This is a genomic window from Corynebacterium sp. LK2537 (genome assembly GCF_040946485.1).
Taxonomy (GTDB): domain Bacteria; phylum Actinomycetota; class Actinomycetes; order Mycobacteriales; family Mycobacteriaceae; genus Corynebacterium.
The window spans coordinates 394,768-508,624 of sequence record NZ_JAYWLQ010000001.1; the positions used below are offsets into that span (position 1 = coordinate 394,768).

The window sequence follows — 113,857 nt, forward strand, 5'->3', positions numbered from 1 at the left end:
GATCTATGGCTTCCCCCACAAAAAATCCGGAATTCGTGCGCGAGCACGGCGTCGACCTGTCCTGGCAGGAGGATTTTTATCAGGATCTCCACCGCCACCCGGAGCTCTCCCACGAGGAGGAACGCACCGCGGCCCAGATCCGCGCCCGGCTGGAGGGGATGGACTGCGAGGTCGTCGACGGCATCGGCGGCTTCGGCATGGTCGCCATCTTCCGCAACGCGGCCACCGACGCCACCCCCACCGCGCTGATGCGCGCCGACTTCGACGCCCTGCCGGTCCGGGAGGCCACCGGCGCGGACTACGCCTCCACCAGCGGCGCCATGCACGCCTGCGGGCACGACATGCACGCCACCGCCCTGCTCGGCGTGTGCGCGGTGCTCGATGCCCGGCGCGACGCCTGGTCCGGGACCTTCCTGGCGCTGTTCCAGCCGGCCGAGGAGTCCTCGATGGGGGCGAAATACATGCTGGCCGACGGGCTGACCGATCGCGTGCCGAAGCCGGACGTCTGCTTCGGCCAACACATCATGCCCGGGCCGGCGGGCACGGTGCAGAGCACGCCCGGGCCCATCATGGCCGGCTGCGACAGCCTGCGCATCCGCGTCTTCGGCCGCTCCGCCCACGCCTCCATGCCGCACAACTCCATCGACCCGACCTTCCTGGCGGCGATGATCGTGGTGCGGCTGCAGGGCATCGTCGGCCGCGAGGTGGCCCCGCACGAGTTCTTCGTCATCTCCGTCGGCGAGCTGCACTCCGGCGACAAGAACAACATCATCCCGGCCTCCGCCGAGCTGGTCCTCAACACCCGCTACTACGACCCGCAGGTGGCCGAGCGCGTCTACGCCAGCCTGGAGCGCGTCGTGCGCGCCGAGTGCTGGGCCTCCGGCAGCCCCCAGGATCCGACCTTCGAGTACTACGCCCACGGCGAGGTCACCGACAACGACGCGGGCGTCGATGCCGCCCTCCGTCCCGCCTTCGATGCCGTCTTCGGCGAGCAGTCCGTCACCTCCACGGGCAGCACCGCCTCCGAGGACTTTTGCTATCTCCCGCAGGCCTGGGGCGTGCCCTATTATTTCTGGCACGTCGGCTGCACCCCGGCCGAGCAGCTAGATACCCCGCCGGTCAACCACCAGGCCGACTTCCTGCCCGACTACGCCCCGACCGTTAAGGCCTCCACCCAGGCGGGTCTGACCGCGGTGCTGGCCTATCTGGGCCGCTAAGGCGCCCCGCGCGAAGTCGGGCGGGCCGGGCGACCTTCCGTTACAGTAGGCAGTGTTTTACACGCTCCCTCGACGCGAAGGTGTCTTTGCCCATGGCCTCTCCCACGGATTTTTCCTCTGTCATCCCCGGTCACGTCCGCGCCGCCGCCGGCGTGACCCCTCCTGCCGCCTCTAACCGCAAGTACTGGTCCGGACTCGCCAACGCGGTCATGGACCACATCGCCGCGGACTGGGAGACCACCCGCCGCACTTACGCGCCGGCCCGCCGCCAGCACTATTTCTCCGCCGAATTCCTCCAGGGCCGGGCACTCCTCAACAACCTCACGAACCTGGGCCTGGTCGACGACGCCCGCGCCTACGTCGAGTCCACCGGGCGCGAGCTGGCCGACGTCCTCGAGGCCGAGCACGACGCGGCCCTGGGCAACGGCGGCCTGGGCCGCCTAGCCGCCTGTTTCCTGGACTCCGCGGTCACCCAGAACCTGCCAGTGACCGGCTACGGGCTGCTCTACCGCTACGGCCTGTTCAAGCAGACCTTCGACAACGGCTACCAGGTCGAGAAGCCGGACGCGTGGATGGAAAACGGCTACGACTTCCTGGTCCGCCGCGCCAGCACGCAGCGCCGCATTCACTTCGACGACATGGACGTGCGCGCCATCCCCTACGACCTGCCGATCACCGGCTACGGCACCCGCAACGTGGGAACCCTGCGCCTTTGGAAGTCCGAGCCCATCGACGACTTCGACTACGACGCCTTCAACTCCCAGCGGTTTACCGACGCCATCGTCGAGCGCGAGCGCGTCATGGACATCTGCCGCGTGCTCTACCCCAATGACACGACCTACGAGGGCAAGGTCCTGCGCGTGCGCCAGCAGTACTTCTTCGTCTCCGCCTCCCTGCAGGAGATGGTGGACAACTACCTCGAGCACCACGGCGACGACCTGCGCGGTTTCGCCCGCTACAACTGCATCCAGCTCAACGACACCCACCCGGTGCTGGCCATCCCGGAGCTGCTGCGCATCCTGCTCGACGAGCACCAGATGAGCTGGGACGATGCCTGGAAGGTGGTCACCGAGACCTTCGCCTATACCAACCACACCGTCCTGGCCGAGGCCATGGAGAAGTGGGAGGTTTCAATCTTCCAGCGGCTGTTCTGGCGCATCTGGGAGCTGGTCGCAGAGATCGACCGCCGCTTCCGCGAGGACATGGCCCAGCGCGGCCTGGACCAGGGCACCATCGACTACCTGGCCCCGGTGGCTGACGGCCAGGTCCGCATGGCCTGGATCGCCTGCTACGCCTCCTACTCCATCAACGGCGTGGCGGCCCTGCACACCGAGATCATCAAGGCCGAGACCCTGCGCGACTGGCACGAGATGTACCCCGAGAAGTTCAACAACAAGACCAACGGGGTCACCCCGCGCCGCTGGCTCAAGATGTGCAACCCGCGCCTGGCAGACCTGCTCACCCGGGCCAACGGCTCGGACAGCTGGGTGACCAACCTGGACGAGCTGGCCGGCCTGGCCGGGCTCGCCGACGGCCCGGACGGCGCCGCGCTGCTCGATGAGCTCACGGAGGTCAAGGCCGCCAACAAGCGCGATTTCGCCGAGTGGATTCACCGCCACCAGGGCGCCGAGGTCGACCCGGACTCCCTGTTCGACGTGCAGATTAAGCGCCTGCACGAGTACAAGCGGCAGCTGCTCAACGCGCTCTACATCCTGGACCTGTACTTCCGCATCACCCAGGACGGCGAGGAGCCAACCCCGCGCACCTTCATCTTCGGCGCGAAGGCCGCGCCCGGCTACGTCCGCGCCAAGGAAATCATCAAGCTCATCAACTCCGTGGCCGACCTGGTCAACAACGACCCGGCCACCCGGGACATCATCCGTGTGGTCTTCGTGGAAAACTACAACGTCTCCCCCGCCGAGCACATCATCCCGGCCGCCGACGTCTCCGAGCAGATCTCCGTCGCCGGCAAGGAGGCCTCCGGCACCTCCAACATGAAGTTCATGATGAACGGCGCGCTGACACTTGGCACGCTCGACGGCGCCAACGTCGAGATCGTGGACGCGGTCGGCCGCGAGAACGCCTATATCTTCGGCGCCCGCAACGACGAGCTGCCCGGCCTGCGCGAAAACTACAACCCGGGCGCGCTCTACCACGAGGTGCCCGGCCTGGCCCGCGCCCTCGATGCCCTGACCAACGGCACGCTGGACCGCAACTTCGACGACCTGCGCTCCAGCCTTACCGACGGCTACGGCACCTCCGCCGCCGACACCTACTACGTCCTAGGCGATTTCGCCGACTACCGCGACAAGCGCGACCAGGCGGCCGCCGACTACGCCGACGACCCGCGCGGCTGGGCCCGCAAGTGCTGGCTCAATATCTGCTCCTCGGGGCGCTTTTCCGCCGACCGCACCATCCACGACTACGCCACCGAGGTCTGGCACCTCGACTCCCTGCCCATCGACTAGCGGGCCCGGACACACACGAGCGCCCGGCACCAGTTCAGGTGCCGGGCGCTCGCCGTGTCAGTGCCTTAGGAGCGGGTCTCTCCCAGCAGGTGGCACTGGATCATGTTGGTGTTGCCGGAGATTCCCGGAGGGGTACCGGCGACGACGACCATGAGGTCGTTCTCGTCGTAGGCGTCCATGGACAACAGGGCCTCGTCCAGGGCCTCCATCATCTCATCCGTCGAGCCGACCTGCGGGCTCAGGAAGGTCTGCGCGCCCCAGGTCAGCGCCAGCTGGGAACGCACCGCTTGGTTCGGGGTGAAGACCAGCAGGGGCAGCTGCGAGTGCAGGCGGGCCACGCGACGGGCGGTGTCACCCGAGGTGGTAAACGCCACGATTGCCTTCGCGTTGAGGCGCTCGGCGATATCGCGGGCGGAATAGGAAATCACGCCGCGCTTGGTGCGCGGGACGTGCGCCAGCGGCGGCACGCGCCCGTCGGTTTCCGCGCGGGAGACGATTCGCGCCATGGTGCGCACCACGTTGTGCGGGTCGACGCCGACAGAGGTCTCGCCGGAGAGCATCACCGCGTCCGCGCCGTCCAGCACGGCGTTGGCCACGTCGGAGGCCTCCGCGCGGGTCGGGCGGGAGTTTTCGATCATCGAGTCCAGCATCTGGGTGGCGACGATGACCGGCTTGGCGTTCTCGCGGGCGATCTGGATGGCGCGCTTTTGCACCAGCGGGACCTGCTCCAGCGGGACCTCGACGCCCAGGTCGCCGCGGGCGACCATGATGGCGTCGAAGGCCAGGACGATGGACTCGAGCGCGTCCACGGCCTCCGGCTTCTCCAGCTTGGCGATGACCGGCAGGCGGCGGCCCTCCTCGTCCATCACCTCGTGGACCAGATCCACGTCCGCAGGCGAGCGCACGAAGGACAGGGCGATGAAGTCCACGCCCAGGCGCAGGGCGAAGCGCAGGTCCTCGATGTCCTTTTCGGACAGCGCCGGCACGGAGATGTCCATGCCTGGCAGGGACACGCCCTTGTTGTTGGAGACCGGGCCGCCCTCGGTGACCTCGCAGACGACGTCGTTGCCGTCGACTTCCTTACAGACCAGGGCTACCTTGCCGTCGTCGACGAGCAGGCGGTCGCCGGGCTGGGCATCGTTAGCCAGGCCCTTGTAGGTGGTGGACACGCGGTCGTGGGTGCCCTCGACGTCGTCGATGGTAATCCGGACTACCTCGCCGGTCTCCCAGTAAGTCTCGGTCTCCTTAAAGCGGCCGAGGCGGATCTTCGGGCCCTGGAGATCGGCCAGGATGCCGACCGCGCGGCCGGTCTTATCGGTGGCTTCGCGCACCCAGCGGTAGTTCTGCTCGTGATCGGCGTGGTCGCCGTGGGACATGTTGAGACGGGCAACGTCCATGCCGTCTTCGACCAAGCGGTGAATAGCGTCTTCGCTCGCGACCGCGGGGCCGAGCGTACATACGATTTTGGTTCTTCTATCCAACATTTATCTGTGCCTACTCCTGTAATGGTGACTGCCTAACCATTCCCAACGTACCCCGCCCCCGCGGCGGGTGCCACTGCAAAAACGGAAACAATCCCACAGATTCCCACATTAGGGTTCGGAGCGCTCCTGAGCGGCCGCGGGAAACTTCGGATCCACCTCGTCCGCGGACTCCTGCCCGCGCGGCAGACGGAAGAAGACGATGCAGGCCGCCACGAAGACCACCACGGAAACCAGCACGTTGACGCGCACGTCGAAAATCAGCGTGGCCTCGTCCGTGCGCATCTGCTCGATGAAGAAGCGGCCAAAAGTATAGCCCATGACGTAGAGGGCGAAGACCCGCCCGTGCCCCAGCTTCCAGGCGCGGTGCGCCCAGAGCAGGAACAGGCACACGGCGACGTTCCACAGCAGCTCGTAGAGGAAGGTCGGGTGGACCGAGGCCATCACCTCGCCCGTGGAGGCGCCACTGACCGGCGCTACCCGGCCGGCCTCGTCGACGCGGTAGTAGATGTCCAGCGCCCACGGAACGTCGGTTTCCGCCCCGTAGAGCTCCTGGTTAAACCAGTTGCCCAGGCGGCCGATGCCCTGGGCCAGCACCAGCCCCGGCGCCACCGCGTCCGCGAACGGCCCCAGCGGGATGCCCTTGACCTTGAACATCACCCACAGCGCCACCGCCGCGAGCGCCACCGCGCCCCAAATGCCCAGGCCGCCGTTAGTAATCTTCAGCGCGTCGACCGGATTGCACTCGGCGCAGAAGTACTTATCGTAATCCGTGATGACGTGATAGAGGCGCCCGCCGACGATGCCGGCGGGGATGACCACGATGGCGGCGTCCCAGACGGTGTCCGGGTTCCCGCCCATCGCGCGGTAACGGCGCAGGGTCATCCACATAGCCACCAGGATGCCGGCGACGATGCACAGCGCGTAGGCGCGGATAGGAATCGGGCCCACGTGCCACACGCCCTGCGGCGGGGACGGGATATTGGCCAAGTTCATAATCTGCACGTACACAGTGTGCCCCAAAGCCCACCCGAATGCGAGATCAGGGGGTCTTGCGCGACGGGCAGGCCGGGTGCTTGCCGGCGGCCACCAAGCTGCGGGCCAGTGCGGTCGGATCCTGGGCGGACATCACCGACTCGCCGACCATCACGGCGTCGGCGCCCTGCGAGGCGTAGCCCAGGAGGTTGCGGGGGTTCTCGACCCCACCGACGGCGATCCGCAGCAGGGACTCGGGCAGGCCCGGCACAATCTCAGCGAAGGCCCCACGGTCGATGGCGTCCGAGGACAGCGACCACGCGTTAATGCCCACCACGGTCCCGCCGGCCTGCATGGCCCGGTCCGCGTCCTGGCTGCTGCGGATCTCCAGCAGGGCGACCATGCCGAGCGACTCAATCCGATCCAACAGCGCCTCCAGGCGCGCCTGCTCCAGGAGGGCGACCTGCAAGGGAACGACGTCCGCGCCGAAGCAGCGCGCCTCGTGGATCTGGTAGGGGTCGACGATGATGTCGCGGCAGATCATAGGCACCTCGGTGGCCGCCCGGATAAGGCGCATGTCGTCCAGCGAGCCGTGGAAGCGGCGCCGGTCGGTCTGGCAGGCCATCATCACCACGCCGGCTTCCTGGAAGTCTTGGGCGAGGCGCGCCATGCGCTCGGGGTTGTCCAGCCGGGCGATTTCGCCGAGGTACGGCACCGCGCGCTTGAATTCGGTGATCACCGAGCAACCGTTGGTCAAAAGCGCCGCCTTGGCGTCCCGGGGCGGTTCCATCGAGCGGGATTTCGCCTTGATGTCCTGGAAGGAGACCTTCGCCTCCCGCGCGGCTACGTCTTCGAGGACGCCGGTGACTAGACGGTCAACGGCAATAGGGGTGGGCACCGGGGCACCTCCTCGAAGTAAGCGACAAGGATCACATGCGCAGTCTCACCTAAAGGCTATCCCCTCAAACGTGCCCAGCGGAAATCCAGAGGTACCCCCGATTGGCAAACTTTAGGTTAAACGCCCACGTTGGTTGTCTAAATCGGTGGGGTCAATATCCGCGTCCAGCGCGTCCCACAGCACCCGGCCGCTGTCCGGGGATTCTTCCAGATCCTGGGCCAGCTTCTCCTGCCGCATGGCGGGAGTTTCGTATTTGTTGGAACGCGCGGTGTCCTCGCCCGGGCGGGTGGCCAGCAGCACCGCGCCGAAAAGCGCGACGGCCGCAGCGACCAAGGCGAGCACGGGGCCGGCGGTGTGTGCCGAGGCTTCGGTGATGACGGCCCAGTCCGAAATGGAGGTCACGTCCACCGCCAGGTCATTGTCCTGGCCGGCCTGCAGGATGTCCTGGGCGCGCTGCACGTCCGGGCCGGCGGTCAGCAGCTGCAGTGGCCGCCAGGCCACCGCGGCCGCCGCCACCGCGCAGACGATCGCCACCACCCGGCGGGCCAGCCGCCGCAGCACCAGCCCGGCCAGCGTGCCGGCCAGCAGCAACAGCATGACGGCCATGAGCTCGACCGACCAGTGCGAGCCGAGGATATCCACGACCTGCCCGCCGGACTTGTCGTCCTCTGCGGAGGCCTGGACCCAGCTCATGCGCGACGAGCCCCACAGCCCAATCGCGCCGAGGGCCATGAGCAGCGGGCCAATTCGCTTTCCCACGTCTACTCCCTTCCTGCGGTTACTCAGGGATCCTAGAGTAGTACATCGGCGTCGAAGCAACTGCGATCGCCGGTGTGGCAGGCCCCGCCCTTTTGTCGGACGGTCACCAGGAGGGTGTCGCCGTCGCAGTCGAGCTTGACGCCCAAGACCTCCTGCGTGTTGCCGGAGGTCTTGCCCTTGACCCAGTATTCCTGCCGGGAGCGGGAATAGTACGTGCCCTGGCGGGTGGCCAAGGTGTAGGCCAGCGCGTGATCGTCCATCCAGGCCAGCATCAGCACCTGCCCGTCCTCCGACTGGACGACGGCGGGCACCAGCCCGTCCGCGTTGCGCTTCAGTCGGCTAGCGATGGCCGGGGCCAGCGCGCACTCCGCCGGGCTGGCCGCGGCCGGCTGCGCCTCCGCTTCCGCCGCCGGCACCGGACGGATCGGGTAACCGGCGTTCGCCAGGGCGTCTTTGACCGCGCCGATGGTGGTCTTGCCAAAGTGGAAGATGGAGGCGGCCAGGACCGCGTCCGCGCCGGCGGCGACGGCCGGCGGGAAGTCCTCCGGCGCGCCCGCCCCGCCCGAGGCGATCACCGGCACGTTGACCGCGGCGCGCACGGCGGCGATGAGCTCGGTGTCGAAGCCGCCCTCGGTCCCGTCGCTGTCCATGGAGTTGAGCAGGATCTCGCCGACGCCCAGGTCGGCGGCGGTCCGGGCCCACTCCAGGGCATCGAGGCCGGCGGAGCGGGTGCCGCCGTGCGTGGTGACCTCGAAGCCCGACGGGGCCCAGTCCTGCTGCTGCGCGGTCCGGCGCGCGTCCAGGGAGAGCACGATGCACTGGGAGCCGAAAATCTCCGCCAACTCCCGCAACAGCTCAGGGCGGGCGATGGCCGCGGTGTTAACCGAGACCTTGTCCGCGCCGGCCCGCAGCAGCGCGCGCACGTCCTCGGCGCTGCGCACTCCCCCGCCCACGGTCAGCGGGATGAAGACCTGCTCGGCCGTGCGGCGCACGACATCGATGAGGGTCCCGCGGCCTTCCTTCGACGCGGACACGTCGAGGAAGGTCAGTTCGTCGGCGCCGAGCTGGCCGTAGCGGGCGGCCAGCTCCACCGGGTCGCCGGCGTCGCGGAGGTTTTCAAAATTGACGCCCTTGACCACGCGGCCGTTATCGACGTCGAGGCAGGGAATGACCCGCACAGACAAGGTCACGGGAGCACACTCCTTCGGAATTTTTCTAACAGTGTGTTTTAACAGTGTGTTTACTGGTCTAGTGGCTGCTGTTTTAGTTGTCAGCCTGGTTGGCGCGGATGGAATCCAAGATGGTCGCGTGCACCTGCGGGGTGCCGACCACCATACCGGCCGAATGCACGGACCATTCCTCGCCGTAGGGGTCGGTGACCAGGCCGCCGGCCGAGCGCACAAACAGCGCGCCCGCGGCGTTGTCCCAGGCGTGCGGGGAGAAATTCACCGCGCCGTCGAAGACCCCCTGGGCCACGAAGGCACTGTCCAGCCCCACGGATCCCGTGATGCGCGGGCGCAGACCCTTGCGCTTGAGATCGTTGAAGATGGGCGTTTGCAGGTGCGACGAGCAGCCAACGTGCCCGCGGGCCTCGTCGAAGCCCAGGGCGTCTTCCCCGCCGCCGAAGCCGCTCGGCGGGCCCCCGACGGAACGCAGCGGCGCACCGTCAGCCGCCGCTACCCGCCGGCCCAGCAACGGGAAGTCCGCGACGGCCACGACGGGCTGGTGGTCCTGGACGAGCGCCACCAGGGTGCCGCACAGCGGGTTGCCCGCCGAGTAGTTGGCGGTGCCGTCGATAGGATCGACCACCCAGACGGTCTCGGCCAGCTTGCCGCCGGATTCTTCCCCGTAGACCGGGATGCCGGTCAGCTGGGTCAGGCGCTGGCGCAGGTTGGTCTCGATGGCGATGTCGACCTCGGTGGCGAAATCGCCCTGGCCCTTGAACTGGGCCGGCTTCGCGCCTAGCCCGGTGCGGAAACGATCGGTGGTCTCATCCACGATGGCCTCGGCGAAGGCCAGCAATTCCAGCGGCGATGTCATGACGTACTCACTCATCCTCGGTCGGGGTTTATCCTGCGGTGTTTTGTTTCGGGCTTATCCTCTGTCTTCCGAGGAATCAAGGAGGTCGATGGGGGTCTCTGCCGGCAGCGGTTCGACCTGGGCCACGGCCTTAAGAGCCTCGTCCAGGCGGAAGCGCCCCTCGTAGAGGGCCTTGCCGATGATCGCGGAGTCGATGCCGCGGTTGAAGAAGGTGGCCAGCTCCGTGACATCCTCCAACGCGGAGATGCCCCCGGAGGCCGTCACCGCGGCATCGCTAGCCATGGTCACGTCCTGGAGCAGCTCCAGGTTGGGGCCGGTTAAGGTGCCGTCCTTGGTGACGTCGGTGACCACGAAGCGCTGGCAGCCGGCGGCGTCGAGGCGCTCGAGGACCTCCCAGAGGTCTCCGCCGTCGGACTCCCAGCCGTTGCCGCGGGTGCGCCACTCGCCGGCCTCTTCCCGGACCGCCAGATCGACGGCGATCTTGTCGCCGTATTTGTCGATGACTCGGGCGATCCACTCCGGGTCTTCGAGCGCGGCCGTGCCGATGTTCAGGCGGCGCGCGCCGGTGGCCAGGGCGCGCTCTACCCCGGCGTCGTCGCGGATACCGCCGGTCAGCTCCACGGGGATGTCGAGCTTACCGACGACCTCGGCCATCATCTCGTGGTTGGACCCGCGGTTGAAGGCGGCGTCCAAGTCGACGAAGTGGAGCCACTGCGCGCCTTGCTCCTGCCACTGCAGGGCGGCCGCGAGCGGATCCCCATAAGACTTTTCGGTGCCGGCCTTGCCCTGCTCGAGGCGCACGGCCTGGCCACCCACGACGTCGACGGCGGGCAGGAGGACGAAGGAATCTGTGTGCTGAGTCATTGTCTACATCCTACCTACAGGGTGCCCATCCAGTTGGACAAAAGCTTCAGCCCGGTCTCCCCCGATTTCTCCGGGTGGAATTGCGTGGCCCACAGGGCGCCGTTTTCTACCGCGGCGACGAAGCGGTCGCCGCCGTGGCTGGCCCACGCCACCGACGGCGGGGTGGTGATTTCGGTTTCCAGCTCCCAGGTCCGCGCGCCGTAGGAATGCACGAAATAAAAGCGCTCCTCCGGATCAATGCCGGCGAACATGGCGCCGTCGCTGTCCCGCTCCACCGTGTTCCACCCCATGTGCGGCAGCACGTCGGCCTGCAGGCGCGTGACCAGGCCGGGCCACTCCCCGCAGCCGGCGGTTTCGATGCCGTGCTCGTTGCCGCCGTCGAAGAGCACCTGCATGCCGACGCAGATGCCCAGCACCGGCCTGGACCCGGCCAACCGCTGGCCGATGATCCGCGGCCCCTGGATGGCACGCAGCCCCTCCATGCACGCGGCGAAGGCGCCCACGCCGGGCACGACGAGGCCGTCGGCTTCCGTGGCCACCTTCGGATCGGCGGTGACCTCGACCCGGGCCCCGGCTGCTTCCAATGCCCGCTGGGCCGACCGGAGGTTCCCGGCCCCGTAATCCAGCAGGGCTACCAATTTCTGCGCCACTAGTCCAGCTCCTTGTTGTTGGTGGTGCGGTTGTCGTTGTTAAGTTCTTCGGTCCTAGACACGGTCCGGCTTTGGTTCTGGGCCGGCGCCCTACGCAGGCGGCGCAGGCGCGTACGGATGTTGTCGAATTCGGCGACGCGGTGCCGGCCGAGGAAGGCATCCAGGCTCGTCATGAGGATGCCGGCCAGGATGATCGCGCCGCCGGCCCCGTACGCACCCGCGTAGCCGTAGCCGGTGACCAGGGCGGCGAGCACGACCGAGCCCAAGCCCGTGCCGGCGTCGTAGAAGATGTTCCACACCGCCGAGGCCTGCGAGATCTTCGAACGCGGCAGGCGGTTGAACATCGAGAGCAGGGCTTCGTTCTGCCCGATACCGAAGGCGATGCCGAAAAAGACCGAGGCCAGCACCATCCACCACACGGACCAGACATTGACCATGGCGGCCGCCATGAGCAGCATGCCCACGCCGCCGATGAACTGGGCAGGGATGTAGAGGTGGCCGGGCTCGCCCAGCCGGTCGGCGACCACGCCCGCGAACAGGCGGGAGACCATGACGGAACCGCCCACGATGGACAGCATCAGCCCGCCGAGGACCGCGCCGGTGGCCGGGTCGATCTCGCGGACCGAGGCCGGTAGGAAGGAAGAGACCACACCGTAGCTCATCGACAGCGTGGTCAGCGCCAGGGCCGGGACGATGACCAGCTTCCAGGTGGAGGCCCGAGGCGCCTCGGTGGTCTCGGACTCGCCGCCGGTGCGCGGGTGGACGCTGGGCAGGCGCAGGCACATGACCACCGCCAGGCAGGCGATGGCCGCGGCCGTGTAATAGGTCGAGGCGAAGCCGATGTTTTCGGCCATCGCCAGGCCCACCGGCAGGAAGATCATCTGCGATAGGCCAATGAACAGGCCCATGGTGCCGGTGGCCTTGCCCAAAAGGCGCAGCGGGACTAGCTCCGCGATGAGCGCGGATTCCGCCACCGTCAGCGCGCCGAAGCCGACGCCGCGCAGGGCGGAAAACAGCAGTACCTGCCAGATCTCCATGCCCAGCAGGTGGCCCAGGGCGGGGATGCCCAGCATGCCGGAGGCCACGGCCATGACCGGGCGGTAGCCGAAGCGGCTGAGCAGCCAAGGCGTAAACATCTGGGTGATGACGGTCGCGGCCATGAACGCACCCGTCGAGCCGCCGGCGAGCGTATTCGACCCGCCGGAATCAAGCACCGCCATGGGCAGCACTGGCAGCAGCAGCGACCACGCGCCGAAGGCAGCCGCCACCGCGACCATGGTCTCCGGGAACCCCGGGACCTTCCACAGACTAACCTTGCCCTGCGTTGCGCCTGCTTCTGCCATCTATTGCATCTCCCCAATCATCCAAATTAACGCGGTAATGGTCGTAATGCCGCCGAGTGCGGCGGCGACGATGGTCCAGAAACGTGAGCCGGATTGGTAGGCCGTCCAGGCCCCGCCCAAAAGGAGGCCACCCAGCAGGAAAAGGATCCAGACCATCATGTACATGCGGCTACAGCGCTCCCTTCGTCGATGGTATGCCGTCCACGCGCGGATCGGATTCTACCGCTTGGCGCAGTGCCCGGGCGACTGCCTTGTACTCGGCCTCCGTGATGTGGTGAGGGTCGCGGCCGTAGCGGACGTTGACGTGCAGGGTGGTCTTGCTGTGGGCGGCAAAGGTTTCAAAAAAGTGCCTATTGATAACCGTAGCGTAGTGGCCCCCAATGATTTGCCATTGGAGGTGCTCCGGCTCCCCGTGCATGACGAAGTAGGCGCGGCCCGACAGATCGACGACGGCCTCGACCAGGGTCTCGTCCATCGGCAAAAGCTGGGAGCCGAAGCGGCGGATGCCGCGCTTGTCCCCTACTGCCTCGGCGAAGGCCTGGCCGAAGACGATGGCGGTGTCCTCGACGGTGTGGTGCGCGTCGACATCGATGTCGCCTTTCGCGCTCACCTCCAGGTCGAAGCCGCCGTGGGTGGCCACGGCGGTGAGCATGTGGTCGAAAAACGGCAGGCCGGTGTCAATCGTCGACTGGCCCGTGCCGTCGAGGTTCACGCTCACCGTGATGTCGGATTCCTTAGTGCGGCGGGTGACCTTCCCGCAGCGGGGTTCCGGCTGGTTCATCAGTCGCGTCCTTTCTCTGCGTCGGTCTGGTAGTCGGTCAGCTGTGCGGCCGCGGCGAGGAAGGCGTCGTTTTCTTCCGGCAGGCCCACGGTCGCCCGCAGGAAACCGGTCTGGCCCACGTCGCGGATGAGCACCTCGCGGTCGAGGAAGGCCTGCCAGGCGGCGGCCTGATCGCCAAACTCGCCAAAGAAGATGAAGTTCGACTGGCTGTCGACGACCCGGTAGCCCAGCTCGCGCAGGCCGGCGACGACGCGGTCGCGCTCGGCCGCGAGCTTCGCGACGGTCTCCAGGGTCGCCGCGCGGTGGCGCAGCGCCACCAGGGCCGCGGCCTGCGACAGGGCGGACAGGTGGTACGGCAGGCGCACCAGCATGACCGCCTCCACGAAGGCGGGGTCGGCCACGAAATAGCCCAGGCGGCCGCCGGCAAAATCGAAGGCCTTGGACATCGTGCGCGAGACGACCAGCTTCTCCGGGTAGTCGGCCAGCAGGCGCACGGCCGAAGGGCCCTCGGAAAATTCCGCGTAGGCCTCGTCCACGATGACGATGCCCGGCGCGGCCTGGACCAGCTTTTCAATGTCGCCGAGCTCCGTGACGTCGCCGGTCGGGTTGTTCGGCGTGGTCACGAATACCACGTCTGGCTGGTGCTCCGCGATGGCCTTCAGCGCCGCCTCCATATCGATGCGAAAGTCCGCGCCCCGCGGGCATTCCAGGAACTCGGTCTGGGTGCCGGCGGAGAGCACCGGGTGCATGGAATAGGACGGCGTGAAGCCAAGCGCGCTGCGGCCGGGGCCGGCAAAAGCCTGCAGCAGCTGCTGCAGGACCTCGTTGGAGCCGTTTGCCGCCCAGACCTGGGCGGCCGCCACCTGCACGCCGGTGCGCTCGGTGACGTAGTCGGCCAGGGCCTCGCGCAGCTCCACGGCGTCGCGGTCCGGGTAGCGGTTGAGCTGCGGCGCGATCCGGCGGACCTCGCTGACCAGCTCCTCGACCAGCTCGGCGGAGGGCGGGTACGGGTTTTCGTTGGTGTTGAGTTGGTTGGCCACCGTCAGCTGCGGGGCGCCATAGGCGCTGCGCCCGCGCAGCTCAGGGCGCAGGGGAAGGTTTTCCAGGGACAAGGACACGACAAGCCTTTCTGACAGGGTCGGTGTGGGTGGCAGTTGGCGGTTTAGCGTTCGGTGCGGGCGCGGATGGCCTCCCCGTGGGCGGGCAGGCGCTCGGCGTCGGCGAAGGCGATGACGTGGCTGGCTACCTCGCTCAGGCCCGTCTCGTCGTAGTCGATGAGGTTGACCGGGCGCAGGAAGGTGTGCGTGGACAGCCCGGCGCTGTACCGCGCGGTGCCGGAGGTCGGCAGGACGTGGTTGGAGCCGGCCGCGTAGTCGCCCAGCGGCACCGGCGAGAACTCGCCGACGAAGATCGCGCCGGCGTGCCGGATGCGCTCCGCGACGGTGCGGGCGTTGCGGGTGTGGACCTCCAGGTGCTCGGCGGCATAAGCGTCGGCCACGCGGATGCCGGCGTTGATGTCGTCGACCAGGATGATCCCGGACTGCTTCCCGCGCAGAGCCTCGGCGGCGCGCTCGGCGTTGGCCGTGGCGGTGTAGCGCGCCTCGATCTCCTCGTCGACGCGCTGGGCCAGAAACTCCGAGTCGGTAATCAGCACGCTGGCGGCCATCGGATCGTGCTCGGCCTGGGAAATCAGGTCATAGGCCACGAAGACGGGATCCGCGCTGTCGTCGGCCAGCACGGCGATCTCCGTCGGGCCGGCCTCCGCGTCCACCCCGACAAACGAGGAGACCTGGCGCTTGGCCGCGGCCACGAAGATATTGCCCGGGCCGGTAATCATGTCGACCGGCTCCAGGCCCGCCGCGTCGTCGCCGTAGGCCATCAGCGCGACGGCCTGGGCGCCGCCGACGGCCCAGACCTCCTTCACGCCCAGCAGGGCGCAGGTGGCCAGCACCGTCGGGTGCGGCAGTCCGTCGTGATCAGCCTGCGGCGGGGAGGCCACCACCAGAGATTCCACCCCGGCGGCCTGCGCCGGAACCACGTTCATCACCACGGACGAGGGGTAGACCGCCTGCCCGCCCGGCACGTAGAGGCCCACGCGCTCGATGGGGGCGAAAACCTCCGTGACGGTGGCGCCCTCGCCCAGCTGGGTGGTGTGCGGCTGCGGAACCTGCTCAACATGGACCTTGCGCACGCGCGCGATGGCCTCCTCGATCGCGGCGCGAACGTGCGGCTCCAGGACCTCAACGGCGGCATCGATAGCCGCGGCCGGGACCTTTACCGCCGCCGGGCGGACGTGGTCGAAGCGCTCGCCGTAGTCCAGCGCGGCGGACTCGCCGCCCTCCTTCACCGCCTCGACGACGGGGGCGACGGTGCCGGCCACCGATTCGACGTTGACGCCGCCGCGGGGCAAAACCTTCCGCAGCGCCGACGTCGTCAGCTCGGTATTCCGCAAATCAATGGTATTGAGCAATCTTATGCCTCCTCAAAGGGCCAAAACGGTAGTAGAGACCATCTTAGGAGCAATTTCGCAGTGCCGGGCCTGTATCACCAGATAGACTTGGAGCACGACCGATTTTTCGCCCCCACCCGGCCGGCGCCGCTGCCCCGGGCGCCAAACAGACCGAATAGAAAGCAGGTGTTAGGCGTTGACCACCTCCCCCCGCCCCGGTTACCCGGACTCGTTGGCGCCGGTCGATCTGCCGCGGGTCTACTCCTGCGCCCAGGAGATTGGACTGCCGCTGCGCTGGGCTGACGGGCCCCAGCCCCAGCTGGTCTACCACCACAGCCCGCACTGCCGGCTGACCTTTTCCCTCAACCCGGATAACCCCGCCGTCATCAACTGCCGGCTGGAATTCGACGGCCCCATTGCCTTTTCCGCCATCGATGCCCTAGCCCAGGCGCTCAACGAGTGGAACCACGACTGCTTCACCCCCACCATGGTCTTCGAGCACAGCGGCCTGGAAAACCTCACCCTCTCCGGGCACGGGGCGATTGTCAGCCACCAGGGCCTGACCACCGCGCAGCTGGAGTCCTGCCTCATCCGGGCCCTCTCCAACGCCGGCGCCGCCTTCGACTTCTTCATCGATCATTTCACCGAGGTCGACCAGGCCCCCGGCCGCAGCGCGCACGCCAGCTGGGCCGGCTGGGTTCCGGAGTCGGCCGAAGGCGACAGCGAGCGTCCGACGCCCGTGAGCTACCCGCGGCTGCGGGAGCGCCTGCGCCAGATAGGGGTGGTCAACCAGCACGGCCTCGAAGACGGCCCCGTCCTGGCCTGGATCAACGAGGTCCTGGTCAGCTTCGCCATCGACTCCGGCCCCTCCGTGGTCATCAACGGCCGCTGGGAGCCGCAGCTGCCGGCCGCGGAATTCTCCAAGCTGTTTTTGACCTGCAACGACTGGAACCGCACCACGGAGGCATCGTCGGCGTTTTGCCACCTGAATTCGGCCGACGCGGAGGACGCGGACCCAGATGCCGAGAGCACCGTCGACGTCCACATCGACTATTCCGTCGTCACGGCCGAGGGGCTCACGGACGCGCAGCTGACCCAGCACATCGGCATCGGGCTGCACAACATCCTCTACGGGCTCGACTCGATTGCCCGCGACGTCGTGGGCGTCTCCCCCGTCAAGTGGCCCAACTAGGCCGCGTGGTGGTCGCCGGCCGTAGCCGGGGCCGCGGCCGGGGCTTCCTGGGCCGGCTGGGCCTCCCAGGCGTCATCGCCGCTGACAAACGCGGCCGACCAGTAGCCGAACATCGCCATAAAGGGCGCGGCCAACAGGGCTACCCCGAGCGGGAAGGGCGGGACGAACTCCGCGCCGTCGACCATCGCGGGCGGCTCGGTGGGCGCCAGGAGGCCGGAAAAGACTACGAAGGCCGCGGCCCCGGCCAGCGCGCACACGCCCACCCACAGCAAGGTGCCTAAACCGCGGAAACGCGCGCCCCGCGTGAAGGCCAGCACCCCGGTGACCGTGCCGGCAACCCCGGTAATCACGGTGTAGCTGAGCATCGCCACCGCCGGCGCCGAGCCCAAGTCCACGCCGAAGCCGCCTTCGGGCAGCTCCGCGAGGGCAACGCGCGGGCGCCATAGCCCCCACAAGATGCCCGCGACGCCGAAGACCACGACTACGCAAGCGAATAACCCCGCAGCGAAACCGACGCTGCGGGGTGGAGTAAACGAGCGGCTCAACATAGCCTTCAAGGCTACCCTGCCGGGCGTTACTAGTTACAGAAGGTCCAGTTGCCGCCCTCGTTGGCAAAGCGCATGGTGGTGGTGTCCGGCCCCTGCGGGGTGGCTACCTCCACGGTGGCGGAGGCGGTGTTGTCCTTGACCTGGATGTCGCGGATGTCCTGGACGAAGGTGTTCTTCCACTGGCCGTTGCTGGCCTCGTCCATGGAGACCTGCGGGATCTGACTGTAATCGGCGTTGCGCAGCTCCGGCTGCGCGTCCAGCACGCGCTGGCAGGTGTGATCCGGCATGTAGCGCATGAACGAGCGCATGTCCTGCTGGTCGTACAGGCCGCGGACCAGGCCGTTGATCTCGCCGGAGACGGCGCCGTCGGCCGCCTGGCCGCTCTCGACCGGGGCGATGTCGGCCTGGCCCTGCAGCGGGTCGCCGCCCTCGAACGGGTCGACCAGGGACTCGGCCGCCGCGGCCTGGTCGCCGCCGCCGTTGCCGCCGTCCTGGTTGGCAGCGGAGCGCTCCTTGCCCTGCGCGGACTTCTCGGCGTCCTTATCCTTGTCCTTGTCCTTATCCTTGGCCTCGGAGGACTTCTCGGCGTCCTTGTCCTTATCCTCGTCCTTGGCCTTGGAGCTCGGGGCCTCCTTGGTGGCGGTCTCGGTCGACGGAGCAGCCTCGGTGGAGTCTTCCTCGTCAGAACCGCAAGCCGTGAGGGTCAGTGGAACGACCAGCGCAAGCGCGGCAACGGACATCTTAGACGGGGTGAAAAGGGACAACGTTTCTCCTGACGATTTGAGGGACTACAGGCTTTCGGGGGGCGCTACCCTAACGCAGCGGCAGTACACCCTTAACGTCGAATATCATAACAACCTTTGTGTGGCAGGACAGTTACAGTTTGGTCATAGGAACCTGTGAACGCGGGGCTTCTGGCCCGCGCAGAGCCGGCCCGCTAGACTGGGTCACCGTGCAGTTATCCCGCGAGACCATCATCAAAGCCGCCCTTGACCTGCTAGATACCTACGGACTGGCAGACACCACCATGCGGCGCGTCGCGGGATCCTTGGGGGTAGCCCCAGGGGCGCTTTACTGGCATATTTCCAACAAACAGGGCCTGATTTCCGCGCTTTCCGATGCCATCCTGGCACCCCTGTCCGGTACCTCCCCCGCCGAACTCAGCCTGAGCCTGCGCGCTAGCCTGCTGGCCCACCGCGATGGCGCGGAGGTCGTCTCCGCGGCCCTGTCCCAGCCGCACTCGCTGGCCTGGGAGCAGCTCGTGGCGCGCTTCAAGGCCGCGCTGGGTAGCGCCGGCCACGGCGCTGACGATGCCACCCGCCAGCTCGGCGCCGAGTCGGTAGTCCACCTGGTCTTAGGCTCTACCACCCTGGATCAGTCGCTGCTGCAATTCCAGGCGGCCACCGGTAGCGAGGACGCAGAGGACAGCGCAGATCTCCAGGCCGGGGCTGCCAAGCTCGCGCGGGCGGTGGACATCGTGCTGGCGGGCATCGATTCGCTCGACAGGTGAAAGCGCCCGGTTGGCATTAAGCTAAGCAGCCATGAGCGCAACTCACCGCCCCCAGATCACCCAAGTTTGGCCCGGCTCCCCCTCGCCGCTGGGCTCCACTTTCGACGGTTCCGGTACCAACTTCGCCCTCTTTTCCGAGGTAGCCGACAAGGTAGAGCTTTGCCTTATCGATGCCGCCGGCCAGGAAGAGCGCATCGAACTCACCGAGGTCAGCGCCCACGTCTGGCACTGCTACCTGCCGTATGTCTCGCCCGGCCAGCGCTACGGCTACCGCGTCCACGGCCCCTACGACCCCGAGGCCGGCCTGCGCTGCGATCCCTCCAAGCTGTTGGTGGACCCGTACGCCCGCGCCTTCACCGGGGAATTCGACCGGGACGCCGCGCTGTATTCCTACGACATCCACGCCGAGGATCCCGGCACCGGGCGCAACACCTCCGACTCGCTCGGCCACACCATGTACTCGGTGGTCATTAACCCCTTCTTCGACTGGCGCGGGGACCGCCGCCCGCACACGCCCGAAAACGAAACCGTCATCTACGAGACCCACGTCAAGGGCATGACCATGCAGCACCCCGGCGTCCCGGAGCACCTGCGCGGCACCTACGCTGGCATGGCGCACCCGGCGGTGACCGACTACCTGCGCGACCTCGGCGTGACCGCCGTGGAGCTCATGCCCGTCCACCAGTTCCTCCAGGACGACCGCCTGCGCGAGCTGGGCCTGCGCAACTACTGGGGATACAACACCTTCGGCTTCTTCGCGCCCCACCAGGACTACGCCTTCGCCCGCAAGCCCGGCGAGGCCGTGGCCGAGTTCAAGACGATGGTGCGGGCCTTCCACGCCGCCGGCATCGAGGTCATTTTGGACGTGGTCTACAACCACACCGCCGAGGGCAACCATATGGGCCCGACCATTGCGTTTAGGGGCATCGATAACCAGGCCTACTACCGCCTGGACGATGACAACCCCGAGTACTACATGGACTACACCGGCACCGGGAACTCGCTGAGTGTGCGCCACCCGTCCTCGCTGCAGATGATCATGGACTCGCTGCGCTACTGGGTCACCGAGATGCGCGTCGACGGCTTCCGCTTCGACCTGGCGGCCACGCTCGCGCGCGAGCTCAACGACGTCGACAAGCTGGCCACCTTCTTCGACCTGGTCCAGCAGGATCCGGTGGTCAGCCAGGTCAAGCTCATTGCCGAGCCCTGGGACGTCGGCCATGACGGCTACCAGGTGGGCAACTTCCCGCCGATCTGGAGCGAGTGGAACGGCAAGTACCGCGACACCGTCCGCGACTTCTGGCGCGGCGAGCCGGCCACCCTCGGCGAATTCGCCTCCCGGCTGACCGGTTCTTCCGATCTCTATGGCAACAACGACCGTCACCCGACCGCCTCCATCAACTTCATCACCGCCCACGACGGCTTCACCCTCGCCGACCTGGTCTCCTACAACGACAAGCACAACGAGGCCAACGGCGAGGACAACCAGGACGGCGAGTCCTTCAACCGCTCCTGGAACCACGGCGCCGAAGGCCCCACCGACGACCCGGACATCCAGCGCCTGCGCCGCCGCCAGCAGCGCAACTTCCTGACCACGCTGCTGCTGAGCCAGGGCACGCCGATGCTCAGCCACGGCGACGAATTCGGCCGCACCCAGTCCGGCAACAACAACGCCTACTGCCAGGACAATGAGATCGCCTGGATGGACTGGTCGCTGCTGGATCAAGAGAAAAACTCCGAGCTCTACGGCTTCACCAAGCGGCTCATCGGCATCCGCCACCGCCACCCGGTCTTCCGGCGCCGCCGCTTCCTGGCCGGCGGCCCGCTGGGCACCGACGCGCGCGACCGCGACATCGCCTGGCTCGTACCCTCGGGCAAGCTGATGACGCAGGACGACTGGGACCACGACTTCGGCAAATCCCTGATGGTCTATTTAAACGGCAACGCGATCAGCGAGCCCGATGCCCGCGGCCAGAAGATCGTCGACGACTCTTTCGTGATGATTTTCAACGCCCACCACGAGCAAATCGAGTTCACGCTGCCCACCCAGGATCTCGGCGCGAAGTGGAAACTGGTGGTCGACACCGCACACCCCGGCGGGTACCCCACCGAAGAAATCCTCATCCCGGCAGCGGGTACCATCGATGTGCAACCGCGCTCCACGCTGTTGCTCAAGCAGGTGGAGCCGCCCGTTCTCGATTAGTTCCTGCTTGGAAAGGCCCTGATTTTAGTGTCGGTTAAAGCCCACGGCGCCCTCGTCGATGTCACCGCTACCAGCGTGGAGATCCACCACTCCGTACTGTCGCTGAGCCTGGGGAAGCCGGCCACCACCTCGGTCCCGCTCGCCGACATCAACGGGGTGAGCGTGCGCGAGCCCACCGCCACCGCGCAGGGCTGGGTGGCGCTGGAGGGCACGGACGTGACCATCCCCGTCGACCCGCACCAGGACGCCGAGGCCATCCGCGCGCTGATCGCCGTCGCCCAAAGCGACGAGCACGACCCGGGCGTGCCGGGGCTGGATTTCACCGCCGTCGACGTCGAAACCGCCAACTGGCACTGGGGGTCTATCTGTCAGTTGGGTGCGGTCCGCTTCCGCGACGGCTGCGAGACCGAGTCCCGAACCTGGCTGTGCCAGCCGCCGGCTACCTGGCCCGACTTCGACGACGTCAACATCTCCATCCACGGCATCACGGCCGCCGATGTCGCCGATGCCGCCCCCTTTGCCACCGTCGCCGCCGAGCTGGTGGATTTTGTGGGCGGCGACGTCTTCGTCGCGCACAACGCGCAGTTCGATTCCAGCGCCCTGCACGCCGCCCTGCAGGCCACCTCCAGCGAGGTCCCCGACTGGCAGCTGGCCTGCTCCCTGGCGCTGGCGCGCTACTGCTCCGCCCGCGGGGTGCTCGACGTGGCCAACCACAAGCTGCCCACCGTCGCCGCGGCGTGCGGGATGGAGTCCTTTAGCCACCACGACGCCTGCGCCGACGCCCGCGCCGCCGGGGTCATCGTCGCCGGCCTGGCGCAGAAGCTGGGGCTGACCGGCGGCATCGCCGGCCTCTTCGACGAGTGCGGCTTCCGCCTGGGGGCGCTGTCTGCCGAGCAGGTCATGCCGGTCCTCCAGGACAACGTGGCGCCGACCTCGGCGGCCGACCTAGGCGCCGGCACGGATTTCCGCTCGCAGACCCGCGAGTCCGGCGCGCGCCGCCCCGCCCCCTGGAAGACCGTCGCCACGCCGGAGACCATCCCCGAGCCCAACGACGACGCCGACCCGCAAGGCCCGCTTTATGGTCAGCACGTCACGCTGACCGGCGACTTCGAGCCCTTCGACAAGGGCCAGCTGTGGTCCGCCATCGCCGAGCGCGGCGGCGTGATCGGCAAGAACGTCACGAAGAAGACCACCCTGCTGGTCGTCGGCACGTGGGCGAAGAAGACATCCAAGGAAAAGCGTGCCGAGGAGCTGCGCGACAAGGGCCAGGAGATCACCTTCTGGAGCGCCAACGAGCTCCTCGATGCCGTGGGGTTGAGCGAGGAACCTCCGTTCTAGGGAACCGTTGCGGCCGCGGCGCAGTCTAACTACTCGTCAGGGATTCCCGCCGACCCGTCAGGAGAGTAGTCGTGACCACCGCCATCCACCCCGCCACGCACCCGGAGCTGAGCCTAGACGGTCTCCTGCCCCGCTTGGTCCGCCAGCGCTGGACCAGTAACACCGGCCTGTCCGACGATGGCTTCTGCGACTCCGTGGCCACCCTGCCGCTGTCACAGAACTGGTCGATGACGCTGCGGTGCCAAACCTCCGACGGCGGCATCAACGTCAGCCAGCGCGGCTTGGACGAGCTGGGAGTGTCCATCCAACACGCATGGGATTTCGCCGCCATCAACCTGGCGGAGGCCTCCCGCTCCGAGTACGGCACCCAGTTCTGGATGCGGCCGGCCAGCGCGGTCCTCGGCCCCGGCTGCCCCAACGGTGTGCAGGTGGCCACCTCGCGCTACCCGATTAGCTCCTGGCTGGCCCACCCGCGCGCCTTCCTGCTGCTCGACGAGCACCTGTGCAACATCCTGGCCGTCGAGCGCCTGGTCTACCTCGTGCCCGACCCGGTCACGGTGCTTGCGCTGGCCGGGGTAAGCCACCAGGAGGCCACGGCCTGGGCGCGGCGGGCGCAGGAAACGCGGCCGCGGCATCGGGTGCAATTGTCGTCGGTGCCGTTACTATTGGTGCAGGGGTTTCCGCAGGACTACTGCCTCGACTTTTAAGCATTTAGGGAAAGGAGCCGCCCCGTGGCCCGCTTGGGCAACCGCTACCACGACTGGAACCGGCAGCACCCGCACGCCGCCGCGGACTTCCATGCCGCCATCGAAGAATTGCTCAACGATGCCGGCGTCATCTTCGATCACGTCTCCGCCCGCGTGAAGAGCTGGTCCTCGTTCAAGGCGAAGGCGAAAAAGCGCAACGCCGACGGCGAGCCGGTCTACCCGCACCCGTGGGAGGATATCCACGATCTGGTCGGCGTGCGCGCGACGGTCTTCCACTCCACCGCCATCCCGCAGGCCATCGACGTGTTGAGCGAGTCCTTCGAGGTCCTGCGCTCGGTCGACAAGGCGGCGCAGACGCGGATTTCCGGCGGCTTCGGCTACGGCTCGCACCACCTGGTGCTGCGGGTGACCGACGCCATTGAGGAGCTGGCCGCCTACCGCGGCTTCACCTTCGAGGTGCAGGTGCGCACCGTCCTGCAGCACGCCTGGGCCGAGTTCGAGCACGACATCCGCTACAAGCAGGGCCCGAACCCGCCCTCGCCGCAGGTGGACCGCCTGTTCACGCTGGCCGCCGGGCTGATCGAGCTCGCCGATCAGCAATTCGACGAGATCGCCGCGCTCAAGAGCCCGCGCACCGAGACCACCGAAGACGTCGTGGTCACCGCAGAGACGTTGCCGGGGATTCTCACCATGCTGCTGGGCTCGCGCTTCCCGCGGTCACGCTCGGATCACTACCGCTGGCTGGCGGAACTGCTCGAGCTCAACGGGGTCACCACCGTGCGCCAGCTCCAGGAGCTGCTCAACGACGAAGACATCGCCTCCCTGCAGGAGGCCTTCCAGTACCGTTTCCGCCCCGGCCATATCCGGCTGGTCGACGATCTCCTGCTCAACCGCTTCGGGCAGGCGCACATCGATGCCACCGCGCGCACCGGCAACCGCGCCGATCGCGCCAAGCGCCTGCGCGGGCGCTTAAAGCAGCTGCGCGGCTAGGCTAGCGGAAGCCGCCGCGGAATTTTTCCATCTGGCGGCGCTCCCGCTTGGTGGGCCGCCCCGCGCCTTTCGCGCGAACGGGCACCGACGGCTGGAACTGTCGCGGCGGGGGCGGCGGCGCGTGGTCGGTGTAGCAGGTGCGCGCGACCGGCGCCCCGACACGCTTGCGCACGGTGGCTAGCACCTCCAGGTCGTATTCGTGGTGGTCCTTCCACACGCGGACGCGGTCGCCGGGGACGACTTGTTGCGCGGGCTTGACGGCCTCGCCGTTGATTTTGACGTGGCCGGCTTTGACGGCATCGGCGGCCGCGGAACGGGTTTTAAACATGCGCACCGCCCAGACCCACGCGTCGATGCGAACCGGCCTACCAGCAGGCTGGTTATCCATGAATTAGTAGTTGTTGTAGTTCTGGTTGATGATCTTGCGCACCTTGAGGAAGTTGGCGGCGCCACCGACGACAGCCACCACCAGGCCGAGCACTAACCAAAAGCCCGGGTTGCCGAACAGGATAGTCATCAGAACGCCGCCGCCGACCCCGGCGCCCACGGAGATGAGGCCGTTGCGGGAGTGCTTGCGGACTGCTTGCTTGCGCGCTTCAATCGGATTGTTGGGACGTCGCTGCATGGTCATGGCTAGCTATTCTACCTCACGTACCAGGTAATTCCACCCAGGCTCGCCCGCCGGCCCGCGGGGCCACGCGCCCTTGCGTCAGCGCCGCTAGCTCGGCTTCCAGGCCGTCCCGGCTGCCGGGCGCGCAGGCCAAGGTGTAGGTCACCGCGGCGCCGTACTGGGTGTCGCGGACGTCGTAGCCGCGGGCTCGCAGCTCCGCCTCGAGGCGGCCGGCCTCGGCGTGCTCCACCTCGATCGTGTACAGCTCCCGCTGCGCGCGGGTCACGCGGTCTACCTGCGCGACGGCCTCGCTGAGCGTGCCTCCGTAGGCGTGCACCAGCCCGCCGGCGCCCAGCTTGATGCCGCCGAAGTAGCGGACCACCACCGCGCACACGTCCAGCATGCCGCTGCCCTTGAGCACGTCGAGCATGGGTTTGCCGGCGGTGCCGGACGGCTCGCCGTCGTCGGAGGAACGCTCCACCGGCTGCGCGCCGTCCTGGTAGTAGACGTAGGCGCTGCAATGGTGGCGGGCGTCCGGGAAGCACTCGCGCACACTCGCGATGAAACCGCGCGCCTCGTCCTCATTCTGCGCCCGCGTAACTAGCGCGATGAAGCGGGAGCGCTTGATTTCTACTTCGTGCTCGGTGACCTTCCCGGCCGCGGGCAGCGGGTAGCGCTCCATTAAGACACCAGGAATTCGTACTCGGGCGTGCCCGGCTCCAGGCGCTGGCACTTAATCCGCGACTCCTCCATCCGGGCCAGCAAGCCCGGCAGGCCGACGGCCTCCCCGAGCTGGAGGCCGACCAGCGCCGCACCGGTCTCGCGGTTGTTGCGCTTGAGGTACTCGAACAGGGTGATGTCGTCGTGCGGCCCCAGGATCTCTTCCAAGAACGCGCGCAGCTGCCCGGGCTCCTGCGGGAAGTTGACCAAGAAGTAGTGCTTGAGCCCGCGGTGGACCAGGGAGCGTTCCATGATTTCGGCGTAGCGCAGCACGTCGTTGTTGCCGCCCGAGATGATGCAGACGACGGTGGAGCCGGCGGGGGCATCGACAAGCTGGAGGCCGGCCACGGACAGGGCGCCGGCGGGCTCGGCGATGACGCCTTCGTTCTGGTACAGCTCCAGCAGCTCCGTGCACACCGCGCCCTCGGAGACCGTGTCACAGCTGACCCGCTCGCGGTTATGGCTGACGATGTCGAAGGGCAGCGAACCAATGCGCCCGACGGCCGCGCCATCGACGAAGGGATCAATCTCGTCGAGGGTGACCGGCTCGCCCGCCCGCAGCGCCGCGGTCAGCGATGCCGCCCCTTGCGGCTCAATGCCGTAGACCTGCGTGCGCGGGGACATGTCCGCCAAGTAGCTCACGATGCCGCCCAGCAGTCCGCCGCCGCCCACCGGGACGACGACCGCGTCGAGGCTACGGCCCTGGGCGGACAGCTGCGAGACGATCTCCGCGGCGACGGTGCCTTGGCCGGTGATCGTGTCGCGGGCATCGAAGGGCTCGATCATGGTCGCACCGCGGGCTTCGGCGTCGGCGCGGGCTGCGGCTGCCGCCTCGTCGAAGTTGGCGCCCACGACGACCAGCTCGACCGCGTCGCCACCGTGGACCTTGATGCGGTCGCGCTTCTGCTTCGGGGTGGGGCCGGGCACGAAGATCTTGCCCTTGATGCCCATCGTGCGGCAGGCATAGGCCACGCCCTGGGCGTGATTGCCCGCCGATGCCGCCACTACCCCGCCGGCGCGCTGCTCCTCCGACAGGTTGGAAATCGCAAAATAGGACCCGCGAATCTTATAGGAGCGCACGTCTTGCTGGTCTTCCCGCTTGAGGTAGACCTCGTAGCCCGTAATCTGGGACAGACGCGGGCAGTAGTACAAGGGGGTGGGAGCGATCTCGGACGAAATGCGGGACTGGGCCAGCTGGACGTCGGATGCTCGGATGGGGTCGAAGTTTTGCGTCATGTCGGTTTATTCTAGCGGGCCGGTTGGCGGCCGTGGCGCAATACCTATAGTTTGACAGACAATCCCCAGCGCCTGGGTGCCCTGGCCCACTATTGAGACCGCAGGGGTAGACATCTCCAAACAACCTGATAAATTCATCTGAGGATATTTGTCATCGTTGCTCTCGTCTTGTTTTTAAGGAGTTTCCACCATGCGCCGCACTCGCCTTAGCACCACCCTTGTCGCTGCCGCTGCTGTCACCTTCGGGCTCGTCTCCCCGGTCGCCATGGCCGAAGAGGCCACCGACACCTCGGCCCCCACCTCGACCGCTACCGAAACCCCCGCTGAGGGCGACGGCACCGGCGAGGGCGAGGACACCGGCAACGCCGGCGACTCCGGGAACCCTGAGGCCCCCGAGGCCAACGGCGACTCCGATAGCGGCGACCAGACGGGCGGCGATTCGGACGGCAAGGACGAGGAGCCCGATACCATGTTCGGCTCCAGCGTCGAGACGACCGCAAAGTTCAAGGAAGTCATGTCGTGGGTCTCTGTGGTGGGTGCGCTGCTGGCTGGCATCGTTCAGGCCACCGTGATGCTCGCCCAGATCAACCCGGCTATTCTCAACCCGCTCAAGGATCTCCTGAAGCAGGCAGGCGTTAAGTTCTAAGGACTTAAGGCACGCCGAGTAGGCGCTACGGACGTGGTCCGTGGCGCCTTTTCGCGTGTTTCGGCTGGGCGTGCTCCCGGTGATGTCTCCTCGCAGCCTGGTCTCGCGGCTCTGCTCCTTCGGCTGACCCCGTGCCAGCCGTCAACCGTCAGCCGTTAGGTGCCGCCGCCCCAGGGCGGGTCCCATGTCACCTTGCCGTGTCTTCGGTTGACCCTGCCGTGTCTGGGGTAGGTGGGGTCGTCATCGTTCCAGGAATTATGGAACTCGCACAACAAGGTGAGGTTCTCTTGGTTGGTTTCACCACCATCGACCCACGGGTGGATGTGGTGGACCTGGCACTCATCCGCCGGTTTCCTACAGTTCGGCCAGGCACAGGTGGTGGTCTCCGCCTTCGCCATGTCTTTTTGTTTGGAGGAGGCGTGGCGCTGGTAGCGGTACTGGTTGACCGGACCCCGCCTCGGATCCACCAGGGTGGCCAGGCCCGCGTCCAACAAGCATTGGCGGACGTACTCGGCACCCGTCATGGTGGTGCCGTTGGTGAGCTGCAGGGTGATTTCGTCCCCGTCCCCGGCAAGGATTTGGACCCAGTCGGGCAGGGAGATGACCACGTGGGTGGCCTTCGGCTGCTTCTCCAGTCCGCCGCTAAACAGGGCCTCGACATCCGGGATGGTCTTAATTGACGCCCAGAGGTTTTCCACCAACTCCGGGTCCCCGGTCACCGAAAACGTGCTGGGGCCGTCTTTGCGGCGGGTCACGCGCACGCCTTCGGCCGGCGGTGCCGGGCGGTTAAGCTCCAGGACCTTTTTGTTGGCTAGTCTACGCAGCTGTTTGGTGGTGCCAGGCGTGTTGCACAGTTCGATGAGCATGGCCCAGGCCTCGCCCTGGTTGCGCACCCGGCGGAAGGCGTTGTCCAACACCAGCAAAGTATCTAGATGGTGTCCCTGGGCGGCGGCCGCCTTTCTCGCGGCGGCTTGCTTGCGCGTATACGTCGTGTGCCCGAAGAACGTCTGGCACGCGCGATGGTGCGCTGCGGCGGCAACATCCGACATGACAGCCTTCAGGGCAGGCAGGCTCAGCTCGCGGCACAGGCCCAAATACTGGATCCCGTCCGCGAAGATTGCGTGCGCTGCTTTCAAAGTGTCCATGGCTGTCGTCGTCATGCCCCACACGCTAGAAGCACACGTCAACCCCTACAAGGCCCGGAAACCCGATCTGTGGATAACTCAGGCCAAAGTAACCATCCTGCGCGGGCATCGAAACAGAAGAAAACGCCCGTTTTTACGGCGCCACCTGCCTAAGGGCCGCAAAATGGAGCAACGTAACCAGGTAGCCGCAGGGAGGCATCGTTAGGCACAATTAGGCACAAAAATGGCCCCCGCACCAGGCGGGGGCTGTGGATAACTTAGCTGCTAGAACAGCTCGCGCGAGGCGATTTCCGCGCCCTCGACCAGCGACTGCAGCTTCGCCCACGCGATCTGGTGGTGCAGGCGCCCGCCCAGGCCACAGTCGGTGGAGGCCACGACCTTGTCCGGGCCGACCTGCTCGGCGAACTTGATGATGCGGTCGGCCACCAAGCGCGGGTGCTCCACGGCATTGGTGGAGTGCGAGACCACGCCCGGGTAGATGACCGTGCCCTCGGGCAGCTCGTGGTCCTGCCAGACGCGCCACTCGTGGGCGTGGCGCGGGGACGCCCCCTCGAAGGAGAAGCCGCCAACCTTGGCCTGCAGGATCTCGTCGATGATGTCGGCGAACGGCACGTCGGTCACGTGCGGGCCGTGCCAGGAGCCCCAGCAGATGTGCAGGCGGGTCTTGTCGACGGGCAGATCGCGGATGGCATCGTTAAGCACGTTGATGCGATCCCGCACGAAGCCGCGGAAGTCCTCCACGGACGGCTCCGGGTTGATCTGGTCCCAGGCCTCGGCCAGGTCGGGAGCGTCGAACTGGACGGTGAAGCCGGCGTCGGTGATGGCCTTGTACTCGTGGCTCAGCGCCTCGCCGCAGGCGCGCACGACGTCGAAGTCGTCGTCGTAGTACTTGTTCTTCAGGCGGGCCGCGGACCCCGGGGACAGAGCGGCGACGAAGCCCTCGGTGGCGCCAGCCTTGTCCATGACCTGACGCAGCAGCTTCACGTCCGCGTCGACCTGGTCCTGGCCGATGTAGGTAATCGGGCCGGTGAACTCCGGGTTACCCACCTTGGAGCGGCCGGTGAAGATGCCGGACTCCGGATCCTCGTAGGCCTCGGAGAACAGCGCGCGGTCGCGGCGGTCCGGGAAGGAAGTCAGGCGCGGGTTGCCCGGGGTGGAGCGCACGACCTCGCCGTTGGCCCAGCGGTCGGTGTCGGTCATGGTGAGCCCGCCCAGGCGGGTAAAGGAGTAGTTCCACCAGGCGCCGTAGTCGACGGCGCCGGAGGTGATGTGCCCGTACTCCCCCTCGTTGATGATGTCGAGGCCCAGGTCGACCTGGCGCTTGACCACCTCGTCGACGGAGCGCTCGAGGATGGCGTGGAATTCCTCGTCGTTGATGGCGCCCTGGGCCCGCTTATGGTTGGCCTCCAGCAGTTCCGGGGTGCGCGGCAGCGAGCCGACGTGGGTGGTGCGAATTTTGTTGGCCATGGGAGGCTCTCCTTCGTTCCTAGTAGACTGTGCTGTCTACATTAACTGAGGAGGGCCTCCGCCCCGACGTTTATATTCACCCGCGCTGGCTAGCCGAGGATGCCCGCGCCCATCGTCGCCTTCAAATCCCCCATCAGGTTGCCGGAGCGCTCCACGCGCAGATCCTCGCCCAAAATCATCATGGTGGACTCGTCGCCGCACGTCAGCGTCAGGTAGACGTCGGACTCGCCGCGGTTGTTGGACAGCACCTGCTTGAGCTTGGCGATGTTGTCCATGGTGCACTGGTCGGTACGCATCGTCAGCCGCAGCGGCAGGCCGGCGCCGTTGCCGGGGCCGAGATCGGGCACGCGGATGTCGTTGCAGAACAGGGACATGCGCTCGTCGCGGATCTTGACCTGGACCTTGGCCAGGATGATGTTGTCCTCGACGATCTGCGGCGCGACCAGGGAGTAGACCTTGTTAAAGACCAGGATTTCCACCTGCGCGCCGTGGTGGTCCTCCACCGTGACGATGGCCCAGGGCGAGCCGTCCTTCTTGGAAAATCGCCGGTCCACGCCCGAGATGATGCCGCCGATGAGCAGCTCCTGCTTGTCGCGGACCTCGCCGGCCAGGATCTTGGGCAGCGGGGTGTCGGTCTGCGCGTCGAGGGCCTCCTCGAAGCCGTCCAGCGGGTGGCCGGAGACGTACAGGCCCAGCATCTCGCGCTCCAGCGCCAGCTCGTGCTTGCGCTCCCAGTGCTCGTCCGGGACCTCGATGGCAAAAGCGTTGGCGGTCTCGGAGTCGTCGCCGCCGAAGCCCGCGAACAGGTCGAACTGGCCCTTGTCCGCGGCCTTCTTGGTGGTCTGCACCGAGTCCACCGCGTCCTCCTGGATGAGCATCAGCCCCTTGCGGGGATGGCCCAGGGAGTCGAAGGCGCCGGCCTTGATGAGCGACTCGGTCACGCGCTTGGAGCACGCAGCCAGCTCGATCTTGTCGAGGTAGTCGGAGAAGCTGGTAAACGCGCCCTTCTCGCGGCGGGTAGAAATCAAAGACTCCACCACGTCCGCGCCGACGTTGCGGATGGCGCCCATGCCGAAGCGGATGTCCTCGCCGACGGCCTGAAAGTCGACGTCGGACTCGTTGACGTCCGGCGGCAGCACCTTGATGCCCAGGTGGCGGCAGTCGGACAGGTAGATGGCGGACTTGTCCTTCTTGTCGCCCACCGAGGTCAGCAGCGCGGCCATGTACTCCGGCGCGTAGTAGGCCTTCAGGTAGGCGGTCCAGAAGGAGACCAGCCCGTAGCCGGCGGCGTGGGACTTGTTGAACGCGTACGACGCAAACGGCTCGATGGTGCCCCAGAGGGCATCGACGGCGTCCTTGGAGTAGCCGTTGTCGAACATGCCGCCTGAGAACTTCTCGTACTGCTGGGCGAGCACCTCGGGCTTCTTCTTACCCATGGCCTTACGGAAGCCGTCGGCCTCGCCGGCCGTGTAGTTGGCTACCTTCTGGGAGATACGCATGATCTGCTCCTGGTAGACGATGAGGCCGTAGGTCTCGTCCAGGATTTCCTTCAGCGGTTCGGCCAGCTCGGGGTGGATCGGGGTGATTTCCTTGCGCCCGTTCTTGCGGTCGGCGTAGTCCCAGTGGGCGTTCACGCCCATCGGGCCCGGGCGGTAGAGCGCCAGCGATGCCACGATGTCCTTGAAGCCCGTCGGCTTCATGCGCTTGAGCAGCTCCTGCATGCCGCCGGAGTCCAGCTGGAACACGCCCAGGGTCTCGCCGCGGGAGAGCAGGTCGTAGACGCGGCTGACGGCCGGGTCGTCGGCGTGCAGGTCCTCCAGGTGGATCTCCTCGCCGCGGTTTTTGCGGATGTTTTCCAGGGCGTCGCCGACGACGGTGAGGTTACGCAGGCCCAGGAAGTCCATCTTCAGCAGGCCGATGGCCTCGCAGGCCGGGTAGTCCCAACCGGTGATGATGGCGCCGTCGGCCGGCCGCTTCCACATCGGGATGTGGTCCATCAGCCGCACCGAGGCCATAATCACCGCGCAGGCGTGGACGCCGGCCTGGCGGACCACGCCTTCCAGGCCGCGGGCGGTGTCGTAGATCTGGCGGACGGTCGGGTCGGATTCGACCATGTTGCGCACCTCGGCGGCCTCGGAGTAGCGCTCGTGCTCCGGGTCGGTGATGCCGGCCAGCGGGATGTCCTTGGCCATGATGGCCGGCGGCAGGGCCGCGTTGATGCGGTCGGCCATCTGGAAGCCTTCCTGCCCGAAGTGCACCTTCGCGGAGTCCTTGATGGCCTGCTTGGTCTTGACCGTGCCGAAGGTGATCACCTGGGCGATCTTGTCCTCGCCCCAGCGCTCGGCGGCGTAGGTGATCATCTCGCCGCGGCGGCGGTCGTCGAAGTCGATATCGATATCGGGCGCGGACGGGCGCTCCGGGTTGAGGAAGCGCTCGAAGAGCAGGTCGTGCTCGATGGGGTCGATATTGGTAATGGTCAGCGCGTAGGCGACCAGGGCGCCGGCGGCGGAACCACGGCCCGGCCCGACGCGGATGCCCACCGACCGGGCGTGCTTGATGAGCTCGGCCACGATGAGGAAGTAGGACGGGTAGCCCTTCATGTCGATGACCGAGATCTCGTACTCGGCGCGCTTGATGTACTCGTCGGGCACCTCGGAGTCGGGGAAGCGCGCCTTGAGCCCCTCCATGACCTCGTGGGTCAGCCAGGAGGTCGGGCTGTAGCCCTCCGGCACGTCCGCGATCGGCATGCGGTCGTGGGTGTGTTCCTCCCAGACCTTGCTGTAGTCGCCGACGCGCTCGGCGATCCACAGGGTGTTGTCGCAGCCGTCCGGGACCATCTCGTCCCAGATCTCGCGCATCTGCTGCGCGGACTTGATGTAGTAGCCCGAGCCGCCGAACTTGAAGCGATCCGGGTCGTTGAGCGTCTTGCCGGTCTGCACGCACAGCATGGCCTCGTGGTTGGGGGCCTGGGACTCCAGCACGTAGTGGCAGTCGTTGGTCACCAGCGGCGGCAGGTCCAGGCGGCGGCCGATTTCTAGCAGGGCGTCGCGGGTGCGCTTTTCGATGTCGAGCCCGTGATCCATCAGCTCCAGGAAGTAATTGTCCTTGCCGTAGATGTCCTGCCACATCGCGGCGGCTTCCAGGGCCTCGTCGAACTGGCCCAGGCGCAGGCGCGTCTGCACGTCGCCCGAGGGGCAGCCGGTGGTGGCGATGATGCCGTCAGCGTGCTCGGCGATAAGCTCGGCGTCCATGCGCGGCCACTTGCCCAGCTGGCCCTCGTAGGAGGCCAGCGAGGACAGCTTGAACAGGTTCTGCAGGCCGGTGGCGTTTTCCGCCAGCATGGTCTGGTGGAGGTAGGCGCCGGAGGCGGAAACGTCGTCGCGCTTCTGGTCCGGGTTGCCCCACAGCTGGCGCTTCTTGTTGAAGCGGGAGCCCGGCGCCATGTAGGCCTCGATGCCGATGATCGGCTTGATGCCTGCGCCGGTCATGCGGCGGTAGAAGGCGTCGGAGCCGAACATGTTGCCGTGGTCGGTCATGCCCACCGCCGGCATTTGCTGCCGGCCGACCTCCTCTGCCAGCAGATCCACCTTGGCCATGCCGTCCAGCATGGAAAACTCGGTGTGGTTATGCAGGTGGACGAAGGAGGAGTTTTTGACCATGCCGGCTATTCTAGCCGGTGCGTCAAGACGGCCCGTCCGGCGCGGGAGGAGTACCTTTTAAGCCAATGCTGTATACACTCGCCGCCTACCTGATGTGGGGATTTTTCCCCGCCTTCTTCCCGCTCCTGCTGCCCGCCGACCCGCTGGAGATCCTCGCCCACCGCGTGGTGTGGACCGCCGTGCTCGTCGGCGCCTACCTGCTGGCCACCGGCGGCTGGCGGGAGCTCAAAGCCTTCAGCCTGCGCACCTGGGGCTGGATGGCCGCCTGCGGCGTGGCGATCACCATCAACTGGGGCGTGTACGTCGTGGCGATTAACACCAACCACGTCGCCGACGCCGCCCTGGGTTATTTCATCAACCCGCTGGTGGCGGTCTGCTTAGGCATCATCTTCTTGAAGGAACAGCTGCGCCGCGGCCAGCTGGCGGCGGTCATCATCGCCGCGGTGGCGGTGCTCTGGCTGACCTTCATGACGGGCCAGACCCCGTATATCTCGCTGGCGCTGGCGTTCAGCTTCGGCATCTACGGGCTGCTCAAGAAGAAGATTTCGGTCTCCTCGACCGGCTCCGTGGCGGCGGAGACCCTGGTCATGGTCCCGCTGGCGCTGGGCTACCTCATCTACCTCGAGGCCGGCGGCCAGGGCACTTTCTTCAACCAGGGCCCGCTGCACCCGCTGCTTCTTATCAGCGCCGGCTTGGTCACCGCGCTGCCGCTTTTGTGCTTCGCCCAGGGCGCCAAGCACCTGCCGCTGGCGACCATCGGCATGCTCCAGTACATCACCCCGACCATGCAGATGCTCTGGGCGCTGTTCGTCACCCAGGAGCACATGCCCCCGGAGCGCTGGGTCGGATTCATCATCATCTGGGTGGCCGTGGCGGTCTACCTCATCGACCTGCTGCGCCACCGGCCGCGCAGGGCGAGCCGGGTTACAGGGCGCCCGGCGGGCGAATAGCGAAGCTGCCCCAGGCGGCATCGTCGGGCGCGGGCTCCACGGCGGCCACCTCCGGCGCCGCGGCGACGGCCCGCAGGACCTCGCCCGTGTCCCAGACCACCACGGCGCTGAGCTCGCGGGGCACCTCGACGCGCCCGACCCCGTCCAGCCCGGCCTGCGTCTGGTCCAGCGCGGCGTCGAAGACGTCCGCCCGGTCCGCCCCGGCGACCGGTTCGGGCAGGGCGATGGGCTCGGACGCGCCCACCAGCATCGCGTTGACGCGCCCGGCCGGCTCCACGACATCGGCGGCGTCCTGGACAGATAGCGCGGACTGGAAGGTCACGAGCGCGTAGGTCGGGGTGGCATCGTCGGCTTCTGCCAGGAGGCCGTCGGCGCGGGTGATGTAGGCGCCGGGGTCCTCGCCCGCCTGGGGGCCGAGCTGGTCGCCCTGCAGCGGCGCGGTAGGCTGCGCGCCGAAGGCGCCGGCCGCCCAGACCACCCCGACCGCGGCGACGCCGACGACTGCCCAGCCGCGGCCATTCATCCGCGCACCACGTCGAGGGCGTGGGCCAGATCGTCCGGGTAGGGCGCGGTGATTTCCATCCAGCGGCCGCTGACCGGGTGATAAAAGCCCAGCTTGACCGCGTGCAGCCACTGGCGGATAAGCCCCAGGCGTTGCGCGAGGTTGGGATCGGAGCCGTACATCGGATCCCCGCAGCACGGATGCCCGGTGGCGGACATGTGCACGCGGATCTGGTGCGTGCGGCCGGTCTCCAGGTGGACCTCCAGCAGGCTGGCCTCCCGGAAGGCCTCCATGAGCTGGTAGTGGGTCACGGCCGGCTTGCCGTCCTCGGTGACGGCGAATTTCCAGCCGGCGGACGGGTGGCGGCCGATGGGGGCATCGATGGTGCCCTCGATGGGATCGGGCAGGCCCTGGACCAGCGCGTGGTAGGTCTTTTCCACCGTGCGCTCCTTGAAGGCGCGTTTTAACACCGAGTAGCCGCGCTCGCTGGCGGCGACCACCATCACGCCGGAGGTGCCCACGTCCAGGCGCTGGACGATGCCCTTGCGCTCCGGCGGGCCCGAGGTAGAAATGCGGAACCCGGCGGCAGCCAGGCCCCCGACGACGGTGGGGCCCTCCCAGCCGACGGTGGGGTGGGCGGCCACACCGACGGGCTTGTGCACGGCGATGACGTCGTCGTCGGAATACAGAATGTCCATGCCTTCGACCAGCTCCTCGGTCGGCATGAGCGGCTTGGGCGGCTCCGGCATGGTCACGTCCAGCCAGCCACCCTCCAGCAGGCGGTCGGACTTGCTCTGCGGCTTGCCGTCGACGGTGACGTCGCCGTCCGCGCACAGCTGGGCCGCGGTGGCCCGGGAGAAGCCGAGCAGCTTGGATAGGGCGGCATCGACCCGCATACCGGCGAGTCCTTCGGGGACGGGCAGTGCTCTACTCTCCCTGTGCACGGGCTTGGCTCCTTTCCTCTAAGAACATGGCGACGATGAAGACGACCACCCCGACGGTGATGGCCGCGTCGGCGATGTTGAACACGGCGAAGGATCCCACGGAGATAAAATCCACGACGTGACCGAACCAGAAGCCCGGCTCGCGGGCGATGCGGTCGATGAAATTGCCCAGGGCCCCGCCGGCGATCATCGCCAGCCCGACGGCCTGGCCGGGGTCTTTAATCCGCGGCGCGGCGATGGCCACGCCCACCACGAAGGCCAGCTGGATGGTGGTGAACAGCCAGGTCGACCCCTCCCCTCCCATGGAGAAGGCGGCCCCGGGGTTGAAGACGAGGAAGAACCGGAACCAGTCCCCGATGACGGCGACGGCTTCGCCTTCGTCGAGCCACGCCAGCATGATCGCCTTGGTCACCTGGTCGAGGACTGCCACCGCCACCACAATGGTGGCCATTAATCCGAGATTTCTCCTTTTAGTTGGGCTCACCCGGTCCATTGTAAACGTATCGATCCGGTAATTTGGAATACGTGTTTCGTGTTAAAGCTATCCCCGCTGTCCTAGTTACCTCCCTGCTGCTGGCCGGCTGCAATTACCAAGCCCCCGGCCCGGCTGTGGAGCAGCCCGTGGGCATGGCTGTCGATGCCCCACGGGTCACCGTCGAATCCACCGGCCAGGGCGACAAGCAGCTGCTGACCTTCGCCGATATCGACTCCGAGCAGGAGCTCAACCTGGATATCACGGAAGGCTTCCAGCAGGACGTGCTGCAGGCCGATGCCGCGGCCGACTTCCGCGCCGAGGACATCGACACCGCCACCACGCACCTGCCGCTGACCGGCTCCGTGGAGGAGGCCTCCGAGGCCACCGAGGGCCAGGCGCCGGCTACCCGCAACGCTTTCTTCACCGTGGGCGAGCCCGGCTTCGACGGCGACGCCGACATCTCCTCGGCCGAGGGGTTCCAGTTTGGCTGGCGGGCCGAGGACAACGGCCAGATGACCTCGCTGCGCCTGGCCGCCCCGCAGGAATCCACGGATAACGCGCGGGCGATTACGGAGCAGGCCATCACCAAGCTGACGGCCCTGCCCGTGGTGTTCCCGGACGAGGAGATCGGCCCCGGCGCGACCTGGACCGTGGAATCGCGCGTTCCGGGCGAGGCCGTCTTGCTGCAGGAGACGACCTTCACGCTGGAATCGCTGGCGGATGGCCGCGCGGAGCTGGGCGTGGAGATCCACCAGCGCCCGTCGCTGGGCGCGCTGTCGCTGGAGGGCCAGGCGGAGGGCACCGACCTGGAGGGGCAGGAGCTGAAGGTGCTGGACTCGAGCACCAACAGCGAGGGCTCGCTGACCGTGGACCTGGGCAAGCCCCTGCCGGTTGCCGGCAACGTCAGCATGCACACCAAGATCACCTACGGCACGCCGGAATCCGACGTGCGCGTCATCCAGACCTCGGCTACCGCGCTGGACTTTTCCTAAAACGCCCTGCCCGCAGGCAGCGAAAGACCCTCCCGGCCGCTATGGCGGGGGTCTTCGGCTGCGTCGTTGCGCGGTAGCGGGCGGGCTTACTGCTCGCTGACTGCGCCGTCGTTGTTTTCGACGGTGCCGTCGGTGCACATGGCCGGAACCTGCTCCGGGGCGACGGTGTTGGTGATCAGGGTGCAGGCCCAGGACTGGGACAGCTTCCACTTGCCGTCTTCGTAGACGAACTCGACGTTGTCGGCAGTCTGGCCGGGCTCTTCCGGAACGCTGAAGTTCACGGTGGCCAGCACGGACTGCGGGGCGTAGCCCGGCAGGACCGGGTCGACGACCTCGAAGGTGGCGCCGGTTTCCGCCTTGGAGGCGGCCATGGTCTCGAAGAGCTCGGGGGCGGTCTCGCCGCCCTGGACGGTGGCGACCTTATCCTCCTCGGAGGCGGCCGGATCCGTGGCGGTGGCCAACACGGCGTTCAGGTCCGCGGCGGTCGGCTGCTCCGGGGTCGCGCTGTCCCCGCCCTCGGACCCCTCAGTGGATTCCGCCTGGGTGGTCGCGGCGGAGTCGGGGGCGTTGTTCTCTTCCTCGTCGGAAGAGCAGGCGGCCAGCGCCAGCCCGGCGGCCGTGGCGAGTGCCGCGGCGGAAATCCGACGACCAAGTTGAGCGTTAATCACGAAATAGATCTCCTTGCATAGGGTCCAGCGCGCGGTCATCTCGAGCGCGCCTGTCAACTTTATTTATGCTACCGGCTATCTCGCCACCGGCGAAACACGCGCGCCGGAGCTATCAGCCAATTCACAAACTCCGCCCGCTCGCAGCGGCCGCTCAAGGTTATGCTGGAGCGCATGAATTCCACTTCCGCGTCCCCTTCCATCGTCGTCCTGGCCACCGGCGGGACCATCGCGTGTACGCAGGATGATTCCGGCGCGCTGGTGCCCACCCGCCAAGCCGCCGACCTGGTGCGGGGCCTGGACAGCCCGCACCCGGTCCGAGCCGTGGACTACCTGCAGCTGGATTCCTCGGCCATCACCCCGGCCGGCCTGGACGGGCTGCTGGACGAGGTCCGCGGACTGCTGGCCGATCCCGCCACCGCCGGCGTGGTGGTAACCCACGGCACCGATTCGCTGGAAGAAACGGCCATGGCCCTGGCCTGCCAGCTCTCCCCCGCCCGGCCCGTGGTGCTCACCGGCGCCCAGCGCGCCGCCGACCACCCGGATCCCGACGGGCCGGGCAACCTGCAGCTGGCCCTGGACACCGTAGACCGCCACGCCGCCGAGGGCACGGGCGGGGCGTGGGTGTGCTTCGGCGGGAAGGTCCTGCCGGCGGCAGGCGTGCGCAAGCGGCATACCAGCGAGCTGGAGGCCTTTGAGTCGCTGGCGGTCCCGGACGCGCTCCCGGCGCGCTTCCCCTTGCCGGCCGGCGCCCTGGCCGACGCCCCGGTGACCACCCTCGCGGCGTACCCGGGCGCCGGGCGCGAGCTGGTCGATGCCGCCTGTGCCGCCGGCGCCCGCGGCATCGTCGTCGCGGCCATGGGCTCGGGCAACATGTCCCCGGCGATAGGCCAGGCCTTGAGCGAGGCGGCGCGCGGCGGAGTCAGCGTGGTCATTTCGACGCGCTCGCCCTACGGCGCGGTGCGCCTGGCCTACGGCGGCGACGGCGGGGGCGCATCGTTAGGCGCGGCCGGCGCCTTGGGCGCGGGGCCGCTGCGCCCGGGGCAGGCGCGCATCCTGTTGGCGGCCTGCTTGGCCGGGGGCGTGGACCCGGCGGAGGTCTTTAACTTCTAGTCCTCGCCTAGCCCGCCGAGGCCGTCCTCGCGGGAGGCGAACCACTCGTCCCAGGCCAGCGAGTCCAGCGGGTCGGCCGGTACCAGGTCCGGGTCGTCGGCGGCCAGCGACTTGGTGCGCCCGGGCCCGGTCGCGCGCGTTTCGAAGCGTACGCTGACCACCCCGTGGCCGGCGCCCTGGATCCAGCCGTGCCCGTACTCGGGGTGGTAGACGTCCTGGGTGGCCACCCACTGGCTGTCGGGGGTATCGGCGACATCGACGGCCACGGGGCCGGTGTCGACCGTGTGGTCGGCCACGCCGGTCTCGAAGTCGCTATCCGGCGGGACGGGCCGCACGATCTCGCGGTCCAGCTCCGGAAAGAGCACGTCCTGGCGGGCGGTCTCCAGCCCGGAATACCCCACGCCGACCAGGCGGATGGGGCCGAGCTCCGCAGGGTAGCGCGCCAGCTTGAACGCCGCGGCGCGCAGGGTCTCGAAGTCGTCGGTGGCGTACGGCAAGGTCGCCGAGCGCGACTCGATGTGGAAGTCCGCCATCCGCAGCTTGACCGTCACCGTGCGCGCTCCCCGCCCGTCCTTGAGCAGGCGGACATGCGCGCCCTCGGCGGCGCGGTCGATGGCCGCGTCCACCTCCGCCTCCGTGACCAGATCCTTCGGGTAGGTGTGCTCGGCGGAAATCGACTTGGAAATGGCGCGCGGGGCGACCTCGCGCGGGTCGATGCCGCGGGCCATCTCCCACAGCTGGCCGCCGACAATGGAGCCGACCGAGATTTCCACCTCGCGCTTGCTCAGCCCCGCCAAGTCGCCGATGGTCTTAATCCCAATCGAGTGCAGCTTCTGCGCGGTTACGGGCCCCACTCCCCAGAGCTTGGCCACGTCCAGCGGGTGCAGGAAGTCCAGCTGCTTGTCCGCGGGGATGACGAAGGTGCCGTCCGGCTTGGCCTCGCCCGAGCCGATCTTGGCGAACTGCTTGCCCGTGCCCGCCCCGATGGAGCACGGCAGGCCGGTCTCCTCGCGGATGGCCGCGCGCAGTTCCTCGGACCAGTCGAAGACGGTCTCGGCGCTCGCGCCCTGCAGCTGGGCCGGTTCCATGAAGCCCTCGTCGATGGACAGCTGCTCGATGAGCCCGACGCGGGAGGAAATCAGTTCGAAGACGCGCCGGGAGGCGGCCTGATAGACCACGCGCCGGGGGCGGACCACGACGGCGCGGGCGCTGACCAGTTGCTGGGCCCGGTACATGGGCATCGCCGAGTGGGCCCCGAAGGCGCGGGCCTCGTAGCTGGCCCCGGCGACCACGCCGCGGCCTCCCAGGCCGCCGACGAGGACGGGGCGGCCGCGCAGGGTGGGCCGGGTCAGCTGCTCGACGGAGGCGAAAAACGCGTCCATGTCGATGTGGAGAACCCAGCGCTGCATACCCCCGATCTTAACCGAGCACTTGCCCCGCACCCCAACTTGGATCCATGATGTATCCATGTTGCATACAAAGACCGAGCACCCCTCCCCGCCCGCGGCGGAACGCGCCTACGCCTACCTCAAGGAACGAATTATCGACGGCACCGTGCCCGGGTCAACCATGCTGAGCGAGGGCGAAGTTGCCCAGGAGCTCGGCTGCAGCCGGACCCCCGTCCGCGAGGCCTTTCTTCGCCTCGAAGTCGAGGGCTTCTTGCAGCTCTACCCCAAGCGCGGCGCCCTAGTGGAGCCGCTGACCGCCCGGGATATCCGCGAGGTCTACGAGGCCCGCGAGCTGATCGATCGCTTCTCCGCCGAGCACATCTGCGGCCTGTCGGACAGCGAGCGACACGTCATCGGCGGCGTGCTAGAGGCCATCATCGCCGAGCAGGACGAGGCCCTAGCGGCTGAGGATCTGGCCGAATACACCCGCCTGGACGCCAAGTTCCACCAGACCATCATGGACAACGGCGGCAACCGCTTCCTCTCCCAGCTCGGCCACAGCCTGCGCGAGCAGCAGCAGCGCTTCACCGCCACCGCGGTGGGGCGCAGCCCGGCGCGCGCCCGCCGCTTCGTCGACGGCCACCGCCAGCTGACCCGCGCCCTCATCGCGGGCGACTTCGACGCCTACCGCCACGCCTTATCCGAACACCTCACGAATTCCCGAAATCAGTTATGACCACTACCGTTACCGAACGCATCCCCTTTGTTAAGTCCTATCCCGCCCACGCCTGGTGGCCGGTGGCCGGCACCATGGTCGCCGTCGCCTGGGGCGGCAACGAATTCACCCCGCTGCTGGTGATGTACCGCGAGGTCTCCAGCTTCAGCCAGGTCACCGTCAACGGCCTGCTCGCCGCCTACGTGGTGGGCATCATCCCCGCCCTGCTCATCGGCGGTCCGCTGTCCGATCTCATCGGCCGCAAGCCCACGCTGCTGCCGGCCGCCCCCTTGTCCCTGTTCGGTGCCTTCCTGCTGTCGGTGGCCCCGAACGAGCCGCTGATTATCGCCGGCGGCCGCGTGCTCTGCGGCATGGCGCTGGGCCTAGTCATGGCGGTCGGTTCTACCTGGATCACCGAGCTCGAGCCCCGCGGCGGCGCCCGCAAGGCCTCGCTGTGCCTGACCGTCGGATTCCTCGTCGGCGCCGGGCTCGCCTCGGTGCTCGCGCAGTGGGGACCGTGGCCCACCCACCTGGCCTATGTCATCCACATCGTGCTCACCCTGGCCACCGGCTGGTGGCTGGGCCACGCCCCGGAGACCCGCCAGCCCATGCGCGGGTCGATTAAGCGCACGGTGCTGGAGCTGACCATCGGCGACATGCTGGCCATGCTGCGCATCCCGGCCGCCGCCCACCGCCGCTTTTTGCGCGTGGTGGTTCCGGTCGCCCCGTGGGTCTTCGGCTGCGCGGGCGCGGCCTACGCCCTCCTGCCCCAGCTGCTGTCCCGTTCGGCTGGCGACGTCCCCATCGCCTTCTCCGGCCTGATGACGGTCATCACCCTGGGCTGCGGCGTGGGCGTGCAGATGCTCGGCCAGGTCATTGACACCAACCGCTCGGCGCGCGCCTCGGCGATTGCCATGGCGGTCATCACCTGCGGCACGCTGCTGGGCGCGGCCGCCGCGCACACCCTGTCACTGCCGCTGGGCATCCTCGCCGCGGCCACGATGGGCGCCGGCTACGGCCTGGCCCTGGTGGCCGGCCTGTCCGAGGTGCAGCGGATCGCCGGCGAGCGGGAGCTGGCCGGCCTGACCGCCGTCTACTACTGCATCGCCTACCTCGGGTTCTTTATCCCGATGGCGTTCTCGGCGCTAGCGCCGTATATCGGCTTTACTAGCCTGTTTTCCGTCGGCGCGGTGCTTGCGCTGTTCTGCCTGGGCAACGTGTCCCTGGCCTGGCGCAAGCACCTGCCGGGCGCGAATTAATTCTTCGCGACGGTGGCGGTAACTCCCGCCACCACTTGGTGCACGCCCTCGCTATCGGCGGGGGCGTTTGTGCTGACCGCAAAGTCCGTGGCCAGCACCTCGGCCGCGATGTGCTCGGCGTGGCGCCGGGCCCATTCTTCCTTCTCCGCCGGCACGTAGAGCACCGCGGAGATGCGGTCGCTGACCTCGAACCCGGAGGCCTTGCGGGCGTCCTGCAGGCCGCGGATAACATCCGCGGCCCAGCCCTCGGCCTCCAGCTCCTCGGTGACGTTGGTGTCCAGCACCACCAGGCCGTCGACGCCGTCGATGCGGGCCGTCGAGTCCGGATCCGCCGCCTGCAGGCGCTCGGTGTACTCGTCGGCGTGCAGGGTGATGTCGCCGTCGACGACGACTTCCTCGCCCTGACGCTCGTAGTTACCCGCCTTCAGGTTCTTGATCGCGCGCTGGACGTCCTTGCCTAGGCGCGGGCCGGCGACCTTCGCGTTGCAGACCACCTCGAAGCGGCCGGCGGAGTCCACGTCCTCGGTCAGCTCGACCTCCTTGACGTTGACCTCGTCGCGGATGATGTCCGCGAAGTCAGCCAGCTTGTCCGCGCCCGCCATGGCCACGGTCAGCTTCGGCAGCGGCAGGCGGTTGCGCAGCTTGTTGGACTTGCGCACCGAGGACGCCGCCGAGGCCACCGCGCGGGTGGCGTCCATGGCGGCGACCAGGGCATCGTCAGCCGGGTAGTCCGCCGGATCCGGGAAGCTGGTCAGGTGGACGGAGCGCTCGCCGGTCAGGCCGCGGTAGATGACCTCGCTGATGTGCGGCAGCAGCGGGGCGAAGACGCGGGCCACGGTCTCCAGCACCGTGTAGAGGGTGTTGAAGGCCTCCGGGTGCTCCGCGTCGCCGGACCAGAAACGGTCGCGGGAACGGCGCACGTACCAGTTGGTCAGCACGTCCGCGAACAGGCGTGCCTCCTCGGTGGCGGTGGCGATATCGGTATTCGCCAGGGCGGAGTCGACGTTCTTGACTAGGTCGTGGGTCTTGGCCAGGATGTAGCGGTCCAACACGTTGGTCGAGGAGGTGTCGAAATGCGCCTCCTGGCCCGCGTAGAGCTGCAGGAAGGAGTAGGCGTTCCAGATGGGCAGCAACGCCTGGCGCACGCCGTCGCGGATGCCCTGCTCGGTCACGATGAGGTTACCGCCGCGCAGGATGGGGCTGGACATGAGGAACCAGCGCATGGCATCCGAGCCATCGCGGTCGAAGACCTCGTTAACGTCCGGGTAGTTGCCCTTGGACTTGGACATCTTCAGCCCGTCGTTGCCCAGGACGATGCCGTGGGCGACGACCTTCTTGTACGCCGGGCGGTCGAACAGCGCGGTGGACAGCACGTGCATGACGTAGAACCAGCCGCGGGTCTGGCCAGAGTACTCGACGATGAAGTCCGACGGCGAGTGGGTCTCGAACCACTCCTTGTTCTCGAACGGGTAGTGCTTCTGCGCGAAGGGCATGGAGCCGGACTCGAACCAGCAGTCCAGCACGTCCGGCACGCGGCGCATGGTGGACTTGCCCGTCGGGTCGTCCGGGTTCGGGCGGGTCAGCTCATCGATGTACGGGCGGTGCAGCGAGGTCGGGCGCACGCCGAAGTCGCGCTCCAGCTCGTCCAGCGAGCCGTAGACGTCCATGCGCGGGTATTCCTCGGAGTCGGAGACCCACACCGGGATCGGCGCACCCCAGTAGCGCGAGCGGGAGATGTTCCAGTCGCGGGCGCCTTCCAGCCACTTGCCGAACTGGCCGTCGCGGATGTGGCCCGGCATCCACTCGATCTCGTTGTGGTTGAGCTCGACCATGCGATCGCGGAACTCGGTGACCTTGACGAACCAGGACGGCATCGCCTTGTAGATGAGCGGCTCGCCGGAACGCCAGGAGTGCGGGTAGGAGTGCTCGATGGTCTGGTGGCGCACCACCCGGCCGGCGGCCTTCAGGTCGCGGATGATTTCCTTGTTCGCGTCGAAGACCAGCTGGCCCTCGTAGTCCGGCGCCTGGGAGGTGAACTTGCCGTCGTCGTCGACCGGGATGACCAGCTCGATGTCGTGGGCGGCACAGGTGTTCATATCGTCCTCACCGAAGGCCGGGGCCTGGTGGACAACGCCGGTGCCGTCCTCGGTGGTCACGTAGTCGGCGGACAGCACCTGGAAGCCGTTGCGCATATCGGCAAAGTAGTCGAAGATCGGCTGGTAGTTGAAGCCGGTCAGCTCAGCGCCGGTAAAGGTCTTGACGACCTCGGCGTCCTCGCCCAGCTCCTTGGCATACGCCGCGCGCAGCCCGTCGGCGAGCACGAACAGCCGGCCGGCAAATTCGCCTTCGCCGCCGACGCGCACCAGGGCATAAGTGACCTCGGGGTGCACGGCCAGGGCCGAGTTCGACGGCAGGGTCCACGGGGTGGTGGTCCAGGCCAGGAAGGAGGCATCGGCCAGCTCCGGGTTGGCCTGCAGCGTCTCCTCCGCGGCCGAGCCGGCCAGCGCACCGGTGACCGGGAAGGTCACGGTCAGCGTCGGGTCCTGGCGCATCTTGTAAGAGTCGTCCAGGCGGGTCTCCTGGTTCGACAGCGGGGTGTGCTCGGCCCAGGAGTACGGCAGCACGCGGAAGCCCTGGTAGATAAGGCCCTTGTCGTAGAGTTCCTTGAACGCCCACATGACCGATTCCATGAAGTCCAAGTCCATGGTCTTGTAGCCGTGGTCGAAATCCACCCAGCGGGCCTGGCGGGTGACGTAGTCCTTCCACTCCCCTGCGTAGCGCAGCACGGAGGACGCGCAGTACTCGTTGAAGCGCTCGAGGCCCATTTCCTCGATCTGGCCCTTGTCGGTGATGCCCAGCTGCTTTTCGGCTTCCAGCTCCGCCGGCAGGCCGTGGCAGTCCCAGCCGAACACGCGCGGGACGTAGTTACCCGCCATGGTCCGGTAGCGCGGGACGATGTCCTTGACGTAGCCGGTCAGCAGGTGGCCATAGTGCGGCAGGCCGTTAGCAAAAGGCGGGCCGTCGTAGAAGATGTACTCCGGCTTATCCTCAGTCTGCTCCAACGAGGCCTTAAAGGTCTCGTCCTTCTTCCAGTAGTCCTGGACGACCTCTTCCATGTCCGGGAAGCGGCTGGAACCGCCGGTCATATCGACCTTGGGGTACACGCCGCCAACATTGGGGCTGTGGTGGTTCACGGTTTACTCCATCCTTCACGCGCGGTAATTCAATCAAACCGCGGGGACGCCTGTAATAGACGCGGTACCACCCCGCTTGGAGCCCTAAAATTAGCGCTCCCGCTTCGTTGGTCGTGAAGGAGTTGACGGTCCCACCCGCCCGGTTCTAATAAGCGCTGCTCAGATAACGCAAAAGCAGCGCCGTTCTTCCGGAATACTCCCCGGTGATGGCCGGATCATCGTATATAAGCCCTTAGTATAGCCGCCCGAGCGCCGGCTGAGCCAGTCCCCGCGGGTTTCCTTTCGACTCGCCCGGCGGAAACGGGAAAACAGCTAGGACCGGTGTTCCGCGTCCTCTGGCTGCGAGTGCGGCGACGTCCGGTCCCCGCGGTGCTTGGCGAAGGCGTCAATTAAAACCAGGATGATGCCGGCGGCCGCCGCGACGAAAACCACCACGAGCGACCAGGTGGCCGCGGACAACAGGTAGTTAACGAAGGCGATGAAAGCGATAAACGCTAAGACCAAGGCAGCAATCAGCATGGAAGATGACGCCCTTTCTCGCAGATGCGGTTCTCACGATGGCTTATGCATTAAACCTACACCAAAGCCCCCGCCGCGCACGGTTATGACCGTGGGCGTGCGGGGGCGTGAGGCGGTACGGGAAAGATGTTCTTCCCCGGCGCAGCCTTAGGAGTTGGACTCGCCGTTCGGGGCGGCAGAGCCGCGGGTCTCGAGTTCTTCCAGCTGGGACTCCAGCAGGGTCTTCAGGCGGGTGCGGTACTCGCGCTCGAAGGTGCGCAGCTCGGAGATGCGGGTCTCCAGGGCGGTCTGCTGCTGCTTGACCGTGTTCATGATTTCGGTGTGCTTCTTCTCAGCGTCAGCCTGCAGGGCCGCTGCCTTCTCCTCGGCCTGGCGGATCTGGGCCTCGGCGCGGGAGTTAGCCTCGGACTCGGTCTGCTTGGCGCGCTGCTGAGCCTCGGCAACCTGGGCGTCGGCCTTCTTCTGGGCCTCGTCCAGCTGGGTGCGGGACTTGGTGTCGGCGTCGGACAGCTGCTTCTCGGCGGCGGTGCGGGCGTCGGTCAGCATGGACTCGGACTCGGCCTTGGCCTCGTTGGTCAGGCGGTCGGCCATCTCCTGGGCCAGGCCCAGCACGCGGGCGGCCTGCATGTGGGTCTCCGGGGTGGCCAGGCCGTTGGCATCCGCGGTGGCGGCAACGGCCGGGGCCTCCTTGGCGGAGGAAGCGGAGACGTCCGCGACCTTCTTCTGCAGCTCCTGGTTTTCCTTCTTGGCAGCCTCGAGGTCGCGGCGAGCCTTGTCCAGGTCCTGCTTGGCCTTGGTGGCCTCGTCCTGGGCGGCCTTCAGCTCCTTGGAGTCGGCGCTGGACTTGCCAGCGGCAGCGGAAGCCTGCTCCTTCTTAGCGTTCTGCGCAGCCTCAGCCTTGGCGTCGGCCAGCTTCTTTTCGTATTCCTTGTCGAGCTGGGAGCGCAGGTCTGCCTCAATCTCCTTGCGGAGGGCGGCCTCATCGACCGAAGAGGTAGCGGACGCCGCGGAAGCGGTGGCGGCGCCGGAGCCGGACTGCAGGCTGTTGACCTGCGACTGCAGCTCGTCGTTCTCGTCCTGCAGCTGGGCAAGGGCGTCTTCAACCAGGTCGAGGAACTGGTCGACCTCGTCCTCGTTGTAGCCACGCTTGCCAATCGGCGGCTTGCTGAACGCGACGTTGTGTACATCAGCTGGTGACAGCGGCATTGACTTCTCTTCCCCTTCAAGTCGGTGCAACCCCGGAGGTTTCCGGAGTCAATAGAAGATATGAATCAAGCTACGAGCCTACACTCGTCGCCCGACCCAAGGTTTTCTAATCGGACAATAATACGATTCTTCGTTTCATTGTAACCAAAAAGACACAGTAACGGACGATTACTCAAGTCTCAATATTAAGCCGAGGTTGACGATTTTGCACTTTCGTTTACTTCTACCCCGCCGGACCCCGCCCGTTTACGGATTGGCCCAACCCGCCGGAGGCCGGCTAGACCGTGGCAGCTAGACCATCGTGGCGATGACGATATTCATCAGGACGGCCAGGATGATGAACAAGACGATGATGGACATGTCCAGCGCTACCCCGCCCAACCGCAGCGGCGGGATGACCTTGCGCAGGGCTTTTACGGGCGGATCCGTGACCGCGAACAGCGGCTCCGCGCACATCATGAACCAGCGCGGCGGGTTGAACTGCCGGGAAAAGGACTGGATCATCTCGATGATGATGCGCACGATTAGCGCCAGGGAAAAGATCCGGAGCACGGCGTACAGAATAATTCCTAATTGACTCACCCTTCCGACCCTATCCGAACTACCCCCACCTTCGGGGAATTACCCCGCAATGCGCAAAAATCCCCGGGTGCCCTCGCCGGGTTTAACCGGCGGGCAGGGCCCGGGGATTTAACGTCGTGGCGTTCTTAGCGCAGCTGGGCTGCGCGCTCCAGCTCCAGGGTGGAGATGTTGGCGCGCTCCGGCACGATGGCGAAGACGCGGCGGTCGGTGTCCAAGCCCTTGGTCAGGTCGACCATGCGGCCGCGCAGTGCGAAGCAAAGGCCGGCGGCGAAGTCGATGAAGCGCTTGGCAGCGGACTTCTCGGCGTCGGTCAGCTCGAAGACGACGGCGTCGCCATCGCGGAAGGGCTCACCGATCTTCGGGGCGTCGTTGTAGGTGGTCAGGGAAATCGGCACGATGGTCGGCGCGAACTCCGGCTCGGCCGGAGCGCGCTCGTAGCTCGGGCGCGGCTGGTAGGCCGCGGAACCCGCGGTGGCGTAGCGAGCGTCATCCTCGTAGTAGGCGTCGTCGTGCTCCATGTCCATCGGCTGGAGGCCGAAGAACTCCTTCGTGCGATCAATAAATGACATATGTGGTCTCCCTCTGACCCGAAATGTACAAGTGCGGTCTGATATGCGTCTTTGCGTTGGTTTTTAACCTACTGGCCGCGTGCCCATGATGCCGGTTCCGACACGCACGATATCCGTGCCCGCGAAAACTGCCTCGCGCAGATCCGCGCTCATCCCGGCCGACAGCTCTAGGGCGTGGCCGAGCTTCTCCCCCAGCTCATCGGCCAGCTGGCGCGCGGCGGAAAAGACCTCGGCCGCGTCCGCTTCCACGGGCGGGACGACCATGATGCCGCGCAGCTCCAGGTTGGCAAGCTCCTCGACGTAGCGCAGCAGGTCTTCGGCCGTGTCCCAGGCCGCCCCGCCGCGGGACGGGTCCGAGTCGTAGGACAGTTGCACGTAGACCGGTAGGTTCTCGGTGCGCTGGCCGCGCTCCCGGGCCAGTTCTACCCCGCGGTCGAGAGCGGCGGCGAGTTTCTCCGAGTCCAGCGAATGGACGCTGTGCGCCCAGCGGGCCACGTGGTTGGCCTTCTTGGTCTGGATCTGGCCGATCATGTGGAAGTGCATCTCGGGCAGCTGCTCGGCCTTGGCGCGGGCTTCCTGCTCGCGGTTTTCCGCGACGTCGGTGACCCCCAGCTGGCCGAGCAGCGCGATGTCCTCGGCCGGGTGAAACTTGGTTACCGGCAGCAGGCGCGGCTCCGGGCGGCCGGCCTCGGCGGCTAAGGCAGCTATCTGCTCGCGGGTGTTAGCCAGGCCGCGCTCCAGTTCGGCTAGCCGGGCCTGGTCGCTACTTTGGGCTGCCGGGTCCTGCGGGGTGGTTTTATCGGTCATTGTCGGTCTCCTCCTCCAACCAGATGAGTCCTGCCTGCCGGCCGGTGGTGCCCTCCCGGCGGTAGGAAAAGAAAGTGCTGTCTTCGATGGTGCACCGCGGATCCGCCTGGATGGCGGTCACGCCCAAGCTCATCAGCTGCCGGATCAGTCCGGCCCGCACATCGATACCTGGGGTCCCCTTCTCCGTGGTCGTGCGCGATCCGGGTAGGTGGGCCTCGACGTCGGCGGCCATGTCTGCGGGCACCTCGTAGTGGCGGCCGCTGGCGGCTGGGCCCAGCAGCACCTGCAGGCGTTCGGGGCGGGCGCCGAGATCGCACATCGCCTCGACGGTCGCCGGCACGATCCCGTTGCGCGCGCCTAAGCGCCCGGCGTGGGCCGCGGCGACCACGCGGGCCTCCGGGTCGGCTAGCAGCACCGGGGTGCAGTCAGCCACCAGCACGCCCAGGGCCAGACCCTCGGTGGCCGTAACCAGTGCATCGGTGGCCTCCACTGGTGTAGAACGCGGGCCGTCGACGACGGTGACGTTGTTGGTGTGGAGCTGCTCCATCCAGACGATGTCATCAAGGCGGAGTAGCTCCTGCAGGCGCTGCCGGTTTGCCGCTACCGCCGCCGGGTCGTCGCCGACGTGCTCGGCCAGGTTGAACGACTCGTACGGAGACGCCGAAGCCCCTCCCGAGCGGGCCGTAAAGACCATCCGGAAGGGGCGTTTCAGGCGGGCGGGGCGGGTGGTGCGTGCTTCCTCGTTTACTGGCATGCACTCCAGACTAGCGCGCGCTATGGATCAATTAGCGCAAGAAGTCCGGCACGTCCAAGTCGTCGTCGCCGCGGTTGTCGCGCTCGTCGCGGTAGCTCGGGCGGTAGTCCTCGCGCGGGGCCTCGCGCTCGAAGCGCTCGCGGGTGGTGAACAGGCCGCCGTCGCCGCGGGTATCGCCGGCGCGGCGCTGCGGCTCCGACTCGCGCGGGCTGTAGCCCTCGCGCTCGTCGTGGCGCAGCTGGTGGCGCGGCTCGTAGCCGCCGCGCGGCTCCTCGGCCGGCTCCGGCTCGGTGGCGCGGTCGCGGTTTTCGAACAGCGAACCGGAACGCTGCTGGGACTGCTGCGGGCGGGCCTCGCCAGCCGGCTTATCCGTGGCGTTCTTCTCGGCGTCGAAACCGGTAGCGATGATGGTCACGCGGACCTCGTCGCCCAGGTTGTCGTCGATGATGGTGCCGAAAATTAGGTTGACGTCCGGGTCGGCTTTCTCCTCGACCATGGAGGAGGCCTCGTAGACCTCCTGCAGGCCCAGATCGGAGCCGCCAGCCACGGACAGCAGCACGCCCTTGGCGCCTTCCATGGTGGACTCCAGCAGCGGGGAGTTGATGGCCTGCTCGGCCGCGGTCATGACTCGGTTGTCGCCGCGGGCGGAGCCCACGCCCATCAGGGCGGAGCCGGCGTCGGCCATCACGGAGCGAACGTCGGCAAAGTCAACGTTGATCATGCCCGGGATCAGGATCAGGTTGGAAATGCCCTGGACACCGTTGTGGAGGACCTCATCGGCGGCGCGGAAGGCTTCCATCATGGACAGGTTCTCGTCGCCCAGCTGCAGCAAGCGGTCGTTCGGGATGACGATCAGGGTGTCACAGACCTCGCGGAGCTGCTCGATACCTTCCAGGGCTTGGCGGGTACGGCGGGCGCCCTCGAACTTGAAGGGCTTGGTGACAACACCGACGGTCAGCGCGCCCTGCTTCTTGGCGATGGAGGCCACGACCGGGGCGGCGCCGGTGCCGGTGCCGCCGCCTTCGCCGGCGGTGACGAAGACCATGTCGGCGCCGTTGAGGGCGTCCTCGATCTCGGACTTGTTGTCCTCGGCGGAGGTGCGGCCGACCTCCGGGTTGGCGCCGGCGCCCAGGCCGCGGGTGGCCTCGCGGCCGATGTCGAGCTTGAAGTCAGCGTCGGAGAAGATCAACGCCTGGGAGTCCGTGTTGATAGCCACGAACTCGACGCCCTTGAGGCCTTCTTCGATCATGCGGTTGACGGCGTTGACGCCGCCGCCGCCGACGCCGACGACCTTGATTTCCGCCAAATTGTTGTTCGGTGTGCTCATGAGAGGTGGTCAAACCTTTCGGGATTTGTTGGTAAATAAACGAGGAATTGCGCGCCTGTGACGCGGTTGCTTTCCATCTTCACTGACACACGTGTAATTTACGTGTTCATTTGCCCGCGTGTCGGTACCCTCAACCTCTACTTTAGGGTTGCTGACATGGGCTTTTATGCAGTTCGCGCCCCCACCACACGGCAATCTGGCAGGGGCGCGATGTTGCGAATTTTTTCCGGCGCTAATCGCGCTTGGTCACCAACTCGGGGTTAGTGATATTCCAATGGGTGCCGTCCATCTGCAGCACGGTGGAAAACGCGCGGGCCTTGTCCGCGTTGTCGTCGTTCGCGCCCCAGACTACCGTGCGCCCGGACGCCAGGTGCAACGTCGCCGAGTACTTCTCGTCCATGCTGAGCTTTTCGACCTGCGCGCGCTGATCCTGCGACAGGGCCGCCAGGATTTCTACGGCGTCGACCAAGCCGGCCTCCTCGTTGCTATCGATCTCCACGGCGCCTTCCGGCGGCTCGGCGACGACGAACTCCTTGCCCGCCGAGTCGATGAGGTGGGTGCCATCGCCCTCGCGCAGGAAGGCCACGGCTTCCCGCTCGGTGATGTCGACCTGCACCGTGCTGGGCAGGGAGCGGCCCACCGTCGCGGATTTCACCCACGGCAGCGTGGCCACGCCCTCGGCGGCCGCATGCGCGTCCAGGCGCATCAGGTTGCTGCCCTCGGCGATCCCGGAGGCCTCGCGGACCTCTTCCTCCGTGACCTGGCTGGCGCCGTTGAGCTCGAAATCCTGGGCCTTGAACACGGGGAAGAACCAGACCACGGCGGCGGCGATGGCCACCACCGCCACCAGGGCGCCTGCCACCGAAAGTACTAGCTTGCCCCTCATCGGAAACGCTGCTCCAGCTCAGTCAGGATCTCCGCGGCCACCAGGGTGACCGAGCCAGCGCCCATGGTCAGGACCAGGTCGCCCGGTTGCACGGCCGCGACCACGCTGGCCGCCGCCGCGGAGAAGTCCGGCTCGTAGAAGACCTCGGTGCCCGCGGGGATCTTGTCGGTGATAATCCGGGAGGTGATCCCTTCTACCGGTTGCTCGCGGGCGCCGTAGATATCCAGCACCACCGCCACGTCCGCCAGGCTCAGCGCGTCGGCGAATTCCTGCTGGAATTTCATGGTGCGCGAGTACAGGTGCGGCTGGAAACAGACCACCACGCGGCCAGAGCGGGTGGTCGCCTCCACCCGCTCGCGGGCGGCGCGCAGGACCGCGGCGACCTCCGTCGGGTGGTGCGCGTAGTCGTCGAAGACCTCGACCGGCTCCTGGCCCTTAAGCCCCGCCGGGACGGACCCGCGGTACTCAAACCGCCGGCGCACGCCCGTGAAGTCGCTGAGCCCGTCGGCCAGCTTGTGCGGGTCCGCGCCCGCCAGCGTGCCGGCCACCAGGGCCGCCGCCGAGTTGAGCACCATGTGGTGCCCGGGGACCTGCAGCAGGTAGTCCAGGCCCACCGAGTGCCCCGCAACGTCCAGGTGCACGGTCACGCGGGTGCCCTCCGCGGTGGCTTCCTCGGTGGAGATGACCGCGCCCGCCGGGATCTCCGGGTAGCGCTCCACGGCGGCGGGGGTGCCGTAGCCGAGCACGTCGATGCCGCGCTGTGCGGCGCGCTGCCCCATCTGGGCGGCGTGCTCGTCCTCCAAGCAGACCACCAGGTGGCCGGTGGGGGTGATCCGATCGGCGAAGTCCTCGAAGACCTGGAAATAGGCCTCCGGGGTGCCGAAGTAGTCCAGGTGGTCGGGCTCGATGTTGGTCACCACGGCCACGTCCGGGCGGTAGCGCAGTAGGGACGCGTCCGACTCGTCGGCTTCGGCCACGAAGGCCATTCCGGTGCCGTGGTGCGCGTTGGTGCCGGCCCGGTTGAGCTGGCCGCCGATGGCAAAGGACGGGTCCTCGCCGGCCTGCTGTAGCGCGTTGACCGTCATCGAGGTCGTCGAGGTTTTGCCGTGGGTGCCGGCCAGCAGCACCTGGGTGTAGCCCTCCATGAGCTCGCCCAGCAGGTCGGAGCGGCGGATGACCGGGATCCCGGCCTCCCGCGCGGCGACCAGCTCCGGGTTGTCCTGCGGGATAGCGGCGAAGGAGGTGACCACGGCGGTCGGCTCGGCGCCGGAAAGCCGCAGGTTCTCCGCCGCGTGGCCGACCGAGATTTTCGCGCCGAGGGTGCGCAGGACCTCCACGGCGGTGGACTCCTTTTGGTCCGAGCCGGACACGGCGCTGCCACGGGCCAGGAGGATCCGGGCCAGGCCGGACATGCCCGCGCCGCCGATGCCCACGAGGTGGACCCGGTCGAGGTTAACTGCGTCGGGGGTGGATTCGGGGCCCACTAGGATTCCTCCTTGGCTTCTCGGATAGCGGTAGCGATGTGGTCAGCCAGGCGCTGGGCCGCGCCGCCGGCCGCGCTGTCGGCGACCGCCGCGCGCATGGCCTTTAGGCGATCCTCGTCGCCCAGGATGGCGCGGACCTCGCGGTCGAGGCGGGCACCGTCCAGCTCGGCATCGGGGACCTGGACGGCCGCGCCGGCGGCCACCACGTCCTTCGAGTTGAGCGCCTGCTCGCCGTTGCCGTGCGGCAGCGGCACGTAGATGGCCGGCACGCCGGCGGCGGAAACCTCCGCGACCGTCATCGCCCCGGAGCGGCAGACCGCCAGATCCGCCACGGCCAGGGCCGCGGACATATCGTCGATATAGGGCACCGGCACGTAGTTGTCGGTCTGAGCCGGCAGCTCGTTCTTCTTGCCGACCGCGTGCAGGACCTGGAACTCCCCGGCCCAGCCGGGGTGTGCTTCGGCGACGGCCCGGTTGATGCTGGCCGCGCCCTGGGAGCCGCCGGTGACCAAGATGGTGGGAATACGCTCGCGCAGGCCCCACAGCTCGCGCCCGCGGGCGGCGGCCTCCGGATCCTGGCCGAGCTCCGGGCGCACCGGGATGCCGACCTGCTCGCCCGGCATGCCCGAATTCGGGTGGGCGTTGAAGCCGATGCCGCCCAGCTTGACGCCCAGCTTATTGGCCAGGCCCGCCAACGCGTTGGTCTCGAGCACGTAGAAGGGCAGGTGGTGGCTGGCCGCGGCCAGGTAGGCCGGCGCGGCGACGTAGCCGCCGGTGCCGAAGACGGCATCCGCGTCCACCTTCTTGAGAACCTTGCGCGCTTCCAGCACAGAACGCACCAGGCGGTACGGCAGCTTCAGCAGGTCCAGGCTGAGCTTGCGCGGGATCGGGACCGGGGTGATCATTTCCAGGTCCACCCCGCGGGCGGGAATAAGGTCGCTCTCCAGCCCCTTCTGGGTGCCCAGAGCGGTAATACGGGCGCCGTAGTCACGCTGCAGGACAGCGGCCACAGCCAGCGCCGGCTCGATGTGGCCGGCAGTGCCGCCACCAGCGACGACGACGGATAAAGGCTTTGAATTCATGAACTACAGGCTACCAGCGCCGGCGCGGGTTCCTGTCCCCGCCGCGCCCGGCGGAATCCTGCCCGCGCGGCGTGGAGCGCACCGGGCGGGTCCGCCCGGTCACCGGCGAGCCAAAACGCTCCTCCCGCTGCGCCTGGCGGCGGGCGCTGCCCCGCTTTTGGGGGTTAGCGCTCGGGCGCTCGGGCCGGCGGTCCCGGGGCGCGCCCGAACCGTCGGCACGACGGCGACCGCCGCGCGGGGCGGCATCGGCCGGCTCCGGTTCCGCGATGAAGAACAGCCGGTCGAAGAGGGGACGCCCGTAGTTGCGCATCGCCGAGACCGCCTCCGGCTCGTGCCGGGCCACGTTGCACAGAAGGCCCATGGAGCCAATGGTGATAATCGCCGCGGTGCCGCCGGCCGAGATCATCGGCAGCTGGATGCCGGTCACCGGCAGGAGGCCGACGACGTAGCCGATGTTGAAGTAGGCCTGCGCAACGACGCCGGTGGTCAGGGTCGCGGCCATGAGGGCGTGGAACTGGTTCTGCGCGCGCAGCGCGGTGCGGATGCCGAAGAACCCGAGCAGGGCGAAGAGCACGATGACCAGCGCGCCGCCCCACAGGCCGAGCTCCTCGCCCACCACGGCGAAGATGAAGTCGTTTTTCGCCTCCGGCAGGTAGAACCACTTGGCGCGGGACTGGCCGATGCCCACGCCGGCGATGCCGCCGTCGGCCAGCGAGAGGAAGCCCTGGTAGGCCTGGAAGCCGGTGCCCTGGGTGTCCTGGATGTTGCCCACCAACGCGTCGAAGTAGGTGTGGAAACGGTGCGAGCGGAAGCCGCCCGACAGGAAGACGAAGATCACGCCCGCCACGGCCAGCCCGATAATGGAGGCGACCACGCGCCAGTCCACGCCGGCGAAGAACAGGGTAAACACGACGACCACGGCAAACGACATGGCCATACCCAGGTCGCCCTGCAGGATAATCAGCAGGAACATCAGGCCCGCGATGGCCGAGTAGACCATGAACGGATCCAGCAGGTCCTTCGGGCGGTGCTGCTTATTGGCCAGCGCCGAGGCGCCGAAGAGGCCGATGGCTACGCGGGCGAGCTCCGAGGGCTGCAGGGAAATCGGGCCCAAGATGATCCACGACTGGGAGCCAACCTCCGCGCGGCCGGTACCAACCCCCGGGATGAGCACCAGGATCAGCAGCACGATGGACAGCAAGAGGATCCACGGGATGGCCCAGCGCATGGCGCGCGGCGGGATCTTCAGCGCCAACCAAAAGGCCAGCAGGCCGACCAGGACCATCGCGGACTGGCGCAGCGCCTGGCCCCAGACCAGGCCGGATTCCACAAGGGACTCGGCCATGGAGGAGGAAAAGACCATCGTCACGCCGATACCGACGAGCAGGAAGATGATGATCCGCAACATCAGATAGTCCAGCCCCGACCACTTGTTCATCTGCTCGTGGCGGCGCTCGAGGAAATTGGCCACCCGCTGCCCGGGCTTGGCTGACTTCTGCGTTGTGGAGGTCATTGCGCTGGCTTCTCCTCGTTATCTTCTCCGGCATCCGGCGCGGGACGGTGATCCGATTTTTCCGTGACCGCACGCGCCGCCGCGGCGAAGAAATCGCCGCGCTGTGCCATCCCGGTGTACATGTCTAACGATGCCGCAGCCGGGGCCAAAAGTACGGTATCCCCCGCTTCGGCGTGTTGCCAGGCCGCGGCCACCGCGGTCTCCATGGCCGCCTGCGGATCCTGCTCGTCTAGGACGGTTACGGGAACCTGCGGGGCGTGGGCTTGGAGCGCCTGAGCCACCAGCTCCCGGTCCTTGCCCAGCACGACCGCGGCCTTGAGCTGGTCGGCGTGGGTGGCAACCAGCTCGCTGACATCTGCTCCCTTGAGCTGCCCGCCGGCCAGCCAGATGACCCGGTCGAGGCCTTCCAGGGCGGCGTCCGCGGCGTGCGGGTTGGTGGCCTTGGAGTTGTCGATGAAGCTGACCCCGCCGTGGCGGTGGACGACCGCGCCGCGGTGTCCGGCGACGTGGTAGGCCGCCAGGCCCGCCTGGACGGCCTCGCGGCTCGCCCCGGCGGCCAGCCCGGCCGCGGCGGCAGCACAAGCGTCCAGGACGCCGGCCAGACCGGCCGGCTCTACCCCATCGGCCGAGACCAGGTCGAGGTCCTCGCCGTCCAGGCGGGCAATGATCCGCCCGCCTTCCACGCCGACCTGCCCGGCCTGCGGGGTCTGGGAGCTAAAGGAATAGACCTGCGGCGCCAGGTCCCCGGCTTGGCGGGCCCGGGAGACCAGTTCCATCACGTGCGCGTCGTCCGTGCCGGCAATGGCGATGCCGCCGTGCATGACCTTGGCCTTATCGGCGGCGTAATTGTCGAAGCTGCCGTGCCAGTCGAGGTGGTCCTCGGCCAGGTTGAGCAAAACGCCCACCTCCGGGCGCAGCTGGCTGGCCCAGTGCAGCTGGAAGGAAGACAGCTCGGCGACCAGCACGTCGACGCGATCGTTGTCCTGGATGGCGTCGAAGACGGAGACGCCGATGTTGCCCACCGGCACCGCGCGGCGCCCGGTGCGGTTAGTATCTGCCTGCATGATGGCCGCCAGCATGCCGGTGGTCGTGGTCTTGCCGTTAGTGCCGGTGATGACCAGCCACTGGCGGGCCGGCCCGAAGGTGCCGGCCGCGTCCAGGCGGTAGGCCAGCTCGACGTCCCCGATGACCTCGACGCCGGCGGCCCGGTAGGCCTCCAGCAGCGGTGAGTCCGGTCGCCAGCCCGGGGAGGTTACCACCAGGTCGATCTGGCCGTCGCCGGCGACGGCCATGGCCTGCTCGGTGCTGAGCCCGGCCGCCCTCGCCCCGCAATCGTCCAGCGCGGTCTGTCGCGCCTGCGGATTGTCGTCGGCGATTGTGACCGCGAAGTTCAGGCGGTCCAGGACTCGGGCGCACCCGCGCCCGGATACGCCCGCGCCCGCTACCAGCACCCGGCGGGCCTGGGCCAGGTCCGCGGGCAGACTACGCGCCGTGTGCTCAGTCATGGTGTTGTCGAAGACTCCTACTCTTTGCTGTCTTAGTCGCTAGATTCCGATGCCCGCGGCGGTCAGCCAGTCCGCGTAGAACAGGGCCACGCCGAGCATGGCGGCCATGCCGGCCAGCAGCCAGAAGCGGATGACCACGGAGGTCTCCGGCCAGCCGCCGTTTTCGAAGTGGTGGTGGATGGGCGCCATGCGGAAAAAGCGCTTGCCGGTGGTCTTGAAGACGGCGACCTGGATGACCACGGAGGCCGCCTCCACGACGAACAGGGAGCCGATGATGATCATCAGCAGCTCGGTGTGGGTGGTTACGGAAATACCCGCGACCAGGCCGCCGAGCGCCAGGGAGCCGGTGTCACCCATGAAGATCTTGGCCGGCGCCGCGTTCCACCACAGGAAACCCAGGCAGCCGCCCAGCCCGGCCGCGGCCAAGATGGCCAGGTCCAGCGGGTCGCGGACCTCGTAGCAGCCGGCGGCGTGTTCGGCACCGCAGGCGTTGCGGAACTGCCAGAAGGTGATCAGGCTGTAGGCGCCCATCACGAAGGCGGTCGTGCCGGCCGCGAGCCCGTCCAGACCGTCGGTCAGGTTGACCGCGTTCGACCAGGCCGCGATGAGGATATACATGAAGACCAGGAAGACGATGGTGCCGATGACGGCGCCGCCGACGGCGATATCGAAGGTGTCGATCTCGCGGAACATCGACAGCTTCGTCGACGCCGGGGTCAGCCCGTTCTCGTTCGGGAACTGCAGCGCCAGGAAGCCGAAGGCCAGGGCCAGTGCGAGCTGCCCGATGAGCTTGGCCTTCTTGTTCAGGCCCAGGTTGCGGGCCTTGAACAGTTTGATGAAGTCATCCGCGAAGCCCAGGCCGCCCAGCCCCAGGGTCAAGCCCAGGACCAAGACTCCGGAGACAGTGAACCCGCCCTTGCCGGAGATGAGCCCGTAGAGGCCCGTGGTCAGGTAGGCCACGACGATGCCGGCCAGGATCGCCAGCCCGCCCATGGTCGGGGTCCCGCGTTTGCGCAGGTGCGACTTGGGGCCGTCTTCGCGGATCTCCTGCCCCTTGCCGGCGTGGGAGAAATACCGAATCAGCCAGGGGGTGAAGAAAATCGCGACGATAAAGCTAATTACGCCGGAGACAATAATCTGGGTCACTGTGAACGTGGTCCTTCTAATACAACAAAGAGCAGTCTGAAGAAATTCTGCGCGAGCTTATTTTAGCGAGGCGGTTCTAGCCCTCGCCCTTTAAGGTTGCGGCTACCCGCCACAGCTGCTGGGCGTTCGAGGCCTTGATGAGCACCACGTCCTTCGCCGCGCGCTGCGACCACTGCTCCACCCCGGCGGGCGGGGTCCGCAGGGTTTCCTCGACCAGCTGGGCGGCCTGCGCGTGGTCCGCCCCGACGGTCGTGGTGATCCCGCGGTCGGCAGCCGCGGCGGCCAGGGCCCGGCAGGCCGGGGTGTCGCCGACGACGATGAGCCGGTCGACGTTGTACTTCGCCAGCTCCGCGCCCAACTGCTGGTGGGCCTGCTCGGCTTCCGCGCCGAGCTCGCCCATCTCGCCGAGCACCGCGATGGCCCGCGCGTCCGGCCGGGCGGCCGTGGTGTAGCCCAGCGCCGCGATGGCCGCGCGCATGGAGTCCGGGTTGGCGTTGTAGGAGTCGTTGATGATGGTGACCCCGTCCGGGCGGCTATAGACGTCCATCCGGTTCGCCGAGGCATTCCGGTGCCCACTCAGGGCCGCGGCTACCTTTTCTGCCGGGATCCCCGACTCGATGGCCGAGGCGGCGGCCGCCAGAGCGTTGGAGACCTGGTGGACGCCGAAGACCTGCAGCTTGATTCGCTGCGGGGCGGCGTTCGGCGAGTGGAGGGTAAAAGCGGCGCGCGCGACATCGTCCAGCTCTACGTCGGTGGCGGTGTAGTCCGCCTCCGGCGCCGGCGGGTTGGCCGCGGAGTAGTAGACGACCTTGGCCTCGGTGCGCGAAGCCATCGCGGCGACGAAGGAGTCGTCGGCGTTGAGCACCGCTACCCCGCCCTCGGCGGCGGCCGGCAGGGCCTCGACCAGCTCGCCCTTGGCCTGCGCGATGTTCTCCCGGGAGCCGAATTCTCCCAGGTGGGCCGAGCCGACGTTAAGCACCGCGCCGATGGTCGGCCGGGCGATGTCGGCCAGGTGGCGGATGTGGCCGATGCCGCGCGCCGACATCTCCGCGACCAGGTACTTGGTCTGCCAGTCGCACCGCAGCGCGGTGTAGGGGTGGCCGACCTCGTTGTTGAAGGAGCCGGGCGGGGCGACGGTCTCGCCCGCGCAGTGGAAGATGGCCGCCATCAGGTCCTTGGTCGAGGTCTTGCCGGCGGAACCGGTGACCCCGACGATGGTCAGGTTGCCGTTGTCGGCCAGCCGGCGAGTGACCGCCTGCGCCAGCGCCGAGAGGGCGCGGACGACGGCGGCGGCGGAACCGTCGGAGTCGTGGGCGTAGATATCGGCGTTGGCGCCGTCGCCCTCGACGCGGTCGGTGGGTTCGACGACGATCGCCGGAACGCCCACCGGGCGGGCGGCCAGCACGGCCACCGCGCCCTGGTCGACGGCCGCGCGGGCGTAATCGTGCCCATCGACGCGGGCGCCGGGCAGGGCCAAAAACAGCCCGCCCGGGGTGATCTTGCGCGAATCGAATTCGACGAAGCTGGTGACCTGAGCCTGCGGGTCATCGACCTCGTCCAGGTAGCCGCCGGTTATCTCGGCTATCTCTTTTAGCGTTAGCTCAATCATGCTTCTTCCTTCCCCGCCGGCCTGCTGCCGGAGGTCTTAGTTTCCAGTGCGCGCTGTACCTCTTCCCGGTCGTCAAAGTGGTGGACCGTGTCCCCCACGATCTGGCCGACTTCGTGGCCTTTGCCTACCACGATAATCGCATCGCCCGGCTGTGCCCACTGGATGGCCGCGTCGATGGCCGCGGCGCGGGAGGGGTATTCGGCCAGGGTGACTTCGTCGTCGCGCTCGGCGGCGGCCTCCCGGGCGCCAGCCAGCACGGCCGCGCGGATGGGGGCCGGGTCCTCGGTGCGGGGGTTGTCGTCGGTGACCGCCACGTAGTCGGCGCGGCTGGCCGCCGCCTGCCCCATCAGCGGGCGCTTCGAGGAGTCGCGGTCGCCACCGGCGCCGATGACGATGCCGATGCGCCCCTCCGGGCGCTCGGAGGTCCGGATCTGCTCACGCAGGGTGTCCAAGACCGCGGCCACGGCCGCCGGCTTGTGGGCGTAGTCGACCACGGCGACGAAATCCTGCCCGCAGTCCACGCGCTGCATGCGGCCGGGTACCGCGACGCCGGCCACGCCTTCCAGGAAGGTTTCCACGTCCACCCCGGCCGCGGCGGCCATCCCGGCCGCCAGCGCGGCGTTGGCCACGTTGAACTTGCCGGGCAGCGGGACCGTGAATTCGTAGTCCTTGCCCTCCAGGCTCAGCACGCCGTGCTGCTCGCCCGTCGGCTCGACCGCGGTGTGGTGGGCGGTGACGATTTTCCCGGCGTTGGTCGTTACGGCCGACTCGGCCGTCGCGACCTCCGCGGTGGGCGTGCCCGCCGCCCGCGACAGTTCCACCAGGCGCTGGCCCCAGGAGTCGTCGACGCAGATGACGGCGGACGCGGCGGCCTCGGGCCCGTTAAACAGGCGCGCCTTGGTCAGGAAATAGTCTTCCATCGTCGGGTGGAAGTCCAGGTGGTCCTGCGACAGGTTGGTGAACCCGCCGACTGCGAACTGGGTGCCTTGGACGCGGCCCAAGGCCAGGGCGTGGGAGGAGACCTCCATGACGACGTGGGTAACACCCTGGTCGCGCATCTGCGCGAAAAGTTCTTGAAGCTTAGGAGCCTCCGGGGTGGTCAGGGACGTCGGCACCGGGGTGCGGTTGATGCGCGTGCCGGTCGTTCCGATAAGGCCTACCTGGTAGCCGGCCGCCAGCAGCCCGGCCTCCAGCAGGTAGCTGGTGGTGGTCTTGCCGGAGGTGCCGGTAACTCCCAGGATGGTCAGGTCGGCCGAGGGGTGGTCGTAGATCTCGGCGGAGATAGTTCCCAGCACCGCGCGGATGTCCTCGACCACCAGGCGGGGGCGCGTGTCGCCGGCCGCGTCGAGGATCTCCGCGCCGGCGGCATCGGTAAGCACGGCCGCGGCTGGGGTGTCGGCGGCGAAACGGGCGCCGTGGGCGTGCAGGCCGGGCAGGGCCGCGAACATCCCGCCCGGGGCGATGGAGCGCGAGTCCAGTCCGATGCTGCTAACTTCCGTCTCCGGCGAGCCGCTCAGGTTCCCGCCGGCCAACTGCGCCAGTCGCGCTAGCGTACGTGCCATGGTGTTGTTCTCCTATTCCGCCCGCAGTTTAAGGTTCTTGCCCTCCGGAGAGGTGGGTATGTTGTCTCGGTTCAGCAGCCAGCTGGCGATGTCGCTAAACACCGGCGCGGCAGACTGCCCGCCGGAGCCGTCGTCGTTGACGCCGGATTTCGGCTCGTCCAGCATGATGGCGACCACGAAGCGCGGATCGTCCGCCGGGGCCACGCCCGCGAAGGTAATCCAGTAGGCGGAATTAGAATACGCCCCCGTATTAGGGTCGACCTTCTGAGCCGTGCCGGTCTTGCCCGACAGCTGGTAGCCGTCGATGCCCGCGCCCTGCGCCGTGCCGGACTGCACGCCCGCCGGGTCCTCCTGGAAGACCGCCCGGAACATGTCCAGGGTGGTCTTCGCCGCGGCCGGGCTGATGACCTGGGTCTTCTCCGGCTCGGAGTGGATGCGGTCCTCGCCGGCTTCGCCCTCGATGTCCTGGATAATGCGCGGGGTAATGCGCTCGCCCTCGTTGGCGATGGTCTGGTAGACGCTGGCCATCTGCAGCGTCGTCCAGGACATGCCCTGGCCGATCGGCAGGTTGGCGAAGGTACCGCCGGACCACTGCTCGAAGGCCGGTACCAGGCCGCCGGACTCGTTCGGCAGCTCGATGCCGCTGGTGTTGCCCAGCCCGAAGGCCTCGAGGTACTTCGAGAAGGTCTTGTCCCCCAGCTTCTCCGCGAGCATCAGCGTGCCGACGTTCGAGGACTTACCGAAGATGCCGGCCGTGGTGTACGGCTCGACGCCGTGCTGCCAGGCGTCGTTGACCGTCACGCCGGCCATGTCGATGGAGCCGGGGACCTGGTGGACTTCCTCCGGGGTGGTTACGCCCTCCTCGATCGCCGCGGCGGCGGTGACAATCTTGGCCACCGAGCCCGGCTCGTAGGGGTGCGAGATCGACGGGTTTTCGAAGCCCTTGCCGGCCTTGACCTGCTTTTCGATGTCCTCGTTCGGGTCGATGGTGTCCGTGTTCGCCATGGCGAGCACCTCACCGGTGGCCGAATCCAGCACCACGGCCTCGGCGGACTTGGCCTGCGAATTGGCCTTGGCCTTCTCCAGCTTCTGCTGCACGAAGGTCTGCAAGTCCAGATCCAGCGTCAGGTGGACGTTGGCGCCGTCGACGGCGTTGACCTCGTCGCGCAGGGTGCCCGGGATGGGCTGGCCGTCGGTGGACACGTCCTCGGTCTTGCGCCCGTCGATGCCCGTCAGCGTCGAGTCCCCGGACGCCTCCAGGCCGAACTGGCCCTGGCCGTCCATGGAAACCTTGCCGATCACGTTCTCGGCGATGGCCCCGTTCGGGTACTGGCGGATGTCCTGGTGGTCGGCGGCCACGCCGTGGTATTCCTCGGCGATTTCGACGGCCACGTCCGGATCGACGTTGCGCACCAGCACCTCGTACTGGGTGTCCGCCTTCAGTTTGTCGAGGATCTCCTTGTCGTCGACGCTGCCGACCTCCGCGCCGGCGTCCTTGATCATCTTCGGGATGCCCTTGGACATCTCCTTCAGCCGGTTATCGACGGCCTCGCCGGCCTTCTTCTCCAGGTCCTCGCCGCTGGCGCCTTCGGCGCTCAGCTCGTTGGTGAACTGCTCTTCCAGCTCCTTGCGCAGGCGCGTCGGCGAGACCGTCAGGGAGCGGGCCTGCATGGTATAGGCCAGGCGCTGCCCGTCGCTATCGGTGATCTCGCCGCGGCGGGCCGGCTCCACGTAGACGCGGGAGCGCTGCTCCATGGCCTTGGCCGACAGATCCGGCCCCCAGACCACCTGCACCCATGCCAGGCGCCCCACCAGCAACAGCATGCCTACCAACAGGAAAGCCATGATGAGCCGCAGGCGCTTGGACATCATGTGCGAATTCTTGTAGAGCTTCTTTACCTGCGGTTGGGTGCTAGCCGGCCGCGTGTTCTCCGCGGCGGTAGCGTAGCTGCGACCGCCAGCGCGCGGCTGACGGCCCGATTGCCCCACCCGCGCGCCGGTATCGCGATACCGCCGGTGCGGGCGCGATCCCGGATTCCGTGACGTCACGGTGGTAAGTCACCTGCCTTATTCATTTCCTTTGGGGCAACCACCCGGCTGCCCAAAGCAACTGCTAATTCCCGGCTCCAGAATACGGGGCGCGGACCGGCAGATCCGGTAACTCGTCCGCGCGTGGTGCATTCGATTCCGCGTTCTGCTGGCGGTCCTCGCCCTGGCGCTGGGAATCAGCCTGCGGCGAACGATGCCCGTCCGGCGTCGCGTTGAGACTATCGGACATGCCTTCCGTGTCGTCCGGGTTGCTGGAGGCGCGGCCCGGGCGGATTGCCGTGCCGTTGACGTCAATGATGGCTTCCTGCTCATCCGTCGCCGCGCGCTTTTCTTCCACCTTGCCGTCCTCGGCGACCTCGACGACGCCCGGGTTGGTGGGCACGCCCATGTTCGCGTCCGCGGCACGGCGGGCCACGTCCGCGGTGGAGCGGACGTTTTCCAGGTCGCGGTTCAGCGTCTCAATCTGGTTGCTCAGCTGCGATTCCTGCGCGGAGAGCTGCTGGATCTTGAAGGTCTGGGAGGTCGACAGGCCGGACAGCCACATCGCCAGGCACACCCCGCCGATGAGCAGCACGATGGCCACCGCCGACAGGCGGGCGAACAGCGAGTTCTTCTTGATGGGCGTCAGGCGGCGGCCGCGCTGGGAGACCACCTGCTGCGAGCCTAAGCGCTGGTAGCGCGGCCCGTGCGGGCTGGTGGTGCCGTGGGTGCTGCGCCGCGGGCGCACCTCCCGGCGTTCCGGGGTGCGGGTGCGGGCGGTGCGCTGGGTGCCGCGGCGGTTATCCCGCTCGAGCAGCGCGGTGGCCGCTCCGGTGTCTTCTCCGGTGGTGAAATCTCGGCTAGCTCCCATGGAGCGGTGTCCCTTCGTCGAGTATGGGCGGGTGGTGCGTCGCGTGGTCTGGGTCATGGTGTGCCTCCCAGGGAAAGCAGCTGCGGGGTGCCGGCTATTCGCTCCAGCGCCCGCACCCGCACCGAGGCGGCCCGCGGGTTCTCCGCGATCTCTGCCTGCGAGGCCTTCTCTGCCCCGCGGGTGATCACCCGGTAGTCCGGTTCGGTCCCCGGCAGGTCCATCGGCAGCCCCTCCGGGGTCGACGACGTCGACTGCTCCTTGAAGTACTGCTTGACCAGGCGGTCCTCCAGGGACTGGTAGCTCATAAAGACCGCGCGGCCGCCGACCCGCAGCGCCGCGGTGATGACCGGCAGGACCTGCTCGATGGCCTCCAGCTCCCGGTTGACCTCCACGCGCAGTGCCTGGAAGGTGCGCTTGGCCGGGTGGCCGCCCGTGCGCCGAGTCGCCGCCGGGATGGTGGCGTAGAGCAGGTCGACGAGCCGTGCCGAGTCACGGAAGGGTTCTTTCTCCCGCTCGCGCACGACGGCGCTGGCAATCTTGCCGGCGAAGCGCTCGTCACCGTAGGTCTTGAGGATGCGCGCCAGGTTGCCGTGGTCGTAGGTATTGAGCACGTCCGCGGCGGTTATCCCCTGGCTAGGATCCATCCGCATATCCAGCGGCGCGTTCTGGCTGTAGGCGAAGCCGCGCTCGGCCTGGTCCAGCTGCATGGAAGAAACCCCCAGGTCGAACAACGCGCCCGCGATGCCGCCCTCCCGCGCCTTGTCCAAAACCGCGTGCTCGGCGGACGGTCGGGCGATCTCGCTGCCGACCTCGTCGAAGCGCGCCTGCACGCCCACGAAACGGTCGCCGAACCGGGCCAGGCGCTCGCGGGCCGCAGCCAACGATGCCCCATCCCGGTCCACGCCGATTACCGACACCTCCGGGAAAGTCTCCAGGAAGTATTCCGTGTGGCCGCCCGCCCCCAGCGTGCCGTCCACCAGGACGGCCCCGGCCGGGGCCTCCGCTTCGGCTTTTTCCACGGCAGGCGCCAAAAGCTCAGCCATGCGTTCACGCATCACGGGCACGTGGCCGTGATTGTTCTGTTCAGTCGAGCCCATGGTGCCCCCTTTCCGTAAACGAAGTTGCTTGGAGTTGGCCGAGGTGGTTGTCGGGAAAAATTAAGTGCGTATAGGGCCCTGCCCGAAATGGGTTCTGATGTCGGGGAAGTACACCAGCTACTCCACTTCGGACAGAGTCCGTACACGCACTCTGTTGAGTTGTGAACTGCCTTCTACAGCAGGCCGGACAGGACATCGTCCGCGTCCGCCGCCGAGTAGGCGTCTTCAGTTTGCTCTTGGTACTCAGCCCAAGCGGCTGCGTCCCAAATCTCGAGAAAATCCACCGACCCGACAACCACGCACTCTTTGGAAAGGTTGGCGTATTCGCGGTGTCCAGCGGACAACGTAATACGGCCATGCCCATCCGGGCGTTGCTCATCGGCGCTCGCTGCCAAGTTACGAATGAACGCGCGGGCGGTTGGGTTCGTCCGGGACACGGCCGCTGCTTTTCGAGCTCGTTCCGCAAACTCCTCGCGTGGGTAAACCGCTAGTGAGTGGTCCTGTCCCTTGGTCACCATCAGTCCGCCAGCTAGCTCATCCCGAAACTTAGCCGGAAGCGTTAGGCGTCCTTTGTCATCAAGCTTCGGAGTGTAGGTTCCGAGAAACATCCCGGCGTCCACCTTCCTTGGCTCGATAACTCCGACATTTCTCCACGGTCTCAAAGTTCCACTTCTCCACCGCTGCACCCCACTTTACCCCACTTTCCCCCACTTTCAACACCCACCGCGCCCCACCCATCGCCCACTAGCAACATTCGTGCAGGTCAACGGGCATAAAAATAGTGGGGAGAAATCCCCAGCCGCGGCGTTTTTTAGGGCTTCAAATGCCACTTGAGTACCTCTTTTAGCACAGGGTTCTTTAGCACCACTAGAAACGTGGCTCCACGTTGGGGTCCGCTAGCTGGCCCAATGCCCCGCCTTCGACCCCGCCCGCCGAACCACCGCCACGCTCCCCTCCCCTCGCCGGGCGCCGTGGGGACAAACGTGGGGGAAAGTGGGGAATTGTGTGGAGGCATAGAAAAAGCCCCCGGGATTTCTCCCAGGGGCCGGAAAGCTAGGCCGCTTCGACCAGTTCTTTAGTTGCCTTTAGTTACCCTCGAAGCGGCGGCGGAAGTTTTCTTCCAGCTTGTTGCCCATCGAGCTACCGCCGGACCGCGACGCCCCCGCGCCGCCCCGGCCAGAACCCGACTTCTTCTTGCCCGAGTTCGAGCCGGTGGACCCGCCGCCGCGGAGCATCCAGATGCCCGCGCCAAACATGACGAGGAAGCCCAGGATCGACAGGATCACGAACCACAGGCTGTTCTGCGCCAGGGCCACGCCACCCACCAGCATCACCAGCCCGACGACCACGAGCGCCACGCCGCGCAGGGTCACGGCCCCGCTCGGGGAACCGGCCGAGGCCTGGGCTACAGAGGCACCAAATTTGGGGTCCTCAGCCAACAGCTGCTGCTCGAGTTCCCGTAGCGCGCGCTGTTCCTGCTCCGAAAGAGACAATGTACCTCCAATAAACCTCAGGGACCGCTGCCTTAAACGGCCCTTCACGACGGCCTTTCACTGTGTTCAACGCGAGCGCCAAACAATTAGTTCCCGCCGGCTCAATTCCTCCCCCATTCTAACGTAAAGACAACCCCCAACTTAAGCCCCTAGAGCCCCTAAGGGGTAGCCCTAGGCGGCGAAATCGGATTCCACCGCAGCCGCGTGGGTGGCCGCCATGAAGCGCGCGGCCAACCCCATCAGCTCGAACACGGTCTCCGCGTCCACCGTGTCCTCCAGTCCCAGGGAAACCCGAGAGCGCAGCTTCGAATACCGGCCAAACTCTTGCGCCCACTCCTTACCTTCTGCACTCACGAGCGCCAGCTGCTCCCAGGCGCTCGACGGCTTGCGCTTACGGCGCGCCACCACTGAGACCGCAATCCGCGCGCCGGCCGTGCGCAGCCCCGCCTGGTAAGCGACCTCGAGGGCTTCCTCGAGGCGCCCGCCGGCCGCGTATTCCCGCGCCTGCTCGATCAGCATCCGCGCTTGGCGCAGGAAATGCCGCTGCTTCGCCACGCCGCTGGCGCGCGACGTGCGCTTAGTTGCCTGTGTAGTTGCCGAGATTACGTGTGCCATTTCCGTTCACCTTCCCTCCGCAGCCGCCGCTTACGGGAGCCCTGTCGTTGTTGTTGTCTTTTACTCTAGGAACGCCTCCGACTTACACATTTAAAAATAGATCGTTTGTTCGATTAACGCAATCCCCTAGCCAGCACTGAAACCTTCTTTTCGAACACTCGTCAACTATCTCGAACACCTTTAATTAGGCTAATTGACCCGCCGCGGGGCCAAACATGTTTCGATAGATTCGTGAACATCGCCATCCGTCGCCTTAGCCCGCAAGAGTTCTCCCTCCTCGCGCCCCAACTCGTCGAGATCTATATCGAGGCGATGGACTACAACGACTCCCTACGCGTAAGCCGCACCCAGGCCTGGCGCCGGGAGATTTCCCACCCGGGCTTCAGCGCGGTGATAGCAACTGCCGACAGCGGCATCGTCGGCCTGGCCTACGGCTTCCTCGGCTCGCCGGATACCTGGTGGGACCGGCAGCTGCGCCGCGGTTTCTACGAAAAGGGCGGGCCTACCGAGCAGCAGTGGGCGCTCCTGCGCAGCTATTTCGAGCTGGCCGAGGTGCACGTGCGCCCCGGCATGCAAAACCACGGCATCGGGCGCCGGCTGATTACGGAACTGCTCTGGAACGTGCCCGCCGACTACGTCGCGCTATCGACGCCGGAGGTGCCCCAGGAGGGAAATTCCGCCTTCGGCCTCTACCGGTCGCTGGGCTTTCGGGACGCGTTGCGCCATCACCGCTACCCCGGCGACTCCCGGCCGTTTGCGCTCCTCTACGCCCCACTACCGCTGCCGGCGGTTGCGCAACCCGGGACCAGCACCCGGGACCGGTAAGATACCTAGGCGTGACCGCAGACAATATTCCCCAGATAGAACAGATCCCCGACGCCGCCCGCGCTGCCCTCGCGGAATTCTTGGCCGAGCGCCGGCCGGCAGTCAGCTCCATCGGCGAGCCGGTGACCCGCTCCATCGCCTACCTCGAGGATTTCGTCCTTGGCGGCGGCAAGCGCATCCGCCCGCTCTACGCCTGGGCCGGTTTCATCGGCGCCGGCGGGCTGGACGGCGACGAGGATCCGCAGGCCGTCCTCCGCGCCGCCTCTTCCCTGGAGTTCATCCAGGCCTGCGCGCTCATCCACGATGACATCATCGACGCCTCCAGCACCCGTCGCGGCAAGCCGACGGTGCACCGCGCGGTGGCGGGGCGGCATCGCCAAGCGCAGTGGCACGGCGATGCCGGCTTCTTCGGCGAGTCCGTCGCCATCCTCGTCGGCGACATGGCCCTGGCCTGGGCCGAGGACATGCTGCAGGACTCCGGCTTAAGCGCCGTCGCCCTGGCCCGTACCCGCGAGCCGTGGCGCGCCATGCGCACTGAGGTCATCGGCGGCCAGCTGCTCGACATCACCCTGGAGGCCACCGGTTCCGAGTCGGTCGAACTCGCCGATGCCGTCAACCGCTACAAGACCGCCGCCTACACCATCGAGCGTCCCCTCCACCTGGGCGCTGCCATTGCCGGCGCTTCGCCCACGCTTATCGATGCCTTCCGCGGTTACGGCCGCGACATCGGCATCGCATTCCAGCTGCGCGACGACCAGCTGGGCGTTTTCGGCGACCCTTCAGTCACCGGCAAGCCGGCCGGCGACGACCTACGCGAGGGCAAGCGCACCGTCCTGCTGGCCACGGCCCTAGAGCGCGCCGATCAGGCCGATCCCGCCGCGGCCGCCACTCTGCGCCGCCTAGTCGGCACCACCGAAGACCCCGCCGATATCGCGACGATGTCGCAGATCATCCAGGACTCCGGCGCGGTCGAGGCCATCGAAGAGCGCATCGACGCCCTGACCGAATCCGGCCTGGGGCACCTGCACGCCGCCGGCGTGGACGAGAAGGTCACCTCCGCCCTGCACGACCTGGCCATCCGCGCCACCGCCCGGCAGAAGTAGCGCCCCGCCATGGCCACGACCCCACTGACTATCCGCCTACCCCGACCGCTGAGCCTCGGGCTCGCCGGGACCATCCTGCTCGCCCTCGCGTCCTTTTCCGGCGGCGCCACCCGCAACCGCGGCGGGCTGCTGGAGGCGCTCAACCTGAGCTTCCTCGCCTACGGCCACGGCCGAAACCTCGGCATGGCGGTGTTCTGGATCGGCATCTTCTGCCTCGTCGGCGCGTGGATTCTCCTCGGCCGCGAAACCGTAGCGCCCGCCCGCAAGGGGGCGCTGGGCACCGTACGCCGGACGCTGACCTGGTGGATCGTGCCGCTGATCGTCGCCGCGCCGCTGGCCTCGCGCGACGTCTATTCCTACCTCATGCAAGGCGCCATGGTCCGCGACGGCTTCGATCCCTATTCCGAAGGCCCGGTGGTCAACCCCGGCCCCTTCCTGCTCGAGGTCTCCCAGGACTGGCGCAACACCACCACCCCGTACGGCCCGCTGCACCTGTGGATTGGCGACGGGGTGACTTCCCTGGTCGGCGACAACGTCGCCGTGGGCATCTTCGTCTACAAGCTCATCTCGCTGGCGGGCTTCGCCGCGATTGCCTGGTCGGTCCCGCGGATCGCGCGCGAGCTCGGCGGCTCGCCCACGATGGCGCTCTGGCTCGGCGTGGCCAACCCCGTCATGCTGCTCCACCTCGTCGCCGGCATGCACAACGAATCCGTCATGGTCGGCCTGGTCTCCGTGGGCCTGCTGCCGGCCCTGCGCCGCAAATTCCTGGCCGGGCTGGCCCTTATCGCCGCCGCCGTGGCTCTGAAGGCGACCGCGTTCATCGCGATGCCCTTCGTCGTCTGGATCATGGTCCACCACTTCGCCCCGCGCGAGTCCTCCAGTCTGGCCAAGCGCTTCGGTGTCTTCGTCGCGGCCGGCGCCGTGATGGTCGTCGAGACCGTCGCCGTCGTGGCCGTCATTACCTGGGCCTCTGGTTCCTCGTGGGGCTGGCTGTCGGAGATTACCGGAAACGCCAAGGTCATCAACCCGCTGGCGGGCCCGACGCTGGTCACCGACGTCATCGCCCCGCTGGTGCAGATCTTCAACCCGGACATCTCCTACAACAGCGTGCTGAGCATCATGCGTACGCTGTCGATGGTCCTCATGCTGCTCGGCCTCGTCCTCGTGTGGTGGCTGTCCCGCCGCAACATTCGCGATGCCATCCTGGGCACCGCCGGCGCCTACCAAGTCGCCTTCATCCTCAATTCCGTGACGCTGCCGTGGTACTACGCCTCCGTCATCTCGCTGGTGGGCGTGGCGCGGCCGCCGATGTGGGTGATCAAGCTCGCCACCGGCGCCTCCGTCTTCGTGGCTGTGTCGTTTTCCAGCGACGGCAACCACCAGCTCTACAACTGGTGGTGGGTCATCGGCTCCATCGTCGTGTCCTGGCTGCTCGCCGAATGGGTCTTCCCGGCCCGCCCGCGGCGGGAGTTATCCACAGGCACCCGCGCTGAAGTGTGACGGGTTCAACTCCCGCGGCGCCAAAGTCGGGGTTATCCACAGGCACCCGCGTTGACGCGTCATCAAAAATGGCGTTTTTGGGCGAGTTATCCACAGGTTCAGGTTTTTCTGCTTGTCGGGGTTGACGGGCGGGCTTAGCGTGTGGGTCATGACAGCAACGACAGCCATGGACACTTTGAAAGCAGCGCACTCTATCTTCGCGGACGGGATCTCCTACTTGGGCCTGTGCCGCGAGTTGAGCCTGCCCGCTTTGAAGGCTGTCATGTCGGACGTTGCCGCGGCCGCCCACTACCGTGCCTGCCAGACGTTCTTCGGGCACACCACGTATACGCGCAAGCAAGCCGCCGCCCGCCGGGGCGCCGCAGAATCCGGACACCACCTCGACACACTGCTGGTATTGGACAACGCCTTCCGCCGGGTCCGGCACAAGGGTGAGGCCTGGGCCATGCTCATCGAACTCTGCAACACCCCCGGCACCACCAAACAACTACGCCGCCTGGCCAACCAGAAAGTCCTGGAGCTTAACCGCCCAGCCCCGCCGGCCGAAGGCGTGCGCGTGACCCGCCGCAAGGACGGACCGAGTACTTTTTCGGTCACCGGGGATCCGGAGCTTATTGAGAACCTCTGGGCCAGTATTAAAACCATCCCCGACGTCGAGGCCTTGTTCAGCGGCGGGCTAGACAAACAGCCCAAGGCCACGCACGTGGTTATCTCCCTGCCGGACTGGGTGCGTATCCTGTCCGGTGATGGGGACGAAATCACCCTGCAGCTGACCAACGGCACCACCATGACCGGTGCCGAATACGTCCGACAATGCTTGTTGGATGCGGGCCTGGCCACCCTGGTGGATCCTAGGCGCGGGCCGGTCAACCAATACCGCTACCAACGCCACGCTTCACCGAAGCAGAAGGACATGGCGAAGGCCGAGACCACGACCTGTGCGTGGCCAAACTGCCGCAAACCGGCCGACGAGTGCCAGGTCCACCACATCCACCCCTGGGTAGACGGCGGAGAAACCAACCAAGAGAATCTGACCTTGTTGTGCGAGTTCCACAATTCCTGGAACGACGACGACCCGGCCTACCCCAGACACGGCAGGATAAACCGCCGCGATGGCAGGGTGACGTGGGATCCGCCCTGGAGCGGCGGGACCTAACGGCTGACACGGGGTCAGCCGAGGTACAAGGAACGAGAGCAGAACCGCAAGACCAGGCTGCGAGGAGACACCCCAAGGGGCAAACCCAGCGAAATACGCGAAAAGGCGCCACGGACCACGTCCGTAGCGCCTACTCGGCGTGCCTTAGAAGGCCGAAGCCTGCGCGCGGCGGATTACCTCGCGCGCGAGGTGCCCGTGCAGGCCATCGATGGGGCGCCCCGGCAGAGACTCGTCCTCGGTGAAGAGGTGGCGAAGGATCTCGTCCTCGCTGTAACCGCCATCGGACAGCACGGTGATAGCGCCCGAAACGAACTTGCTAATGGCGTCCTTGTCGTTGAAGAAGGCCGCGGGGACCAGCTTCTTATCGCCGCTACGCCAGGCGATGATCTTCTTCGCATTCAGCAGGTCGTGCACGCGCGTCACCGCGATGCCGAGCTTGTCGGCAACCTGCGGCAGGGTCAGCATCGGTTCGTCGCGGAGCAGGGTTTCCAGAGATTCATCCATACTAGTCACGGCACTCTACTGTAGCCGGTGTGCACTTTCTCTGGGATTTCGGCCATACTGGAATCCATGAGTCGGTTAGAAATTGGTGACGTGCTGGAGAACCGGTACCGGGTGGACCGCCCCATCGCCCGCGGGGGAATGTCCACGGTCTACCGCTGCGTAGATCTGCGCCTGGGCCGTGCCGTAGCCGCCAAGGTCATGCACGCGGAGTTCGTGGACGACCCCGTCTTTACCCGCCGCTTCGAGCGCGAGGCCAAGGCGATGGCCCAGCTCGCCCACCCGAACCTGGTCGGCGTGTACGACTTCTCCGCCGACGGCGACCCCATGTTCCTCATCATGGAGCTCATCACCGGCGGCACGCTGCGCGAGTTGCTCGCCGAGCGCGGCCCCCTGCCGCCCTATGCGGCGGCCAGCGTCATGCGCGCCGTGCTGGCGGGCCTGAACGCCGTCCACAACAAGGGCCTGATTCACCGCGACATCAAGCCTGACAACGTCCTCATCAACTCGGATCACCGCGTGATGCTCGGCGATTTCGGCCTGGTCCGCTCCACCAGCGCGCAGCAGGCGACCTCCGACAAAATCGTCGGCACGGTCTCTTACCTGGCCCCCGAGCAGGTCGACGGATCCCGCATCACGCCCGCCACGGACGTCTACTCGGCGGGCATCGTTCTTTTTGAGCTGCTGACCGGCACCGTCCCCTTCCAGGGCGAGACCGCTCTGGCGCACGCCCTGGCCCGCCTCCAAGAGGACGTGGTGGCGCCGAGCGAGCGCATCGCTGGCATTCCCCCGCTTTTCGATGCCCTCGTCGCCTCCGCCACCGCCCGGGATCCGCAGGGCCGCTTCGCCGACGCCGGCGAATTCCTCGCCGCGCTTGACGATGTCTCCCACGAACTGGGCCTACAAACCTACACCGTGCCCGTCCCGCAGGATTCCGCCGCCGCCCGCACCGCGGCCCAGCCGACGGACATGTCCGGCACGGCGGTCTTCGCCGCCACCGGGGTCTTCGAAAAATCCGAGCCGCCCGAGGACCTCGATGTCTCGGACGCGGAGGCGGAAACGCGCATCGTGAGCGACCCCGCGGCAGAGGCAGAGACCGAGCAGTACCGCCGCGCGCCGCTCAGCTTCGAGACCCGCGTCGACCACGCCCCGCAGCCGATGCCCGCGCCCCAGCCGGCGCAGCCCATGCAGCCGGCGCAACCGGCGCCGGTGCCGCAGCAGCGCCCCCAGGCTGCCCCGATGGCCCGCACGGCAGAAGAAGAACCCACCGAGCGGCTGCTGACCAACCGTTCGTGGGTTCCGTTGACGCTATTTCTTATCGTCGCTGCTGTGCTCGCCGGCGGCGTCGGGCTGGCGGCCTGGTGGTTCGGGTCCGGCTACTACGCCGGCACCCCGATTTTCTGGCGCACCTACTAGCGATGCCGATCCTGGTTACGCAGCATCTCCGCGACCAAGAAGGATAGCTCCAGCGACTGCTGCGTGTTCAGGCGCGGGTCCACGGCGGACTCGTAGCGGCCCGGCAGGTCGACGTCGGTGATGTCCTCGGCGCCACCCAGGCACTCGGTAACATCCTCGCCGGTGAACTCCAGGTGGATGCCGCCCGGGTGAGTGCCGAGCTCGCGGTGCACCTCGAAAAAGCCCTGCACCTCGTCCAGAATCTTGTCGAAGTGGCGGGTCTTGTAGCCGTTGGACGCGGTGAAGGTGTTGCCGTGCATCGGGTCGGACTGCCAGACGACCTTGTGCCCGGACTCCTCGACGGCCTTGATGACCGGCGGCAGCACGCTGCGCACCTTGTCGTGGCCCATGCGGGCGATCATGGTCAGGTGGCCCGGCTCGCGCAGCGGGTCGAGCTTCTCCGCGTATTCCACGGCCTCCTCCGGCGTGATCCCCGGGCCCAGCTTAATGCCGACCGGGTTGCCGATAAGCGCCGCGAAGTTGACGTGGAAGTCCTCCCGCCCGCGGGTGCGCTCGCCGACCCACAGCTGGTGGGCCGACAGGTCGTAGAGCTTGGTGTGGCCGCGATCGTCCTGTCCCAGGCGCAGCATGCCGCGCTCGTAGTCCTTGAGCAGGGCCTCGTGGGAGCAGTAGATGTCGGCCGAGCGCAGGGTGTCATCGTTGACGCCGCAGGCGCTCATGAAGTTCAGGCCGGCCTCGATCTCGTTGGCCAGGGCCTCGTAGCGGGCGCCGGCGCGGGAGTTGGAGACGAACTCGCGGTTCCACTCGTGCAGCGAGTACAGGTCCGCCGTGCCCGAGGAGGTCAACGCGCGCACCAGGTTCATCGCGGCCGAAGAGTTGGCGTAGGCACGCACCATGCGGGCCGGATCGTGACGACGGGCCTCCTCGGTCGGCTCCACGCCATTGACGATGTCGCCGCGGTAATTCAGCAACCCGTTACCGTCGCGGTCCGCGGACCGCGGCTTGGCGTACTGGCCCGCAATACGCGCGAGCTTCACCACCGGCGTCGACGCACCGTAGGTCAGCACCACGGCCATCTGCAGGAGGGTCTTGATGTTGCCGCGGATATGCGGCTCGGTGTTGGACTCGAAGGTCTCGGCGCAGTCGCCGCCCTGGAGCAAAAAGGCCTTGCCGGTGGCCACCGCCGCGAGCTTGCGCTTGAGAGATTCAATCTCCGGCGGCACGACGATCGGCGGGACCGACTCCAAGATCTTGCGCACGTTGTCCGCCTGGTTCTGGTCCCAGGACGGCTGCTGCTTGGCAGGGCGGTCTACGACGTCCCGAAACTTCTCCTCGATGCCATCCGGCAACGGAGGAAGATCGGGCAGGGCTTCATTAGGGATATCAATTGTCCAACTCACACCCTGATTTAACCACGTTCATCGGTCGGATGATAGTTACGGGTTACTTAGTAATCCGATTGCCCTTGCTCAGCGGCAGTGCCTTTTGGCAAATGTTGAACTTGGCTAGGTTGTGGCGCGCGTCCACCAAGGCGTCGTGGTTGCCGGCCGGCACGGCCGGCAGCTTCGGGCGACCGGCAAACTCCCAGTACTGCTTGAGTTCGCGGGTATAACGCGGCAGCCGCTTCGGCAGCCCGGCCATGTCGCCCCACAGCTGCGCCAGCACCACGTGATCGTAGGCGCCCACCCAGGCCCACAATTCGGGCGGCGTTTTGGCGCTGCATAAAAATCCGTAGACTTCCTCCCGGATGGTGTGGATGGGCTTCCACACGGCATCGTGGGGCGAGGGCAATTTGTCGAGGACGTTCTCGCGCACCCAGGCGTTGGCCAGCTGGGGGTCGAACTCCGTCGACACGGCGTAGTACTCGCGCCCGTCTTCCGCGACAATCCCGATGGAGACCAGTTCTATCGTCCGGCCGTCCTCAATGAATTCGGTGTCGTAGAAGTATCGCACGGTCATTGATTCTAGCCGGTGGCTGGGCGGGCCCTCGCGCGGGGTAGACTACTTCCGTGCTCGCTTCAGTCGTACGGCGCGTTCCCGCCTGGATCCCGCTCCTTGTGTCGTTTGCTGTAAGCATCGTCTGGCTTATCGATGCCCCCTTATTCCTCACCGAAGGCATCCTGCGGCCGTATTACCACATCGATCTCGACGTCTACCGCGCCGGCGGCCAGGCTTGGCTGGCCGGCGAGCACCTCTACGCGCAGGACTATCAGGTCACCAGCGGGATGATCCTGCCCTTTACGTACCCGCCACTGGCGGCGGTGCTCTTTTCGTCTCTCAGCGTGGCCAGCCTGCCGGTGGTCTCGGTGACCTGGACGGTGGCATCGTGGGCCGGGCTGTGGGCGTGCCTGTGGCTGGTGCTGCGGCCGCTCAAAAAAGACGCGGCGGCGACGTGGGCCGCCTGGTGCATGGTGCCCGCGGCGCTGGCCGAGCCCATCACCGAGACCTTCAGCTTCGGCCAAATCAACATCCTGCTCGCCCTCATCGTCCTGGTGGACTTTCTGGTCCTGCCCCGCCGCCTGCGCGGCGTGCTTCTAGGCCTGGCGATTAGCATCAAGCTGACCCCCGCGGTCTTCGTGCTGGTCTACTTCGCCCGGCGGGAGTGGCGCGCGCTAGCGACCACCGCGGGGGCCTCCATCGCCTGGGTCGGGGTGGGCTTTGTCGCCGCCCCGGCGAGCTCGCGGGACTACTGGCTGTCGACGCTGCAGGACTCGGAGCGCATCGGCGGCCTGGCGTATTCGTCGAACCAGTCGCTGCGCGGCTTCCTCGAACGCGTTGGGGCCGGCGACTGGTGGCTGGCGGGCGTCGTCGTCATCATCCTGGCCTGTGGGGCGGCGGTCTACCGCGTCCGCGCCGGCGGCGTGGTGCCGATGATCCTGATTGCGGCCCAGCTGTCCCTGCTGGCCTCGCCGGTGTCCTGGTCCCACCACTACGTGTGGCTGGTGCTGCTGGCGGCCTACGTCACCGCGCTCCTACCGCGGAGCGTCTGGCTGGCCGGGCTGCTGTGGCTGGTGCTGTTCGCCCGCGGGCACTGGCTGGTTCCCTACACCCAGAACCAGGAGCTGAAATGGAGCCTGTGGCAGGCCATCCCCGGCAACGACTATTTCTGGCTGTCCTGGGTGGTCGTGCTGTGCGCGCTGGTGGCGCCGCGGTATATCTGCGGCGGTTTCATCGACCAGCCCAGCACGGGCACCTTGCTCAAGGCCCACAGCGCCAGCGCCCCGACGGCGGAGATGCCCAAGCAGTAAAGAATCCAGAACCAGGTGTTCTCCCACGGCCACGCGCCGTCGATCATGATCTCGACCGGGTGGTAAGCGGTCAGCAGCCCGAAGCCCAGGGTCAGTGCGATGGGGTGGCCCAGGTAGACCGGCAGCGTGTGCCGCCCGGTAAAGCGCAAGAGGTGGGATACACCCGGAACGTAGGACAACAGGACCGCGCCCGCGATGGCGGCCGGGAACATCAGCAGGTGCTGGCCTAGACGCACCAGCGACCACAGCTCCGCCCCGCCGAGCCACTCGGCCCCGGGTAGATACCAATCCACCACGATGTCCGAGTCCTTGATGCCATTCCACCAGCGGACCAGGCTGTAGCCAGCCACGAAGCCGCCGGCGCTGCCGAGCAACGGCGCGATGGCCTTGAGAACCGCGTACTTGGGTGGGCGCACGCGGGCGGTGAAGGCGTGGCTTAAGGGGGCATCGATGAGCTCGGCGAAGGCGGTGATCCACTGGCGGCAGAACGCGCCGATGACGAAGATGGGCAGGTACATCAGCGCCTTGCCTACGAAGTAGACCTCCTCGTGCCAGCCCAAAAAGAGGATGGGAATAAGCGAGCCAGCAATGGCGGCCCAGCGCGGCAGGCGGCGAACCGCCCACAGGTAGAGGTTAAACAGCACCAGCGCGTGTAGGAACCAACCCATGTTGTGGCCTAGCACCAGGGAGCTGGCGTAGTCGGCGAAGGTGCGCGGCTCGTCGCCGAAGACTATTGCGTAGTGGACGCTGTTGGTCCACAGCTCGACGGGTACCCAGATGCAATAGGGCACGATGAAAAACCAGAGGCGACGGCTGAACAGCTCCCACAGGCTGTAGTGGAAGATCTTTTTCGAAAAGTAGCCGCTGACCAAGAAAAACAGCGGCATACGCAGCGGGTCCAGCCAGGTGTTTGCGGTAAAGAGCCAGGTCAGGTGGGCATCCGGGACGCTGATGGAGATATGCAGTACCACCACGCCGATGATCGAGAGCCCCTTCGCGACATCGGGCCAGGCCAGCCTTTGGGAGGCGGCGGAAGAAGGCAAAACTTCTAAGCCACCCCCGACTGCGGCGACGAAGGCTCCGCGCCCTCCGGGTAGCCGTTTCCGGCGGCCAGGGATTCCTTGACCTCGGAGGCGTAGACGTCGACGTAGGGCTGGTCCACCATCTCCGCCAGGCGGTGCATGATGAAGTCGGTGAAGGCGCGGGCGGCCTCGTGGGACTCGGGGTCCAGGTCGTTATCCCGGGCCCAGGCGATGGGGTCGATGGGCTCGCCCACCACCATGCCGACGCGCTTGGGCCGCGGGATCCATGTGCCGATGGGGTTGGCGTCGCGGCTGCCGATCATGCCGATCGGGATAACCGGCTCGCCGGTGGCCATGGCCACCCGGGCCATGCCGGTGCGCCCCTTGTACACGCGGCCGTCCGGCGAGCGCGTGCCCTCCGGGTAGATGCCAAACAGGTCGCCGTTGCCGAGGATCCGCTTGGCAGAAATTAGCATGCCCGCGCTAGCGGACTCGGCGTTGCGCTCGATGGGCACCTGCCCCACCGAGCTGAAGAACCACTTCTGCACGCGGCCGACCAGCCCGGGCGTGGTGAAGTATTCCGATTTGGCGAGAAAGATAATCTGCCGCGGGCACAGCAGCGGAAAGTAGAAGGAATCCATCACGGCTTGGTGGGTGGACGCCAAGATGGCGGACCCGGTGGCCGGGATGTTGTCCATGCCGCGCGACCAGGGTCGGTTCCATAGCCGCAGCGCCGGGCCGAAGAAAATATTCTTAAAGGCCCAATACCATTTATTGTGCATCGTCTAACTTTCCTCGTGAACCATGTCTGCCTGGCGCAGGGCCAAATCTCCCACCCCGATCATACCTGCTGCCGATCCCAGGCTGGCGGTAACGACCTCCGCCACGGGGCGGTGCCCCGCGCCGACGATGTCGCGGGCCATGAACTCGCGCGCCGTGTCGAGGTAGAGATCAGCGTCCTTGCTGACTCCCCCGCCCAGCACGATGAGCTCCGGGTCGAGGACGTCGGTCACGATCGACAGGCCCTGGCCGAGCCAGCTGCCCAGGTCCTCCATGACGGCGATCCCCAGGGCGTCGCCCGCGCGGGCGGCGTCGGCGATCTCCTCGCCGGAGGGGTTGGCCGGCAGCGTGGTGGAATAGTTCGGGCGCAGCTCGTTGGCGGTGTCGGTCAGCGCGGTACCCGAGGCGTAGCGCTCCAGGCAGCCGCGCTTACCGCACGAGCACTGGCGCCCGCCCGGCACGACCACGAGGTGGCCGAATTCCGGGGCGGTGCCAAAAGCGCCGCGGTAGATGGTCTCTTGCGTCATCAGCGTCGCGCCGATCCCGGTGCCCACGGAGAAAAACACCCAGTCGCGGGCGTGCTGCCCGGCCCCGAAGCGCCACTCGCCCCAGGCCGCGGAGTTCGCGTCGTGCTCAAGCCGCACCGGCAGGCCCAGGCGCTCCTCCACCCGCCGGCGGACGGGGGCGTTGCGCCACGGCAAGTGCGGCGCGAAGCGCACCACCTCACAGTCCGGGTCGATAAACCCGGCCACGGCCAGCCCCACGGCCTGGATGCGGTAGGTGCCCTGGAGGCGGCGGACGGCATCGACAAGCGCGTCCTCGAGTGCCTCTGCGGTACTGGGGGTGGGGACGCTGACGCTATCGATGAGCTGCCCGTCGGTGGTAATCACGCCGGCGCGCAGGTTGGTGCCCCCAATATCCATGCCGATAGTCAACGGCTGCGAGGACTCCATCTCTGCAGACGAGGGGGTGGGGAAGGCTTTCGACATGCAGTCTAGGATATACCCCCTCCCCCTTAGCGGTCACATCGAAGGAGGCCGCGCAGACGGGCGCCCATGACCGCCCAGGTCCATTCCTGCTGCACGTATGCGCGCCCGGCCCGGCCCATCTCCTGCCGGCACTGGGGATCTGACAACAAAGCATCCAGGGCGCGGGTCAGCTCATCCACGCTCGACCCGCGCACGACGATGCCCGTGTCTTGCGTGACGGTCTCCGGCGCGCCGCCGGAGTCGCCGGCGATGACGGGCAGGCCAGCTGCCTGAGCCTCGAGGTAGACGATGCCCAGCCCCTCCACGTCGAGCCCGCCACCGCGGGTGCGGGCCGGCATGGCGAAGATATCGGCGGCGGCCAAGGCGGCGTTCAGGTCGGCGGTATCGGCAGCCTCGGCGAAGTGGGTGTCCAGGAAGTAGATGCCGGCCAGCGTCTCGAGGCTGGCGCGGTAGCGGCCGCGGCCAACGATGAGCAGCTGGGCGTCCGGGTGGTTGTGCTGGAGCCGGCCGAAGGCGCGGATGAGCTGGTCCTGGCCCTTGCGCGGGACCAGGCGGGAAATACAGACGACGACGGGGCCATCCTCCCGCAGCCCGTAGCGGCGGCGGGCGGCGGTGGCCGCCGCGGCGTCCACGGGGTGGAAATCGTCCGTGTTGACGGCCGAGGGCAGGTGTACCCAGTCCAGCTGGGAGCCGAAGGCCGGGCGCAGGCGGCGCAGGGTGTAGCCAGAGATATAGGTCGCGGCCGTGGCCGAGGCGCCGATGAGGCGGAGGGCCTGGCGGGCGCCGGGGAGCATCGACCAGCCGACCTCGTGGCCGTGGGTGGTGACGATGACGCGGGTGGCGCCGGCAGCCCGAGCGGCCTTGCCGAGGAGCCCGAGCGGGGCGGCGGCGCCGAACCAGACCGTGTCGATGCCCTCGCGGCGGATGATCTCCTGCATGGCGCGCGCCGTCGCCGGCGTGGGCAGCATGACCCGGCGGGGCCAGCGCACTACCCGGTAGGGCAGGTCGCGGTCGTAGGAGGCGGCATCGTCGGCGTTTTGGGTCGAGGCGAAGACCATGACCTGGTCCGGGGGCAGGGTGCCGAGGAAATCCCGCAGGTAGGACTGGATCCCGCCGATGGTGGGCGGGAAATCATTGGTAACAAGCAAAACGCGGACCATAGGCACCAACTGTACCTATAGCCCGCGCGCGTTTAGTAACGGGAAGCGCCCTGGATGGGCATGGAGTCGACCGGCACGACCTGGACCGGCACGCCGTAGGTCGAGGCGTGGACCACCTGGCCGTCGCCGATGTACATGCCGACGTGGGTAACGCCCGGGTAGTAGCCGACGATATCGCCCGGCTGCAGGTCGTTGATGCTCACGCTGGTGCCACCGGCGATCTGCGCCTGGGAGGTACGCGGGATGCTCACGCCCTTTTGCTGGTAGGCCCAGAACATCAGGCCGGAGCAGTCGAACTCGGTGGGGCCGGCGGCGCCCCAGCCGTAGGGGCTGCCGATCTTCGACAGGGCCGCGGCCACGGCGTCGCCGCCCTTGCCGGACAGGCCGGCGATGTCCTCCGGCGACAACGAAGAGCCGCCAAACTGGGCCTCCCAGCGGGCGCGGTCCTCGCCGGACAGCGCGTCGACGCGCTCCTCGATGGAGGCCTTCTGCTTCTCCAGCTCCTCCTGCTCGCGGACGAGGCGGTCCTTCTGCTCCTGCAGCTCGCGGGTCTTGCGCTCTGCCTCCTTGACGGCGGCGTCGGCGGCGTCCCGCTTGGACTTGGCGGCGTCCGCGTTGGTCGACATGGTCTCGAGGTTGCGCTGGGCGTCGCGGGAAATAGCGCCCAGGTAGCCGAGGCGCTCCACGGCGGCCTGGGGGTCGCCGCTGGCCAAGGTGGCGGTGAAGCGGTCCATGTTCACGCCGCGGTAGCGCGACTTGGCGATGTCGTTGACGTTGCCGCGCTGGTCGTTAACGGCGGCATCGGCAGCGTCTGCCTCTTCCTGAGCGTGGCGGGCGTGCTCCGCCGAGCGCTGCGTGTCCTTCTCCGCCTCGGCGAGCTTGTCCTCGGCCTCCTTGACCTTTTCGCTCTTCGCGGAGACCTTCTGCGCGACCTCGCCCATCTCGTGCAGCAGAGAATCAACGTCGTCGCCAGCCGGAGCGACGGCGGGCTGCTCCGCGCCGTCGGTCTCCTGCGCGCCCGCTACGGGGTTCAGTGCCGCTGCGCCCAGAACAACGGCCGTGGTGGCAGCCAACCAGCCGCCGGAGATGCGGCGCATGGAACGGGTGCGCCGCGCAGAATATTCAAGCACGAGGACTCTTTCTTCAGTGTTAAAAAACGAGTGAACTAACTTAATGAACTATAGAGCATCCCGCGGGTGTTTACCAGTCGGACGCGAAGTTGTTTTCCCACCTCAGGCGGGAAACTGGCGAACTTGAAACGGGTGTGATTAAAGAGAAAACCCCGACCCGCTAGCGCGGATCGGGGCGAGCCCTTGAGGGGCTGCGGAAAGTCCTAGAAACGGACGGCCGAGTGGATCGGCATGTAGTCCAGCGGACGCTCCTGAACCGGGGTGCCGGAGTTCAGGGCATCGATGATGGTGCCGTTGCCGGTGTAGATACCGACGTGGGAAGCGCCACCGTAGTAGGCAACGATGTCGCCCGGCTGCAGCTGGTCCAGGGCGACCGGGGTGCCCTGGGCGGCCTGCGCCTGGGAGGTACGCGGGATGGACTTGCCAACCTGTCCGTAGGCCCAGGAGGTCAGGCCGGAGCAGTCGAAGGAGTTCGGGCCGGCAGCGCCCCAGCCGTACGGTGCGCCGATGACGGAGCGAGCCGCGTCGACGACCTTCTGGCCCTCGGACTTAGCCGGTGCCGGAGCAACCTGTGCAGCGGCGTTGTAGTTGACGTTCTGAGCCTCGCCCAGGGACGGGACGTAGGTCTGGATGTTCGGAACCTTCTCAATGTTCGGGATCTGGTCCAGGCCCTGGACATCGAAAGAGTAGTTGGTGTTCGGGATAACTACCTCGGTAGCGTTCGCAACGCCCGGGACGGCGACGGTAGCGGATGCAGCCACTACGGCGGTGGTCGCGATACGACGGGTCATGGTTGCGGTCTGACGACGGTGCTTAGCCACGAAAATAAACTCCAAATCTTGTTTAGCGCCTACCCTGCCGAGTTTCCTTCTACATCGGCAAGGCTCTGGCCCAGGGGACGGGCCTAACGTTCGTCGGCCGGCAGTGGTGACACCGCCGGCCTCCGTTCGGCCACAACCCTCTTCGTGGGAGCGGCCAGATACGGCGCTTGAAAAATTCTTTAGTTCGGGACTGGCTGCTCGGTGAGCAACGCTGTGTCTCGAATAGGTTACGAAACAATCACGAAAGATGTCTAATTGACCAAAGCGTGTCGCGTTGTAACCGTTTCGTTATACCCCGTTTATCGGACTGAGACGCTCTCAGGTTTTCTCACTCCGGCGCGCACCCCTCAACGCCAAGCGACCCGAACAAGAATACCATGACCAGCGGCAACACCAAAATCACGCAACACCCCCAATTCTCAGCAAGTTCTTCCCGACCACATGAAGGCGATCAGGACACTTTTTAATTGTTAGCTTAATCACACACCCAAATTTCGGCGAATTTTTCCGAATTTTAGGCCCCTTAGAGGGCCTCCCCAGGCCCAAAACCGGCCCACCGAAGGTGCAATACCGCGCCTCACCGTTCACTCCGGCACCACGGCTCCCCAAAGTCTCCAATATAAAAGGAGACAGCCCAGTAGCTACTGCGCTCCCCTGCGCCGCCTCTACCCCGCCGCCCACCACTCCACCACCGCGCGACCATTCTTCTATATACGGATCTATATAGGAAGGCGTATACGAGCCCTACCGAGCCCACGCGCTCCTGGCGCAAGAGAGACGGCGGTGGGGCTGCCACAGTGCGTGATACGCCGCAGCAGCGGGCCCCGCGGCCGCTGGCCGCTCCCCCGGCGCCCAAGACGGGCACAGTGGCGCCCGTGGGCACCGTGCGCATCGGGAGGACTGTTGACTCCGTGGGGGCTGCGGGCGCGGGGGCATCGTTAGCCGGTGGCATAACAAAAGCCCGCCGGACTCCCAGTGGGAGCGGCGGGCTTCGTGAGCGCTAGTTAAAGGATGGCCAGCTGTTAGTAGCGGCCGTTCTCCTCGTCGTCGCGACGGTTGGCCTCGTTGAGGCGGCGGAACATCTCCGCTTCCTCGGCGGCGTTGTCAGCGTGGTGCTGGTGCACACGCTTGACCACACCCTCTTCGTCGGAGGAGAAGATGCCCTGGGTCTCGGCGTCGGCCAGGCCCAGCTCGTTGAGCTGCTTCGGGACCTTGGCGCCGGCGTACTTGAGCGGGACGGCGTGGCCGTGCTCGTCGACCGGGCCCAGCGGCTGGTGAACCTCGATGAAGGCACCGTTCGGCAGCTGCTTGATGACACCGGTCTCGATGCCGTGCTCCAAGACCTCGCGGTCGGAGCGCTGCAGGCTCACGCAAATCTTGTAGGTGATGACGTAAGCCAGCGGCGGCAGGACCAGCAGGCCGATACGGCCCAGCCAGGTCATCGCGTTCAGCGAGATCTGGAAGAAGTGAGCGACGTGGTCGTTACCACCGGACATGGTCACCAGCAGGAAGAAGGTGATGGCCATGGCACCGATGCCGGAGCGGACCGGAACGTCGCGCGGACGCTGCAGCAGGTTGTGGTGGGCGTCGTCGCCGGTCATCTTCTTCTCGATGAACGGGTAGGCGAACAGCAGGACGACCATCAGGCCACAGAGCAGGGCTACCCAGAAGGCGCTCGGGATGGTGTAGCTGCCCAGGTAGAGCTCCCAGGCCGGCATAATACGAGCGACACCGTCAGTCCACAGCATGTAGATATCCGGCTGGGAACCAGCGGAGACCTGCGACGGGTTGTACGGCCCCAGGTTCCAGATGGCGTTAATGGTCAGCAGACCAGACATCAGAGCCAGGACGCCGGCAACCATCAGGCCCATGCCAATCGCCTTGGTGGCGAAGACCGGCATGATGCGGACGCCAACGACGTTGTTCTCGGCGCGGCCCGGCCCCGGGAACTGGGTGTGCTTCTGGTACCAGACCAGGATGAGGTGGGCGGCAATCAGGCCCAGGATGATGCCCGGGATGACCAGGACGTGCAGGATGTAGAAACGATCCAGCATCAGGTCGGACGGGAAGTCGCCGTCGAAGATGGCCCAGTGCAACCAGGTACCGATGATCGGCAGGCCCAGGATGATGGCGGACATAATGCGCAGACCAACGCCGGAGAGCAGGTCGTCCGGCAGGGAGTAGCCGAGGAAGCCCTCGACCATGCCCAGCAGAATCAGCGCGCAGCCGATGATCCAGTTTGCCTCACGCGGGCGGCGGAACGCACCGGTGAAGAAGATGCGCAGCATGTGCGCGACCATGGACATCATGAACATCAGGGCTGCCCAGTGGTGCATCTGGCGGACGAAGAGGCCGCCGCGTACCTCGAAGGACAGGTCCAGGGCCGTCGCGTAAGCACGCGACATCTCCACGCCGTTGAGCGGGGTGTAGGCGCCGTCGTAGATGACCTTGCTGATCGACGGGTCGAAGAACAGCGCCAGGTAAATACCGGTCAGCAGCAGGATGATGAAGCTGTACAGCGCCATTTCGCCCAGCATGAAGGACCAGTGGGTCGGGAAGACCTTGTTGATCTGAGTGCGGATCATGCCGGAGGCAGTGTACCGCGAATCAATGTTGTTACCGATTTCAGCGAGTTTATTGCTCATTATGACTTACGCTCCCAGAATGCCGGGCCGACAGGCTCAATGAAGTTACCCTGCGCGACGAGGTAGCCGTCTTCGTCCACGGTGATCGGCAGCTGCGGCAGAGCACGGGCGGCCGGGCCGAAGACCGGCTTGCCGTACTCCAGGGCGTCGAACTGCGACTGGTGGCACGGGCACAGGATTCGGTTGGTCTGAGCCTCGTACAGCGAGGTCGGGCAACCGATGTGAGTACAAATCTTGGAGAAGGCGTAGTAGTCACCGTGGTGGAAGTCTTCCTGACCCTTGCGCTCGATGGCGCGCTGTGCGTCTGCGTGGCGCAGGCGAATCAGCATGACCGCGTTGCGGTTGCCGTGGATCGAGTGCATGTGGTTTTCGTAGACATCCTTCTGCGGATCGTACAGGTCGCCGTCGTTGACGTCGGACTCAGCCAACGGGAACACGGTCTCCATACCGCCGGCAGCCAGGTCCTCCGGACGGACGCGGACCAGGCGCGCCAGGCCCTTCGTGGTGTAGTGGCTGCCGGACTCACCCTCGTGCATCTCAGCGATGGTGCTGGTGTCACGAGCGAGGTAGAGCTTGACGCCCTTCTCGTGCAGGGTCCAACCCGAGGTCCACAGGGTGCCGTCACCCATGTAGTTCATCTCGTGACGAACCTTCCACGGGTTCTTGATGGCGCCGCCCAGCGGGGCGATGACCGACAGGCCGAAGAGGACGCCGGCGCCGCCGAGCAGGCCCATCAGGGTCTTGCGGCGACCCAGGGTGGAGGTCTTCCACGAGTCGTTCAGCAGGGCGGTCAGGGTGCGGCGGTCAACCTCGTCGGAAGGACCGTCGTGGCGACGCTGGACCGAAATCTCTTCCGGAATGATCTTCTTGACGTACTGAATAATAGCGACGCCCAGGCAGATGATTGCCAGACCGGAGAACAGACCCAGCAGCGGGGTGTAGAGAGTGTGCCAGATGAGGCCGTCTTCACCCAGGGTCTTGAACTGCCACGGCCAGAACAGGTACACGCCCAAAAAGGCGATGGCCGAGATGATGGAAATCGTCAGCCAGATACCAATGCCGGTGGCCGCGCGCTTCTCAGCCGGGTCACCCTCAACCGGGAAGCGTTCCTTACGGAAAGCGACGGTGACGTCGTCCAGCTCAGTACCGAGGGCAGCGAGCTCGTCGTTGCTCATGCCCTTCAGCTGAGCGTCGGTGTAGTTGTGATTTACGTTGCTCATGAGCGCGATCCCATCCACATAGCGGCCGCGCACAGCGCGGTGATGCCGATAATCCACATTGCCAGGCCTTCAGAGACCGGGCCGAGACCGCCCAGGTCCCAGCCTGCCGGAGACGGGGTCTCGTTAGCAGACTTGATGTAGGCGATGATGTCCTTCTTCTCGTCAGCGGTCAGCTGGCGATCGGAGAACTTCGGCATGTTCTGCGGGCCGGTCAGCATGGCCTGGTAGATCTCCTGCTCGTTGGCGGGATCCAGGGCCGGTGCGTACTTACCGGAGGACAGTGCGCCACCCTGGCCGGTGAAGTTGTGGCAGGAAGCGCAGTTCATGCGGAACAGCTCAGAACCCTTGGCGACGTCCTCGGCCTGAATCTGGCCGTTGTAGTTGGCGCCGCGCAGGGACTCCATAGCAATCGTGCCGTCTTCTTTGTAGACGATGTCCGGTCCCCCACCGTTGGCCGCAACGTAGGCAGCCAGGGCCAGGGTCTGCTGCTCGGTGTAGCGCGGGGTCTTGCGCTCCGCCTGGGCATCGTTAGACATCATCGGCATACGGCCGGAGTGAACCTGGAAGTAGACCGAGCCGGCACCGACGCCGATGAGCGACGGGCCGCGCTTCTCGACGCCCTGCAGGTTGGCACCGTGGCAGGTGATACAAGCGACATCGTAGATGTCCTTGCCTTCCTGGATCAGGGCTTGGTCATCCTTCTGGGCGGTGGCGACCTGAGCGTCCGGCGTCAGGGCGGTGGCCAGAACGCCAGCACCCGTCAGACCGACGGTCAGCGCGAAAGCGCCCGCGAGGGTGCGCTTCATCTTGCGCCGGCGGCGAGTCTTCTTCGCCGCAGCCGCCGGGGTGGTCTCCCCCACCGGTGAAGCGTTGTTGTTGGGATTGGTATCCATCATTTTCCTTTTGTGTTACTGGTGTCCGGAAATGAATGGCTGTAGACCGAGATGACTCGGCTATCTACGGCCTACTGGACGAGGTAGATAACGACGAAAACGCCGATCCACACGACGTCCACAAAGTGCCAGTAGTAAGACACCGCCATTGCAGCGGTTGCCTGGGCCGGCGTGAACTTGGACTTAGCAATGCGAAGCAAAATCACCACGAAGCTCAACAGGCCACCGGTCACGTGGGCCGCGTGGAAGCCGGTCAGAATGTAGAAGACCGAACCGAACACGCTCGCCTGGACGGTAACACCGTGGTGAATCAGCTCGTACCACTCGAAGGCCATAATGCCCAGGAACAAAACGCCCAGGAGGATGGTCACCGAGTACCAGAGCCGAAGCTTGAATACGTCACCCCTTTCTGCGGCGAAGACACCGAACTGCGAGGTCACGGAGGAAAGCACCAGGACGCCCGTAATGAGGAAGCCCATAGGCACGTTGATGTGGGCGGTGTGCTCCGCCCAATCGCCTTCCTGACCGTTAGCTCGGGATGTGAACCACATCGCGAACAGTCCGGCGAAGAACATTAACTCCTGCGACAGGAACACGATGGTGCCCACGCTGACCATATTGGGTCGGTTCAGCGCGGCAACACGTGGTGCTGCCATACCTTGATTAGAAACTGCGCTCGTCACGCCTATTAGTATGGCCGTTTCTCGACCCGAATTCATCTAGTTCCCCCCGCTTTCGCTATGAATTTTTCCGGGCTTCGTCAGCAAAAACACAGAATCCGGCCGCAATCCTGCCTAACCGCCCCATGTTCGCCGGCCACTACTTTCCAAAAACTCGCCATCCCCGCAGGTCACCACCCTTATTCCCCGCCGCCCCCACAGGCTTAGAGGCGACCAATATTTCGCGAGATGGATACCCGCGCGGCTTGCAACCATTTTCGCCGAAATGCGGATGAGAGATAATTCACGTTTCCCGGGCGGCAAAACCGCAGGCTTGCAACTTTCGTATTACCCCCAGCTGAAAATCGCTATAACAAGGGGTTTTAACGCCGTCAACCGGTTGATAGGCCCCACCCGCCCCGCGGTATCGACGGCAAATCCCAGGCTTTTCGCCGGCTCGGGAAAGTTTTTCGGATACTGCGGGAACTTTTTGGAACTGGATACGACGAAGGCCCCGAACCTCCCTTTTCAGGAAGGCCCGGGGCCTTGTCGTCTAAGAAGCTGCGGGGCGATTACGGCGCGCAGTTGAAAGCTAGTGCTTTTCCTTCGGCAGGCCGTACTGCAGCGAGAGCTTGGTGGTAGCCCACACCAGCATGATGGCGCCCAGAACGATCATCCAGTAGTACATGAAGATGATGCCCAGACCCAGGACTGCGATGGCCATGGTCATCATGAACGGCCAGATGGAGCTCGGGGAGAAGAAGCCCAGGATGCCGGCGGAATCCTCGGTCTCCGCCTCTTCCCAGTCCTCCGGGAGGACGTCGGAGCGGGCATCGGTGAACTGGATGTAGACCGCGAGCATCAGGGCCAGCAGGGCCGCGAGGGCCATGGCGACCATGCCTGCCCACTCGGGGCCGTGGCGGTAGCCGTCGTCCTTAACGAAGTTGACGGCGAAGATGTAGACGATTTCGGAGATCAACAGGTATGTGAAGATCCCGTAAAAGACTTTTGCACCTACACGCATGGTTCAATATCTCCTTATGCCTGTGCCTTGTCGTTGGCGTCAACGTAGTTGTCGCCATCCTGGGTGTCGCGCTGCGAGTTGAACGGCTGGGTCGAGGTGGCATACGGAGCTTCACCGATGTGCGCCAGGGCCTCAGAGTTCGGAGCGTCCGGGTTGTCCATGCGGTACTGCATGTACTCCTCGAACTTCTCCGGGGAAACGGCACGCAGCTCGAAGTTCATCATCGCGTGGTAGGTACCGCACATCTCAGCACAACGGCCAACGAAGGCGCCTTCCTTATCGATGCTCTCCACCTGGAAAGCGCGCTCCTGCTGGTTGTTCTCCGGGTGTGCGTACACGTCGCGCTTGAACAGGAATTCCGGAATCCAGAAACCATGCGACACGTCGCCGGAGGCCAGGCGGAACTCAATCGCGGTGTTGGTCGGCAGGACCAGAACCGGAACCTCTTCGGTGGTACCGACGGTCTCAATCTCGTTGAAGTTCAGGTAGGAGATGTCGCCCTTGGACTTGCCGTGAATCGGGTTAGCGTTCTCGGTGCCCTCCGGGTCGATAGCGGACTCTTCCGCCAGACGGTTGCTTTCCTCGTCGGTGCCGTCGTAGTCCTGGCCGCCAGCCAGCTCGCCGTCAACGGCGGCGTAGCCGAACTTCCAGTTCCACTGGTAAGCGGTCACGTCCACGGTCACCTTCGGGTCCTTATCTAGGGCGGTGACCTTCTGCTGGGTCTGAACCGTGAAGAAGAACAGGGCCGTAATGATGATGATCGGGACAACCGTCAGCACCAACTCCAGCGGGACGTTGTACTGCAGCTGCTTCGGGAACTCGCCCTTACCCTGCTTCTTGGCCCGCTTGGCGCTCCACCGGAAGATGGCCACCAGGAACAGGCCCCACATGATGATACCGATAGTCCACGCAGCAACCCAGACCCAGATCCAGAAGTTGTACATTGCTTCTGCCTCCGGGGTAATGCCCCGCGGCCAGCCGAATCCCAGGACCTTGTTTACAGCCTCGGGAGCCTGCACATCACAGGCTGCGAGAGCACTGCCACCCAGTGCCAGTGCGCCCGCCAGACCAGCCTTTCGGGCTAGGTTGCGCTTATTACGCTGTCCCACGTGTGTTCTGCCTTTCTGTCCACACAAACTTCTTAAACGCTCTCAGAGCATTCCTATCTGTTTAGGATAGTGGATCCAGCTCGCATTTCTTAGCCGAATCCCAAGAACAGTCGCACGGACCCCTTGGCCCGCGACCGTAACGGCCGATTATGTTACATGGTCATCGGCCTCTGCCGTGGATTATGCCCTTTAACTGCGATTTCTCGCCTGTTACCCAATTCACAGACGCGCGGGCGGGCTATCATCCGAAAGTTCGCCCCTAAAGGTGGAAGCTTTCCCTCTACCCCGCCGGGCGGCGCGGCCAGCCACCGTCCACAGGCCGCCCACAGCCAGCCGGCAGCCGCTACCTCGGAGCGCCAATAGCTATCTGCGGGCCGCGACCCGTAAAATGCCAAGTTGTTCAGAAACTTTCTTTGCAAGGAGCGAGACCCGTATGTGCGGACTTTTGAGTTTGCTAGCCGCGAATCACAACGCCACGGACTACGTCCAAGCCGTTGAGGACGGACTGCCCTGTATGCGCCACCGCGGTCCAGACGCGGCCGGAACCTGGCACGACGACGACGCCGTCTTCGGGTTCAACCGCCTGTCCATCATCGACCTGGAGCACTCCCACCAGCCGCTGCGCTGGGGCCCGGCCGATGCCCCGGACCGCTACGCCCTGACCTTCAACGGCGAGATCTACAACTACCTGGAGCTGCGCGAGGAGCTACAGGCCGCCGGCTACACGTTTAATACGGAAGGCGACGGCGAGCCCATCGTCGTCGGCTACCACCACTGGGGCGCGGACGTGGTCAACCACCTGCGCGGCATGTTCGGCATCGTCATCTGGGACACCCAGACCAAGACCATGTTCGCCGCCCGGGACCAGTTCGGCATCAAGCCGCTGTACTACGCCACCACCGAGGCGGGCACCGTCTTCGCTTCCGAAATGAAGTCCATCCTGGCGATGGCCGAGACCATCGGTCTAGACCTGAGCCTTGATAAGCGCGCCATCGAGCACTACGTCGACCTGCAGTACGTGCCGGAGCCGGAGTCCCTGCACGCCAATATCCGCCGCGTCGAATCCGGCTGCACCGTGACCCTGAAGCCGGGCGGCGAGGTCGTCTCTGACCGCTACTTCCGCCCCACCTTCCCGGTGCAAAAGGTCGCCAAGGGCGACGAGCAGCAGCTGTTCGACCGCATCGCCCGCGCCCTGGAGGATTCCGTCGAAAAGCACATGCGCGCGGACGTCACGGTCGGTTCCTTCCTCTCCGGCGGCATCGACTCCACGGCGATCGCCGCCCTGGCCAAGCGCCACAACGAGAACCTGCTCACCTTCACCACCGGCTTTGAGCGCGAGGGCTACTCCGAGGTCGACGTCGCAGCCGAGTCCGCCGAGGCCATCGGCGTCGAGCACATCGTCAAGATCGTCTCCCCGGAGGAGTACGCCGACGCCGTGCCGAAGATCATGTGGTACCTGGACAACCCGGTCGCAGACCCCTCGCTGGTCCCGCTGTACTTCGTGGCCCAGGAGGCCCGCAAGCACGTCAAGGTGGTGCTCTCCGGTGAGGGCGCCGACGAGCTCTTCGGCGGCTACACCATATATAAGGAACCGCTCTCCCTCGCACCGTTTGAGAAGATCCCCTCTCCCCTGCGCCGCGGGCTGGGCCAGCTCTCCCGCGTCCTGCCGGAGGGCATGAAGGGCAAGTCCCTGCTCAACCGCGGCTCGATGACCATGGAGGAGCGCTACTACGGCAACGCCCGCTCCTTTAACTTCGAGCAGCTCCAGCGCGTCCTGCCGTGGGCTCGCCGCGAGTGGGACCACCGGGAGGTCACCGCCCCGATCTACGCCCAGTCCCAGGACTTCGATCCGGTCGCCCGGATGCAGCACCTGGACCTGTTTACCTGGATGCGCGGCGACATCCTGGTCAAGGCGGACAAGATGAACATGGCCAACTCCCTGGAGCTGCGCGTGCCCTTCCTGGACAAGGAGGTCTTCAAGGTCGCCGAGACCATCCCGCACGATCTGAAGATCGCCCACGGGACCACCAAGTACGCGCTGCGCAAGGCGCTGGAGCAGATCGTGCCGCCGCACGTGCTGCACCGCAAGAAGCTGGGCTTCCCGGTGCCTATGCGCCACTGGCTGGCCGGCGACGAGCTCTACGGTTGGGCCCAGGATCAGATCAACGCCTCGCAGACCGAGGACATCTTCAACAAGAAGGCCGTCCTAGAGATGCTCAAGGAGCACCGCGACGGGGTCAGCGACCACTCCCGCCGCCTGTGGACCGTGCTGTCGTTCATGATCTGGCACGGCATCTTCGTCGAAGACCGCATCGATCCGCAGATCGAACAGCGCGACTACCCGGTCAAGCTCTAACGCCGACTAAGGTCCGCCGCTAAAGAAACCTAAAGCTTTGGGCTCGGCCCCTCCTACGGAAGGAGGGCCGAGCCCAAAGCTTTTATGCGTTGCGGCGAACTGTTTGGCTCGCCACCAACGGCTATTTAGTTGAAGGAATCACCGCAGGCGCAGGAACCGCCGGCGTTCGGGTTGTCGATAGTGAAGCCCTGCTGCTCGATGGTGTCGGCGAAGTCGATCTTGGCGCCAGTCAGGTACGGCACGGACATCTTGTCCACGACGAGGTTAACGCCGCCGACCTGGTCGACCTTGTCGCCATCCAGGGTGCGGTCATCGAAGTACAGCTGGTAGCGCAGGCCGGCGCAGCCGCCCGGCTGGACAGCAATACGCAGGGACAAATCGTCGCGGCCTTCCTGATCGAGCAGAGCCTTCGCCTTAGCGGCGGCGGCCTCAGTCAGGATGACGCCAGTAGCAGATGCTGGGGCGGTCATAAATACTCCTTGTTCGACTTGATTGTTCGACGTTGCGTCGGATTTAGTGCTCCCCACCACCCTACTCGCCTCACTACCGTCAAGAAAGGCTGACGTGCCAGGCGGTGGGATTATGGCTTGTATTCATCTTCAACCGCACGGGCGCGGGCCTTATTCCACTTTGGACAAGCAACCTTGTAACCTTGGGTGTTGTGAAACTACCGTGGCAAAAAGACAATCAGGACGCCGCTGCAGCGGACACCGCCGACCAGTCGGCCGCGCACGCCGGCAAGGACTCGGCCGCCCAGGAGGCTAAGAGCTACCCGAAGGGCTACACCCCGCCGAAGGGCCGGCCGACGCCGAAGCGCGCGGAGCAGGAGATCGCCAAGGGCGTTATCCGCGATCCGCACCGCATGTCTACTGCGCAGGCGCACCAGAACCGCAAAGAGCTGAAGAAGTCCATGTCCAAGGAAGAATGGAAGGACTACAAGGCCAAGGAGCGCGAGGAGCAGCGCAAGCGCAACCGCGAGACCCAGGAGCGCATGGCCGCCGGCGACGAACGCTACCTGCCGGCCCGCGACCGCGGCAAGGAGCGGGCTTATGCCCGCGATGTCGTCGATGTCGCCAACAGCCCGCTGCGCTTCACGATGCCCGGTGCCCTCGCCCTGCTGTTGTTCATGTTCGTCGGCACGTTTGTCCCGAGCATCTCCCCGGCGGTATCCGCCGTGGGCATGGTCTTCATCCTGCTCTTCGCTGTCCTGGCTATCCTGCACGGCCGCCGCGTCAACAACGCGGTGCGGATGAAGTTCCCCGGCACCACCGCTACCGGCTTCAGCCTGGGCAGCTACGCGGTGGGGCGGGCTACCCAGCCGCGTAAGTGGCGCGTGCCGCGCCCGCGGGTCAAGCCGGGCGAGGCTCTGGCCTAGTCATGGTGGAGTTGCAGGCGGATAGCGCGGCCGGCATCGGCGCGGCTGAAAAGCGCGAGCTCGCGGCCAAGATTGCCCTGAATCCGCAGTCCGCCGCCCTGGGGCGGATGTCCCTGCCGGTGGTCTGGCTGGCCGGCTGCCTGCAGCGCGTCCTGCCCCAGCCGGTGGCCCGACCGCGGGTCGTGGTCTTCGCCGGCGACAACGGCATCGCCAGCGCGGACGCGCCGGTCTCGCAGTGGCCAGCTGACCACACCCACGACGCGGTCGAGCAGCTGTCCGCGCACACCGGGCCGATTGAGCTTTTGGCCCAGCGCGCCGCTGCCCGCGTGCGGCTAATCCAAGCAGGCACCTCCGCCCCGATTGATAGCGCCGACGCGATGGACGCCGAGCTGACCGCCCAGGCCTTCGACATCGGTATCAAGGCCGCCGACGCCAGCGCGGACGAGGGCGACGACTTGGTGATCCCGGCCGATATCGGCGTCGGCAACAGCACCGTAGCCGCGGCAATTGTGGGCCGCGTGACCGGCACCGAGCCGGTGGCGATCGTCCCGCGCGGCGCCCAGGTCCCGACGGAGCGGTGGAAACAACAGGTCACCGTCGTACGCGACGCGATGTTCCGCAGCCGCGGGCTCGCCGACGAGCCGGCCGAGCTTATCCGCGTGCTGGGTTCGCCGGCGTTTGCAGCGGAGGTCGCCTTCATCGCGCAGTCGGCCGCGCGCCGCACTCCGGTGCTCATCGACGGCTCCTTCGGCGCGGCCGCGGCCATGCTAGCCGAGCGCCTGCGCCCCGGCACCCAGGAGTGGGTCTTCGTCGCGACCTCCACCGCCACCCCGGCCTTTGACCGGGCCGTGGCCGATCTCGGGCACGAGCCCTGGCTGGATCTGGCGGTCGCGGCGGGCCAGGGCCTCGGGGCCCTGTCTGCCCTGCCGCTTATCAATTCAGCCGTGGAGCTTGTCTCCACGGCACTGGGCGACTAGACCAGCGTGTGCAGCCACCCGTGGGTGTCGGGCTGGCTGCCGCGCTGGATGTCGGTGAGCTGCTTGCGCAGCGCCATGGTGACCTCGCCCGGCTCGTTGCCGTTGATGGTGAAGTCCAGGTCCTTGCCCAGCACGCGGCCGACCGGGGTGATAACGGCGGCGGTACCACAAGCGAAGGACTCGGTCATCTCGCCACTGTCGACGTCCTGGTGCCACTCCTCGGCGGAGATGCGGCGCTCCTCGACCTCGTAGCCGGCGTCGCGGGCGACCTGCAGCAGGGAATCACGGGTGATGCCGGGCAGCAGGGAGCCCGACAGCGCCGGGGTGACGATCTTGGCGTCGTCGCCGCTGCCGTAGACGAACATCAGGTTCATCCCGCCCATCTCCTCGATGTACTTGCGCTCCAGCGCGTCCAGCCAGACGACTTGGTCGCAGCCCTTCTCATCGGCCTGGGCCTGGGCCAACAGCGAGCCCGCGTAGTTGCCGGCGAACTTCGCCGCACCGGTGCCGCCGGGGGCGGCGCGGACGTAGTCGGTAGACAGCCAGACCGAAACCGGCTTCACGCCGCCGGTGAAATAGGCCCCGGCCGGGGAGGCGATGACGATATAGCGGTAGGACTTGGCCGGGTGAACGCCCAGGGAGACCTCCGTGGAGATCATGAACGGGCGCAGGTAGAGCGAGTCTTCCCCGCCGGCGGCCGGAACCCAGTCCTTATCGACGGCGACCAACTGGGCCAGGGAGTTGGTGAATTCCTCGGCGGGCAGCGGCGGCATCGCCAAGCGCTCGGCGGAGTGGATCATGCGCTCGGCGTTCTGCTCCGGGCGGAAGGTGGCCACGGTGCCATCCGGCTGGCGGTAGGCCTTGATGCCCTCGAAGATGGCCTGGCCGTAGTGGAAGACGTTGGAGGCCGGCGACATCTCCAGGGGGCCGAAGGGGCGCACCTGGGCGTCGTGCCAGCCTTCTTCCTCGTTCCAGTCGATGGTGACCATGTGGTCGGTGAAGTAACGGCCGAACCCCGGGTTGTCGAGGATCTCGGCAATCTTTTCCGGACTGGTCGGCTGGTCGGTACGGGTTACGGTGTAATCAAGCAAAGTCATGTCCACACTCTACTCCGCCTTTCGGTCACCCAACCGGTTTTATTACCGAATTTTGCGGCCGCCCGCCATCCGTCGCGTGTGCTGCGTCCCTGCCCGCGGGTGAGGACCCCACTCCCCCACTTTCTGTCCCACCTGATAGGAAAACGATGGGGCAAACCTTCCCCGGCCTGGGTCGCCGGCCGCTACAGTGGGGCCATAACCTGAAATTAGGTACACCATTGACTGCTTACAACAGGAGGATGACAACCGTGGCTAAGAAGAAGTCCCCAATCGAGATCCCGGGCGCCGGCGTAGTCCCGGCCGTGAAGCTCGCCAAGAAGCTTCCGGAGAAGGCACAGGCCCTTATCATCGGCATTTTCGCCAGCGACGACGGCGTGGAGGTCCCGGCCTCCGCAGCGCTTGACGGCGACGCCCTGCGCACCGTCCTCGACCAGCTGCTGGCCGTCGGCGCCACCGGCAAGGCCGGTTCGGTCCACCGCATCCCGGCCCCGGAGGAAGTCGGCACCGACTCCATCGTGGCGGTCGGCCTCGGCGAGGCCGAACAGTTGGATGATGAGACCCTGCGCCGAGCCGCCGGCTGCGCCGCCCGCGCCGCCCAGGGCCTGAACAAGGTGGGCAATACCCTGCACGAGTTCGGCCTGGCCGCTGCCGTCGAGGGCACCATCCTGGGCGGCTACGTGCACCGGGGGCTGCGCTCCGACAAGCTGCCGGCCGATAAGAAGCCGGCGACCGTCTCCTTCCTCCTGCAGGATAAGAAGGACGCGGCTACCAAGAACGAGTTCAACGCAGCCCGCGCCATCGCCCAGGCCACCGTCTTCGCCCGCGACTTGGTCAACTGCCCGTCCAACGAGCTCTACCCGTCCGTCTACGCGGACATCCTGTCCTCCCACGCCACCGCCGCCGGCCTGGGCGTCGAGGTGCTCGACGAGAAGCAGCTGAAGAAGGAAGGCTTCGGCGGCATCCTGTCCGTGGGCCAGGGCTCGGTCCGCCCGCCGCGGCTGGTGCGCCTTTCCTGGAAGCCGTCCAAGGCCAAGCGCCACGTCGCGCTGGTCGGCAAGGGCATCACCTTCGACACCGGCGGCATTTCTCTCAAGCCGGGCGCTGGCATGTGGGACATGATCATGGACATGGGCGGTTCGGCCGCCGTGGCCGCCGCTACCCTGGCCGCGGCCTACCTCAAGCTGGACGTCGCGGTCACCGCGACCATCCCGCTGGCTGAGAACATGCCGTCTGGTTCCGCCACCCGCCCGGGCGATGTCATCACCCACTACGGCGGCACCACCTCCGAGGTCCTCAACACCGACGCGGAGGGCCGCCTGGTGCTGGCCGACGCCATCGCGCGCGCCAGCGAGGACAAGCCGGACTACCTCATCGACACCGCCACCCTGACCGGCGCCCAGATGGTCGCGCTGGGCAAGCGCACCGCCGGCGTCATGGGCACGGAGGAATTCCGCGACGAGGTCGCGAACATCGGCCGCCGCGTGGGCGAAAACGCCTGGGCCGTGCCGCTGCTGGAAGAGCACAACGAGTCGCTGAAGTCGGATAACGCCGACATCCGCAACATCAACGCCCAGCGCGAAGGCGGCATGCAGTTCGCCGGCACCTACCTGGAGCACTTCGTCGGCGAGGGCATCGACTGGGCCCACATCGACGTCGCCGGCCCGGCCTGGAACGGCGACGGCGCCCGCGGCTACACCCCCAAGCGCGCCACCGGCGTGCCGACCCGCACCATCATCGCCGTGCTGGAGCAGGTCGCCGGCGCGGGCAGCACCGATGCCCCGGAGCCCGCCGGGGCCAATGAAGAGACCAACGACACCGAGGATTAATCCTTAAGAATCCGGATTTTCGCCGCGCTCGAACCGGGCGCGGCGAATTTTTTGTTCTTCCCGCTTGCGCAGGATGCGGTCGCGCTCCATTTTGCGGCGCATCCGCTCGGGGTAACCGGTCTCCTCGACGTCGTAGACCGGGCAGTCCAGCAGCCGCGCCACGGCGTCGATTCCCTTCGGGCCCCCGATGCGCCGCCGGATGAAGTCGCCGCCCTCGTCGACGACGACCACCGACATTTCGTTGACGATGGTCTCCGGTTCCACGAAGGCCTCGACCCAGCCGCGGGGGCGCGCCCAGTCCTGCAGGTCGCGTGCGTCCTGCTCACGGATGGTTTCCCCGGGGGCGCGGGGCGGCTTCAGCGGGGACTTCGAGCGACGTCGGCGGAAAGGGTTGAACACGGCACACTATCCTAGTGGTGTAGACAGTTTCCTGGTAACTCACACCTTGTCTGGTCAGCCTGTGGGGCGAAACACCGGATTAGGGGTGAGATAATGCGCGACGAATTGACCGAACCGGTAGGCTGTTGACAAAAGGTTTGTTATTTCCAACTTTCGAGGAGTCTTAATTCTCATGGCGCACTCCGTTGAGATGCCCGAACTGGGCGAATCCGTAACTGAAGGCACTATTACTCAGTGGCTCAAGTCTGTGGGCGACACCGTCGAGGTCGACGAGCCGTTGCTCGAGGTCTCCACCGACAAGGTCGATACCGAAATCCCTTCCCCGGTTGCGGGTACCCTCCTGGAGATTAAGGCCGACGAGGACGACACCATCGAGGTCGGCGAGGTCATCGCCACCATCGGCGACGAGGGCGAGTCCGCGGACTCCGGCGAGTCCCAGGACGACTCCGCCGAGGCGGAGCAGGACGAGGCCGAGGCTGAGGCTGAGTCCAAGGAAGAAGAGTCCAAGTCCGAGGAGTCCTCCTCCGACAAGCAGTCCGGCGGCTCCGGGGATGCCACCGACGTTGAGATGCCGGAGCTGGGCGAGTCCGTCACCGAGGGCACCATCACCCAGTGGCTGAAGTCCGTCGGCGACACCGTCGAGGTCGACGAGCCGCTGCTCGAGGTCTCCACCGACAAGGTCGACACCGAAATCCCGTCCCCGGTCGCCGGCACCCTGCAGGAAATCCTGGCCGACGAAGACGACACCATCGAGGTCGGCGAAGTCATCGCCCGCATCGGCGACGGCTCCGCCCCGGCCAAGTCCGACGACTCCGACTCTGACTCCGACTCCAAGGCTGAGGCCAAGGAAGAGGAGAAGGAAGAAGAGCCGAAGAAGGAAGAAAAGGCCGAGGAGTCCTCCTCCAAGGATTCCGGCGCTTCCGGGGATGCCACCGACGTTGAGATGCCGGAGCTGGGCGAGTCCGTCACCGAGGGCACCATCACCCAGTGGCTGAAATCCGTCGGCGACACCGTCGAGGTCGACGAGCCGCTGCTCGAGGTCTCCACCGACAAGGTCGACACCGAAATCCCGTCCCCGGTCGCCGGCACCCTGCAGGAAATCCTGGCCGACGAAGACGACACCATCGAGGTCGGCGAAGTCATCGCCCGCATCGGCGACGGCTCCGCCCCGGCCAAGTCCGACGACTCCGACTCTGACTCCGACTCCAAGACTGAGGCCAAGGAAGAGGAAAAGGAAGAAGAGCCGAAGAAGGAAGAAAAGGCCGAGGAGTCCTCCTCCAAGGAGGAGAAGAAGGACGAGGCCCCGAAGAAGGACGAGTCCTCCGCTAAGAACACCTCCGCGAAGGTCAACAACGGCGACAACGTCCCGTACGTGACCCCGCTGGTGCGCAAGCTGGCTGACAAGCACGGCGTTGACCTGAACTCCGTGGAAGGCACCGGCGTCGGCGGCCGCATCCGCAAGCAGGACGTGCTGGCCGCTGCCGGCGAGGGCGAGGCCCCGAAGTCCGGCTCCGACAAGGCTGCCTCCGGCAAGTCCGGCGGGCGCGCCAACTGGTCCACCAAGTCCGTGGATCCGGAGAAGCAAGAGCTCATCGGCACCACCCAGAAGGTCAACCGCATCCGCGAGATCACCGCCTCCAAGATGGTCGAGGCGCTGCAGATTTCCGCGCAGCTGACCCACGTCCAGGAAGTCGACGTCACCGCGGTAGCCGACATGCGCAAGAAGAACAAGCAGGCGTTCATCGACAAGTACGGCGCCAACCTGTCCTACCTGCCGTTCATCGTGAAGGCCACCGTCGAGGCGCTGGTTTCCCACCCGAACGTCAACGCCTCCTACAACCCGGAGACCAAGGAGATGACCTACCACGCGGACGTGAACGTGGCCATCGCCGTGGACACCCCGCGCGGCCTGCTCACCCCGGTCATCCACAAGGCGCAGGACAAGACCCTGCCGGAGATCGCCCAGGCCATCGCCGAGCTGGCTGACAAGGCCCGCAACAACAAGCTGAAGCCGAACGACCTGACCGGTGCTACCTTCACCGTGACCAACATCGGCTCCGAGGGCGCCCTGCTGGACACCCCGATCCTGGTTCCGCCGCAGGCTGGCATCCTGGGTACCGCGGCCATCACCAAGCGCCCGGTAGTGGTCAACGACGACGGCCAGGACGCCATCGCCATCCGCCAGATGTGCTACCTGCCGTTCACCTACGACCACCAGGTGGTTGACGGTGCTGACGCTGGTCGCTTCATCACCACCATCAAGGACCGCCTGGAGACCGCGGACTTCGAGTCCGACCTGGCTCTCTAAGACACGGCCTTGAGCTGCCGGCCTTCCCGGGCCGGCCCGAGCCCCCGTTGACTTTTCCTATGACTTTAAGGAAAAGGAGACGGGGGCTTCGTCTTTCCCCGACTACCCCCGTAACCCCCTCCCGGGCCGAATGTGGTCACAGTTTTTCGGCCCAGTTGGAGATGTCACTAACCCCGCACGCGGGGCCGACGCCCCCGCCCCGCAGCGGGGCGTAATTAATGCGCTCGGGTTGGGGGTAAAAACGACCCGGGCGTGTGGCGCAGAACAATATACTGGTGTTCCGTATGGCCGTTTTGCCTACCCAATCAAGGAGTAACGCTAATGGAATTCATCTCCCGTCACCTCGGGCCAGATGCCACCGAACAATCTAGGATGCTGGAGGCGGTGGGTTATTCCACCGTTGAAGACTTGGTCGACGCCGCTATTCCGACCAAGATTCGGGCCGACGAGCGGCCGGAGCTGCCGGGCCTGCCGGCCCCGCTCAGCGAGTACGACGCCCAGGAACGCCTGCGCGAGCTGGCTGGCAAGAACCACCTGCTGAAGTCCTTCTACGGTCAGGGCTACAGCGACACCATCACCCCGCCGGTCATCCGCCGCGGCCTCTTAGAGGACGCGGGGTGGTACACCGCTTATACCCCGTACCAGCCGGAGATTTCGCAGGGTCGCCTGGAAGCGCTCCTTAACTTCCAGACCATGATCCAGGACCTGACCGGCCTGCCGATTGCGAACGCCTCCCTGCTGGACGAGGCCTCCGCCGTGGCCGAGGCGGTCGGGCTGATGTCCCGCGCGGTCAAGAAGGGCCGCCGCGTGGTCCTAGACGAGCGCCTCCACCCGCAGGTGCTCAACGTCGCCGCTGAGCGCGCCCGCGCCATCGAGCTCGAGGTCCTCGTCGCGGACCTGACTGACGGCCTGGCCGGCGAGGACATCGTCGGCGTGGTCGTGGCCTACACCGGCACCGAGGGCGATATCTTCGACCCGCGCGCGGTCATCGAGGAGGCCCACTCCCGCGGTGCCCTGGCCGCCGTGGTCGGCGATCCGCTCTCCCTGACGCTGCTGGAGGCCCCGGGCGAGCTGGGCGCCGACATCGTCACTGGTAGCTCCCAGCGCTTCGGCGTGCCGCTGTTCTTCGGCGGCCCGCACGCGGCGTTCATCTCCGTCACCGACAAGCTCAAGCGCCAGATCCCCGGCCGCATCGTGGGCGTGTCCAAGGACGCCGAGGGCCGCCCGGCCTACCGCCTGGCCCTGCAGACCCGCGAGCAGCACATCCGCCGCGAGCGCGCTACCTCCAATATCTGCACCGCCCAGGCGCTGCTGGCCAACGTCGCGTCCATGTACGCGGTCTACCACGGCCCGCACGGCCTAAAGGCCATCGCCAAGCGCGTGCACGGCCTGGCCTCCACCTTCGCCGCCGCCGTCAAGGGCGAGGGCCTGGATCTGGCCGCCGAGGACTTCTTCGACACCGTCACCGTGACCGGCGTCGACGCGGCCGCCATCAAGTCCTCCCTGCAGGAGGCCGGCTACCTGGTCCGCGCCATCGGCAGCGACAAGGTCTCGGTCTCCTTCGGCGAATCCGCTACCGATGCCGACGTGGAAGGCCTCGTGCAGGCCTTCGGCGGCGAGGTCGCGGACACCGAGCCTTTTGCCCTGCCGGAAGCCCTCCAGCGCTCCACCCCTTTCCTGGAGCATGAGATCTTCAACTCCCTGCACTCCGAGACCCAGATGATGCGCTACCTGCGCGAGCTGGCGGACAAGGACCTGGCACTGGACCGCAGCATGATCCCGCTGGGCTCGTGCACCATGAAGTTGAACCCGACCGCTGCGATGGAGCCCATCTCCTGGCCTGAGTTCGCGGGTATCCACCCGTATGCCCCGGAGGAGACCACCGCCGGCTGGCGCGAGCTCATCGCCCAGACCGAGGACTGGCTGGCCGCGATCACCGGCTACGCCAAGGTCTCCATCCAGCCGAACGCGGGCTCGCAGGGCGAGCTGGCCGGCCTGCTGGCCATCCGGCGCTACCACGTGGCCAACGGCGACAACGGCCGCGACGTCGTGCTGATTCCGGCGTCTGCCCACGGCACCAACGCCGCCTCCGCGACCCTGGCCAACCTGCGCGTGAGCGTGGTCAAGACCGCCGACGACGGCTCGATTGACCTGGCCGATCTGGACAAGAAGATCGAGCAGCACGGCGAACACATCGCCGGCATCATGATCACCTACCCGTCCACCCACGGCGTCTTCGACCCGGAGGTCCGCGAGGTCTGCGACAAGATCCACGCCGCCGGCGGCCAGGTCTACATCGACGGCGCGAACATGAACGCGCTGACTGGCTGGGCCCAGCCGGGACAGTTCGGCGGCGACGTCAGCCACCTGAACCTGCACAAGACCTTCACCATCCCGCACGGCGGTGGCGGCCCGGGCATCGGCCCGGTCGCCGTGGCCGAGCACCTGATCCCGTTCCTGCCGTCCAACGCCGCCGACCCGGCCCACGACGCCTCCGAGGCCGCCCCGGTCGGCGAGGGCGTGCCGATCACGGCCAGCCAGTACGGCTCTGCCGGCGTGCTGCCGATTTCCTGGGCCTACCTCGCCATGGCTGGTTCCCAGGGCCTGCAACAGGCCTCCGCGCACGCTATCTTGGGCGCGAACTACCTGGCCCACGAGCTGCACGATTCCTTCCCGATCCTCTACACCGGCAACGCCGGCCTGGTCGCGCACGAGTGCATCCTGGACCTGCGCGAGCTGACCGACCAGTCCGGCGTGACCGCCGCGGATGTGGCCAAGCGCCTCATCGACTTCGGCTTCCACGCCCCCACCCTGGCCTTCCCGGTCGCCGGCACCCTGATGGTCGAGCCGACCGAGTCCGAGGACAAGGGCGAGCTGGATCGCTTCATCGAGGCCATGCGCACCATCCGCGCCGAGATCCAGGAGATCATCGACGGCAAGGTCGCCTACGACGACTCCGTCATCGCCCACGCCCCATTCACCGCGCTATCCGTGTCCAGCAACGACTGGGACTACGCCTTCACCCGCGAGCAGGCCGCCTGGCCGGTGGACTCGCTGCGCCGCGGCAAGTACTTCGCCCCGGTCCGCCGCCTGGACGAAGCCTACGGCGACCGCAACCTCGTCTGCTCCTGCCCGCCGCCGGAGGCTTTCGAGATGACCAACGAAAAGGAGAGCTAAATGTCCGATCTACGCAATTCCCCGCTGCACGCTGAGCACGAAAAGCTCGGCGCCAGCTTCACCGCCTTCGGGCCGTGGAACATGCCTCTGAAGTACGCCAACGAGCTGGACGAGCACCGCGCCGTGCGCGAGGCCGCCGGCCTGTTCGACCTGTCGCACATGGGCGAAATCTGGGTCACCGGCCCGGATGCGGCCAAGTTCCTGACCTACGCGCTCATCTCCAACCTGGAGACCGTCAAGGTGGGCAAGGCCAAGTACTCCATGGTCGCCGCCGAAGACGGCGGGATCATCGATGACCTCATCTCCTACCGCTTCGAGGAGGAGAAGCTCCTGGTGGTGCCGAACGCCGGCAACACCCAGGTGGTCTGGGAGGCCTTCCAGGAGCGCTCGGAAGGCTTCGACGTGCAGCTCAAGAACGAGTCCCAGGACGTGGCGATGATCGCCGTCCAGGGCCCGAAGGCCGCCGAGATCCTCGTCCCGCTGGTCGAGGACAACAAGCAGGACGCCGTCTACGAGCTGGGCTACTACGCCGCCACCATGGGCAAGGTGGCCCGCAAGTTCGCCATCATCGCCCGCACCGGCTACACCGGTGAGGACGGCTTCGAGCTCATCGTCTACAACGCGGACGCCCCGGAGCTGTGGAACGAGCTGCTGTGCGCCGGCGAGGAATACGGCCTCAAGCCCTGCGGCCTGGCCGCGCGCGACTCCCTGCGCTTGGAGGCCGGCATGCCGCTCTACGGCAACGAGCTCTCCCGCGACATCACCCCGGTCGAGGCCGGCATGTCCCGTGCCTTCGCCAAGAAGGAAGCGGACTTCGTGGGCGCGGAGACCATGCGTGCGCGCGCCGCTGAGGGCCCGCAGCAGGTCATCACCGGCCTGGAGTCCTCCCAGCGCCGCGCGGCCCGCTCCGGCGCCGAGGTCTACGTGGGCGAGACCCACGTGGGCACCGTGACCTCCGGCCAGCCCTCCCCGACGCTGGGCCACCCGGTCGCCCTCGCGCTGCTGGATACCTCCGCAGGTCTCGAGCCCGGCGCCGAGGTGGAGGTCGACATCCGCGGCAAGCGCTACCCGTTTACCGTAACGGCCTTGCCGTTTTACAAGCGGGACAAGTAAAACCGTTCTAAAATAAAGCCCGATAACGCCCGATCCTTTCAGAAAGGACTTTTACCCATGGCCAACCTGCCTGATAACTACTCCTACTCCGAGGACCACGAGTGGCTGGCTGCCGCTCCGGACGACGTCGTGGGCAAGACCGTCCGCGTGGGCATCACCTCGGTCGCCACTGAGCGCCTGGGCGAGGTCGTCTTCGCCGAGCTGCCGGCCGTCGGCGACTCCATCACCGCAGGCGACTCCTGCGGTGAGGTCGAGTCCACCAAGTCCGTCTCCGACCTGTTTGCTCCGGTCACCGGCACCGTGACCGCCGTGAACGAGGGCGTGCACGATGACTACTCCGTCATCAACAACGATCCCTTCGGCGAAGGCTGGCTCTTCGAGGTCGAGGTCTCCGAGGCCGGCGAGCTGATGACCGCCGCCGACTACGCCGCCGCCAACGGCATCTAGAACCGACGCGCTGGCCCCGTACAGCGCCCGCCTCCCGGCAAGGCCGGTAACCCGCCTGTGGATTTACACGGTGGCGTTACCGCTTGCTGGGGGCGCTTTTGTATACCCAGTTGGGCAGCCGCCCGTGGACTGCCGGGCCAAGCGAATTACAATGGGTATCTATGACTGCACCGCGCGATCCTTTCTTCCCCGCCGACCGCTCCATTCGCGCCGACAACGCGCCTTTGGACATCCGCCACCTGGGCCGGATGGACTACCAGGAAGCCTGGGACCTGCAGGCCGACCTGGCCAAGCAACGCGCCCGCGGCGATATCGGGGACACGGTGCTGGTGGTCGAACACCCCAGCGTCTACACGGCCGGTAAGCGCACCATGGAATCCGACATGCCGGATAACGGCCAGCCCGTCATCACCGTCGACCGCGGCGGCCGGATTACCTGGCACGGGGAAGGCCAGCTCGTGGTCTACCCCATCATCCGCCTGGCCGAACCCGTCGACGTGGTCGACTACGTCCGCCGGCTGGAAGAAGCCACCATCCAGACCGTGCGCCAGATGGGGGTCACCACCGCCGGGCGCATCGACGGCCGCTCCGGGGTCTGGGTGCCGTCCACCACGCAGCCGAAGGACCCGCAGGCCCCGCACCGCGACCGCAAGATCGCCGCGCTGGGCATCCGGATTACCCGCGGGGTGACCATGCACGGCCTGGCGTTGAACTGCTGCAACACGCTCGAGTTTTACGAGCACATCGTGGCCTGCGGCATCGACGACGCCGACGTGACCACCCTGTCCCTCGAGCTCGGCCGCCACGTCGGCCTGGAGGAAGCCACGGAGCCGCTGCTGAGCGCGCTTGACGATGCCCTCTCGGGCCGCCTCGTCGTCGCCGACCACACTTTCGGTTCCGCGCCGGATCCGACCAAGCTGGCCAACGAGGCGCGCCGGCGCGCCCGGCAGCAGGCCGCCACCCCCGAACGAACGACCCCGGCCGCCGGCCAGGAATGATCACACCGCTTTAGTGGTTGTGACTGAGGCATCCCGGCGTGCCGGATGCCCCGGAAGACCGGACATTTTCCACTTCGCCAACTCAACAACGTAGGGTAGACAACGTGACTATTAAGCCTGAAGGACGGAAGCTGCTACGCATCGAGAAAAAGAATGCGGAATCTCCGATCGAGCAGAAACCCCGATGGATCCGTAACCAGGTGCGCACCGGCCCTGGCTACGAAGATATGCGCAACCGCGTCGCCGGCGCCTCCCTGCACACGGTCTGCCAGGAGGCCGGCTGCCCCAACATTCATGAGTGCTGGGAATCCCGCGAGGCCACCTTCCTCATCGGCGGCGACTCTTGCACTCGCCGCTGCGATTTCTGCGATATCAAGACCGGCAAGCCGGACGCCCTGGATACCGACGAGCCGCGCCGCGTGGCAGAGAACATCCGGGAGATGGACCTGAACTACACCACCATCACCGGCGTGACCCGCGACGACCTGCCGGACGAGGGCGCATGGCTCTACGCCGAGGTGGTGCGCAAGATCCACGAGCTGAACCCGCACACCGGCGTGGAAAACCTCACCCCGGACTTCTCCGGCAAGCCGGACCTGTTGCAGGAGGTCTTCGAGGCCGAGCCGGAGGTCTTCGCCCACAACCTGGAGACGGTCCCGCGCATCTTCCGCCGCATCCGCCCGGCCTTCCGCTACGAGCGCTCCTTGGATGTCATCCGCCAGGCGCACGACTACGGGCTGATCACTAAGTCCAACCTCATCCTCGGCATGGGCGAGACCGCCGAGGAGATCGAGGAGGCGCTGCGCGACCTGCGTTCGGCCGGCTGCGACATCATCACGATTACGCAGTACCTGCGCCCCGGCCCGCGCTTCCACCCCATCGAGCGCTGGGTCCGCCCGGAGGAGTTCGTCTCCCACTCGAAGCTGGCCAAGTCCCTGGGCTTCGGCGGCGTCATGTCCGGCCCGCTGGTCCGCTCCTCCTACCGCGCCGGCCGCCTGTACGTGCAGGCCATGGAGGCCCGCGGCCGCGAGCTGCCCGCCCACCTGTCCCACCTGGCCGAGACCTCGAAGGGCGCGACCGCCCAGGAGGCCTCCACGCTGCTGGACAAGTACGGCCCGTCCGAGGAGACCCCGGTGACCGCTCGCGTCAAGAGCTAAGCCACCGCCAGGTACTCACCTGTCTACCTTTTAGCTGACTTCTAACCGTTGCGGGGCCGCGCGAAAGCGCGGCCCCGTTTCCAGTTTGTGGGCACAACCCTTTAGAGTAGAGGGCATGGCACAGGGAAATACTAAGGCCGATCTCAAGGCCGCTAAGAAGGCAGAGAAGAAAGCCAAGCGCGAAAAGGGCAAGCAGACACGCCGCCAGATGTGGCAGGCGTTCCAGATGCAGCGCAAGCAGGATAAGGCGCTTATCCCGCTGATGCTGCTGGCCTTCCTGGGCCTGGGCCTGCTCTTCTTCCTCATCGGCATGCTCTTCAACGGGCAGTGGTTCATGCTGCCCATCGGCTTGGCGCTGGGTGCGCTGCTGGCCATGTTCATCTTCACCCGCCGCCTCGAGCGCGACATGTACAAAAAGGTCGAAGACCAGAAGGGCGTGGCCGGCTACGCGCTGGAGAACCAGCTGCGCAACACTGTCGGCATCGTCTGGAAGGTCGAGCAGGGCATCGCGGTGACCCGCCACCAGGACCTGGTCCACCGCGTCATCGGTAACCCGGGCGTCGTGCTGGTCTGCGAGGGCGACAAGAAGCGCCTGGCCGCGACCGTGGGACAGCTGAAAAAGCGCATCGACAAGCTCGCCGCCGGCGTGCCGGTCTACGAGGTCTACGTCGGTGAAGGCGAGGGCGAGGTGCCGCTGGCCAAGCTGCGCAGCCACATCATGCGCCTGCCGCGTAACTACAACAAGAACGAGGTCTACGCCAACGCCCGCCGCATCGAGGCCATGGATTCCCTGCCGGGCCAGATGCCGGGCGTGCCCAAGGGCCCCATGCCCCAGCAGGCCCGCAACATGTCCGGCATGAACCGCCGCATGCGCCGCGCCGCCGGCCGCAAGAAGAAATAAGGTCCCCGCGCCAGATAAAAACTGCGCCCGCCTCCTACCCCAAACTTTCTCGGGCTGGGAGGCGGGCGCCGTTGTTTTTGCGGGCCGGGGCTGGAAATTAAGCCATGATGACCGTGGTGCCGGTGCCGCGGTCGTGCATTCCGCGCCCGTCGGCGTCGACCATGGCGGCCGGGAAGAAGACGGCCGTGAGCAGCGTGCGCACGGCCGCGCGCCAGAAGCCCACGCGGGTGCCAGGAGCGTCGACGCGGGCCACGCCCATGCCCAGCGCCGCCATGCCGGGGGTACGGGCAAAAAGCCAGCCGCAGACGATGCCCAGGATGATCCAGATGCCATACCCCAGCGCGGCAGCCGCACCGAGGGCGTCGGTGAACTGGGTGATGATGATGGCCAGGACCATGCTAATGACCCAGTCGATCAGCACCCCGCCCGCGCGGCGCATGACCGAGGCCTGCGCGCCCGAGCCGCTTTTCGGCAGGCCCAGTAGCTCCCCGGGCCACCGGGAAACCGCCTCGGCGGAATCATACTCACCAGGGATGCTCGGGCCGTCCAGCCACGTTTTCTTGTCAGCCATAGCCACTAATCTAGCGGGGGCACACCGGGGAAGGAAAGCCACGCCCAGAAATACCGAAATCTATCGCGCAATAGGTGATTTGTTAAAGTGGTAAGGCAATTCCTCAAATGTCTTTGGGCAGCGCGTAAAATCTTTACCTAGAGCCCATTTTTATCTCAAAATTTTCAGGAGCATGACCATGGCTTTCGAGACCGTTCAGGACATCGTAAAGTTTATTCAGGACGAAGACGTCCGCTTTGTCGATATCCGCTTTACCGATGTCCCGGGCATCGAGCACCACTTCAGCATCCCCGCCTCCGAGTTCGACGAGGACACCGCCGCCGAGGGCCTAGCCTTCGACGGCTCTTCCATCCGCGGGTTCACCTCCATCGACGAATCCGACATGACCCTGCTGCCGGATCCGTCCTCGGCCATGATCGACCCGTTCCGCACCGAGAAGACCCTGAACATCAAGTGCTTCGTGCACGACCCGTTCACCCTCGAGCCCTTCACCCGCGACCCGCGTAACATCGCCCGCAAGGCCGAGGAGTACCTGAACTCCACTGGCATCGCTGACACCTGCTTCTTCGGCGCGGAGGCCGAGTTCTACATCTTCGACTCGGTGCGCTATTCCACCGACGTCCACGAGGGTTTCTTCAAGGTCGACTCCGACGAGGGCTGGTGGAACCGCAGCGCTGAGACCAACATCGACGGCACCCCGAACACCGGCTACAAGACCCGCGTGAAGGGCGGCTACTTCCCCACCGCGCCGTACGACAAGACCGGCGAAGTCCGCGACGCCATGGTCCGCAACCTGCAGGACGCCGGCTTCGACGTCGAGCGCTTCCACCACGAGGTCGGCACCGGCGGTCAGAACGAGATCAACTACCGCTTCAACTCCATGCTGCACGCGGCTGACGATGTCCAGTCCTTCAAGTACATCATCAAGAACACCGCCGCAGCCTACGGCAAGACCGCTACCTTCATGCCCAAGCCGCTGGCCGGCGACAACGGCTCCGGCATGCACGCCCACATGTCCCTGTGGAAGGACGGCACCCCGCTCTTCCACGACGAGTCCGGCTACGGCGGCCTGTCCGATACCGCCCGCTATTACATCGGCGGCATCCTGCACCACGCTGGCGCGGTCCTGGCCTTTACCAACCCGACGCTGAACTCCTACCACCGCCTGGTGCCGGGCTTCGAGGCCCCCATCAACCTGGTCTACTCGCAGCGTAACCGTTCTGCGGCCATCCGCATCCCGATTACCGGTTCCAACCCGAAGGCCAAGCGCATCGAGTTCCGCGCCCCGGACCCGTCCGGCAACCCGTACCTGGGCTTTGCTGCCATGATGTTGGCCGGCATCGACGGCGTGAAGAACCGCCTGGAGCCGCACGCCCCGGTCGACAAGGACCTCTACGAGCTCCCGCCGGAGGAGGCCGCCTCCATCCCGCAGGCCCCGACCTCCCTGGAGGCCTCCCTGGAGGCCCTGCGCAACGACATGGACTTCCTGACCGAGGGCGACGTCTTCACCGAGGACCTCATCGAGTCCTACATCAAGCTCAAGGAAGACGAGGAAATCACCCCGGCCCGCCTGCGCCCGACCCCGCTCGAGTACGAAATGTACTTCGACTGCTAGTCCCCTAGCCTTCCGCAGGCTTTCCTGCCCCCAGCCGGCGTCCCTCGTGGGCGCCGGCTTTGCTGTATCCAACGGCCGGCCGTGATTGACGCCAAAGCCACCACCTTAGTATTCCACGGTCGTGCTAGGTTCGTTTCCATGTCCAACCCCCTCACCTTCGTCGCCCTGGAGACCGCCGACGTGGCGGCGGTGCGGCAGGTGCTGGGGCCCTTGGAGCGCGGCGGGATTTACCTGACCCGCCCAGGGCTGGTGCTGGAGACGTCCTGGCTGGGGGACGGCGCCCGCGACGTCTACGCGACGGCCTGGGCGTGGGGCGCGGGCGATGCCGGCCTGTTCTACGCGCTGGCTGCCCGCGGCCGGCTGCTGGTCACCCCGGCGCGCGGGGCGGTCGACATCGTCGTCTGCGGGCGAATCCATGGCCGCGAAGAGGTCGACAACGGCATCGATAGCTTCGCCTTCGCCGACAGCCCCGAGCAACTGCGGGAGCTTATCGGGCCACCTAGTTGCGCTTAGCGTAGCCGATCCGGGGGCGGAAGCCGGCGGGGTGCTTCATTTGCGCGACCGCGTCCGCAATGACCATCCGGTGGCGGGCGGTGAGCGACTGCGGCAGCTGCGCCACGGAGAACCAGCCGACCTCGGTGTTTTCGTCGTCGGCGAGGTGCGGGACGGCATCGTCAGGCACGCTGAGCCGCAGGGTGGTGTCCATGAACAGGCACTTGTCGCCGTTGCCGTATTCCACGGGGCCGACCTGGCCGACGCCCAGGAGGGCCTCGACGCGGGCCTCCAGGCCGACTTCCTCGGCGACCTCCCGAATGGCGGTGGTGCTGATCTCCTCGCCCGGCTCGGCGATGCCGGCCACCGGGGCCCACTTATCGTTATCCGCCCGGCGCGCCAACAGCACGGTGGGTACCTCCCACAGAGGCGCGCCCTCCGGCACGCCGCGCACGATGATGGCGGTCACGGCGGGCAGGAAGAGCTGGTCGTGGCCGATCTTTTCACGCAGGGACACAATGAAATCCGGGGTTGCCATACCCCTAGCCTACGGCACGCAGCGACCTTAAGGGGTGCCGGCGTCGGCGCGGGCTACCTCGCCCCACAGCCCGTCGGCCAACCGCTGGACCTCCACCGCCGGGGTGAAGGAGAGCTCCATGTCCGGGTAGTCCTCGCACGTCGTGCCGCCGTCCATGCGCTCGGTGGTGCCGGAGACCAAGCCGATGATGACAGGCCGGCCGTCGCGCTCGGCGTAGACGGGCCCGCCCGAGTCGCCCGTGCGCGCACACATGCGGGCGCGCGCGGACTCGGATTCGAGCTGCTCGCCGTCGGCATTGAGCTTGCTCAGCTCCGGTAGGTGGGTCACCTCCCCGCAGGTCTTGTGGGTGGATCCGCCCAGCTTGCAGGCCTGGTCCGGCAGCTGCGCCAGCTGCGTGGCGATATTGGTCTCCAAGGACTCGGCGGTGTGGAAGGGAATCTGACCCGAGGTTCCCGCCTCGTTGAGTTCGATAAAGGCCACGTCCAGGTGGTGGGTGTCCGCGGCGTAAAAATCCGAGTAGACCACCTGGCCCACCGGCTCCGCGGGGTAGGAAAACTCGCC

Annotated in this window: 102 protein-coding genes and 2 pseudogenes (1 of these 104 cut by a window edge); 33 read left to right on the top strand and 71 right to left on the bottom strand. The window is 66.7% G+C overall.

Going from position 1 to position 113,857, the window contains the following annotated elements:
- Nucleotides 1–5 precede the first annotated feature (5 nt).
- The gene (locus VVS03_RS01885) at nt 6–1,217 is read left to right on the top strand and encodes an amidohydrolase (RefSeq protein ID WP_368533857.1); all 1,212 of its coding nucleotides are present in this window, start codon (nt 6–8) and stop codon (nt 1,215–1,217) included.
- Between the two features lie 92 nt (nt 1,218–1,309).
- Nucleotides 1,310–3,685: a glycogen/starch/alpha-glucan phosphorylase gene (locus VVS03_RS01890; RefSeq protein ID WP_368533856.1), complete on the top strand. Its 2,376-nt coding sequence runs from the start codon at nt 1,310–1,312 to the stop codon at nt 3,683–3,685.
- Nucleotides 3,686–3,750: 65 nt separating this feature from the next.
- Here VVS03_RS01890 and pyk read toward each other — a convergent pair whose 3' ends face one another.
- From pyk to hisD, 14 genes and pseudogenes are all read right to left on the bottom strand, one after another.
- Nucleotides 3,751–5,169, bottom strand: a complete 1,419-nt coding sequence (gene pyk / locus VVS03_RS01895; RefSeq protein WP_368533855.1) for a pyruvate kinase — start codon at nt 5,167–5,169, stop codon at nt 3,751–3,753.
- A 108-nt stretch (nt 5,170–5,277) separates the two neighbouring features.
- The gene (gene lgt, locus VVS03_RS01900; RefSeq protein WP_368533854.1) at nt 5,278–6,171 is read right to left on the bottom strand and encodes a prolipoprotein diacylglyceryl transferase; all 894 of its coding nucleotides are present in this window, start codon (nt 6,169–6,171) and stop codon (nt 5,278–5,280) included.
- 37 nt (nt 6,172–6,208) lie between these two features.
- The gene (locus tag VVS03_RS01905; RefSeq protein WP_368533853.1) at nt 6,209–7,039 is read right to left on the bottom strand and encodes an indole-3-glycerol-phosphate synthase; all 831 of its coding nucleotides are present in this window, start codon (nt 7,037–7,039) and stop codon (nt 6,209–6,211) included.
- A gap of 111 nt (nt 7,040–7,150) precedes the next feature.
- Nucleotides 7,151–7,798 carry a TIGR02234 family membrane protein gene (locus VVS03_RS01910; protein WP_368519072.1) on the bottom strand — a complete coding sequence of 216 codons (648 nt, stop codon included), beginning with the start codon at nt 7,796–7,798 and terminating at the stop codon, nt 7,151–7,153.
- Nucleotides 7,799–7,830: 32 nt separating this feature from the next.
- The gene (gene hisI, locus VVS03_RS01915; RefSeq protein ID WP_368519411.1) at nt 7,831–8,214 is read right to left on the bottom strand and encodes a phosphoribosyl-AMP cyclohydrolase; all 384 of its coding nucleotides are present in this window, start codon (nt 8,212–8,214) and stop codon (nt 7,831–7,833) included.
- 3 nt (nt 8,215–8,217) lie between these two features.
- Nucleotides 8,218–8,988 (bottom strand): annotated as a pseudogene (gene hisF / locus VVS03_RS01920) (imidazole glycerol phosphate synthase subunit HisF); the annotation flags it as partial.
- A gap of 73 nt (nt 8,989–9,061) precedes the next feature.
- On the bottom strand, nt 9,062–9,838 hold the full coding sequence (locus VVS03_RS01925; protein ID WP_368519410.1) for an inositol monophosphatase: 777 nt from the start codon (nt 9,836–9,838) through the stop codon (nt 9,062–9,064).
- Between the two features lie 54 nt (nt 9,839–9,892).
- Entirely contained in the window at nt 9,893–10,702 is an 810-nt protein-coding gene (priA, locus tag VVS03_RS01930) for a bifunctional 1-(5-phosphoribosyl)-5-((5-phosphoribosylamino)methylideneamino)imidazole-4-carboxamide isomerase/phosphoribosylanthranilate isomerase PriA (protein WP_368533852.1), read from the bottom strand.
- Between the two features lie 14 nt (nt 10,703–10,716).
- Nucleotides 10,717–11,352 (bottom strand): imidazole glycerol phosphate synthase subunit HisH, encoded by a 636-nt coding sequence (hisH, locus tag VVS03_RS01935; RefSeq protein ID WP_368519070.1) that lies wholly within the window; start codon nt 11,350–11,352, stop codon nt 10,717–10,719.
- Nucleotides 11,352–12,695 (bottom strand): MFS transporter, encoded by a 1,344-nt coding sequence (locus VVS03_RS01940; RefSeq protein ID WP_368533851.1) that lies wholly within the window; start codon nt 12,693–12,695, stop codon nt 11,352–11,354. The genes hisH and VVS03_RS01940 overlap by 1 nt, the downstream gene beginning before the upstream one ends.
- Nucleotides 12,696–12,860: a hypothetical protein gene (locus tag VVS03_RS01945; RefSeq protein WP_296205084.1), complete on the bottom strand. Its 165-nt coding sequence runs from the start codon at nt 12,858–12,860 to the stop codon at nt 12,696–12,698.
- Nucleotides 12,861–12,864: 4 nt separating this feature from the next.
- Entirely contained in the window at nt 12,865–13,476 is a 612-nt protein-coding gene (gene hisB, locus VVS03_RS01950) for an imidazoleglycerol-phosphate dehydratase HisB (protein WP_368533850.1), read from the bottom strand.
- On the bottom strand, nt 13,476–14,594 hold the full coding sequence (locus tag VVS03_RS01955) for a histidinol-phosphate transaminase (protein WP_409338384.1): 1,119 nt from the start codon (nt 14,592–14,594) through the stop codon (nt 13,476–13,478). Before VVS03_RS01955 ends, hisB begins: the two co-directional genes overlap by 1 nt.
- 44 nt (nt 14,595–14,638) lie before the next feature.
- Nucleotides 14,639–15,946, bottom strand: coding sequence for a histidinol dehydrogenase (hisD, locus tag VVS03_RS01960; protein WP_368519066.1), 1,308 nt, complete (start codon nt 15,944–15,946; stop codon nt 14,639–14,641).
- 175 nt (nt 15,947–16,121) lie between these two features.
- Between hisD and VVS03_RS01965 the strand changes: the two genes are divergently transcribed.
- Complete coding sequence (locus VVS03_RS01965; RefSeq protein WP_368533849.1) at nt 16,122–17,117, top strand: hypothetical protein; 996 nt, start codon at nt 16,122–16,124, stop codon at nt 17,115–17,117.
- On the opposite strand, the gene VVS03_RS01970 is transcribed toward VVS03_RS01965, so the two are convergent.
- The gene (locus VVS03_RS01970) at nt 17,114–17,665 is read right to left on the bottom strand and encodes a hypothetical protein (RefSeq protein WP_368519064.1); all 552 of its coding nucleotides are present in this window, start codon (nt 17,663–17,665) and stop codon (nt 17,114–17,116) included. The genes VVS03_RS01965 and VVS03_RS01970 overlap by 4 nt on opposite strands.
- A 29-nt stretch (nt 17,666–17,694) precedes the next feature.
- Nucleotides 17,695–18,405: a hypothetical protein gene (locus VVS03_RS01975; protein WP_368533848.1), complete on the bottom strand. Its 711-nt coding sequence runs from the start codon at nt 18,403–18,405 to the stop codon at nt 17,695–17,697.
- A 212-nt stretch (nt 18,406–18,617) separates the two neighbouring features.
- Between VVS03_RS01975 and VVS03_RS01980 the strand changes: the two genes are divergently transcribed.
- The 5 genes from VVS03_RS01980 to VVS03_RS02000 all read left to right on the top strand — a co-directional run bounded on the left by VVS03_RS01980 (nt 18,618) and on the right by VVS03_RS02000 (nt 24,413).
- Complete coding sequence (locus tag VVS03_RS01980) at nt 18,618–19,175, top strand: TetR family transcriptional regulator (RefSeq protein WP_368533847.1); 558 nt, start codon at nt 18,618–18,620, stop codon at nt 19,173–19,175.
- 31 nt (nt 19,176–19,206) lie between these two features.
- The gene (gene glgX / locus VVS03_RS01985) at nt 19,207–21,378 is read left to right on the top strand and encodes a glycogen debranching protein GlgX (protein ID WP_368533846.1); all 2,172 of its coding nucleotides are present in this window, start codon (nt 19,207–19,209) and stop codon (nt 21,376–21,378) included.
- 27 nt (nt 21,379–21,405) lie between these two features.
- Complete coding sequence (locus tag VVS03_RS01990) at nt 21,406–22,716, top strand: exonuclease domain-containing protein (protein ID WP_368533845.1); 1,311 nt, start codon at nt 21,406–21,408, stop codon at nt 22,714–22,716.
- A gap of 71 nt (nt 22,717–22,787) precedes the next feature.
- Complete coding sequence (locus VVS03_RS01995; protein ID WP_368521675.1) at nt 22,788–23,423, top strand: hypothetical protein; 636 nt, start codon at nt 22,788–22,790, stop codon at nt 23,421–23,423.
- A 24-nt stretch (nt 23,424–23,447) separates the two neighbouring features.
- Entirely contained in the window at nt 23,448–24,413 is a 966-nt protein-coding gene (locus tag VVS03_RS02000) for a GTP pyrophosphokinase family protein (protein WP_368519058.1), read from the top strand.
- A gap of 1 nt (nt 24,414) precedes the next feature.
- Here VVS03_RS02000 and VVS03_RS02005 read toward each other — a convergent pair whose 3' ends face one another.
- The 4 genes from VVS03_RS02005 to ilvA are packed head-to-tail and all read right to left on the bottom strand — an operon-like array spanning nt 24,415 to nt 26,979.
- Nucleotides 24,415–24,801 (bottom strand): RNA-binding S4 domain-containing protein, encoded by a 387-nt coding sequence (locus tag VVS03_RS02005; RefSeq protein ID WP_290222382.1) that lies wholly within the window; start codon nt 24,799–24,801, stop codon nt 24,415–24,417.
- A 3-nt stretch (nt 24,802–24,804) separates the two neighbouring features.
- Nucleotides 24,805–25,044, bottom strand: a complete 240-nt coding sequence (locus VVS03_RS02010; RefSeq protein WP_070769540.1) for a hypothetical protein — start codon at nt 25,042–25,044, stop codon at nt 24,805–24,807.
- Nucleotides 25,045–25,060: 16 nt separating this feature from the next.
- Nucleotides 25,061–25,705: a YigZ family protein gene (locus VVS03_RS02015; RefSeq protein WP_368521676.1), complete on the bottom strand. Its 645-nt coding sequence runs from the start codon at nt 25,703–25,705 to the stop codon at nt 25,061–25,063.
- Nucleotides 25,705–26,979 carry a threonine ammonia-lyase IlvA gene (gene ilvA, locus VVS03_RS02020; RefSeq protein WP_368521677.1) on the bottom strand — a complete coding sequence of 425 codons (1,275 nt, stop codon included), beginning with the start codon at nt 26,977–26,979 and terminating at the stop codon, nt 25,705–25,707. Before ilvA ends, VVS03_RS02015 begins: the two co-directional genes overlap by 1 nt.
- 190 nt (nt 26,980–27,169) lie before the next feature.
- On the opposite strand from ilvA, the gene VVS03_RS02025 reads away from it, so the two are divergent.
- Nucleotides 27,170–27,625: a hypothetical protein gene (locus VVS03_RS02025; RefSeq protein WP_368521678.1), complete on the top strand. Its 456-nt coding sequence runs from the start codon at nt 27,170–27,172 to the stop codon at nt 27,623–27,625.
- 155 nt (nt 27,626–27,780) lie between these two features.
- Here VVS03_RS02025 and VVS03_RS02030 read toward each other — a convergent pair whose 3' ends face one another.
- The 3 genes from VVS03_RS02030 to dnaE form a co-directional block, all read right to left on the bottom strand.
- On the bottom strand, nt 27,781–28,785 hold the full coding sequence (locus VVS03_RS02030; RefSeq protein WP_368533844.1) for an HNH endonuclease signature motif containing protein: 1,005 nt from the start codon (nt 28,783–28,785) through the stop codon (nt 27,781–27,783).
- A gap of 249 nt (nt 28,786–29,034) precedes the next feature.
- On the bottom strand, nt 29,035–30,237 hold the full coding sequence (locus VVS03_RS02035) for a cobalamin-independent methionine synthase II family protein (protein ID WP_368519053.1): 1,203 nt from the start codon (nt 30,235–30,237) through the stop codon (nt 29,035–29,037).
- 89 nt (nt 30,238–30,326) lie between these two features.
- Nucleotides 30,327–33,896 (bottom strand): DNA polymerase III subunit alpha, encoded by a 3,570-nt coding sequence (gene dnaE, locus VVS03_RS02040; RefSeq protein ID WP_368519052.1) that lies wholly within the window; start codon nt 33,894–33,896, stop codon nt 30,327–30,329.
- A 65-nt stretch (nt 33,897–33,961) separates the two neighbouring features.
- Here dnaE and rarD point away from each other — a divergent pair, with 65 nt between their 5' ends.
- Nucleotides 33,962–34,846: an EamA family transporter RarD gene (rarD, locus tag VVS03_RS02045; protein WP_368519051.1), complete on the top strand. Its 885-nt coding sequence runs from the start codon at nt 33,962–33,964 to the stop codon at nt 34,844–34,846.
- Here the strand turns inward: rarD and VVS03_RS02050 are convergent.
- The 3 genes from VVS03_RS02050 to lspA are packed head-to-tail and all read right to left on the bottom strand — an operon-like array spanning nt 34,821 to nt 36,785.
- On the bottom strand, nt 34,821–35,369 hold the full coding sequence (locus VVS03_RS02050) for a hypothetical protein (protein WP_368519050.1): 549 nt from the start codon (nt 35,367–35,369) through the stop codon (nt 34,821–34,823). The genes rarD and VVS03_RS02050 overlap by 26 nt on opposite strands.
- Complete coding sequence (locus VVS03_RS02055) at nt 35,366–36,244, bottom strand: RluA family pseudouridine synthase (RefSeq protein ID WP_368521475.1); 879 nt, start codon at nt 36,242–36,244, stop codon at nt 35,366–35,368. Before VVS03_RS02055 ends, VVS03_RS02050 begins: the two co-directional genes overlap by 4 nt.
- 31 nt (nt 36,245–36,275) lie before the next feature.
- On the bottom strand, nt 36,276–36,785 hold the full coding sequence (lspA, locus tag VVS03_RS02060) for a signal peptidase II (protein WP_409338165.1): 510 nt from the start codon (nt 36,783–36,785) through the stop codon (nt 36,276–36,278).
- Between the two features lie 32 nt (nt 36,786–36,817).
- Between lspA and VVS03_RS02065 the strand changes: the two genes are divergently transcribed.
- Nucleotides 36,818–37,759: a hypothetical protein gene (locus tag VVS03_RS02065; RefSeq protein ID WP_368519047.1), complete on the top strand. Its 942-nt coding sequence runs from the start codon at nt 36,818–36,820 to the stop codon at nt 37,757–37,759.
- A gap of 86 nt (nt 37,760–37,845) precedes the next feature.
- On the opposite strand, the gene VVS03_RS02070 is transcribed toward VVS03_RS02065, so the two are convergent.
- The gene (locus VVS03_RS02070) at nt 37,846–38,427 is read right to left on the bottom strand and encodes a hypothetical protein (RefSeq protein WP_368519046.1); all 582 of its coding nucleotides are present in this window, start codon (nt 38,425–38,427) and stop codon (nt 37,846–37,848) included.
- Between the two features lie 171 nt (nt 38,428–38,598).
- Between VVS03_RS02070 and VVS03_RS02075 the strand changes: the two genes are divergently transcribed.
- Nucleotides 38,599–39,537, top strand: coding sequence for an asparaginase (locus VVS03_RS02075; protein ID WP_368521474.1), 939 nt, complete (start codon nt 38,599–38,601; stop codon nt 39,535–39,537).
- Here VVS03_RS02075 and VVS03_RS02080 read toward each other — a convergent pair.
- On the bottom strand, nt 39,534–40,946 hold the full coding sequence (locus tag VVS03_RS02080) for a DNA polymerase IV (RefSeq protein ID WP_368519044.1): 1,413 nt from the start codon (nt 40,944–40,946) through the stop codon (nt 39,534–39,536). The genes VVS03_RS02075 and VVS03_RS02080 overlap by 4 nt on opposite strands.
- 58 nt (nt 40,947–41,004) lie before the next feature.
- Here VVS03_RS02080 and VVS03_RS02085 point away from each other — a divergent pair, with 58 nt between their 5' ends.
- The gene (locus VVS03_RS02085) at nt 41,005–41,661 is read left to right on the top strand and encodes a GntR family transcriptional regulator (RefSeq protein ID WP_368519043.1); all 657 of its coding nucleotides are present in this window, start codon (nt 41,005–41,007) and stop codon (nt 41,659–41,661) included.
- Nucleotides 41,658–42,899 carry an MFS transporter gene (locus tag VVS03_RS02090; protein WP_368521473.1) on the top strand — a complete coding sequence of 414 codons (1,242 nt, stop codon included), beginning with the start codon at nt 41,658–41,660 and terminating at the stop codon, nt 42,897–42,899. Before VVS03_RS02085 ends, VVS03_RS02090 begins: the two co-directional genes overlap by 4 nt.
- On the opposite strand, the gene ileS is transcribed toward VVS03_RS02090, so the two are convergent.
- The 22 genes from ileS to VVS03_RS02200 form a co-directional block, all read right to left on the bottom strand.
- Nucleotides 42,896–46,045: an isoleucine--tRNA ligase gene (gene ileS / locus VVS03_RS02095; protein WP_368519408.1), complete on the bottom strand. Its 3,150-nt coding sequence runs from the start codon at nt 46,043–46,045 to the stop codon at nt 42,896–42,898. The two genes, VVS03_RS02090 and ileS, sit on opposite strands and share 4 nt — an antisense overlap.
- Before the next feature lie 360 nt (nt 46,046–46,405).
- Nucleotides 46,406–46,612 (bottom strand): hypothetical protein, encoded by a 207-nt coding sequence (locus tag VVS03_RS02100; protein ID WP_368519041.1) that lies wholly within the window; start codon nt 46,610–46,612, stop codon nt 46,406–46,408.
- Between the two features lie 147 nt (nt 46,613–46,759).
- Nucleotides 46,760–47,818 (bottom strand): DivIVA domain-containing protein, encoded by a 1,059-nt coding sequence (locus VVS03_RS02105; RefSeq protein WP_368521472.1) that lies wholly within the window; start codon nt 47,816–47,818, stop codon nt 46,760–46,762.
- Between the two features lie 291 nt (nt 47,819–48,109).
- Entirely contained in the window at nt 48,110–48,400 is a 291-nt protein-coding gene (locus tag VVS03_RS02110) for a YggT family protein (protein ID WP_368519039.1), read from the bottom strand.
- Between the two features lie 125 nt (nt 48,401–48,525).
- The gene (locus VVS03_RS02115) at nt 48,526–48,969 is read right to left on the bottom strand and encodes a cell division protein SepF (RefSeq protein ID WP_368519038.1); all 444 of its coding nucleotides are present in this window, start codon (nt 48,967–48,969) and stop codon (nt 48,526–48,528) included.
- Nucleotides 48,970–49,032: 63 nt separating this feature from the next.
- Nucleotides 49,033–49,776 (bottom strand): YggS family pyridoxal phosphate-dependent enzyme, encoded by a 744-nt coding sequence (locus VVS03_RS02120; RefSeq protein ID WP_368519037.1) that lies wholly within the window; start codon nt 49,774–49,776, stop codon nt 49,033–49,035.
- Nucleotides 49,766–50,530, bottom strand: coding sequence for a peptidoglycan editing factor PgeF (gene pgeF, locus VVS03_RS02125; protein ID WP_368519036.1), 765 nt, complete (start codon nt 50,528–50,530; stop codon nt 49,766–49,768). The genes VVS03_RS02120 and pgeF overlap by 11 nt, the downstream gene beginning before the upstream one ends.
- Nucleotides 50,531–50,561: 31 nt before the next feature.
- Nucleotides 50,562–51,857 (bottom strand): cell division protein FtsZ, encoded by a 1,296-nt coding sequence (ftsZ, locus tag VVS03_RS02130; protein ID WP_368519035.1) that lies wholly within the window; start codon nt 51,855–51,857, stop codon nt 50,562–50,564.
- Between the two features lie 232 nt (nt 51,858–52,089).
- Complete coding sequence (locus tag VVS03_RS02135) at nt 52,090–52,743, bottom strand: cell division protein FtsQ/DivIB (RefSeq protein ID WP_368519034.1); 654 nt, start codon at nt 52,741–52,743, stop codon at nt 52,090–52,092.
- Nucleotides 52,740–54,155, bottom strand: a complete 1,416-nt coding sequence (gene murC, locus VVS03_RS02140) for a UDP-N-acetylmuramate--L-alanine ligase (protein ID WP_409338170.1) — start codon at nt 54,153–54,155, stop codon at nt 52,740–52,742. The genes VVS03_RS02135 and murC overlap by 4 nt, the downstream gene beginning before the upstream one ends.
- Nucleotides 54,156–54,226: 71 nt before the next feature.
- A complete protein-coding gene (gene murG / locus VVS03_RS02145) occupies nt 54,227–55,309 on the bottom strand; it encodes an undecaprenyldiphospho-muramoylpentapeptide beta-N-acetylglucosaminyltransferase (RefSeq protein WP_368519032.1) in 1,083 nt (360 codons plus the stop codon).
- Between the two features lie 10 nt (nt 55,310–55,319).
- On the bottom strand, nt 55,320–56,822 hold the full coding sequence (locus VVS03_RS02150) for an FtsW/RodA/SpoVE family cell cycle protein (RefSeq protein WP_368519031.1): 1,503 nt from the start codon (nt 56,820–56,822) through the stop codon (nt 55,320–55,322).
- Nucleotides 56,819–58,327: a UDP-N-acetylmuramoyl-L-alanine--D-glutamate ligase gene (murD, locus tag VVS03_RS02155; protein ID WP_368519030.1), complete on the bottom strand. Its 1,509-nt coding sequence runs from the start codon at nt 58,325–58,327 to the stop codon at nt 56,819–56,821. Before murD ends, VVS03_RS02150 begins: the two co-directional genes overlap by 4 nt.
- 39 nt (nt 58,328–58,366) lie before the next feature.
- The gene (mraY, locus tag VVS03_RS02160; RefSeq protein WP_368519029.1) at nt 58,367–59,473 is read right to left on the bottom strand and encodes a phospho-N-acetylmuramoyl-pentapeptide-transferase; all 1,107 of its coding nucleotides are present in this window, start codon (nt 59,471–59,473) and stop codon (nt 58,367–58,369) included.
- A 76-nt stretch (nt 59,474–59,549) separates the two neighbouring features.
- Nucleotides 59,550–61,082, bottom strand: coding sequence for a UDP-N-acetylmuramoyl-tripeptide--D-alanyl-D-alanine ligase (gene murF / locus VVS03_RS02165; RefSeq protein WP_368521471.1), 1,533 nt, complete (start codon nt 61,080–61,082; stop codon nt 59,550–59,552).
- Nucleotides 61,079–62,644 carry a UDP-N-acetylmuramoyl-L-alanyl-D-glutamate--2,6-diaminopimelate ligase gene (locus VVS03_RS02170; protein WP_368519027.1) on the bottom strand — a complete coding sequence of 522 codons (1,566 nt, stop codon included), beginning with the start codon at nt 62,642–62,644 and terminating at the stop codon, nt 61,079–61,081. The genes murF and VVS03_RS02170 overlap by 4 nt, the downstream gene beginning before the upstream one ends.
- Nucleotides 62,645–62,656: 12 nt before the next feature.
- Complete coding sequence (locus tag VVS03_RS02175) at nt 62,657–64,513, bottom strand: peptidoglycan D,D-transpeptidase FtsI family protein (RefSeq protein ID WP_368521476.1); 1,857 nt, start codon at nt 64,511–64,513, stop codon at nt 62,657–62,659.
- A 244-nt stretch (nt 64,514–64,757) separates the two neighbouring features.
- On the bottom strand, nt 64,758–65,600 hold the full coding sequence (locus VVS03_RS02180; RefSeq protein ID WP_368519026.1) for a hypothetical protein: 843 nt from the start codon (nt 65,598–65,600) through the stop codon (nt 64,758–64,760).
- Entirely contained in the window at nt 65,597–66,640 is a 1,044-nt protein-coding gene (gene rsmH, locus VVS03_RS02185; protein WP_368533843.1) for a 16S rRNA (cytosine(1402)-N(4))-methyltransferase RsmH, read from the bottom strand. The genes VVS03_RS02180 and rsmH overlap by 4 nt, the downstream gene beginning before the upstream one ends.
- A 173-nt stretch (nt 66,641–66,813) precedes the next feature.
- Entirely contained in the window at nt 66,814–67,248 is a 435-nt protein-coding gene (mraZ, locus tag VVS03_RS02190) for a division/cell wall cluster transcriptional repressor MraZ (RefSeq protein WP_296205687.1), read from the bottom strand.
- A gap of 477 nt (nt 67,249–67,725) precedes the next feature.
- Nucleotides 67,726–68,133: a DUF3040 domain-containing protein gene (locus VVS03_RS02195; protein ID WP_368533842.1), complete on the bottom strand. Its 408-nt coding sequence runs from the start codon at nt 68,131–68,133 to the stop codon at nt 67,726–67,728.
- Between the two features lie 171 nt (nt 68,134–68,304).
- The gene (locus VVS03_RS02200) at nt 68,305–68,748 is read right to left on the bottom strand and encodes an SAV_6107 family HEPN domain-containing protein (protein ID WP_368533841.1); all 444 of its coding nucleotides are present in this window, start codon (nt 68,746–68,748) and stop codon (nt 68,305–68,307) included.
- Nucleotides 68,749–68,979: 231 nt separating this feature from the next.
- On the opposite strand from VVS03_RS02200, the gene VVS03_RS02205 reads away from it, so the two are divergent.
- The 4 genes from VVS03_RS02205 to VVS03_RS02220 all read left to right on the top strand — a co-directional run bounded on the left by VVS03_RS02205 (nt 68,980) and on the right by VVS03_RS02220 (nt 73,332).
- Nucleotides 68,980–69,573, top strand: coding sequence for an N-acetyltransferase family protein (locus VVS03_RS02205; protein ID WP_368519022.1), 594 nt, complete (start codon nt 68,980–68,982; stop codon nt 69,571–69,573).
- Nucleotides 69,574–69,584: 11 nt separating this feature from the next.
- Complete coding sequence (locus VVS03_RS02210) at nt 69,585–70,676, top strand: polyprenyl synthetase family protein (protein WP_368519021.1); 1,092 nt, start codon at nt 69,585–69,587, stop codon at nt 70,674–70,676.
- Nucleotides 70,677–70,685: 9 nt separating this feature from the next.
- Entirely contained in the window at nt 70,686–72,176 is a 1,491-nt protein-coding gene (locus VVS03_RS02215) for an alpha-(1->6)-mannopyranosyltransferase A (protein ID WP_368521468.1), read from the top strand.
- A 148-nt stretch (nt 72,177–72,324) separates the two neighbouring features.
- Entirely contained in the window at nt 72,325–73,332 is a 1,008-nt protein-coding gene (locus VVS03_RS02220; protein ID WP_368533840.1) for an HNH endonuclease signature motif containing protein, read from the top strand.
- Between the two features lie 144 nt (nt 73,333–73,476).
- Here the strand turns inward: VVS03_RS02220 and VVS03_RS02225 are convergent, their stop codons facing one another.
- Entirely contained in the window at nt 73,477–73,836 is a 360-nt protein-coding gene (locus VVS03_RS02225) for an Rv2175c family DNA-binding protein (RefSeq protein ID WP_290226356.1), read from the bottom strand.
- Between the two features lie 66 nt (nt 73,837–73,902).
- On the opposite strand from VVS03_RS02225, the gene VVS03_RS02230 reads away from it, so the two are divergent.
- A complete protein-coding gene (locus VVS03_RS02230; protein WP_368519018.1) occupies nt 73,903–75,249 on the top strand; it encodes a protein kinase domain-containing protein in 1,347 nt (448 codons plus the stop codon).
- Here VVS03_RS02230 and VVS03_RS02235 read toward each other — a convergent pair.
- Complete coding sequence (locus tag VVS03_RS02235; protein ID WP_368519017.1) at nt 75,246–76,649, bottom strand: class II 3-deoxy-7-phosphoheptulonate synthase; 1,404 nt, start codon at nt 76,647–76,649, stop codon at nt 75,246–75,248. The two genes, VVS03_RS02230 and VVS03_RS02235, sit on opposite strands and share 4 nt — an antisense overlap.
- Before the next feature lie 43 nt (nt 76,650–76,692).
- Nucleotides 76,693–77,202 carry a polyadenylate-specific 3'-exoribonuclease AS gene (locus VVS03_RS02240; protein ID WP_368519406.1) on the bottom strand — a complete coding sequence of 170 codons (510 nt, stop codon included), beginning with the start codon at nt 77,200–77,202 and terminating at the stop codon, nt 76,693–76,695.
- Between the two features lie 104 nt (nt 77,203–77,306).
- On the opposite strand from VVS03_RS02240, the gene VVS03_RS02245 reads away from it, so the two are divergent.
- Nucleotides 77,307–78,497 carry a glycosyltransferase 87 family protein gene (locus tag VVS03_RS02245; RefSeq protein ID WP_368521467.1) on the top strand — a complete coding sequence of 397 codons (1,191 nt, stop codon included), beginning with the start codon at nt 77,307–77,309 and terminating at the stop codon, nt 78,495–78,497.
- Between the two features lie 26 nt (nt 78,498–78,523).
- Here the strand turns inward: VVS03_RS02245 and VVS03_RS02250 are convergent.
- From VVS03_RS02250 to VVS03_RS02305, 12 genes and pseudogenes are all read right to left on the bottom strand, one after another.
- A pseudogene (locus VVS03_RS02250) lies at nt 78,524–79,471 on the bottom strand (hypothetical protein); the annotation flags it as partial.
- A gap of 74 nt (nt 79,472–79,545) precedes the next feature.
- Nucleotides 79,546–80,301 (bottom strand): lysophospholipid acyltransferase family protein, encoded by a 756-nt coding sequence (locus tag VVS03_RS02255; protein ID WP_368519015.1) that lies wholly within the window; start codon nt 80,299–80,301, stop codon nt 79,546–79,548.
- Nucleotides 80,302–80,304: 3 nt separating this feature from the next.
- Nucleotides 80,305–81,288 carry an ROK family protein gene (locus tag VVS03_RS02260; protein ID WP_368519014.1) on the bottom strand — a complete coding sequence of 328 codons (984 nt, stop codon included), beginning with the start codon at nt 81,286–81,288 and terminating at the stop codon, nt 80,305–80,307.
- A 26-nt stretch (nt 81,289–81,314) separates the two neighbouring features.
- Nucleotides 81,315–82,448 carry a glycosyltransferase family 4 protein gene (locus VVS03_RS02265; protein ID WP_368519013.1) on the bottom strand — a complete coding sequence of 378 codons (1,134 nt, stop codon included), beginning with the start codon at nt 82,446–82,448 and terminating at the stop codon, nt 81,315–81,317.
- A 32-nt stretch (nt 82,449–82,480) separates the two neighbouring features.
- Nucleotides 82,481–83,578, bottom strand: coding sequence for an NlpC/P60 family protein (locus VVS03_RS02270; RefSeq protein WP_368519012.1), 1,098 nt, complete (start codon nt 83,576–83,578; stop codon nt 82,481–82,483).
- A gap of 203 nt (nt 83,579–83,781) precedes the next feature.
- A complete protein-coding gene (locus tag VVS03_RS02275; RefSeq protein WP_368519011.1) occupies nt 83,782–84,399 on the bottom strand; it encodes a C40 family peptidase in 618 nt (205 codons plus the stop codon).
- Between the two features lie 1,022 nt (nt 84,400–85,421).
- Nucleotides 85,422–87,044, bottom strand: coding sequence for a cytochrome bc complex cytochrome b subunit (locus VVS03_RS02280; RefSeq protein WP_368519010.1), 1,623 nt, complete (start codon nt 87,042–87,044; stop codon nt 85,422–85,424).
- Nucleotides 87,044–88,264 (bottom strand): ubiquinol-cytochrome c reductase iron-sulfur subunit, encoded by a 1,221-nt coding sequence (locus VVS03_RS02285; protein WP_368519009.1) that lies wholly within the window; start codon nt 88,262–88,264, stop codon nt 87,044–87,046. The genes VVS03_RS02280 and VVS03_RS02285 overlap by 1 nt, the downstream gene beginning before the upstream one ends.
- Nucleotides 88,261–89,160: a c-type cytochrome gene (locus VVS03_RS02290; RefSeq protein WP_368519008.1), complete on the bottom strand. Its 900-nt coding sequence runs from the start codon at nt 89,158–89,160 to the stop codon at nt 88,261–88,263. The genes VVS03_RS02285 and VVS03_RS02290 overlap by 4 nt, the downstream gene beginning before the upstream one ends.
- A gap of 68 nt (nt 89,161–89,228) precedes the next feature.
- Nucleotides 89,229–89,813, bottom strand: coding sequence for a heme-copper oxidase subunit III (locus VVS03_RS02295; RefSeq protein ID WP_210400109.1), 585 nt, complete (start codon nt 89,811–89,813; stop codon nt 89,229–89,231).
- Nucleotides 89,814–90,408: 595 nt separating this feature from the next.
- Nucleotides 90,409–90,840: a cytochrome c oxidase subunit 4 gene (locus tag VVS03_RS02300; protein WP_368519007.1), complete on the bottom strand. Its 432-nt coding sequence runs from the start codon at nt 90,838–90,840 to the stop codon at nt 90,409–90,411.
- A 14-nt stretch (nt 90,841–90,854) separates the two neighbouring features.
- Nucleotides 90,855–91,949: a cytochrome c oxidase subunit II gene (locus VVS03_RS02305; protein WP_368519006.1), complete on the bottom strand. Its 1,095-nt coding sequence runs from the start codon at nt 91,947–91,949 to the stop codon at nt 90,855–90,857.
- 433 nt (nt 91,950–92,382) lie between these two features.
- Between VVS03_RS02305 and asnB the strand changes: the two genes are divergently transcribed.
- Nucleotides 92,383–94,305, top strand: coding sequence for an asparagine synthase (glutamine-hydrolyzing) (gene asnB / locus VVS03_RS02310; protein WP_368519005.1), 1,923 nt, complete (start codon nt 92,383–92,385; stop codon nt 94,303–94,305).
- 125 nt (nt 94,306–94,430) lie between these two features.
- Here the strand turns inward: asnB and VVS03_RS02315 are convergent, their stop codons facing one another.
- Entirely contained in the window at nt 94,431–94,775 is a 345-nt protein-coding gene (locus tag VVS03_RS02315) for an iron-sulfur cluster assembly accessory protein (protein WP_070769617.1), read from the bottom strand.
- A 191-nt stretch (nt 94,776–94,966) separates the two neighbouring features.
- On the opposite strand from VVS03_RS02315, the gene VVS03_RS02320 reads away from it, so the two are divergent.
- The gene (locus VVS03_RS02320; protein ID WP_368519004.1) at nt 94,967–95,680 is read left to right on the top strand and encodes a DUF3043 domain-containing protein; all 714 of its coding nucleotides are present in this window, start codon (nt 94,967–94,969) and stop codon (nt 95,678–95,680) included.
- A 2-nt stretch (nt 95,681–95,682) separates the two neighbouring features.
- Nucleotides 95,683–96,657: a nicotinate-nucleotide--dimethylbenzimidazole phosphoribosyltransferase gene (locus VVS03_RS02325; RefSeq protein ID WP_368521466.1), complete on the top strand. Its 975-nt coding sequence runs from the start codon at nt 95,683–95,685 to the stop codon at nt 96,655–96,657.
- On the opposite strand, the gene VVS03_RS02330 is transcribed toward VVS03_RS02325, so the two are convergent.
- Nucleotides 96,654–97,754: a branched-chain amino acid aminotransferase gene (locus VVS03_RS02330; protein ID WP_368519002.1), complete on the bottom strand. Its 1,101-nt coding sequence runs from the start codon at nt 97,752–97,754 to the stop codon at nt 96,654–96,656. The two genes, VVS03_RS02325 and VVS03_RS02330, sit on opposite strands and share 4 nt — an antisense overlap.
- Before the next feature lie 239 nt (nt 97,755–97,993).
- Here VVS03_RS02330 and VVS03_RS02335 point away from each other — a divergent pair, with 239 nt between their 5' ends.
- Entirely contained in the window at nt 97,994–99,580 is a 1,587-nt protein-coding gene (locus VVS03_RS02335; protein WP_409338339.1) for a leucyl aminopeptidase, read from the top strand.
- A 3-nt stretch (nt 99,581–99,583) separates the two neighbouring features.
- Here VVS03_RS02335 and VVS03_RS02340 read toward each other — a convergent pair whose 3' ends face one another.
- Entirely contained in the window at nt 99,584–99,979 is a 396-nt protein-coding gene (locus VVS03_RS02340; RefSeq protein WP_290222522.1) for an oxidoreductase, read from the bottom strand.
- A gap of 172 nt (nt 99,980–100,151) precedes the next feature.
- Here VVS03_RS02340 and sucB point away from each other — a divergent pair, with 172 nt between their 5' ends.
- The 7 genes from sucB to VVS03_RS02375 all read left to right on the top strand — a co-directional run bounded on the left by sucB (nt 100,152) and on the right by VVS03_RS02375 (nt 110,080).
- Nucleotides 100,152–102,287, top strand: a complete 2,136-nt coding sequence (gene sucB, locus VVS03_RS02345; RefSeq protein ID WP_368521464.1) for a 2-oxoglutarate dehydrogenase, E2 component, dihydrolipoamide succinyltransferase — start codon at nt 100,152–100,154, stop codon at nt 102,285–102,287.
- Nucleotides 102,288–102,608: 321 nt separating this feature from the next.
- A complete protein-coding gene (gene gcvP, locus VVS03_RS02350; RefSeq protein WP_368521463.1) occupies nt 102,609–105,464 on the top strand; it encodes an aminomethyl-transferring glycine dehydrogenase in 2,856 nt (951 codons plus the stop codon).
- Nucleotides 105,465–106,577, top strand: coding sequence for a glycine cleavage system aminomethyltransferase GcvT (gcvT, locus tag VVS03_RS02355; RefSeq protein ID WP_368533839.1), 1,113 nt, complete (start codon nt 105,465–105,467; stop codon nt 106,575–106,577).
- Between the two features lie 57 nt (nt 106,578–106,634).
- Nucleotides 106,635–107,024, top strand: a complete 390-nt coding sequence (gcvH, locus tag VVS03_RS02360) for a glycine cleavage system protein GcvH (RefSeq protein WP_290222530.1) — start codon at nt 106,635–106,637, stop codon at nt 107,022–107,024.
- Nucleotides 107,025–107,185: 161 nt separating this feature from the next.
- The gene (lipB, locus tag VVS03_RS02365) at nt 107,186–108,022 is read left to right on the top strand and encodes a lipoyl(octanoyl) transferase LipB (protein ID WP_368518997.1); all 837 of its coding nucleotides are present in this window, start codon (nt 107,186–107,188) and stop codon (nt 108,020–108,022) included.
- Between the two features lie 104 nt (nt 108,023–108,126).
- Nucleotides 108,127–109,179 carry a lipoyl synthase gene (gene lipA, locus VVS03_RS02370; protein ID WP_290222535.1) on the top strand — a complete coding sequence of 351 codons (1,053 nt, stop codon included), beginning with the start codon at nt 108,127–108,129 and terminating at the stop codon, nt 109,177–109,179.
- Nucleotides 109,180–109,294: 115 nt separating this feature from the next.
- Nucleotides 109,295–110,080 (top strand): DUF4191 domain-containing protein, encoded by a 786-nt coding sequence (locus tag VVS03_RS02375; protein WP_368533838.1) that lies wholly within the window; start codon nt 109,295–109,297, stop codon nt 110,078–110,080.
- Between the two features lie 97 nt (nt 110,081–110,177).
- Here the strand turns inward: VVS03_RS02375 and VVS03_RS02380 are convergent, their stop codons facing one another.
- Nucleotides 110,178–110,651 (bottom strand): RDD family protein, encoded by a 474-nt coding sequence (locus VVS03_RS02380; RefSeq protein WP_368518995.1) that lies wholly within the window; start codon nt 110,649–110,651, stop codon nt 110,178–110,180.
- A gap of 178 nt (nt 110,652–110,829) precedes the next feature.
- Here VVS03_RS02380 and glnA point away from each other — a divergent pair, with 178 nt between their 5' ends.
- Together glnA and VVS03_RS02390 are read left to right on the top strand one after the other, a co-directional pair.
- The gene (gene glnA, locus VVS03_RS02385; RefSeq protein ID WP_368518994.1) at nt 110,830–112,266 is read left to right on the top strand and encodes a type I glutamate--ammonia ligase; all 1,437 of its coding nucleotides are present in this window, start codon (nt 110,830–110,832) and stop codon (nt 112,264–112,266) included.
- Nucleotides 112,267–112,404: 138 nt separating this feature from the next.
- Complete coding sequence (locus VVS03_RS02390; RefSeq protein ID WP_368518993.1) at nt 112,405–112,779, top strand: hypothetical protein; 375 nt, start codon at nt 112,405–112,407, stop codon at nt 112,777–112,779.
- Here VVS03_RS02390 and VVS03_RS02395 read toward each other — a convergent pair.
- Both VVS03_RS02395 and VVS03_RS02400 read right to left on the bottom strand, forming a co-directional pair.
- The gene (locus VVS03_RS02395; protein WP_368518992.1) at nt 112,766–113,296 is read right to left on the bottom strand and encodes an NUDIX domain-containing protein; all 531 of its coding nucleotides are present in this window, start codon (nt 113,294–113,296) and stop codon (nt 112,766–112,768) included. The two genes, VVS03_RS02390 and VVS03_RS02395, sit on opposite strands and share 14 nt — an antisense overlap.
- 27 nt (nt 113,297–113,323) lie before the next feature.
- A protein-coding gene (locus VVS03_RS02400) for a trypsin-like serine protease (RefSeq protein WP_368518991.1) crosses the window boundary here: on the bottom strand, nt 113,324–113,857 show its 3' portion. The gene runs 378 nt beyond the window's last position; the window shows 534 of its 912 coding nt (coding positions 379–912); the start codon falls outside the window, past its right edge; its stop codon occupies nt 113,324–113,326.

What these genes read in the sequence shown, in the direction of transcription:
- ilvA (WP_368521677.1), bottom strand. Translation starts at nt 26,979, where the DNA reads ATGACGCAAAACTTCGACCCCATCCGAGCATCCGACGTCCAGCTGGCC.
- VVS03_RS02230 (WP_368519018.1), top strand. Translation starts at nt 73,903, where the DNA reads ATGAGTCGGTTAGAAATTGGTGACGTGCTGGAGAACCGGTACCGGGTG.
- VVS03_RS02285 (WP_368519009.1), bottom strand. Translation starts at nt 88,264, where the DNA reads ATGAGCAACGTAAATCACAACTACACCGACGCTCAGCTGAAGGGCATG.
- VVS03_RS02135 (WP_368519034.1), bottom strand. Translation starts at nt 52,743, where the DNA reads ATGAGGGGCAAGCTAGTACTTTCGGTGGCAGGCGCCCTGGTGGCGGTG.
- VVS03_RS02025 (WP_368521678.1), top strand. Translation starts at nt 27,170, where the DNA reads ATGCGCCGCACTCGCCTTAGCACCACCCTTGTCGCTGCCGCTGCTGTC.
- VVS03_RS02035 (WP_368519053.1), bottom strand. Translation starts at nt 30,237, where the DNA reads ATGGCCAACAAAATTCGCACCACCCACGTCGGCTCGCTGCCGCGCACC.
- rarD (WP_368519051.1), top strand. Translation starts at nt 33,962, where the DNA reads ATGCTGTATACACTCGCCGCCTACCTGATGTGGGGATTTTTCCCCGCC.
- VVS03_RS02150 (WP_368519031.1), bottom strand. Translation starts at nt 56,822, where the DNA reads ATGACCTCCACAACGCAGAAGTCAGCCAAGCCCGGGCAGCGGGTGGCC.
- ftsZ (WP_368519035.1), bottom strand. Translation starts at nt 51,857, where the DNA reads ATGAGCACACCGAACAACAATTTGGCGGAAATCAAGGTCGTCGGCGTC.
- VVS03_RS01885 (WP_368533857.1), top strand. Translation starts at nt 6, where the DNA reads ATGGCTTCCCCCACAAAAAATCCGGAATTCGTGCGCGAGCACGGCGTC.
- VVS03_RS02325 (WP_368521466.1), top strand. Translation starts at nt 95,683, where the DNA reads ATGGTGGAGTTGCAGGCGGATAGCGCGGCCGGCATCGGCGCGGCTGAA.
- sucB (WP_368521464.1), top strand. Translation starts at nt 100,152, where the DNA reads ATGGCGCACTCCGTTGAGATGCCCGAACTGGGCGAATCCGTAACTGAA.
- VVS03_RS02295 (WP_210400109.1), bottom strand. Translation starts at nt 89,813, where the DNA reads ATGGCAGCACCACGTGTTGCCGCGCTGAACCGACCCAATATGGTCAGC.
- lspA (WP_409338165.1), bottom strand. Translation starts at nt 36,785, where the DNA reads ATGGACCGGGTGAGCCCAACTAAAAGGAGAAATCTCGGATTAATGGCC.
- hisB (WP_368533850.1), bottom strand. Translation starts at nt 13,476, where the DNA reads ATGAACCAGCCGGAACCCCGCTGCGGGAAGGTCACCCGCCGCACTAAG.
- VVS03_RS02300 (WP_368519007.1), bottom strand. Translation starts at nt 90,840, where the DNA reads ATGCGTGTAGGTGCAAAAGTCTTTTACGGGATCTTCACATACCTGTTG.
- VVS03_RS02220 (WP_368533840.1), top strand. Translation starts at nt 72,325, where the DNA reads ATGACAGCAACGACAGCCATGGACACTTTGAAAGCAGCGCACTCTATC.
- VVS03_RS02085 (WP_368519043.1), top strand. Translation starts at nt 41,005, where the DNA reads ATGTTGCATACAAAGACCGAGCACCCCTCCCCGCCCGCGGCGGAACGC.
- gcvP (WP_368521463.1), top strand. Translation starts at nt 102,609, where the DNA reads ATGGAATTCATCTCCCGTCACCTCGGGCCAGATGCCACCGAACAATCT.
- VVS03_RS02005 (WP_290222382.1), bottom strand. Translation starts at nt 24,801, where the DNA reads ATGGATAACCAGCCTGCTGGTAGGCCGGTTCGCATCGACGCGTGGGTC.
- gcvT (WP_368533839.1), top strand. Translation starts at nt 105,465, where the DNA reads ATGTCCGATCTACGCAATTCCCCGCTGCACGCTGAGCACGAAAAGCTC.
- VVS03_RS02380 (WP_368518995.1), bottom strand. Translation starts at nt 110,651, where the DNA reads ATGGCTGACAAGAAAACGTGGCTGGACGGCCCGAGCATCCCTGGTGAG.
- VVS03_RS02255 (WP_368519015.1), bottom strand. Translation starts at nt 80,301, where the DNA reads ATGCACAATAAATGGTATTGGGCCTTTAAGAATATTTTCTTCGGCCCG.
- VVS03_RS02375 (WP_368533838.1), top strand. Translation starts at nt 109,295, where the DNA reads ATGGCACAGGGAAATACTAAGGCCGATCTCAAGGCCGCTAAGAAGGCA.
- lipB (WP_368518997.1), top strand. Translation starts at nt 107,186, where the DNA reads ATGACTGCACCGCGCGATCCTTTCTTCCCCGCCGACCGCTCCATTCGC.
- VVS03_RS02315 (WP_070769617.1), bottom strand. Translation starts at nt 94,775, where the DNA reads ATGACCGCCCCAGCATCTGCTACTGGCGTCATCCTGACTGAGGCCGCC.
- pyk (WP_368533855.1), bottom strand. Translation starts at nt 5,169, where the DNA reads ATGTTGGATAGAAGAACCAAAATCGTATGTACGCTCGGCCCCGCGGTC.
- rsmH (WP_368533843.1), bottom strand. Translation starts at nt 66,640, where the DNA reads ATGGGCTCGACTGAACAGAACAATCACGGCCACGTGCCCGTGATGCGT.
- VVS03_RS02055 (WP_368521475.1), bottom strand. Translation starts at nt 36,244, where the DNA reads ATGCGGGTCGATGCCGCCCTATCCAAGCTGCTCGGCTTCTCCCGGGCC.
- murD (WP_368519030.1), bottom strand. Translation starts at nt 58,327, where the DNA reads ATGACTGAGCACACGGCGCGTAGTCTGCCCGCGGACCTGGCCCAGGCC.
- VVS03_RS02290 (WP_368519008.1), bottom strand. Translation starts at nt 89,160, where the DNA reads ATGATGGATACCAATCCCAACAACAACGCTTCACCGGTGGGGGAGACC.
- VVS03_RS02225 (WP_290226356.1), bottom strand. Translation starts at nt 73,836, where the DNA reads ATGGATGAATCTCTGGAAACCCTGCTCCGCGACGAACCGATGCTGACC.
- murF (WP_368521471.1), bottom strand. Translation starts at nt 61,082, where the DNA reads ATGATTGAGCTAACGCTAAAAGAGATAGCCGAGATAACCGGCGGCTAC.
- VVS03_RS01945 (WP_296205084.1), bottom strand. Translation starts at nt 12,860, where the DNA reads ATGTACATGATGGTCTGGATCCTTTTCCTGCTGGGTGGCCTCCTTTTG.
- priA (WP_368533852.1), bottom strand. Translation starts at nt 10,702, where the DNA reads ATGACTCAGCACACAGATTCCTTCGTCCTCCTGCCCGCCGTCGACGTC.
- asnB (WP_368519005.1), top strand. Translation starts at nt 92,383, where the DNA reads ATGTGCGGACTTTTGAGTTTGCTAGCCGCGAATCACAACGCCACGGAC.
- VVS03_RS01970 (WP_368519064.1), bottom strand. Translation starts at nt 17,665, where the DNA reads ATGTTGAGCCGCTCGTTTACTCCACCCCGCAGCGTCGGTTTCGCTGCG.
- VVS03_RS02075 (WP_368521474.1), top strand. Translation starts at nt 38,599, where the DNA reads ATGAATTCCACTTCCGCGTCCCCTTCCATCGTCGTCCTGGCCACCGGC.
- murC (WP_409338170.1), bottom strand. Translation starts at nt 54,155, where the DNA reads ATGTCCGGCCTGGCCCGGATCCTCCTGGCCCGTGGCAGCGCCGTGTCC.
- VVS03_RS02200 (WP_368533841.1), bottom strand. Translation starts at nt 68,748, where the DNA reads ATGGCACACGTAATCTCGGCAACTACACAGGCAACTAAGCGCACGTCG.
- VVS03_RS02280 (WP_368519010.1), bottom strand. Translation starts at nt 87,044, where the DNA reads ATGAGCAATAAACTCGCTGAAATCGGTAACAACATTGATTCGCGGTAC.
- VVS03_RS01940 (WP_368533851.1), bottom strand. Translation starts at nt 12,695, where the DNA reads ATGGCAGAAGCAGGCGCAACGCAGGGCAAGGTTAGTCTGTGGAAGGTC.
- VVS03_RS02175 (WP_368521476.1), bottom strand. Translation starts at nt 64,513, where the DNA reads ATGTCCAAGCGCCTGCGGCTCATCATGGCTTTCCTGTTGGTAGGCATG.
- VVS03_RS02170 (WP_368519027.1), bottom strand. Translation starts at nt 62,644, where the DNA reads ATGGCACGTACGCTAGCGCGACTGGCGCAGTTGGCCGGCGGGAACCTG.
- VVS03_RS02050 (WP_368519050.1), bottom strand. Translation starts at nt 35,369, where the DNA reads ATGAATGGCCGCGGCTGGGCAGTCGTCGGCGTCGCCGCGGTCGGGGTG.
- VVS03_RS02395 (WP_368518992.1), bottom strand. Translation starts at nt 113,296, where the DNA reads ATGGCAACCCCGGATTTCATTGTGTCCCTGCGTGAAAAGATCGGCCAC.
- gcvH (WP_290222530.1), top strand. Translation starts at nt 106,635, where the DNA reads ATGGCCAACCTGCCTGATAACTACTCCTACTCCGAGGACCACGAGTGG.
- VVS03_RS02335 (WP_409338339.1), top strand. Translation starts at nt 97,994, where the DNA reads ATGACAACCGTGGCTAAGAAGAAGTCCCCAATCGAGATCCCGGGCGCC.
- VVS03_RS02080 (WP_368519044.1), bottom strand. Translation starts at nt 40,946, where the DNA reads ATGCAGCGCTGGGTTCTCCACATCGACATGGACGCGTTTTTCGCCTCC.
- pgeF (WP_368519036.1), bottom strand. Translation starts at nt 50,530, where the DNA reads ATGCCAGTAAACGAGGAAGCACGCACCACCCGCCCCGCCCGCCTGAAA.
- VVS03_RS02010 (WP_070769540.1), bottom strand. Translation starts at nt 25,044, where the DNA reads ATGACCATGCAGCGACGTCCCAACAATCCGATTGAAGCGCGCAAGCAA.
- VVS03_RS02265 (WP_368519013.1), bottom strand. Translation starts at nt 82,448, where the DNA reads ATGGTCCGCGTTTTGCTTGTTACCAATGATTTCCCGCCCACCATCGGC.
- mraZ (WP_296205687.1), bottom strand. Translation starts at nt 67,248, where the DNA reads ATGTTTCTCGGAACCTACACTCCGAAGCTTGATGACAAAGGACGCCTA.
- VVS03_RS02215 (WP_368521468.1), top strand. Translation starts at nt 70,686, where the DNA reads ATGGCCACGACCCCACTGACTATCCGCCTACCCCGACCGCTGAGCCTC.
- ileS (WP_368519408.1), bottom strand. Translation starts at nt 46,045, where the DNA reads ATGACCGGCGGTTCCAGCCGCTTCCCGGACATGGAAGAGGTCGTCCAG.
- VVS03_RS01925 (WP_368519410.1), bottom strand. Translation starts at nt 9,838, where the DNA reads ATGACATCGCCGCTGGAATTGCTGGCCTTCGCCGAGGCCATCGTGGAT.
- glgX (WP_368533846.1), top strand. Translation starts at nt 19,207, where the DNA reads ATGAGCGCAACTCACCGCCCCCAGATCACCCAAGTTTGGCCCGGCTCC.
- dnaE (WP_368519052.1), bottom strand. Translation starts at nt 33,896, where the DNA reads ATGGTCAAAAACTCCTCCTTCGTCCACCTGCATAACCACACCGAGTTT.
- murG (WP_368519032.1), bottom strand. Translation starts at nt 55,309, where the DNA reads ATGAATTCAAAGCCTTTATCCGTCGTCGTCGCTGGTGGCGGCACTGCC.
- VVS03_RS01975 (WP_368533848.1), bottom strand. Translation starts at nt 18,405, where the DNA reads ATGTCCGTTGCCGCGCTTGCGCTGGTCGTTCCACTGACCCTCACGGCT.
- VVS03_RS02115 (WP_368519038.1), bottom strand. Translation starts at nt 48,969, where the DNA reads ATGTCATTTATTGATCGCACGAAGGAGTTCTTCGGCCTCCAGCCGATG.
- VVS03_RS02105 (WP_368521472.1), bottom strand. Translation starts at nt 47,818, where the DNA reads ATGCCGCTGTCACCAGCTGATGTACACAACGTCGCGTTCAGCAAGCCG.
- VVS03_RS02090 (WP_368521473.1), top strand. Translation starts at nt 41,658, where the DNA reads ATGACCACTACCGTTACCGAACGCATCCCCTTTGTTAAGTCCTATCCC.
- VVS03_RS01890 (WP_368533856.1), top strand. Translation starts at nt 1,310, where the DNA reads ATGGCCTCTCCCACGGATTTTTCCTCTGTCATCCCCGGTCACGTCCGC.
- VVS03_RS02330 (WP_368519002.1), bottom strand. Translation starts at nt 97,754, where the DNA reads ATGACTTTGCTTGATTACACCGTAACCCGTACCGACCAGCCGACCAGT.
- glnA (WP_368518994.1), top strand. Translation starts at nt 110,830, where the DNA reads ATGGCTTTCGAGACCGTTCAGGACATCGTAAAGTTTATTCAGGACGAA.
- VVS03_RS02120 (WP_368519037.1), bottom strand. Translation starts at nt 49,776, where the DNA reads ATGACCGATAAAACCACCCCGCAGGACCCGGCAGCCCAAAGTAGCGAC.
- VVS03_RS02015 (WP_368521676.1), bottom strand. Translation starts at nt 25,705, where the DNA reads ATGGAGCGCTACCCGCTGCCCGCGGCCGGGAAGGTCACCGAGCACGAA.
- VVS03_RS02030 (WP_368533844.1), bottom strand. Translation starts at nt 28,785, where the DNA reads ATGACGACGACAGCCATGGACACTTTGAAAGCAGCGCACGCAATCTTC.
- VVS03_RS02100 (WP_368519041.1), bottom strand. Translation starts at nt 46,612, where the DNA reads ATGCTGATTGCTGCCTTGGTCTTAGCGTTTATCGCTTTCATCGCCTTC.
- VVS03_RS02260 (WP_368519014.1), bottom strand. Translation starts at nt 81,288, where the DNA reads ATGTCGAAAGCCTTCCCCACCCCCTCGTCTGCAGAGATGGAGTCCTCG.
- VVS03_RS02180 (WP_368519026.1), bottom strand. Translation starts at nt 65,600, where the DNA reads ATGACCCAGACCACGCGACGCACCACCCGCCCATACTCGACGAAGGGA.
- VVS03_RS02390 (WP_368518993.1), top strand. Translation starts at nt 112,405, where the DNA reads ATGTCCAACCCCCTCACCTTCGTCGCCCTGGAGACCGCCGACGTGGCG.